Origin of the sequence: Kolteria novifilia (genome assembly GCA_007748055.1) — a bacterium.
In the GTDB taxonomy this organism is placed as follows: Bacteria; Planctomycetota; Planctomycetia; order Kolteriales; family Kolteriaceae; genus Kolteria; species Kolteria novifilia.
This window is the reverse complement of sequence record CP036279.1, coordinates 6,689,896-6,805,238: the sequence shown is the minus strand read 5'-3', so window position 1 is coordinate 6,805,238 and position 115,343 is coordinate 6,689,896. Positions and strand designations below refer to the sequence as shown.

The 115,343-nt window shown below is 63.0% G+C and carries 84 protein-coding genes, 1 tRNA gene and 1 pseudogene (2 of these 86 only partly in view); 33 read left to right on the top strand and 53 right to left on the bottom strand.

Annotated elements, in window-relative coordinates; genetic code table 11:
- Together Pan216_RS25015 and Pan216_RS25010 are read left to right on the top strand one after the other, a co-directional pair.
- Positions 1-1,051, top strand: partial view of a glycosyltransferase family 4 protein gene (locus tag Pan216_RS25015; RefSeq protein WP_145262490.1) — the 3' portion only. The gene continues 344 nt to the left of window position 1, outside the view; only the last 1,051 of its 1,395 coding nucleotides appear in the window; the start codon falls outside the window, past its left edge; its stop codon occupies positions 1,049-1,051.
- Positions 1,052-1,475: 424 nt separating this feature from the next.
- On the top strand, positions 1,476-1,661 hold the full coding sequence (locus Pan216_RS25010; protein ID WP_145262488.1) for a hypothetical protein: 186 nt from the start codon (positions 1,476-1,478) through the stop codon (positions 1,659-1,661).
- A gap of 19 nt (positions 1,662-1,680) precedes the next feature.
- Here Pan216_RS25010 and Pan216_RS25005 read toward each other — a convergent pair whose 3' ends face one another.
- Entirely contained in the window at positions 1,681-2,487 is an 807-nt protein-coding gene (locus Pan216_RS25005) for a TrmH family RNA methyltransferase (protein ID WP_145262486.1), read from the bottom strand.
- Positions 2,484-2,834, bottom strand: a complete 351-nt coding sequence (locus Pan216_RS25000; protein ID WP_145262484.1) for an antibiotic biosynthesis monooxygenase family protein — start codon at positions 2,832-2,834, stop codon at positions 2,484-2,486. The genes Pan216_RS25005 and Pan216_RS25000 overlap by 4 nt, the downstream gene beginning before the upstream one ends.
- Positions 2,835-3,046: 212 nt before the next feature.
- Between Pan216_RS25000 and Pan216_RS24995 the strand changes: the two genes are divergently transcribed.
- Positions 3,047-4,594 carry a N,N-dimethylformamidase beta subunit family domain-containing protein gene (locus Pan216_RS24995; protein WP_145262482.1) on the top strand — a complete coding sequence of 516 codons (1,548 nt, stop codon included), beginning with the start codon at positions 3,047-3,049 and terminating at the stop codon, positions 4,592-4,594.
- A gap of 443 nt (positions 4,595-5,037) precedes the next feature.
- The gene (locus tag Pan216_RS24990) at positions 5,038-5,328 is read left to right on the top strand and encodes a hypothetical protein (RefSeq protein ID WP_145262480.1); all 291 of its coding nucleotides are present in this window, start codon (positions 5,038-5,040) and stop codon (positions 5,326-5,328) included.
- A gap of 337 nt (positions 5,329-5,665) precedes the next feature.
- Here the strand turns inward: Pan216_RS24990 and Pan216_RS24985 are convergent, their stop codons facing one another.
- On the bottom strand, positions 5,666-6,385 hold the full coding sequence (locus Pan216_RS24985) for an inorganic diphosphatase (RefSeq protein WP_145262478.1): 720 nt from the start codon (positions 6,383-6,385) through the stop codon (positions 5,666-5,668).
- A 153-nt stretch (positions 6,386-6,538) separates the two neighbouring features.
- Here Pan216_RS24985 and Pan216_RS24980 point away from each other — a divergent pair, with 153 nt between their 5' ends.
- On the top strand, positions 6,539-7,723 hold the full coding sequence (locus Pan216_RS24980; protein WP_145262476.1) for a glycosyltransferase: 1,185 nt from the start codon (positions 6,539-6,541) through the stop codon (positions 7,721-7,723).
- A gap of 440 nt (positions 7,724-8,163) precedes the next feature.
- Here Pan216_RS24980 and Pan216_RS24975 read toward each other — a convergent pair whose 3' ends face one another.
- Positions 8,164-8,853 (bottom strand): HAD family acid phosphatase, encoded by a 690-nt coding sequence (locus tag Pan216_RS24975; protein ID WP_145262474.1) that lies wholly within the window; start codon positions 8,851-8,853, stop codon positions 8,164-8,166.
- 200 nt (positions 8,854-9,053) lie between these two features.
- On the opposite strand from Pan216_RS24975, the gene Pan216_RS24970 reads away from it, so the two are divergent.
- Together Pan216_RS24970 and Pan216_RS24965 are read left to right on the top strand one after the other, a co-directional pair.
- Positions 9,054-9,446: a hypothetical protein gene (locus tag Pan216_RS24970; protein ID WP_145262472.1), complete on the top strand. Its 393-nt coding sequence runs from the start codon at positions 9,054-9,056 to the stop codon at positions 9,444-9,446.
- 460 nt (positions 9,447-9,906) lie between these two features.
- A complete protein-coding gene (locus Pan216_RS24965) occupies positions 9,907-10,308 on the top strand; it encodes a hypothetical protein (RefSeq protein ID WP_145262470.1) in 402 nt (133 codons plus the stop codon).
- 91 nt (positions 10,309-10,399) lie between these two features.
- On the opposite strand, the gene Pan216_RS24960 is transcribed toward Pan216_RS24965, so the two are convergent.
- A complete protein-coding gene (locus Pan216_RS24960) occupies positions 10,400-11,338 on the bottom strand; it encodes a DUF1559 domain-containing protein (protein ID WP_145262468.1) in 939 nt (312 codons plus the stop codon).
- Positions 11,339-11,501: 163 nt separating this feature from the next.
- A complete protein-coding gene (locus Pan216_RS24955; protein ID WP_419192967.1) occupies positions 11,502-12,284 on the bottom strand; it encodes an SOS response-associated peptidase in 783 nt (260 codons plus the stop codon).
- 106 nt (positions 12,285-12,390) lie between these two features.
- Between Pan216_RS24955 and Pan216_RS24950 the strand changes: the two genes are divergently transcribed.
- A complete protein-coding gene (locus Pan216_RS24950; protein ID WP_145262466.1) occupies positions 12,391-12,828 on the top strand; it encodes a nucleoside deaminase in 438 nt (145 codons plus the stop codon).
- A 223-nt stretch (positions 12,829-13,051) separates the two neighbouring features.
- On the opposite strand, the gene Pan216_RS24945 is transcribed toward Pan216_RS24950, so the two are convergent.
- A complete protein-coding gene (locus Pan216_RS24945; protein ID WP_145262464.1) occupies positions 13,052-14,146 on the bottom strand; it encodes a reverse transcriptase domain-containing protein in 1,095 nt (364 codons plus the stop codon).
- A gap of 281 nt (positions 14,147-14,427) precedes the next feature.
- On the opposite strand from Pan216_RS24945, the gene hisC reads away from it, so the two are divergent.
- From hisC to Pan216_RS24930, 3 genes are read left to right on the top strand one after another with little or no spacing between them, the layout of a single operon-like run.
- Positions 14,428-15,462: a histidinol-phosphate transaminase gene (hisC, locus tag Pan216_RS24940; RefSeq protein ID WP_145262462.1), complete on the top strand. Its 1,035-nt coding sequence runs from the start codon at positions 14,428-14,430 to the stop codon at positions 15,460-15,462.
- A 32-nt stretch (positions 15,463-15,494) separates the two neighbouring features.
- On the top strand, positions 15,495-16,085 hold the full coding sequence (locus Pan216_RS24935; protein WP_145262460.1) for a cob(I)yrinic acid a,c-diamide adenosyltransferase: 591 nt from the start codon (positions 15,495-15,497) through the stop codon (positions 16,083-16,085).
- Positions 16,086-16,098: 13 nt separating this feature from the next.
- Complete coding sequence (locus tag Pan216_RS24930) at positions 16,099-16,833, top strand: diacylglycerol/polyprenol kinase family protein (protein ID WP_145262458.1); 735 nt, start codon at positions 16,099-16,101, stop codon at positions 16,831-16,833.
- A 115-nt stretch (positions 16,834-16,948) separates the two neighbouring features.
- Here Pan216_RS24930 and Pan216_RS24925 read toward each other — a convergent pair whose 3' ends face one another.
- The 3 genes from Pan216_RS24925 to Pan216_RS24915 all read right to left on the bottom strand — a co-directional run bounded on the left by Pan216_RS24925 (position 16,949) and on the right by Pan216_RS24915 (position 19,584).
- A complete protein-coding gene (locus tag Pan216_RS24925) occupies positions 16,949-17,737 on the bottom strand; it encodes a polyprenol monophosphomannose synthase (protein WP_419192966.1) in 789 nt (262 codons plus the stop codon).
- Positions 17,738-18,010: 273 nt separating this feature from the next.
- On the bottom strand, positions 18,011-18,811 hold the full coding sequence (locus Pan216_RS24920) for an ABC transporter permease (RefSeq protein ID WP_145262454.1): 801 nt from the start codon (positions 18,809-18,811) through the stop codon (positions 18,011-18,013).
- On the bottom strand, positions 18,808-19,584 hold the full coding sequence (locus Pan216_RS24915) for an ABC transporter ATP-binding protein (protein ID WP_145262452.1): 777 nt from the start codon (positions 19,582-19,584) through the stop codon (positions 18,808-18,810). The genes Pan216_RS24920 and Pan216_RS24915 overlap by 4 nt, the downstream gene beginning before the upstream one ends.
- A gap of 222 nt (positions 19,585-19,806) precedes the next feature.
- Here Pan216_RS24915 and Pan216_RS24910 point away from each other — a divergent pair.
- Positions 19,807-19,877 (top strand) — tRNA-Gln (locus Pan216_RS24910).
- Between the two features lie 589 nt (positions 19,878-20,466).
- Here the strand turns inward: Pan216_RS24910 and Pan216_RS28610 are convergent.
- Positions 20,467-20,631, bottom strand: a pseudogene (locus Pan216_RS28610) (IS1380 family transposase); the annotation flags it as partial.
- A gap of 129 nt (positions 20,632-20,760) precedes the next feature.
- Positions 20,761-22,560, bottom strand: coding sequence for an HDOD domain-containing protein (locus Pan216_RS24905; protein WP_419192965.1), 1,800 nt, complete (start codon positions 22,558-22,560; stop codon positions 20,761-20,763).
- A 772-nt stretch (positions 22,561-23,332) separates the two neighbouring features.
- Here Pan216_RS24905 and Pan216_RS24900 point away from each other — a divergent pair.
- From Pan216_RS24900 to Pan216_RS24885, 4 genes are all read left to right on the top strand, one after another.
- Positions 23,333-24,496, top strand: a complete 1,164-nt coding sequence (locus Pan216_RS24900; protein ID WP_419192964.1) for a response regulator — start codon at positions 23,333-23,335, stop codon at positions 24,494-24,496.
- 439 nt (positions 24,497-24,935) lie between these two features.
- On the top strand, positions 24,936-26,093 hold the full coding sequence (locus Pan216_RS24895) for a sensor histidine kinase (RefSeq protein ID WP_145262446.1): 1,158 nt from the start codon (positions 24,936-24,938) through the stop codon (positions 26,091-26,093).
- Positions 26,083-26,541, top strand: a complete 459-nt coding sequence (locus Pan216_RS24890) for a response regulator (protein ID WP_145262444.1) — start codon at positions 26,083-26,085, stop codon at positions 26,539-26,541. Before Pan216_RS24895 ends, Pan216_RS24890 begins: the two co-directional genes overlap by 11 nt.
- Before the next feature lie 13 nt (positions 26,542-26,554).
- Positions 26,555-28,852: a response regulator gene (locus Pan216_RS24885; RefSeq protein ID WP_145262442.1), complete on the top strand. Its 2,298-nt coding sequence runs from the start codon at positions 26,555-26,557 to the stop codon at positions 28,850-28,852.
- Between the two features lie 16 nt (positions 28,853-28,868).
- On the opposite strand, the gene Pan216_RS24880 is transcribed toward Pan216_RS24885, so the two are convergent.
- Positions 28,869-29,063 carry a hypothetical protein gene (locus Pan216_RS24880; protein WP_145262440.1) on the bottom strand — a complete coding sequence of 65 codons (195 nt, stop codon included), beginning with the start codon at positions 29,061-29,063 and terminating at the stop codon, positions 28,869-28,871.
- A gap of 133 nt (positions 29,064-29,196) precedes the next feature.
- Between Pan216_RS24880 and Pan216_RS24875 the strand changes: the two genes are divergently transcribed.
- From Pan216_RS24875 to Pan216_RS24840, 8 genes are all read left to right on the top strand, one after another.
- Positions 29,197-30,438 carry an ROK family protein gene (locus tag Pan216_RS24875; protein WP_145262438.1) on the top strand — a complete coding sequence of 414 codons (1,242 nt, stop codon included), beginning with the start codon at positions 29,197-29,199 and terminating at the stop codon, positions 30,436-30,438.
- 263 nt (positions 30,439-30,701) lie between these two features.
- Complete coding sequence (locus Pan216_RS24870) at positions 30,702-31,421, top strand: transaldolase family protein (RefSeq protein ID WP_419192963.1); 720 nt, start codon at positions 30,702-30,704, stop codon at positions 31,419-31,421.
- Positions 31,422-31,480: 59 nt separating this feature from the next.
- On the top strand, positions 31,481-32,524 hold the full coding sequence (locus Pan216_RS24865; protein ID WP_145262436.1) for a Gfo/Idh/MocA family protein: 1,044 nt from the start codon (positions 31,481-31,483) through the stop codon (positions 32,522-32,524).
- Between the two features lie 12 nt (positions 32,525-32,536).
- Positions 32,537-33,457 (top strand): sugar phosphate isomerase/epimerase family protein, encoded by a 921-nt coding sequence (locus Pan216_RS24860; RefSeq protein ID WP_419192962.1) that lies wholly within the window; start codon positions 32,537-32,539, stop codon positions 33,455-33,457.
- Between the two features lie 111 nt (positions 33,458-33,568).
- Complete coding sequence (locus Pan216_RS24855; protein WP_145262434.1) at positions 33,569-34,888, top strand: Gfo/Idh/MocA family protein; 1,320 nt, start codon at positions 33,569-33,571, stop codon at positions 34,886-34,888.
- 294 nt (positions 34,889-35,182) lie between these two features.
- Entirely contained in the window at positions 35,183-36,028 is an 846-nt protein-coding gene (locus tag Pan216_RS24850; protein WP_145262432.1) for a 6-phosphogluconolactonase, read from the top strand.
- Between the two features lie 204 nt (positions 36,029-36,232).
- Positions 36,233-36,943 (top strand): PIG-L deacetylase family protein, encoded by a 711-nt coding sequence (locus tag Pan216_RS24845; protein ID WP_145262430.1) that lies wholly within the window; start codon positions 36,233-36,235, stop codon positions 36,941-36,943.
- Positions 36,944-36,995: 52 nt separating this feature from the next.
- Positions 36,996-38,288: an MFS transporter gene (locus tag Pan216_RS24840; RefSeq protein WP_145262428.1), complete on the top strand. Its 1,293-nt coding sequence runs from the start codon at positions 36,996-36,998 to the stop codon at positions 38,286-38,288.
- 187 nt (positions 38,289-38,475) lie between these two features.
- On the opposite strand, the gene Pan216_RS24835 is transcribed toward Pan216_RS24840, so the two are convergent.
- The 19 genes from Pan216_RS24835 to Pan216_RS24745 all read right to left on the bottom strand — a co-directional run bounded on the left by Pan216_RS24835 (position 38,476) and on the right by Pan216_RS24745 (position 70,303).
- A complete protein-coding gene (locus Pan216_RS24835) occupies positions 38,476-39,258 on the bottom strand; it encodes a cupin domain-containing protein (RefSeq protein ID WP_419192961.1) in 783 nt (260 codons plus the stop codon).
- A gap of 254 nt (positions 39,259-39,512) precedes the next feature.
- A complete protein-coding gene (locus Pan216_RS24830; RefSeq protein WP_145262424.1) occupies positions 39,513-41,453 on the bottom strand; it encodes a heavy metal translocating P-type ATPase in 1,941 nt (646 codons plus the stop codon).
- Entirely contained in the window at positions 41,450-42,454 is a 1,005-nt protein-coding gene (hflK, locus tag Pan216_RS24825) for a protease modulator HflK (RefSeq protein WP_145262422.1), read from the bottom strand. The genes Pan216_RS24830 and hflK overlap by 4 nt, the downstream gene beginning before the upstream one ends.
- The gene (gene hflC / locus Pan216_RS24820) at positions 42,451-43,425 is read right to left on the bottom strand and encodes a protease modulator HflC (protein WP_419192960.1); all 975 of its coding nucleotides are present in this window, start codon (positions 43,423-43,425) and stop codon (positions 42,451-42,453) included. The genes hflK and hflC overlap by 4 nt, the downstream gene beginning before the upstream one ends.
- A gap of 25 nt (positions 43,426-43,450) precedes the next feature.
- Positions 43,451-45,280 (bottom strand): SPFH domain-containing protein, encoded by a 1,830-nt coding sequence (locus Pan216_RS24815; protein WP_145262419.1) that lies wholly within the window; start codon positions 45,278-45,280, stop codon positions 43,451-43,453.
- Positions 45,277-46,818 (bottom strand): permease, encoded by a 1,542-nt coding sequence (locus Pan216_RS24810; RefSeq protein ID WP_145262417.1) that lies wholly within the window; start codon positions 46,816-46,818, stop codon positions 45,277-45,279. The genes Pan216_RS24815 and Pan216_RS24810 overlap by 4 nt, the downstream gene beginning before the upstream one ends.
- Positions 46,819-46,835: 17 nt before the next feature.
- The gene (locus Pan216_RS24805) at positions 46,836-47,825 is read right to left on the bottom strand and encodes an AAA family ATPase (RefSeq protein ID WP_145262415.1); all 990 of its coding nucleotides are present in this window, start codon (positions 47,823-47,825) and stop codon (positions 46,836-46,838) included.
- Positions 47,826-47,833: 8 nt separating this feature from the next.
- Positions 47,834-50,137 carry a transglutaminase domain-containing protein gene (locus Pan216_RS24800; RefSeq protein ID WP_145262413.1) on the bottom strand — a complete coding sequence of 768 codons (2,304 nt, stop codon included), beginning with the start codon at positions 50,135-50,137 and terminating at the stop codon, positions 47,834-47,836.
- Positions 50,134-51,384, bottom strand: coding sequence for a DUF58 domain-containing protein (locus Pan216_RS24795; protein WP_145262411.1), 1,251 nt, complete (start codon positions 51,382-51,384; stop codon positions 50,134-50,136). The genes Pan216_RS24800 and Pan216_RS24795 overlap by 4 nt, the downstream gene beginning before the upstream one ends.
- A 122-nt stretch (positions 51,385-51,506) precedes the next feature.
- The gene (locus Pan216_RS24790; RefSeq protein ID WP_145262409.1) at positions 51,507-53,207 is read right to left on the bottom strand and encodes a nucleoside recognition domain-containing protein; all 1,701 of its coding nucleotides are present in this window, start codon (positions 53,205-53,207) and stop codon (positions 51,507-51,509) included.
- A gap of 95 nt (positions 53,208-53,302) precedes the next feature.
- Entirely contained in the window at positions 53,303-54,430 is a 1,128-nt protein-coding gene (locus Pan216_RS24785; RefSeq protein WP_419192959.1) for an NAD(P)/FAD-dependent oxidoreductase, read from the bottom strand.
- Positions 54,415-55,023, bottom strand: coding sequence for a hypothetical protein (locus Pan216_RS24780; RefSeq protein ID WP_145262405.1), 609 nt, complete (start codon positions 55,021-55,023; stop codon positions 54,415-54,417). The genes Pan216_RS24785 and Pan216_RS24780 overlap by 16 nt, the downstream gene beginning before the upstream one ends.
- On the bottom strand, positions 55,020-56,183 hold the full coding sequence (locus Pan216_RS24775) for a GTP-binding protein (protein WP_419192958.1): 1,164 nt from the start codon (positions 56,181-56,183) through the stop codon (positions 55,020-55,022). The genes Pan216_RS24780 and Pan216_RS24775 overlap by 4 nt, the downstream gene beginning before the upstream one ends.
- 292 nt (positions 56,184-56,475) lie before the next feature.
- Positions 56,476-57,939 (bottom strand): DUF1501 domain-containing protein, encoded by a 1,464-nt coding sequence (locus tag Pan216_RS24770; protein WP_419192957.1) that lies wholly within the window; start codon positions 57,937-57,939, stop codon positions 56,476-56,478.
- A 10-nt stretch (positions 57,940-57,949) separates the two neighbouring features.
- Complete coding sequence (locus Pan216_RS24765; RefSeq protein ID WP_419192956.1) at positions 57,950-60,586, bottom strand: DUF1553 domain-containing protein; 2,637 nt, start codon at positions 60,584-60,586, stop codon at positions 57,950-57,952.
- A 649-nt stretch (positions 60,587-61,235) separates the two neighbouring features.
- Positions 61,236-62,531: a hypothetical protein gene (locus tag Pan216_RS24760; RefSeq protein ID WP_145262399.1), complete on the bottom strand. Its 1,296-nt coding sequence runs from the start codon at positions 62,529-62,531 to the stop codon at positions 61,236-61,238.
- Positions 62,531-63,895, bottom strand: a complete 1,365-nt coding sequence (locus Pan216_RS24755) for a DUF1552 domain-containing protein (protein ID WP_419192955.1) — start codon at positions 63,893-63,895, stop codon at positions 62,531-62,533. The genes Pan216_RS24760 and Pan216_RS24755 overlap by 1 nt, the downstream gene beginning before the upstream one ends.
- Position 63,896: 1 nt before the next feature.
- On the bottom strand, positions 63,897-66,281 hold the full coding sequence (locus Pan216_RS24750) for a DUF1592 domain-containing protein (protein WP_419192954.1): 2,385 nt from the start codon (positions 66,279-66,281) through the stop codon (positions 63,897-63,899).
- 536 nt (positions 66,282-66,817) lie between these two features.
- Positions 66,818-70,303: a PVC-type heme-binding CxxCH protein gene (locus Pan216_RS24745; protein WP_145262395.1), complete on the bottom strand. Its 3,486-nt coding sequence runs from the start codon at positions 70,301-70,303 to the stop codon at positions 66,818-66,820.
- A gap of 295 nt (positions 70,304-70,598) precedes the next feature.
- Here Pan216_RS24745 and Pan216_RS24740 point away from each other — a divergent pair, with 295 nt between their 5' ends.
- Together Pan216_RS24740 and Pan216_RS24735 are read left to right on the top strand one after the other, a co-directional pair.
- A complete protein-coding gene (locus Pan216_RS24740) occupies positions 70,599-71,138 on the top strand; it encodes a sigma-70 family RNA polymerase sigma factor (RefSeq protein WP_145262393.1) in 540 nt (179 codons plus the stop codon).
- Positions 71,135-72,790, top strand: a complete 1,656-nt coding sequence (locus tag Pan216_RS24735) for a LamG-like jellyroll fold domain-containing protein (protein WP_419192953.1) — start codon at positions 71,135-71,137, stop codon at positions 72,788-72,790. Before Pan216_RS24740 ends, Pan216_RS24735 begins: the two co-directional genes overlap by 4 nt.
- A gap of 136 nt (positions 72,791-72,926) precedes the next feature.
- Here Pan216_RS24735 and Pan216_RS24730 read toward each other — a convergent pair whose 3' ends face one another.
- Together Pan216_RS24730 and Pan216_RS24725 are read right to left on the bottom strand one after the other, a co-directional pair.
- Positions 72,927-74,558, bottom strand: coding sequence for a LamG-like jellyroll fold domain-containing protein (locus Pan216_RS24730; protein ID WP_419192952.1), 1,632 nt, complete (start codon positions 74,556-74,558; stop codon positions 72,927-72,929).
- Between the two features lie 61 nt (positions 74,559-74,619).
- Positions 74,620-75,174: a sigma-70 family RNA polymerase sigma factor gene (locus tag Pan216_RS24725; RefSeq protein ID WP_419192951.1), complete on the bottom strand. Its 555-nt coding sequence runs from the start codon at positions 75,172-75,174 to the stop codon at positions 74,620-74,622.
- On the opposite strand from Pan216_RS24725, the gene Pan216_RS24720 reads away from it, so the two are divergent.
- From Pan216_RS24720 to Pan216_RS24700, 4 genes are all read left to right on the top strand, one after another.
- On the top strand, positions 75,173-76,348 hold the full coding sequence (locus Pan216_RS24720) for a DUF1559 family PulG-like putative transporter (protein WP_145262386.1): 1,176 nt from the start codon (positions 75,173-75,175) through the stop codon (positions 76,346-76,348). The two genes, Pan216_RS24725 and Pan216_RS24720, sit on opposite strands and share 2 nt — an antisense overlap.
- A gap of 222 nt (positions 76,349-76,570) precedes the next feature.
- Complete coding sequence (locus Pan216_RS24715) at positions 76,571-76,981, top strand: hypothetical protein (RefSeq protein ID WP_145262384.1); 411 nt, start codon at positions 76,571-76,573, stop codon at positions 76,979-76,981.
- 527 nt (positions 76,982-77,508) lie between these two features.
- On the top strand, positions 77,509-79,839 hold the full coding sequence (locus Pan216_RS24705; RefSeq protein WP_145262380.1) for a PSD1 and planctomycete cytochrome C domain-containing protein: 2,331 nt from the start codon (positions 77,509-77,511) through the stop codon (positions 79,837-79,839).
- A 195-nt stretch (positions 79,840-80,034) separates the two neighbouring features.
- Complete coding sequence (locus Pan216_RS24700) at positions 80,035-81,507, top strand: DUF1501 domain-containing protein (RefSeq protein ID WP_145262378.1); 1,473 nt, start codon at positions 80,035-80,037, stop codon at positions 81,505-81,507.
- A 230-nt stretch (positions 81,508-81,737) separates the two neighbouring features.
- Here the strand turns inward: Pan216_RS24700 and Pan216_RS24695 are convergent, their stop codons facing one another.
- From Pan216_RS24695 to Pan216_RS24685, 3 genes are all read right to left on the bottom strand, one after another.
- Positions 81,738-82,631, bottom strand: coding sequence for a sugar phosphate isomerase/epimerase family protein (locus Pan216_RS24695; RefSeq protein ID WP_145262376.1), 894 nt, complete (start codon positions 82,629-82,631; stop codon positions 81,738-81,740).
- Between the two features lie 61 nt (positions 82,632-82,692).
- The gene (locus Pan216_RS24690) at positions 82,693-83,715 is read right to left on the bottom strand and encodes a zinc-binding dehydrogenase (protein ID WP_145262374.1); all 1,023 of its coding nucleotides are present in this window, start codon (positions 83,713-83,715) and stop codon (positions 82,693-82,695) included.
- A 1-nt stretch (position 83,716) separates the two neighbouring features.
- Positions 83,717-84,424: an orotidine 5'-phosphate decarboxylase / HUMPS family protein gene (locus tag Pan216_RS24685; protein ID WP_145262373.1), complete on the bottom strand. Its 708-nt coding sequence runs from the start codon at positions 84,422-84,424 to the stop codon at positions 83,717-83,719.
- 204 nt (positions 84,425-84,628) lie between these two features.
- On the opposite strand from Pan216_RS24685, the gene Pan216_RS24680 reads away from it, so the two are divergent.
- On the top strand, positions 84,629-85,921 hold the full coding sequence (locus tag Pan216_RS24680) for a XylR family transcriptional regulator (protein ID WP_419192950.1): 1,293 nt from the start codon (positions 84,629-84,631) through the stop codon (positions 85,919-85,921).
- Positions 85,922-86,085: 164 nt separating this feature from the next.
- On the opposite strand, the gene Pan216_RS24675 is transcribed toward Pan216_RS24680, so the two are convergent.
- From Pan216_RS24675 to hflX, 8 genes are all read right to left on the bottom strand, one after another.
- Entirely contained in the window at positions 86,086-86,880 is a 795-nt protein-coding gene (locus tag Pan216_RS24675) for a VOC family protein (RefSeq protein ID WP_145262369.1), read from the bottom strand.
- 246 nt (positions 86,881-87,126) lie between these two features.
- Positions 87,127-87,435 (bottom strand): EF-hand domain-containing protein, encoded by a 309-nt coding sequence (locus tag Pan216_RS24670; protein WP_145262367.1) that lies wholly within the window; start codon positions 87,433-87,435, stop codon positions 87,127-87,129.
- Positions 87,436-87,741: 306 nt separating this feature from the next.
- Positions 87,742-91,665: a DJ-1/PfpI family protein gene (locus tag Pan216_RS24665; protein WP_419192949.1), complete on the bottom strand. Its 3,924-nt coding sequence runs from the start codon at positions 91,663-91,665 to the stop codon at positions 87,742-87,744.
- Between the two features lie 224 nt (positions 91,666-91,889).
- The gene (locus tag Pan216_RS24660) at positions 91,890-93,962 is read right to left on the bottom strand and encodes a protein kinase domain-containing protein (protein WP_145262363.1); all 2,073 of its coding nucleotides are present in this window, start codon (positions 93,960-93,962) and stop codon (positions 91,890-91,892) included.
- Positions 93,963-94,421: 459 nt separating this feature from the next.
- Complete coding sequence (locus Pan216_RS24655) at positions 94,422-95,006, bottom strand: RNA polymerase sigma factor (RefSeq protein WP_145262361.1); 585 nt, start codon at positions 95,004-95,006, stop codon at positions 94,422-94,424.
- Between the two features lie 91 nt (positions 95,007-95,097).
- Positions 95,098-96,870, bottom strand: a complete 1,773-nt coding sequence (locus Pan216_RS24650) for an NAD(P)/FAD-dependent oxidoreductase (RefSeq protein WP_145262359.1) — start codon at positions 96,868-96,870, stop codon at positions 95,098-95,100.
- Entirely contained in the window at positions 96,870-98,975 is a 2,106-nt protein-coding gene (locus Pan216_RS24645) for a hypothetical protein (protein ID WP_145262357.1), read from the bottom strand. The genes Pan216_RS24650 and Pan216_RS24645 overlap by 1 nt, the downstream gene beginning before the upstream one ends.
- 567 nt (positions 98,976-99,542) lie before the next feature.
- Positions 99,543-100,865, bottom strand: coding sequence for a GTPase HflX (gene hflX / locus Pan216_RS24640; RefSeq protein WP_145262355.1), 1,323 nt, complete (start codon positions 100,863-100,865; stop codon positions 99,543-99,545).
- Positions 100,866-101,541: 676 nt separating this feature from the next.
- Here hflX and Pan216_RS24635 point away from each other — a divergent pair.
- A complete protein-coding gene (locus tag Pan216_RS24635) occupies positions 101,542-102,732 on the top strand; it encodes a BON domain-containing protein (RefSeq protein ID WP_145262353.1) in 1,191 nt (396 codons plus the stop codon).
- 354 nt (positions 102,733-103,086) lie between these two features.
- On the opposite strand, the gene Pan216_RS24630 is transcribed toward Pan216_RS24635, so the two are convergent.
- A complete protein-coding gene (locus tag Pan216_RS24630) occupies positions 103,087-103,491 on the bottom strand; it encodes a hypothetical protein (RefSeq protein WP_145262351.1) in 405 nt (134 codons plus the stop codon).
- A gap of 288 nt (positions 103,492-103,779) precedes the next feature.
- Between Pan216_RS24630 and Pan216_RS24625 the strand changes: the two genes are divergently transcribed.
- Complete coding sequence (locus Pan216_RS24625) at positions 103,780-104,214, top strand: hypothetical protein (RefSeq protein ID WP_145262350.1); 435 nt, start codon at positions 103,780-103,782, stop codon at positions 104,212-104,214.
- Positions 104,215-104,441: 227 nt separating this feature from the next.
- Here the strand turns inward: Pan216_RS24625 and Pan216_RS24620 are convergent, their stop codons facing one another.
- The 7 genes from Pan216_RS24620 to Pan216_RS24590 form a co-directional block, all read right to left on the bottom strand.
- Positions 104,442-105,452, bottom strand: coding sequence for a Gfo/Idh/MocA family protein (locus Pan216_RS24620; protein WP_145262348.1), 1,011 nt, complete (start codon positions 105,450-105,452; stop codon positions 104,442-104,444).
- Between the two features lie 199 nt (positions 105,453-105,651).
- Positions 105,652-106,785 carry an aldose epimerase family protein gene (locus tag Pan216_RS24615; protein ID WP_145262346.1) on the bottom strand — a complete coding sequence of 378 codons (1,134 nt, stop codon included), beginning with the start codon at positions 106,783-106,785 and terminating at the stop codon, positions 105,652-105,654.
- Between the two features lie 206 nt (positions 106,786-106,991).
- Positions 106,992-107,978 carry an ABC transporter permease gene (locus Pan216_RS24610; protein WP_419192948.1) on the bottom strand — a complete coding sequence of 329 codons (987 nt, stop codon included), beginning with the start codon at positions 107,976-107,978 and terminating at the stop codon, positions 106,992-106,994.
- A gap of 90 nt (positions 107,979-108,068) precedes the next feature.
- On the bottom strand, positions 108,069-109,595 hold the full coding sequence (locus Pan216_RS24605) for a sugar ABC transporter ATP-binding protein (protein ID WP_145262342.1): 1,527 nt from the start codon (positions 109,593-109,595) through the stop codon (positions 108,069-108,071).
- Between the two features lie 463 nt (positions 109,596-110,058).
- A complete protein-coding gene (locus Pan216_RS24600) occupies positions 110,059-111,138 on the bottom strand; it encodes a sugar-binding protein (RefSeq protein WP_145262340.1) in 1,080 nt (359 codons plus the stop codon).
- A 224-nt stretch (positions 111,139-111,362) separates the two neighbouring features.
- The gene (locus Pan216_RS24595; RefSeq protein WP_419192947.1) at positions 111,363-112,934 is read right to left on the bottom strand and encodes a DUF1501 domain-containing protein; all 1,572 of its coding nucleotides are present in this window, start codon (positions 112,932-112,934) and stop codon (positions 111,363-111,365) included.
- A gap of 78 nt (positions 112,935-113,012) precedes the next feature.
- Positions 113,013-115,343, bottom strand: the 3' portion of a protein-coding gene (locus Pan216_RS24590) for a PSD1 and planctomycete cytochrome C domain-containing protein (RefSeq protein WP_145262338.1). It continues 213 nt past the right edge of the window; 2,331 of the gene's 2,544 nt are visible here — the last part of the coding sequence; the start codon falls outside the window, past its right edge; the stop codon is at positions 113,013-113,015.

Below are 115,343 nucleotides of genomic sequence, written 5' to 3'. Positions count from 1 at the left end.
GATGCTGCGAGGAGAGCAGGGGAATCTTCGCAAGGAGGTCGACCGGCTCGCCCACTTCCTGCAGGAAACGATCCGCCCAAGCTTGATCAATCTGAGCAACATCCTGATTGGTGGCTGCATTCCGGAGCTCAAGCGACGTCTCGGTTGTCCGGTCCTCGTGACGCTTCAAGGCGACGATCTCTTCCTTGAGGGACTTCCCGAGCCCTACTTCTCCCAGGCGCTCGAAGCGATCGCGCGGTTGGGGGATCACATTGACGGCTACATCGTCTTTAGCAACTACTATGCCGACTACATGGCGACCCTCCTGGGCGTTCCGCGCGAGCGGTTTCACATCGCCTCGATGGGGATCAACTTGATCGACTTCCATCACGAGCACCAACCCTCCGCCGACGGGGCGACGACCGAACCGCCGGCGATTGGCTACTTGGCCCGAATCTGCCCCGCCAAGGGATTTCACTTGCTCGTCGACGCGTTTCTCGAGCTTCGCAAGCGGCCGGGAATGGAGCAGCTCGTGCTGCGCGCGGCCGGTTGGCTCGGCAAGGACGACGAGAAGTTCTTCGAAGAGCAACTCGAGAAGATTCGCCGTGCCGGCGCCGAGGGGAATTTCGTGCATCACGGCAGTGTCGATCGCCAAGGGAAGGTCGAGTTTCTCAAGCGGATCGATGTCCTTTCGGTGCCAACCACCTATCGCGAGCCAAAGGGGATCTACGTCCTCGAGGCCCTTGCGAGCGGAGTTCCGGTCATCACGCCCGACCACGGCGCTTTTCCGGAGTTGCTCTCGGCCACCGGTGGCGGACGGCTCCATCGGCCCAACGACACCGAGCACCTCGCCGAGATGCTCGAGGAAATGCTCACCGACCATCCGGGCCGGGATGAGCTAGCCCGGTTGGGGAAGGAGAGTGTGCATCGGTCCTTCAGCGCGGAGATGATGGCGGCCGACACGCTGGCGATTTACGATCTTTATCTCAAGCGGCCGAGTGACCAGGAAACTCGCGAGAAGCTCGAATCCGGCGTCGCTTCCTCGGTGGTGACTGCGAACGAGGCGACGTAGGAGTCCCGCATCGTCAAGAGATCTCTTGGGGCGGTGCCCATGCTTTTATTGTGGGCATGCGGGAGTCGCCAGTGATTGGGGCAAGAGTGCCGTTCGTCGCCTGTAGCGAATACTTCAACGAATTGCTAACAGAACCTTCTCAAACCTCATCTTTAATTCGTTTGAACATCCTCCCAGTGCGAGCTATCGTTAAAACTGTGAGACGCACGGCGGCTTCGTTTTCCTTTCATTCGTACGTCCCACATGTCGGTGTTCGCGAAGCGACGTTTTGGCGACGCTTCTTGAATGACCGATCCCGCAACCATTGGCTGGGAAGGCGCCCTTTCCAGCAGCCAAGGACGACGACCCGATCGAGGTGGATGGGTCGACGTGACATCTACTCAATGTCGATGAGGAACTCTTTCTAGACCGGGGAGAGGTGGCGATGAATTGGGTCGAAGGACTCTTCGTTGCCGTGGTCGCGCTTGCCACTGGCATGACAACCCTAGTGGCCATTCAAGCGGAGCCGGCACCGGAGGTTTACACCATTCTCGCGTTTTGCGCGGTCAATGGGGTGGCGGTGTTGGCGGTGATCGGGTCGGAGTTGCGTTGGAACCGCTATCCACGCTGAGTCTCTTGCCGACTCCGTCTCACTTGGCGCGGCAGTGGTGCAGGAAGATCCCCGCGGCGATCGCGACGTTGAGCGATTCGCAGCGTTCGGCGATCGGAATCGTCACCCGGTGATCGGCCATCGCGATCCATTCCTCGCCAAGCCCCGTTCCCTCGCTTCCCAAGAGCAGCGCCATTCGCGCCGGCCGCGCGAACCGGTCCAAGGGGACTGCCTCCGGACCCACCACCGTCGCGACCAGTTCGAAGTCCCCGCGTCGCACTTCCTCCAAACCGGCTTCAACTCTCTCCATCGTCGCGACGGGCAGCTTCAGCACGGCCCCCATCGATGCACGCAGCACCCGCCGAGAAAACGGATCGGGAGCGCCCTCGCCGAGAAGGATCGCGTCGGCCCCGAGCGCGAGTGACGTCCGTATGATCGTCCCCAGGTTGACCGGATCTTGCACGCCCAAGCAGACCACGAGCGTTTGCCGACCGGGTTCCGCGACGACCGCCGACAGTGGCGGCGATGCTTGCCGGTGAGCGCACGCGAGGACGCCGCGATGAAAGCGAAATCCGACGAGGCTCTCGATGAGGTCCTTGGTCGCGACGTAGAGGATGGTCCCTGGTGGCACCATCCCCTGATAGTCGCGGGCGATTCGTTCCTCGACGAGGAGAGAGTGCGGTTCGAACGACGACGAAAGCAACTGGTCCACCAGCCGGCTCCCCTCGGCGATGAAGAGCCCTTGATCGCGAAGCCGGGCGGCTCCCTTCAGGTCGGCGAAGTGCCCGACGCGCGGATCGTCCGCCGACGCGATCGGAATCAATTGGGACGAATCTTCGTTGGTCATGGTTCGGTCGGTGCAATCGCGGACATGGATCGTTCGCTCTCAACGCGGCAGATGCGGACACGGAACGCTTCGTACCATCGTGATCGGCCTAGTTCCTGGGCGACGAGATGGTCGGCGTGTGCTTTCCAGGCCTTGATCGACGCCAGATCCTTCCAGTACGAGACGGTGATTCCCAACCGACTGGGGTCGCGAACCGATTCCACGCCGAGGTAGCCCGGTTGCTTGGCGGCCAACCCGAGCATCCGCGCTGCCATCTGTTCGTACGCGTCGCTCTCCTCACGCCGCCGGAGCGACGTGAAGATCACGGCGTAGTAGGGCGGATCGACATCTGCCGCGAACTCGAACATGCTCCTCCCGTGGGATCGTCCCCGTCGTTTGACGTCACTGACTTGTTATACGCACCTTTCCGCCGTGGAGTCTCTTGAGCACGCTTCGCGGGTCGAGGATGATAGAGCAACTAGCCGCTTCCGAATCGTGGAAGCTCCATTACAACCCGAACGAATCGTGCCGTCGAGCTGCCGAGGAGCTTGCGGCACTCCCGCCAATGGAAGGTGAAGCGATGTCCGACCAGGAGAAGGCGAAGCTCAACCGACGTGATCTGCTCAAGGGGACCGGCGCCGCGGCGCTCGCGGGAACCGCCGCCGTTCACACGGGGGAAGCTGGTCCCGCCGACAAGGACGGGAAACGTCAAGCGTCGCTCATCGAGCGAGAGAACGCCAAGGAGGGAACGCTCGACTGGCAACTGACGCGGGTGCGCGTCAATGACGGCAAGTACCGGACATCCCTGATCGAGGGCTACGCGTCGCGCCAATCGGTCGCCGCCGGCGAGACGATCACCTTCCACGTCAGCACCAAGCCCGCTCGACGCTTCCTCCTCGACCTCTACCGGCTGGGCTACTACGGCGGCAAAGGGGGAAGACAGCTCGCGACGATCGGGCCGCTCCAGGGTAAGACGCAGTCCGTCCCCGAGATCGGCGAGCGGCGGATTCGCGAATGCCGTTGGGAGCCGAGCCATCAACTCACCATTCCCAACGACTGGCCGAGCGGCGTCTATCTCGGCAAACTGACGACGGTCCCCGACTCCCCGTCCGAGCCCTATTGGCAGAGCTACGTCATCTTCGTGGTTCGGGACAACCGCCCCGCCGAGGTCGTCTTCCAAGTCAGCGACAACACCTGGCAAGCCTACAACCGTTGGCCGGCCAACGAGTCGCTCTACACCGATCCCAGAGGAGCGCATGCCCCCGGCGTCGCGGTCAGCTTCGACCGACCCTACGGCAAGTACGTGCAGATCTACGACCATCCGCTCTCGATCGGATCGGGCGAGTACCTGCTTTGGGAGTATCCGCTGAGTTACTGGCTGGAACGGCACGGCTACGACGTGACTTATGTCTCCAATGCCGACACGATCGAGGCCGCAACGATCTCTCGCGGTAAGGTCTTCCTCAGCGTCGGCCACGACGAGTACTGGGATCCGCGGCAGTTCCACGCGACCAAGGCCGCGATCAACACCGGGACGAGCGTGCTGTGGCTCTGCGGCAACTCGGTCTTCATCGACTCGCCCTTCGAAGGGTCCACGTCGGGGCGGGAGAAACGAATCATTTCGCGGCGCGGCTGTTTCGGCGAGCTTCGCGACGAGGAACTCGAAAGCTACCGACGGCTCTTCGACACCTTGGAGGGGACCGCGCCCGACGAGCGGGAGATCATGGGCGTTCGCTCGGTCGTGCCGTTCAATGGCGGCGGCGATTGGACGTGTCGTCATCCCGACCATTGGGTCTTCGAGGGGACGGGGATGAAGCGGGGCGAGTCGATCCCGGGGCTTGTCGGTTGGGAGCACCATGGCGAACCCGACCTGTCGATCCCCCATCTCGAGGTGCTCGCCGAAGGGCCGATCTGGTCGGGCGGGACGCGGGAGGGTAAGTACACCTCGGTCATCTTTCCCGGTCCGAAGGGGAACATCGTCTTCAACGCGTCGACAATCTGGTGGCCTCAGGGCCTCGCTAGCCCGCCGGGGCATATCCTTCCCTGGTCTCACTGGTCGCGGCCGCATGGACCGGACGAGCGCGTTGAGCGCATGACTCGGAACCTCCTCGCACGTGCCCTCGGTTGATCGCAACGTATCGGTCTGGCACGAGCAACTCGCCGGTCGTTCACCTCGACACGCCGTCATCTTGGGCACATCGCGCCGGGCGGCGTTCTTTGGCAAACCTTCGGGGTTTCGTGGATCGTGATGCTCGGGTCCGCTCAGTCGTAGGGGCTGGCCGACCTGCGCCCAAGTCAACGACCTTGTCCAAGACGATCGCTGCGCCGATTGTGCGTCCGACGATCGGTGAATTCCCATGGGCGAACTCGCTCGAACTTCAGTCGACCTCCCGTTTGCCGGATATGTTCCCGTTAGTCATCGGACGTGCGACGTGCCGAAGGCCGAGCTCGAGAGCGTTCGCGAGGCGTGGAGTCCTCAGCGCGAACGGCGTTGCTCGCTCGGTTCGACAGCGGACGTCCCGCAACTCTGGCTTGAGCGGCGTTGCCTGCCTGCCCCAACCGGAGCGACCGATGACCACGGTGTCCGTTCGCGAGGTTGACCAATTGTTCAAGAGGGTCTTCGCCATGCGCTGGAAGCAATATTTCTCTCTCGTCGTTGCCGGCGTTCTGCTGGCGCAGACCGGTTGCAGCTTCAACTGGTGCATCGGTCGGCGATGCTTTAGCTGCGCTCCCTGCTGTGTTCGACAAATGGCGCCGCCGGCGCAGGGTGGTGGAGGTGGCTGCTGCTGTCAGCAACCGATGGCCGCCCCGGTCTACGGTCCGGGAGCAACCGTTGCTCCTCCGGTCATGATGGGTCCGTAGTGCGCTGGTTGTTTCGGAGAATCGCGAAGTCTCGGGTGCCACTGGCTGCTCGTCAGCCAGTGCCAAGAGATGAAAGGCTCCATGAACACCGACTTCAAGCTGGGACTGTGTGCTAGTCTCCTGATGGGCAAATTCGTCGTCCACCGTTTGTGCAGCATCTTGCCGAATCAAAGGCGAGTTCAGCATGCCCACGGCGGGCGAGTTCAGCATGCCCACGGCGGGCGTGGGCATGGCACCCGACACACTGGCTGACAAGTAGCCAGTGGCACCCGACTCACTGGCTGCTAGACGGTGCACCAGTAGGTCGCTTGTGTGCTGTCGTGTCGACAGTCGGCGTTCAGGGGCAACAGGTCGCGGGAGTCTCGCTCGTGGGCTGACGACCATGGTCTCGGGCGTAGCTCACCATGGCGGTCTTCAGGATCGTCAAGGCCTTCTCCCTCGAGGCGAAGCCCTCGCAACGAGCCACGTCCTTGCCTTTGTAGTTCGTGAACCACGTCTCCAGAATCGAGGTCGCGCCCGGGAGGCGATCGTCGAGTTCGCGGAGATCGGCGATCTGGTCGTAGGGGGACCGAAGCGGGACGGCGAGGAGTTTGTCGTCCTGTTCGCCCCGATCGACGAGGCGGAGCACCCCGACGATGCGCGCCGGGACGACCGCTCCCCGAGGCAACGCCGGTCCGAGCACGACCACGTCGAGTGGATCGCCGTCCCCGCCACGATCCTCCGGCAAGAGCGTCCGGGGAATCATCCCGTAGTTGGCCGGGTACGCGAGATAAGCCACGTTCCGCGGCGCGCCGTCGAGATGGGTCCACGTCAAGGCGCCCGAATCCTTCGCGACTTCCCACTTCTGGTTGGTGCCCGCGGGGATCTCGACCACGACGTTGACGGTGCCGTCCGAATTGACACTCGGGTAGCCGTCGACGAAGTGCTTGGGGCCCGCGATCGTCTCCGCGTCGACCCGCGTGAGGCCGGGGGCGATCCTCGGGGGATCGGACGCAGGGCTCTCGCTCGCCGAGACGACCACGAACGCCACCATCACCATTGCCTGGCAACTACGCATGATTGGCTCCCATCGGGCGTGGCCCCCTTCGGGTCACGCGTTCCGTGGCCCAAGGGCGGTTGGTGGCCGTCATAGAGCGACGGGAAGCTCCTTTCCAGCAATTCGTTTCGGGAGAATCGCGGCGAAAGCTTCCGGCGACGATAAACTCCTTACATGACCATCATCTTCACTCTTTCTGCCGTCTGCGCGATCGGTTGGCTTTGGGCCCTCTCTCGCTGCATGCCTTCCTTGCAAGCTTGGAGCGAGCCGCAGGCCGAGGGCGTCGAGCCATCTCCGTGGCCGAGCGTCGCGATGATCGTTCCCGCGAGGAACGAGGAGAAGGAGCTCCCGCGTACCCTGCCGACACTCCTTCAGCAGGACTATCCCGAGCTATCGATCACCATCATCAACGACCGGTCCGAGGATCGCACCGGCGACTTGCTCGCGGAGGCCGCCGAGCGCGAGCCGCGACTTCGCATTCTCGAGGGGATCGATCGTCCTGCCGGTTGGGTGGGCAAGACCTGGGTGTTGCACCAAGGGGTCCTCGCGACGCGAAGCGAGTGGATTCTCTTCGTCGACGCCGACATTCGGCTGTCGGACGACGCGGTGCGCATCGCGGTGATGGAGGCGACGCGGCGCGAGGTCGATCTCTTCAGCATCGTCCCGAACGTCGAGTGCGAAACCTTTTGGCAGCGGACCTCGTGTCTGGCGATGGCGACGGCGTTGACGGTCGTCTTTCCCCTCGTCGAGGTCAACGATCCTCGCAAGTCGACCGCGATCGCCGCCGGTGGGTTCTTTCTCATCCGCCGGCGCGTCCACGAGGCCCTTGGGAGCGAGGAGGCGGTCAAGGGAGAGATTGGCGAGGATCTCAAGCGGGCCCAATGCCTCAAACTGGCCGGCTACCGGATGCACCTGGCCGCCAGCCGACGGATGGCCAGCACCCATTGGTATGGGACGTTGGCGGACATTTGGACGGGACTGCGCAAGAACGCCTACGCCGGGTTCGAGTTTAATCCGTGGTTTTTTCTTTCGCTCTCGGCGATCGGGCTGACCGTGGTCTGGACGCCGGTGATCGCGCTGGTTGCCGGTTTGCTCGGGATCGGGTTGGGGGCTCCCCTCGCCGCGGCGACGTTCGCTCTCGGGGCGGTTGGTTGGCTCTTTCAGGCATTGACCGCGGTGCCGATGATCGTCCATTTGGGAATTCCGTGGTGGCACGCGGCGCTGATGCCGTTCGCGTACACGCTCTACAACCTGATCGCGTTCACGAGCGCGTACGACTACCACTTCGGCGGGGGCCCTCGTTGGAAGAGCCGCTCGTTCGACCCGGCCGACTTTCGAGCCCCGAGCGGGCGCTCGTAAGAGGGATGCGAAGACCGCTCCCGCTCATCTCGACGCGGAACCGGCAACACTCGAGGCGTACTACTTCGTTGAATTGATTTCGGCTGGGGCAATGCCATCATGCGTTGTGGGTGAACAGGTTCTCGAGTCACTAGGAGACTTGACCAATGGCGTGTGATTGCTCGTGCGAGTGCTGCAAGGGTGCGTGCTGCAAGGAATCGGACAAGGGCAATTGCTGCGGCGAGTGTAAGTGCTGCAAGTAGTTGACTTGACGTGAATGAGTGGCCCGGAGACGTCAGGGTTGGAGTCTTCCGGGCCCAGCGGTCCACCGCTCGGCCACAACCCGTCTTCCCTCCGCCGCGAATCTTCATTTCCCGCTCTCACGACGAGTTCGATCGCCTTTCCTTGATCATGACCATCATGACTCGTTCTCGCCTTGGCCCGCTCAAATCAAAGGACTGCTAAGGCACGAAGTAGAAAGGATTCGGCAGCTTGAAGGTTCGCTCCGCGTAGCCGCCTTTCAAGTCGCTCTCTTGATCGCCGATGTTCAAGACTATGGTGTGTCCCTTTTCCTCGATCTGACGCCGAGCACCCGATTTGAACGGGATGACACTCGGTTGCTTGTAGTCCGCCGGCTTCATGATGAGCCGTTCGTAGCCATCGCAGCCGACCTTCGAAAGATTCCTCTCCGTCGCTTGGCGATATTGCGGGATCTCCGGTCGGCCGGTGATGAGGAAGATCGTGTAGCCGAGACTCGCGGCGGCGTCGTAGAGCCGCTTGGTGGGAAGGCTAGGGTCTTCGGCTTTCAGTTGCCAAGGCCGAAGAGATGTTTCGGGGAGGGCAAAAGTCTTCAGTCCGGCAAGAAGGACGCCGTCGATGTACTTTTCATTGCTCAGAAGTGTCTCGTCGAGATCGAAGACGACCGCGTCACCCTTCTTGGCCTTTCCTCGGGAGCGCAGATAGTCGATTCCTCGATCGACCACCTCGTTCACGGCCGCATCGTAGGGACCAGTGTGGTAGTACTCTTTCAGTGTCGCTTTGATCGCGGGGAGATTTGGCGGATCAATATCGGGGCATTGATCCGCTGCCAGAAGAATGGGTGAACTGCCAAGCAGGATGGCCCACACGAGGCGCGAGCAAGAACTCTTCATCGGATCCTCCTGTCGTCGCGAACGGAACGGTCACGCGAGGGTGCTTGGAGGAGTGTGTGGAAACGCGTTTGGGCTGGCAACGATCGAAGGATGGTTTCTTCGCATTACCGGGAGTGGTGCTAGCGGGGGGCCCGGCCGGAGGAGTAAGATGAAGTGGGGCCATTTCACTTCTTCTTACGCAACGTTCGGGGACAAGAATCATGCTCGAGCTACAACCCGCATGGGGGACGCTGGTCGATGATTTCTACTATTCCGGTTTACCGTGCGTCATGATCAAGCAGCGTCTCGGGTACTTCTGTGGCTACGTTGGCGTGCCGTCAGGTCATCCATTGGCCGGCAAGGATCCCAAGGATCCGGAGCTCGCGGCGCTCGATGTCCATGGCGGCGTCTCCTGCGCGGGGCCGGAACTGTGTGGTCACGCCGAGGACGCAGCCGACTGGTGGATCGGCTTCAACTGCTGCCACGACGGCGATCTAGTGCCATCGATGCCCTGTCAGCAGGAGCATGCGTCTTATCGCGACGAGTCGTTCGTCATCGATGAGCTACGACGCCTCGCTTCCCAACTGGCGCGGATCGGCCAGGAGCACGCTTAGCAGCCCGTTGATCTATTCGCTGCCGGCTACGAACGGCCCTCTTGGCCAACATCGCTCGTTCTCGCCTTGGCCCGCTTCCATCTACGGGCTGCCAGGCCACCACCTCGCGACCGGATGACCGTTCGTTCCAGCACGATGCGGCGGTGGACAAGCTGGGTTGGTACCCACGGCTGGTGGGTACACGGGGAGCGTCCACCTCCCGGTGCGATGACCACATGATCGCGGGACGAAATCTCCCGACCGTTTGGCGACGATCGGTCGCGTGGGGCCTCTTGCTCTTGCGGGGGCGTTCCATTTTTCGCCTGTGAAATGGTCGTGTCTCGGCTATCCTGTGAACGGGTTTCAGGTCGTGGGTCTACCGATTTGCCGTCCCGGAGAGGTTGGCGACGGCAGGTTGATGGCGAGGGACAGGTCACGATCTACCTTGCGTCGCCTCGGCGGTTGGTGGGGAGTTTGGGGAATGAGAGAAACAACGCGAAGTTTCTCGGCCGCGTTGCTTTTCCTCGCGCTGTCTGGTTGCTCCGACATCGACCCGCAACGCTACCACGCCGTTTTTCGCGTCGCGGATGAACTCGAGCACGCGACCCCCGTCAGTCTCTCGCGGCTCCGCGACACCTTCAGCGACGAATTGAGCCAACTCCAGACGGGCGAACTCTCCGAGCGCGAGCAACAGATCGTTCTGCTTTTACGGCAGGCGCGATCGCAGTGGTTCTTCGCGGACGAACTCTTTCAGGTTCACCATCGCGCGTCAAGCGAGAAGAAGCGAGCGCGGGCGCTGGTCAATGCCAGGGACTGTCTCGAGACGGGGCATCGTCTCGTCGCACGCGCGAAGCGAATGGTGTCGGCGCGCGGTTCGTTTTAGGCTCCGTCAAACGTCTATGTTCGGGTTGGCGGCTACGTAACGGGTTGTCAAGCAGCCAGTGGCATACCGAACACTCAGTTAAAGCAGTGCACTAAAAGGCGTCGACGATCTTCCCGTCGTTCCGCGAACCGAGTCGCTGGTAGGTGCTCATGTTCGCGCCACTATTGTTGCTGGAGTCGATGACGTCGGAGATGAACGTCACCGCTCCGTCCGCGAGGAGGAAGTTGGCCCCGCCGGGGTGCAGGCTCGAAGCGCCACGGGTATATCCCGCGGGGGTGTTGATCAAGCTCCAGCCCGCGCGCGTCGCCAAGAGCGTCGTTTCGCGGAAACGGATGTGGTCGGGCGGGTTGCCGCCGGAGTTGTCCCAACACTTGGTCGACGGGGAAGAGGTTCCCGCCCAGTTGGCGCCCCGCGCGGCGCTGGTGTTGTTGGTCGAGACGGCGCGTTCGCCGATCGCGATAGTCTTGCTCGTGCCGTCGGTGATGTCGGGGATCCCGATCGCGCTGTTGAAGTAGAAGATGCCGTCGACGTTGGTGCTCCAGCAACGAATGTCGAACGTGCCGCTGATGCCAAGGTAGTTGGACAGCCCGATCTGGTTGCCCCCCGTGCCGAGGATGTTTACCGGTCCGTGGGGGTTCTGACTGACCTTGCTGCCGGGCGAGTCCGAAGGACAGAGGTAGATGGGAAGCTTGGTCCGGCAAAGATCCCGTAGGGTCGGATTGCTCGAGCGGACATCCATGATGCCGTTGACGTTCAGTCGATCGTAGAGGTCCATCCGGTCGAGGTAAGGCAATAAGAACGATCCCCATGCCCAGCCGGTGTCGGTGATGAATCCCGGCGGGAACTTGCCATGAGCATCATGGTAGTTGTGCAGAGCCGCGCCCATTTGTTTCAGGTTGCTTGTACACTGCATTCTTCGGGCCGACTCGCGCGCCTGTTGCACGGCGGGAAGTAGTAAGGCCACGAGCACGCCGATGATGGCGATCACCACCAGCAACTCCACGAGGGTAAACCCACGACGATTCTTCATTCCCCATATTCCCCAGAAGATGAGATGACATGAACACCGATTCCCCATTCGGCGTCCCCCCCATTAGTCTACGCTATCGGCGAGATTCCGTCATCGACGAAAGGGGAAGGCGACGTGGGACTTCCTGGCTCCGGGGTTTCGGCAGCGAACGATTCACGGGTTGTTAGGACGACGTTTCTTCGCCCGACGGTGGTCGGAGACACCCCGGATCGTCGTTTTGGACCTTGTTGACACGCGTGCTCACCCGATCGGCTCGAAGAACCTCGGACTCGTTGGGGACGAGCAGCTTCTCGAGGAACTCTCGCTCTTCCACCTCCTCGTCGAGCCATAAATCGATCGTCTCGTCCTGTAGAATCGTTGGCATACGGTCGTGGAGATGGGCGAGCCTGGGACTGGCTTCGGTCGTGATGATGGTGCATGTCAGAAGTGGCGAGGCCGCCTCCTCCCTCTTCCACGCTTCCCAGAGGCCCGCGAAGAAGAGCACGCGGTCGTCCTCGAAGTGGATGAGGTGAGGTTGTTTCTCCTTGCCGTTGTGCCGCCATTCGTAGTAGCCATCGGCGACGACGAGACAGCGACGCCGCTTGAAGGCGGCGCGAAACGCGGGCTTGATGGCGACGGTTTCGGCGCGGGCGTTGATCATACGGGCGCCCCCCTTGGCGTCTTTGGACCAAGAGGGAACCAGTCCCCAGCGGAGAAAATCGAGCGTGCGATGCCCGTCGCGTTGGCGGACCGTCGCGACATCCTGCGTCGGCGCGATGTTGAAACGCGGCTGCAAGAGCGGATAGGGCTCCTCGATCTCAAGATTCGTCGCGAAGGCGTCGGGAGCAGTTCGAAGCGTGAAGCGACCACACATGGCGTTGGTGTCCTGATGGGGATCGAAGGGCCGAAAGGCTGTCGTCCGGCGCAGGTTCTCTCCCTTGGCCGATGGGGCACTCTCATGGTACACGACGGCACTCGGCGAGTTCACTGTCGAAGTGCTTGCGACTGTCACCGCGAACGGCGAATCTCGTACTTGCAGGAAGCGATAGGGTTTTTCACGGAGGATCGAGCGCGTGGACGAGTTCATGGCACTGGCGATCGGGGAGGCTCGAGAAGGGCTCGCCGCCGGCGGTATTCCGATCGGATCGGTCTTGGTGATCGATGGCGAGGTGGTGGGGCGAGGGCACAACCAGCGCGTTCAAAAGGGGAGTGTCGTCTTGCACGCCGAGATGGACTGCCTCGAGAACGCGGGTCGGCTCGGCGCGGCCGATTACAAGAGGTCGGTGCTCTACTCGACACTCTCGCCCTGCGACATGTGTAGCGGCGCGGTTCTTCTCTACAAGATCCCCCGCGTTGTCGTCGGGGAGAACAGTACCTTTCGGGGGCCCGAGCGGTGGCTCCGCGATCGCGGCGTTGAGGTCGATGTCATCGACAGTCCCGAGTGCGCCGATCTCATGACCGCGTTCATCCGCGATCATCCGCGGCTTTGGAATGAGGACATCGGGGAGTAGGGTCGTGAGCCTGACGCCCTGATTGGAAAGTTTGCTACATTGAATCTCGCCGCTCAGATCGTGCGGGAGATTGCCAAATTAAGGTCTCTTCCAGCGGGTAAGGGAGAGGCGGCCCTCTCCCTCCCCGTTGTCGCGATGGGGTTGCTTCCCCATATTTACCGGCATGCGGCTTTCCCGCACCGGGCGACCCCAACGACGTTGCCTCTTGCGAGGGGCGATGATCTCAGCACCGTAACGGGTAGATGTCGCTGAGGAAGATCAAGCCTCGCCGCCGGAAGTGTCGGATCGGCATGCGGCAATTGTCCCGGTCGCTCTTGCGTTTGGAACGCATGCAGCGTAGCCGCATGCGTAGCCACTGGTCCAGTTTGCGGAACTGGTTCACGCAGGTAGCTTCCTCGACGGCGAAGTAGCGAGCAACTCCCCGCACGAGGGCGTTGAGTTTCTCGACCACGGTGGCGTCGAAGTTATGGCAGCGTTTGGTCAGTATCCGGACGCGGTCTTTGAATTTCTCCACCGACTTGGCTCGCATCGTCATCGTCTGGGATTTGATGTGAAACCCCAGGAAGTCGAAGCCTTCCTGGAAGTTCGTGATCACCGTTTTCTCGGGACTGAGCGTCAGTCCGAGCCCTTGGATGATTTCCTCGACCAGTTGTCGGGCCTCTTGGACCTGGCGTTTGGACTTGCAGAGCACGACGAAGTCGTCGGCGTAGCGCACGTGGCGCAGTCCGAGTTCGTCGAGTTGCCAGTCCAGGAAGTTCAGGGCGATGTTCGCCAGTAGCGGCGAGAGCACCCCTCCCTGGGGCGTCCCCACCGTCGTGGGGTGTAAAATCCCCTCTTCCATGACGCCGGCCTTGAGCATTCGCTCGACCGTTCCCAAGATATTGCCATCGGCGACCACGTTGGCCAGGCCCTTCATGACCACCGAGTGCGGTATAGCGTCAAAGAACCCCTTGATGTCGGCGTCGAGCACAAAGCGGTGCTTTTGCCGATGGAGTTCCTTGACCCGCTTGATGGCATCATGAGCGGATCTTCCTGGCCGGAAGCCGTAAGAGTCCTCGTGAAAGAGAGCCGATCGGGATCGAACATTCTCTGCAGCACTACCACGGCCATCACGCAACTCGGCCGTTTCTGCCTGAACGCTTCGAACACTTCGCCGAGCGACATCCTTGCTGCCTCCGCGGAGAAACCTCTTGGCTTCAGCAGATATAACAGATCGACAAGACCGCGTTCGTGAACACCTTGAGAGGGCTGCCTTGTGGGGTTCGCATTTCCATCCGATCGGTACCCATGGTGCGCGAAGCGCGACCCTGGGCTTCATTAGTCAATGCCTCCGGCATAGGCCCAGCCTAGAGCGAGGCAATTGGCATGACCGACAAAGAGAAGTCCCGCAGGGTGGGTCTTGATCCACCATCTTCCCTTCTGCCCTTCTGTTTCACCTCCCGTCAGACAACAGCCTGACCGACGGCTCCATGCCTTGCCGATCCTCACCGCCACGATCGGGCTCCTCTCTGGGTGCCGCGACTTTCGTGATCGGCTGGCTATCATGGTCTGTCTGACTTTCGCCGACACGAGGAACGTGATCAGGGAGCCTCCGGGGACGTGGACTACTTTCGCGAACCGATCAAGACGATGAAGGGGTACGTCCCGGGCTTTCAGCCCCAAGGGAGCGGATGGACCAAGCTCAACACCAACGAAAACCCCTACCCTCCTTCCCCGCAGGTCCTCGAGGCCATCGAGCGAACCGCCCGCGACCGGCTGGCAATCTACCCCGACCCGGTCGCCAACGCCTTTCGCGAAGCGGCCGGCGAGCGTTTTGGCGTCCCCGCCGAGTGGGTCGTCGCCTTCAACGGATCGGACGAGGCCCTTGCCGTCCTGACACGCTGCTGTCTCGGCGAGGACGATCTCCTGGTCGTCCCCTTCCCGAGCTACACGCTCTATCACACTCTCGCGGAGATCCAGGGCTGCCGCTTCGAGGAGCGGCCCTTCACCGAGGACTGGAAACTTCCCGCGGGATTCACCACCGGGGCAAAGCTCGCTTTCGTCCCCAACCCCAACGCCCCCAGCGGCACGTGCCTGACGCCCAAGGAACTCCTCACCGTCGCCGACCAAGCCCCTTGCCCCTTCGTCGTCGACGAGGCCTATGGGGACTTCGCCGACGCGAGCTGTATCGGCAAGATCGCCGAGTGCGAACGTTTGGTCGTGACGCGCACGCTGAGCAAGTCCTACAGCCTCGCGGGCCTGCGGTTCGGCTTCGCCATCGCCCAACCCGTCGTGGCCAACACGCTGCTGAAAGTGAAGGACTCCTACAACTGCGACGCTCTTTCGATCGCCGCCGCGACCGCCGCGATCAAGGATGTCGCGTACTTCGAAACCTATCGCGACCGCGTCCTCGCCACCCGAACCCGGCTTCAGCGCGGGCTCGACGAGCTCGGCTTCTCGACCATCCCCTCGAACACCAACTTCGTCTGGGCCCAACGCGACGGCTCGGTCAAACCGATCTTCGACGCCCTGCTCGAACGCAAGATCCTCGTTCGCTACATGGCCTTCCCCGGCTATGGGGAGGGACTACGCGTCTCCGTCGGGAGGGACGATCAGATCGATCATCTTCTCGAGGAACTCCGGCGGATCGTCTAGCAACCACCGACCACCAAGCAGGGAGGACCAGCATGGTCTACCTTTCGAAGATCTACACCAAGTCGGGCGATGCCGGGACGACCGCTCTCGGGGACGGCGAACGAGTCGCCAAGGATCACCCGCGCATCGAGGCCTATGGGACGGTCGACGAACTCAACGCCATCCTCGGCTTGATCCTTTCAAGCTTCGGCGAAGTCCCCGAACGAGCCCTCCTCGAGTCGATCAGCAACGACCTCTTCGACCTCGGCGGCGATCTCTGCGTTCCCGAACGTTCCGAGGAGGAACCCGGTTCCGCCCTTCGCATCACCGAGGGCCAAGTCGCCCGGATCGAGGAAGCGATCGATCGCCTGAACAAGGATCTCCCACCGCTGAAGAGCTTCGTCCTCCCGGGCGGAACGCCGCTGGCGGCATGGTGTCACTTGGCACGCACCGTCTGCCGCCGGGCGGAACGGCGACTGGTCACGCTTGCCGGCATGGTGGCGATCAATCCCCGAACAATCATCTACCTCAATCGCCTGTCCGACCTTCTCTTCGTCCTGCCGCGTGCGATCAATCACCAGGCCAAGGGCGATGTCCTCTGGCGACCGGGCCTGACCCAGCAGAAGAACGACTCGCCCTCGTGAGGGCCGATCACCAATGCCGAGCCCGTGGAACTTTCTCTGGGACAACGTGCCACCCTGGTGGCAGTGGGCGGCGATCGGGCCACCGAGCCTCGTTTACGCGGCCGGCGTCCTCCTGCTGGCGGGCCATCTCCATCAATGGGGATGGGGAACGGCCGAGACTCGAAAACTCGTTCACGTCGGGGTCTTTCTCGCGGCCACGGTCCTTCAGACCCTCATCGGCCTGCCCGGCGTCATCGTCTTCGGCGTCGCCGCGACCGTCATCGTCGCGGGACTCGTCGCGCGAGGGAGCGAGCGGGCTTCCTACCAAGCCGTGGCTCGCGTCGATGGAGGGGAGAAGGGGAAGTTCTCCGTCTTGCTGCCCTACGTCGCCACGGTGCTGGGCGGCGTGACGACGAACTTCCTCTTCGGGCCGTTGGCCATCGTTGGCTATTTGGTGGTGGGGATGGGCGATGCGCTCGGCGAAGTGATCGGGCGACGGTTCGGTCGGAACCGCTATCGCGTCACTCTTCTCGGGGGACACACCGCGAGCCGCAGTTGGGAGGGTTCCGCCGCCGTCTTTGTTGGGTCGCTTGCCGCCCTGGTGGTCGGTGGTTTGTTGCTTGGGGCCCCGCTGTCGAGTTCGTCGATGGTCGTGGGTTTGCCACTGGTGGCTCTCGCCGCGGCCGCGGTCGAGGCTCTCTCTCCGTCAGACTGGGATAACGCGACCTTGCAGATCGCCCCGACGGCTTTCATGTCTCTGTGGTGGTAGGTCGGGACGTTGGTGGTCGGCGGGAAGCGAGTTCGCCGGCACCGCCAACAGTCCTCACTGGCTGGCAAGCAGCCAGCGGCCCCCGGTTCCGAGGAACGCACTCCGTTTAAATTGATCAGCGACGCCGGAAGGCGCGGCGGGCGGCGTGGCCGTAGAGCCGCATGAGGTGCCGGACGTAGTTGAGCTGTTCCTTCATCGTCAGCTTGCTGTCGCCGTGCAGGCGATTCGCGAACGAGATCCCTACTTCGCGGACCTGCTGACAACGACACTTGACGATCAGTTCGAGCCCGATCTTGTAGCCGATCGGACTGAGGTTCTCGGCGGACCGGAAGGTCGAACGGCGAATGGCGAAGAAGCCGGCCATCGGATCCCTCGCGTTGGTGAGCGGACGGGCCAACAGCGTGGCGGCCTTGGAGTTGAGCCAGCGAAAGAGGCCCCAACCGACATCGGTCGAACCGCCGGCGACGTAGCGGCTGCCGATCACAAAATCGACGCCCGGCCGGCACAGGGTCTCAATCAGCTCCGGAATCTTCTCGGGCGGATGCGACAGATCCGCGTCCATCACCAAGAGGACATCCGCGTCGGTCATGCGCATGCCGTGGATCACGGCGCTCGAAAGTCCCCGTTCGTTTCGCCGAATCGCCAGCCGCAGCGGGACGGTCTTGGCAAGCTCGCCGCAGACACGTTCGGTATCGTCGGGGCTATTGTCGTCGACGACGATGATCTCGCCGCGAAGATCGGAGCCGCGCAGGGCGGTGTCGATCCGTGGCACGAGAACGGGCAAGTTGGCGGCTTCGCGGTAAGTCGGGATGATCACCGCAATTGTGGGGTTCGCGAGAGACAAGTTCGCTTCCTTGTCCCGTTGAGCCGATTGAAATCCCAACTCGTCGAGATGAAGAATCATCCTGACCGCATCCCCGCTTTGGAAGAAGAAGGGCATCCCAGAGCCCAAACACCGTCGGCACCGCACGCCACCGCATGAAATCATGCCATGATGGCCGCGAACGTCGGCTCCGTAACGACGTTTGGGAAATAGAGCAATGGCGGAATAGCGTTCGTCAATCGAAAAGGCCAGGTACCCCAAGTTCCCCCGGCTTCGCCCCCTCCCCTCGAAAGGATAGGTCACAACCAGCAGCCGTGCCGGCTCCTTGCGGCGTTTGCGAGAGATACGCGAAGCCTACTCCATGCCGAGACGACTGAGGTAGCCCTTCTCCCGAACGAGCCGGAACATCCAGGCGAAGAAAGCGGCCCCGGCGGCGAGGTAGACGGCGTTGAGAGCGAACGCGATCAGCAGCAGCGACCAACTGGTCTCCCCGTTGATCAGAATTGCCCGCATTCCCTCGAACACGTACGTCGAGGGAAGCAGATAAGCGATCACCCTCAGACCCACCGGCAAGACGTCGACCGGGTAGAAGACCGCCGAGAAGGGCTGGACGAGAAAGGGAATTCCCCACACCAGGGCCTCGGCCGCCTGCCCGAAACGCAGCATCAACGCCATCGTGAACATCGCCAACGCCCACCCGAAGAGCAACAGGCTCAAGACGAAGGGAATGAGCATCGGGCCGACCGCGAGGATGTTGAAGGCGTAGCAGAACCACGCCAAGGCCGCGAGCAAGACCGCGGTGAAAAGCGACTTCATCAGCCCCAAAAGGCAGGTCCCGAGGATGTACTCCCATACGCTGATCGGCGAGAGGAAGATGTTCAGGAGGTTCTTCGACCACATCTCCTCAATGAACGCCACCGTCGTCGCCTGCTGCGAGCGATAGAGGAAGTCCCAGAAGATCAGCGACCCAATCAGAAAGAGAATCGCGTTGGAGACCGACAGCTCCCGAAGATAGAGCGTCAAGAATCCCCACACGAGCAGATCCATCACCGGCCAAAAGACGATCTCCCCCGCCCGCGTCACGCTGCGGCGGTAGAGGTACAAGTAGCGGTAGATCACGGCGCTGATCCGCAGCCAGCGATCGTAGGTGTTCATGCCTGGTCTCCGCTCGGGGAGGGTTCGGACGCGACATCGCGGATCTGCCCATCGCGGGCGACCTTGATGAAGACCTCCTCGAGGGAGGCCTGCTGAGCACGCTCGAGTAGCTCGCTCGTCGTCCCTTCCATGACGATTGTTCCCCGCGAAAGGAAGATGATGCGGTCGCACATCAGCTCGACCTCGGGCATGTTGTGCGAGGTGTAGATCATCGCGAGCCCACGCTCCCGCTGGATCTCGCGGAGCGTGCGACGAACCTTGTCGGCGATATCGGGATCTAGTCCCGAGGTCGGCTCGTCGAGAAAGAGGATCTCGGGCTCGTTGAGCAGCGACTTACAGAGGCTCAGCCTGGCTTGTTGGCCGGAGGAGAGGGAGCCGCTGACCCGATGGGCAAGCTGGCCGATCTCGAAGCGCTCGAGCAGCTCGTCGATACGACGTTCGGGACGGCGCACCGAGTACATCCGCGCGAAGACGAGGAGGTTTTCGCGAACTGTCAGGTTCGACGGCAGGGCGACGTACGCGGAGGAGAAATTGACCCTCCCGAGGAGTTTCTGCCGGGCGAACGCGACCTCCTCGCCGAAGAGTCTGGCGCTCCCTGAAGTCGGCAGCACCAGGCCCAGAAGCATGTGGATGATGGTCGTCTTTCCCGCGCCATTGGGCCCGAGAAGCCCCAGAATCTCCCCTTTTTTGACGGAAAAGGAGACATCGTCGACCGCCTGGACGTTCCCGAAGTGTTTGCAGAGCGATTCGACGGCGATCGGCGGAGAAGTCACGAAGATCCCCTTCCTTGGGAGACGACCAGCGACATGCGACGCGGAGGGATTTTAGTGAAGAGGGCCCGCGAAAGCCCTCTTTCTTCCGCCCCGCGAGGCGCAACGTTGGACGAGCCCACGGAGCCGCTTCGGTTCCTCGGGTTGCTCCGTTGCGTCCGATATGTATCCTAGAGTGATCGGGAATCCCCTTGCCCCGGCAGCGGATCCCCGTCACCACTCTCTTGGGGTATGGTGTAATGGTAGCACGACTGACTCTGAATCAGTTAGTCTAGGTTCGAGTCCTAGTACCCCAGCTTCCCTTTTCGCGACAAACCGAGCCGCAACGTGAGTTCTGAAAAGGACTTGCGACAACCCTATTCCCAGCCGTCGGTCCTATAATAGGACGCCGGTGCCGGAATAGTGACGTCTGTAGCAACGATCGGGCACCGTGTGGCAATCGCTGTCGAGAATGGCCTCGGCAGTCTCGTGGACCAAGTCTCATCGCCACACGGAGACCATTCATGGCCCATCTTGGGAACAAGAACGGCGTCTACTAGGACCGATTCTCCATTGGGGGAAGGGAATTCAAGAAGACCCTACGTACTCGTGATGAAGCGGATGCAAACGCCGCCAAAGGTGGCATCGAGCAAACGATACACCTCCTGACGATCGGAAAACTCGACGCCCCATTCGGCGTCGATCTCGGTGACTTCATCGTTAGCGGCGGAACGCGGAAGGCGCCCGATCGGAGTCCGCGACGCATTCCGTCGTTGGCCGAGGCGATCGATGAGTACCTGCCAGAAGAATGGCCTGAACATCTTCCGCTACGCCCTCGATGCCGTCACTTCCCACGTGCCAAACCAACCGCTCCCCCTTCCGATCAGCGAAGCGGGTTAACAGTTGCCCGATGCCATCCGCCGAGACGGCGCTGGTTCGCTCCGCGATCTCGTATTGGATGTTGGGCGCGGTGAACATCGGCCGCTCGCATCCCTCGACGTTGTTCTTGTCCAAGCGTTTGGCGATACGCCTCTTGCTCCACTTGATCTGCCGTCGTATCCCTGCGTTCACTCGAAAACCCTCCGTGGCTCGGTTCCAGCGAATTCTTGTTCACTCATTGGACGACGAGAATCGCCTATGGATTTCGAGTTTTTCATGCCGCCAACGAAATTTCCTCCAAAGAGTACGCTTGGTTAGGGGCTAGCGCACCAATTCCAGGTGCCGGTCGACCTTCTCGCGAATCGATTCTTCCGTGAACGGTTTCAACACGTAGTCGTTGGCGCCGACGAGTAGCGCGTTGCCGACGGTACTGCGCGTGCGGTCGCCGCTCACGACCACGATGGGGGCCTTGCACCCTTCCTGGCGAAGTTGTTCGATCAACTGAATGCCATCCTCCCCACCCAAGTGAACGTCGACGAACAGGATGTCCGCCGCGGGAGCGTGGAGCTTGGCTTCCGCGATCGTTTGACAAGCGGTGACCTTCCCGGAATAGACTTCGAGACAGCGGTCGATCACTTGGGCGATGAACTGATCGTCCTCCACGACGAGAAAATGGAGTTGACTCCCTCCGGCTGCCGGTGGCGCTTGGGGCTTGGAGATCACGTTGGCGGTGATGGAGGGGGGAGCGGCTGGGGGAGGCGGCGCAGGTGGCTCGCGTTCGGGCACCGTGAGCACGGTCTCGATTGGTTGCTCATCGCGTTGGTCGAGCATCTCCTCGGAGAGACCGGAGACGATCGAGGAGACGGGATCCGTCTTGGGGACATTGACCGAAAGGAGCTCGCTCGCCTCCTTGGCCCTTTTGATGGCCTTGTGCATCGAGGAAAGAGCCTCGGTCTTCGGATACTTGCTGAGCAGCTTCGACAAGATCGGGAATCGCTGCTGCGTATGCCCATCGGCGAGATTCGCGAGCGCCTCGCCGACGCGCATGAGATGGATGACCGTCTGGTCAACGGTCGCGGCGTGACCGACGATCCGCTCGCTATGGTGCTGGCCGATCAAGGAGACGACCGACACGGGGAAGTCCCACATCTGTAGCAGGGCGGCGGAGACGTCGGCATGGGTGACTCCGAAGGCCTCATTCTCGAGAACTTCCAGACGAAGGTGTCCCACATCGCGCACCCGCAATTGCAGGGACATGTACTTGCGACCGAAGACCTTGGCGAGGACGAGCATGCCGATGTCTTGGAGCAGCCCCACCACGTGGGCAGTGTCGGGGGAGACCCCCTCGAATGTCTCGGCGAAGACTTCGGCGGTCGAGGCGATCAGGACGCTTCGCTGGTTGTAGCGTAGTCGTTCGATCGACGGGATATGCAGGCTCATGCGCCGTTGGGCGCTCGCGATCGAGCGGGAGACGATTAGGGAGAGCGAGCGATGCACGCCGAGGTAGTTGACCGCGTCGAACAGTTTGGTGAAGGTTCGCGAGGCGCCGAACCGGGGACTATTGGCGACCTTCAAGAGATCGGCGGTGACCTTGGGATCGATGGCGATGTCTCGAATGACCTCTTCGATCGACGAAGTACCACTGTCGAGGTGATCGGCGATGCGGACGAGGACTTGGGGCATGGCGGGAATCTCCCCCGCCCGTCGAACGATGTGTCGGGCTTCCGTTTTCAGCCGAGCGCAGCGCGTGTCGCTGCGCAGCAGGCTCGACTCGATGTGGCTCGCCAGATCCTCAATGGAGGTGCTGGGATCGATCACGTGGGCGATCCCGATGTCGTTGGCGCGTTCCTGGATCTCGTTGGTGCGCGGCGCGAGCAGAATGGTCTCGGGACGAAGAAGATCCTGATAGATGCGGTCGAGAATTTCGATTCCGGTGAGAAAGCCTGGCAGTTCGTTTTCGACCACCACGCCATCGACGGAGCGACTGTTGAGGAAGGAATAGAGTGCATCGGAATGGTCGAGAACCAAACTCGGAATCGCACGCGCCTCGAGGGCGGCGCTCAGACCGGATGCCAGTTCGGGACGATTGACCAGGAGCAGCACTTTCGGATCTGTTTCCATGTCTCGGTCCTTGGCGGAAGCTCTGCCGGGCCCTGGGGCGACTCGTAGCCGGAAGCGCTCGGCAGGTTTGACGGATCTCCGCCTCGCCGTTCCCCGGCACACCGGCCGACTCGCTCGCGTGTCTCCTCCTTGATCTTGGCTGAGTTCCTCCTCTAGCTTCCGCGGGCCGGACGTTTCAATGTCTAGCGACCGGGGAGATGAGGCTCGAATCGGCCCGCGTTGCGCGATTGCTGTCCTGCTGAAATAGACGGCCATGCCAGCAACGGGAGACAACTGGTTGGCGCACCCCAGTCATTCTCTGTGAAACAATAGGTTCGCGACGGACGAAAAATGGAAAAAAACGCCCAATTTTCCCGTTGAGAACGTTGTCGGGTCGCTCGTAGCCTCCTGCTGAGTCGGGTATGAGGACAGAACGGGACATTTTAGGTGAAGGCTGAGTAGCCATTCCTGCTCATTCGCTCGCCGCCGCAAGCGTCCCTCACGACGCGTCCTTGCATCGACGAAACCACGACGTTTCGACCGATTTACCTGGGTTTGATCGCCTCGGTTTTCGTCGAAGCTCCACGTTCTCGGCGAGGTCATCTGATTTCGACAGCGAGCTGGTTTCGAAGAACCATAGCGGCTCAGTGTTTCTGTGCTAACCTTTCAGTGCTAGCGGTTCTCTTGCGGACGTAGTTCGGGGGGTAGTAACTCTTTGGGTTCATTCTCACTGTTTCCGCAGCGTCAGCCGCGGGATGTTGAATGCGAGCCACGGATGCTTGGACGGGTTGCCATGACGCATGCGTTAGTCGTCGACGACGAATCGTTCATCTGTGAACTGATCGCGCGTTGGCTTGAACGGGACGGGATCCACTGCGATGCCGCGTGCAGTGTCGAGGCCGCCCTGGAGAAGATGGCGAGCAAGCCGTACGCGTTGGTCATTTCCGATATCGGGATGCCGGGCGGATCGGGGCTCGATCTCCTGGAGGCCTCTCGAAGGCGCGGCTTCGATGGCGCCTTTCTGATAATGACGGGTGTCGAGGACAAAGAGTCGGTTCGCCGAACCTTCCGAGGAAACGGCTACGGATATATCGTCAAGCCACTCAACGAGGTGGCTCTCTTCGCCGAGGTCCACTCGGCCCTTCGGCGCTTGCGGCAAGAGCGAGAACTCAAAGCCCAGAAACGCACCTTGACCAGTCGGCTGCGCAGGCGCTCCCGCGACCTTTTGCTTCGCGAACGGGAGGTCGCCCATCGCCTCATTTGCGCCTCCACATATCGCGACAAGGAGACGGGAGCCCACATTCGTCGAATCGGGGAGTTCTCCGCGGTGATCGCCGCGGAGCTCGGTTGGAACGCGAATAACTGCGAGATTATCCGGATCGCGGCCATGATGCACGATGTCGGCAAGATCGCAATCCCCGATGGCATCTTGCTCAAGCCCGGGCCGCTCACTCCAGAAGAACGAACCACGATGGAACAGCACACGAGGTTGGGCGCCGAGTTGCTGGGCGAGTCGGACATCCCGATGGTTCAGATGGCGTGTACCATCGCACGCTGCCATCATGAACGCTGGGACGGTACCGGGTATCCTTTGGGGATGGCCGGAGATGAGATTCCCGAGTGCGCTCGCATCGTCTCCGTCGTGGACGTCTATGATGCCCTCATCCACCGGCGACCCTACAAGGAGCCCATGCCCGAGCCCACGGCCGTCGCCTACTTGGCCGAGCACGCGGGAACTCAATTCGACCCGCGCGTGGTCGACGCCTTCCAGGCAGCCCTCGACCAGATCCGCGAGATTCGTCGGGTGGTGTTCGAGGACGAGAAGGAGAATCGCGATACCCTCCGCCTCGAGTTGTTGGGGAAGGAGCAGAAGGCGGGAGACGATGGAAGCGGTGTGGTCGGGGGAGAGAGCATGCTCCAGCCACGGCATGGGAACGCCCAACCCGCTCTCCGTTGACTCGGTGGGGTTCTTCTCGGGTGTCCGAGGTTAGGGATGATGTGGCGACCCCTCAAGTCGCCGAAGGCGCTTCGCTTCGACGGATCTAGTCTTGCTCCGGGAATGCCTGACGATGGCGAGCAAGTTTTGTCGCCCGCCCGGACTCGTGGTACGCATCGGTAGGCCGAGTCGCTTCACGCACATCGGATTCCGGTGGAATCCTGCGTCTTCGGGAACGATGCCAATTCGGACCAAGCCTGACAGGACCCTTTTCCATGGCCGCCTCGCGAGCGTCTCGCTTCATTGCTCGCGAGTGTGGGTCGACATGGACTCGTAGGCGGTTGGGTTTCCCGTCGTGTTCTGGTCATCGTCGCGCCACGCATGGTTCGCCAAAATGCCCGCTCGGCCGGCCACGCTTCGTGGTCATCGATTCGCAACCTGAGGAAGGGTGAGGCTCCTCGTGTCAGTTTCAGCACTGTTCGATACAAGCCAATGGCCGCCGCGTTGGTACTGCGGCAATTGGACGAACATCCTCGGATGGACGCACATTCTCTCCGACCTGGCAATCTTCATCGCGTACGTATCCATCCCGATCGCTTTGGCCTTCTTCGTCTATCGCCGTCGGACTCTGCCCTTTCCGCGGATTTTCCTGCTGTTCGGCCTCTTCATCCTGGCGTGTGGGATGACCCACTTGATGGAGGCGATCATCTTCTGGTGGCCGATGTATCGGATGGCCGGCGCGCTGAAGCTCTTCACCGCGGTCGTGTCGATCATCACCGTGTTCGCACTCATCCCAGTGATTCCCCAAGCGATGGCGCTGCCGACGCCGGAAGAATCGGGGCGGCGGACCGCGGAACTGGAGCAATCCCGGGCGGCTCTCGCCGAGGTGGCCCGCGAACTCGAGCGATCCAACTACGAGCTCCGAGAGTTCACCCACGTCGCGTCGCACGATCTCCAGGCTCCCGTCCGGCGCATCTCAGCGTTGATTGACCTGTTAGTCGAAAGTTCTGGCGATCGGCTCAACGGGGAAGAGCGCGACTACCTCAATCGAATTCAAGGCTCGTGTGTTCGCATGCACTTGCTCGTCGACAACTTGCTCGACTTGTCCCGGGTCACCCGAAAGCGAATGACCTACGAGTCGGTCGACCTCGGTGACGCCGCGGCCAAGGCGCTCGAGGATCTTGCCGAGGACATCCGCGAGTCCTCGGCGGAGATCGTGGTCGAAGACTTGCCGGTGATTCCGGGCGATGCGACCCTCCTGCGGCGCATGATTCAAAACCTCGTCGCGAATTCGATTCGGTTCCAGGCGCCGGGGCGGACGCCACGGATCCGCATCCACGACGCGACCGACGAGCAACAAGGCTCCGCGGAGGTCGTTAAAATCTGTATTAGCGACAACGGCATCGGGTTTGACGACCGCTACGCCGACAAGCTCTTTCGGGCGTTCTATCGTCTGGACCAGGCCTCCGGGGTCGGTGGCTCGGGGATTGGGTTGGCGATTTGCAAACGCGTCGCCGAGTATCACGGTGGCACGATCACCACATCGGGCGTGGCTGGGCAGGGGGCGACCTTCGTCGTCACGCTCCGTCGAACGAGGAGAGTCGTGAGTGACCAGTAGCAGGCCCATCACCGTTCTTCTGGCGGAAGACGATCCCGATGACCAACTGATGGCGAAGAAAGCATGGGAGCAGGCTCGCATTCTCAATCCGCTCGAGATCGTCGACAACGGAGAAGAGTTGCTCGACTGTCTACGCCAGCGGGGACGCTTCGCCGACACCTCGAAGGAACGCCCCGGTCTGGTCCTTCTGGATCTGAACATGCCGCGCATGGATGGACGCGAGGCGTTGGCGGAGATCAAGTCGGACGCCTCCCTACGACGCATTCCGGTGATCATCCTTACCACTTCCAAGGCCGATGAGGACGTGTTGCAGTCCTACGACCTTGGCGTGAACTCCTACATCGCGAAGCCGGTGACATTCGACAGTCTGGTCGACGTGATCAAGGGCTTCGAGCAGTATTGGATCCATATCGTCGCTCTCCCTCCCGATTCCCAGCCGGCAGATTGATGAGGTCAACCGTATGAAGCCGACTCTTCGCGTGCTCTTGGTCGAGGATTGTGAGGATGACTACGCGATCACGCGGGCGCTTCTGTCCAAGAGTGTCTCGACCGTGTTCACCCTCGACTGGGTGCGGAACGTCGATGAGGCGCTCGAGTGGATTTGCCGGAGAGAGCACGATGTCTACCTGGTCGACTTTCAGCTTGGTCGAGACACCGGGCTCGAACTGATCGCCCAGGCTCGGGAACGCGACCAGTCGGGGCCCTTCATCCTGCTCACCGGAATGCGCGATTCGGAGCTCGATCTCAAGGCGCTCCATACAGGCGCGGCGGACTACCTGCCGAAGGACGGATTGGCGCACCGTCTGCTCGAGCGAACGATTCACTTCAGCATCGAACGCGAGGCGCTTGTCGGGAGCCTCCAATCGCGCGTGCGGCAACTGACCACGCTCTGGGAGTTGGCCGACGCCTTTGAGTACCACGGAGACAAGAATGAGGTGTGCGAGACGGTCTGCCGGGTCGTCCCACGGGCGTTTCCCGCCCGATCGCGTCCTCAGGTCAGCGTTCACGTCGGCGACAAGGTGCATGGCGAGCCCCCTTCGGGCGTCGAGGTCATGCGGAAGTCGTTCCGCGTCGAGGAAGAGAAAGAGGGCCGAGTCGTCTTGTGGTCCGAGGACCCTTCGTTTGACCGAGACGCGTTCCGCGAGGAGTACGGCGAGTTTCTCGACTTCGTCTCCCACAACCTCACGCAGACGATGAAGCGGCTCGACCTGACGAGGCAATTGCAGCTCATCGAACTCGGAGTCCGGCAGGCACGGGACAGCATCATGATCACCGATGCCCTTCTGGACGCTCCGGGGCCGAGGATCGTCTACGCGAACGCGGCGTCCCAGGAACTGACCGGCTATCGTCCTGAGGAGCTCATCGGCAACTCACCCCGGATTCTTCAGGGGCCTAAGACCGATCGGTCCCTGCTCGCCAACTTGCGGCAGACGATGGAGGAAGGTAACACCTTTCAAGGCGTGACGATCAACTATCACAAGGATGGCACGGAGTTCGTCAACGAACTACGCGTCATGCCCATCCGCGACAACGATGGCATCGTCATGAACTGGATGGCCATCCAGCGCGACGTGACGGAGGAGACCCAGCTTCGCGACATGCTCCGCGATCGGGAGGAGCAATTGAGGCAGTCCCAAAAGATGGAAGCGGTCGGCTGTCTCGCGGGAGGGATCGCCCACGACTTCAACAATCTGCTCACCGGAATCAGCGGCTTCACGCGTCTGCTGCTCAGCGGGGAATCGAACGAGGCGAAACAGCACGATCTGAACCAAGTGTTGGAACTCTCCGATCGCGCGTCGGAGCTGACGAGCCAATTGCTGGCTTTCAGCCGAAAGCAGACCATCAAGCCGAAGGTCATCAAACCCAACCACGTGCTCGAGGAGTCGACGAAACTCTTGCGACGGCTCATTCGCGAGAACGTCGAACTCCGCATGTCGCTGGGAGAGGACGTCGGCCACGTGAAGTTCGATCCCGGACAGTTTCACCAGGTCGTCGTCAATCTCGCCGTCAATGCGAGCGACGCCATGCCCGACGGCGGCATGCTCAAGATCGTGACGGAGAAGCTGGAGCAGACGATCGGCGATCCCGCAGGCTCTCGCCAGATCACGCGGCAATCGGTTCAGCTCATCGTGAGCGATACCGGGGTGGGAATGGACGAGGAGACAACCAAGCGAATCTTCGAACCGTTCTTCACGTCCAAGGAGAAGGGGCGCGGAACGGGACTCGGGCTCGCGACCGTCTACGGGATTGTGAAGCAACACGGGGCCAACATCACCGTCTCGAGTCTTCCGGGACAGGGAACGACATTCAAGGTGATCTTCCCGCGCGTCGACGAGCCGGAGACGGCGACGGAGAAAGAACCCTCGCCGGAGAAGATCTCGCTAGCCGGGACGACGATCTTGATTGTGGAGGACGAGGGGGCGGTTCGTGAGGTTGCCGAGCGAATGCTCAAGGAGTCGGGAGCGACGGTCTTGACGGCGTCAATGCCCAGCGAGGCGCTGGCGTTGTGCGTGGAGCAAGAGCCCGACCTTCTCCTGAGCGACGTGGTCCTTCCGGAGATGAGTGGGCGGCAGCTCTATTTGCGACTCCTGCAGCTCTTTCCGTCGCTTCGGGTGTTCTACATGTCGGGGTACACCGACGAGGTCTTCGGCAGCGATGGGATGGTGGACGACGACATCCCGATCATCCAAAAGCCGTTCGACGCCCAGCAATTGCGGTCGCGTATCAGTGCATTGTTGCGAAGCCCCTCGGCCGTTTGAGTAGCGGTCCCGCGGCCTATTCTCCCCGTCGGCCATGGGGACGCCACGCCTCTCGGCATCGTTCGCTGGGGACTTCTCCACTGCTCGCGATCCTCTCCTCCACGCCACGCTCCTCCTTCCCATCCACCCAACTCCGCGAGCGGGCGAGTCCGTCGATCTCGTCCTGGACGATGACCGTCATCAAATCCATCGGTTCTGTTTTCAGGAACATGTCGCGGGCGCGTCGATCCCTAGCCAGGGAAAAGTTTGATTCTTGCCAGGATTTCTCTGGATGTGTCTCCGTCCGAGTTTATTATTTCATAACGACAGTCGCGTCGAGGCACTAGGAGGAGTGGGGCGACACGATGCACCCCCGACCGCGCGAAACCAAACTGGCCGCCAAGAAGAACGGGATCCTCAACGAGGTCTTCCGCAGTGGTGGCTGCTTGCGCTTCGATCTGGCGAGACGACTCAACATCAACGCCACGATGGTCGGAAACTACGTCGACGAGCTCCTAGGAGAGGGGTTGCTTGTCGAGGGCGATCCCGCCGCGGCTCCGCGTGGACGGGCGCCGCTGCTCATCAACCCGGAGCACGGCGCGTTCCTGGGGCTCGACTTCGAAGCCCTGCGGGCCCGGGCGGTCGCGTGCGACTTCGCTGGAAATGTCATCGCCCAAGAGGAACTGGCGTTCCCCGCCGAGGTATCACGGGAGAAGGTGCTCAAGCGGATTGTCGCCTTGGCCAAGCGGTTGGTGGCGCGGATCAAGGCGCCGCTGCTCTCGGTCGGCGTCGCCGCCCCCGGCCAAGTCGACTGCGAAGCGGGCCGGGTCATTCACTACCGCTTGCTTCCCGACTTCGACCAAGTCCCGATCCGCGACCGCTTCCAGGAAGTCGTCGAGGCGCCGGTCTTTGTCGAGGATAACATTCGCGCCGTCGCGTACGGCGAGCTTCTTCGTGGCAGCGGCCGAGGGATCCGTAACTTCCTTTGTCTGGCGGTCCGCTCCGGTGTCGGACTGGGGATCGTTGTCAATGGGGAACTCTACAGTGGCGCTCACTCGATGGCGGGGGAGGTTGGCTACATGGTCTTCCCCACTCCGGAGGGTCCACGGCTCGCGACCGATCTGGTTTCCGCCACCGGTTTCGTCGACGCGACGGTCAAGGCGATGAAGTCGCGAAAGCCAACCGACATTCGCAAGCGTCTCTTGCAGGAACGTGATCGGGTCGACTTGGCGGACATCGTGGCGGCGGCGCGGGAAGGCGACGAATGGTGTCGCGAGGCCCTCGAGCGGCTCGGGACTCATTTGGGGATGCTGGCGGCGAGCCTCGCCAACCTGTTCGCTCCGGAGAAGCTGGTCCTCGCCGGCGAGGTTCCCGGTTGTTCGCCCTTGGTTCGGCAACAGATGGAGAGGACATTCCGCCAGTACACCTTGCCCACGATTCTCGCGACGGCCTACCTGGAGGACGGAACGCTCGGCGGCTACGCGGGAGCCCTCGGGGCCGCGTGGCAGGGGTTCGCCCGAACGTTTCCGGTCAGTGAAAGCATCCTGGTGAGTCGGGCCAAGGAGAAGTTCGAACGTCAACGCGGAGAGTTCGCGGCCGAAGCCTAGGCTTCGTCTCAAAAGTTGATCGTCGGCCCGAGGCACAGCGAGTTGGTGGGGGACGAGGAGGTCGAAACAGGCGAATCCGTTGGATTCGTCGATGCAGGCCGACAAAGTCCCGCGGCAACGTAGCCAGCCGAAGCCAGAGCCGACTTTTGAGACGGAGCCTAGTGCTTTGGTCCATCTGCGTTCTAGGGTGCCACTGGCTTGTCAGTCAGTGCCCATGAGATGTGGACGCCGCCAACCTTAACGTTGAAACCGAGCGCCCGAGCGTGCTCGCGTCATGCGACTTGGCTCTCGGCCACGATGGCGATCTGGAGGAGGATGACTCGATGAAGCTGTTCCTCGATAGCGCGAAAGCCGACGAGATTCGCCACGCCCTTGAGTCTTGGGATCTCGACGGTCTCACGACCAACCCCAAGCACGTCAAGGCATCGGGCAAATCGTTTCGAGCCGTGCTGGACGAGATCGCCGAGCTGTTCGCGGGAACCGACAAGCCGGTGAGCGTCGAGGTCGATCCTCATCTGCTCGACTGGAGAAAGATCGTCAGCGCCGGAGCCGATCTGAGCACGCTGTCCCCGAACTTCGTCATTAAGGTCGGGGCGAGCGAGCACGGCTTTCGGGCGATCCGCGAATTGTCGTCCCGAGGCATCCGCACCAACGCGACCTTGATCTTCACCGTGGCCCAGGCTTGGCACGCCGCCCGCGCGGGCGCGACCTTCCTCAGTCCGTTCGTGGGCTGGAAGGAACAGTACGGCGAGGCCCCCGACACGCTCATCGGCGAGGTGCGGGCGATGCTCGACACACACGACTACTCCTCGGAGATCATCGGCGCCGCGATCCGCAACCCGCGCCAAGTGGGCGATCTCGCCGTGGCGGGCGCTCACTGCGTCACGGCGGGGCTCGCGGTCTACCAGGAGAGTGTTCGAAGTCCGTTCACGGACATGGGCGAGCAGATCTTCCAAGCGGCTTGGGACGAAACGCCGGCGTAGGCCCGCCACACGGGGCGATCGTCAATGCCAAGGGATGCAGGAACTCGATTGAGGTGGTGATGTCTTCATTGAGATTCGGACTGATTGGCTTCGGCGCTTGGGGAAAGTGCCATGCGAATGCCATCGCGAAGACCGAGGGGGCGGAGCTCGTCGCGATCGCCGCTCGTTCGGAGTCGACGTGCGCCGACGCCCGAACGGCCTATCCCGAGGCGTCGGTCACCTCCAACTTCGGGGAGATCGTCGGGCGTGACGACATCGATGTCGTCGACATCGTGGTGCCGAGCTACTTACATTTCGAGATCGCCTCCGCGGTCCTTTCATCCGGCAAACACCTGCTCCTCGAAAAGCCAATGTGCCTCTCGGTGGAGCACTGCGACGAGTTGATTCGCTTGGCGAAGCAACGTGGTGTGCTTCTCGCGATCGGGCATGAACTGCGGCTTTCGTCCCTCTGGGGCCAAGTCAAAACGATGATCGACGACGGCTTTCTCGGTGACCCACGCTACGCGTTGGTCGAGCTTTCGCGCAAGCCTTATCGCGTGGGCGCCGACGGCTGGCGCTACGACATCGACCGCGTCGGCAACTGGATTCTCGAGGAACCGATCCACTTCTTCGACTTGGCACGCTGGTATCTGTCGTCGAACGGAGAGCCTCAGTCGATCTTCGCGTCGGCGAGTTCCAAGCAACCCGATCACCCCGAGCTTCAAGACAATTTCAGCGCGATCATGCAGTTCTCGGGAGGCGCCTACGCGGTGATCTCCCAGACCTTGTCGATGTTCGAGCATCATCAGACGGTGAAGGTCACGGGAACGAAGGGATCGCTGTGGGCGGGCTGGAGCGGCGCGATGGACCGAACGCGCCGGCCCGATTTCTTCCTGAGAGCGGGTTCGGGCGACGAGGTCCAGGACATCCCGATCGAGAAGATCACCGGCGAGGTTTTCGAACTCGAGGATCAGATGGAGATGCTCGTCCAGGCGGCGCGCGACGGGCGACCGCTTCAGACCACCGGTGAGGACGGAAAGTGGTCGGTGGCGATGTGTCTCGCCGCGCAGCGTTCGGTCGACAGGGGCCAGCCGGTCGCGATGAGTGACGTGCTCTCTAGTTGACAGGGGGAGATCATGCCGAACGAGTCCCGCCAATCACACCAAGCGCTCGAGACGGTCGAAGGTGAAAAGCGTCACCTCGTCCGTCGAGAGTTTCTTCATGGAGTCGCGGCGACGGCCCTCCTCGGGAGCCTTGGCGCACCGAACACGCGAGCGTCCGTGTCGGGCGAACCGGGCCGCATCAAGAAGGCGGTCAAGTACCACATGATCAAGGAGGACTTGCCGGTCCTCGACAAGTTCCGGTTGCTCGCCGATCTCGGCTTCGACGGAACGGAGATTCACGTAACGACGACGATCGACCGCGACGAGGCTCGGCGCGCGAGCGAGGTCACCGGCGTCGCGATCCACGGGTTCTTGAACAGCAGCAAGCCCGACTTGGCGTATGCCATTGAGACCGCGGCGTTCTACGGAGCCACGAGCGTCTTGGTCGTGGCCGGAAGGGTCGATCAGGAGCACCCCTACGACCGGGTCTACCGGGAACAGCAGGATCGCATTCGTGCCGCGCTGCCCCAAGCCGAGCGCGAAGGGATCAAGCTACTCGTCGAGAACGTCTGGAACAACTTCCTGCTCAGTCCGCTGGAGATGGCGCGATTCCTCGACGAGTTCGATAGCCCCTCGGTGGGTGCCTACTTCGACGTCGGCAATGTTGTCCGTTTCGGTTGGCCGGACCAGTGGATTCGCATCCTGGGTGATCGCGTCGTCAAGCTCGACATCAAGGAATACAGTCGCCGCAAACAGGTGAGCGAAGGACTGCGCAAAGGGTTCAACGTCGAGATCGGCGAGGGGGATTGCGACTGGTCGGCCGTGAGGCGTGCCCTCGTCGATATCGGGTACACCTCCGGGTGGGCGACCGCCGAGGTCCCCGGAGGAGATCGCCGCCGACTCGCCGACATCGCGGCCCGAATGGATCGGGTGCTCGGCTTGGTCAAGCGCTGAGTCCACTCCACTCGCGAGTGGACGGTGCCCTAGAGAGGCCCGAGCCGACGGAGAGGAACCCGTGGCCGACATCGTGGTGGACGAACTGGAACTGAAGAAGGAGGAGATGTCATGCCGGAGCGAAATGAGCAAGATCGTTCGCGTCATTCGCGTCGAGGCTTTGTGCGGCGCTCGGCCGCGGCCGTCGGCGCTGGACTCGCTTTGGGGTCGCAAGTCGTCCCCAATGTCCATGCCGCGGGTAGCCAGACGCTGAAGATTGGGCTCGTCGGATGCGGCGGTCGGGGGCGTGGCGCCGCGGTGCAGGCGCTGAAGGCCGATCCCCAGACGCGGTTGGTGGCGCTTGCGGACGCATTTCCCGATCAGATCGAAACGACCCACTCTCTGTTTGGCCGGATGAAGGAGATTGCTCCGCGGGCCGAGGTGCCCAAGGATCGCTGCTACACGGGGTTCGACGCTTACCAGCAATTGATCGACAGCGACGTCGACGTGGTGTTGCTCGCCGCGCCGCCCCACTTTCGTCCGAAGCACATGCAGGCATGTGTCGAGGCCGGCAAACACGTTTTCGCGGAGAAGCCCGTCGCCGTCGACGCGGCGGGGGTGAAGGGCATCCTCGAGGCTGGCAAGGTCGCCAAGGAGAAGGACCTCGTTGTCGTCTCGGGGCTCTGTTGGCGCTACGACAACCGCGCCCGCGCGGCGATCGAGAAGATCCACAATGGCGACCTCGGGCATGTGGTCGCGATCCATTCGGTTTATAACGCCAGCCCTCCGGGGAAGCCCTGGCCGATGCGGCAAGACGCGTCGTGGGGACCGATGGAGGAGCAGCTTCGCAATTGGTACTGGTTCACCTGGCTCTCCGGGGACCACATCGTCGAGCAAGCCATTCACAGTATCGACAAGGGGGCTTGGGCGATTCGCGACGAGACGCCGCTCGCCGCGGTCGGGCTCGGCGGCCTACAAGCTCGTCAGGGGGATGAACTCGGATCAATCTTCGATCATCACACCGTCGTCTACGAACACGAGAATGGGTTGAAGCACTTCCACACCTGCCGCCAGCAGATCGGTTGCACCAACGACGTGGGAACGGAGGTCGTCGGGACCAACGGCATTTGCGACATCGACCGCGGCGTGATTCGGAACCACGACGGCGAGATCGTGTGGAAGTTCAAAGGCAAGCGGAACGTCATGCACCAGCAGGAACAGGACGACCTGATCGCCGCAATCCGAGCCGGGAAGCCGATCAACAACACCGAGTACATGGCCAAGAGCACGATGCAGGCGATCCTCGGACGCATGGCCAGCTACACCGGCAAAAGGATCACGTGGGATCAAGCGATGAACTCGAAGGAGGAATACGCCCTTCCGCGTTACGACTGGAAGATCACCCCCGAAACCCGGCCGATCGCCGTTCCCGGGACGACACGCTTCGTCTAGTGCTTTGTCTGATCCACAAGTTCGGGTGGTACTGGTCGCTGGTCAGCTAGTGAGAAGTGATCGTGGGTTCACAACCCGAAGTCTAGCGATTGACGCAGCCCTAGGCTTCGTCTCAAAAGTTGATCGTCGGCCCGAGGCACAGCGAGTTGGTGGGGGACGAGGAGGTCGAAACAGGCGAATCCGTTGGATTCGTCGAGATTTCCTCGGCACGGAAATTGGTCGCGAGAACCGTTCCCAGGCGGCACTGAATAGATCAACGGTCTGCTAGCTTGAACACCGTGGGGAGTGTCCATCGTGACGCGGAAAGAGGAGATCCGAACGCTGTTCGAGATGTCCCCCGACGACATGCGACGTCGGGCGGGGGAGCGGCTCGTCGTTTGCCGCGATATCGACGCGTTGCACCGTCACTTCGCCGCATCGATCGCGACGGAGATCGAAGTCAACAACGCCCGGGGGCGCCGGACTTCCCTCATTCTGCCGGTTGGTCCCACCGGGCAGTATCCGTTGCTCGCCGAACTCATCAACGAGCGGCGCATCGGTCTCGAGCGGTGTTGGTTTTTCATGATGGACGAGCAGTGCGACGAGAACGGTATTGTGTTGCCACCCGAGCATCCGCTCAGTTTTCGTGGCGTGCTGAACGAGCTCTTCACGAGTCGCGTTCGGCCCGAGTTCGCCATTCCCCCGGAGCAACTCATCTTCCCCGACCACCGGAACGTGCACGAACTCGAGGGCCTTATCGAGTCGGTCGGCGGCGTCGATACGACCTACGGCGGCATCGGGATTCACGGCCATTTGGCCTACAACGAACCGGCGCCCGAGGTGCGCGACTCGAACCCCCGGCTGGTGGAGCTCAACGACTTCACTCGTACCATCAACGCCATCCGCTCGGAGATCGGCGGCAACCTCGAGGGGCATCCCCGCAAGGGCATCACCCTCGGCATGCGCCAACTCCTGGGTGCCGAGCGCCTCCGGCTCTATTGTCGCAACGGTATTTCGCTCGATTGGGCGAACACGGTGCTGCGGCTTGCCCTCTTTGGCGAACCCGGCGATGACTATCCCGTGACACACATTCGCGGCCATCGCGACTATGTCGTCGTAACCGACGAGGAGACCGCCCGCGTCCCGCGCTACGTCGTCTAGCAGTCCGTTGATGGAAGCGGGCCAAGGCGTGAACGGGCTTTGGTTCCATGCCCACGCTGGCGGTGGGCATGCGGGAAACGCCTGTGATTGGGCAGTCTCCCGCACGAGTGGGGAACGAGTTTCCATCAAGCGAACTGGTCCGTCAGGACACTGGGCGGCGGCGAATCATTCGATCACCTCCGAGGTGGGAGACGAAGCGAACTCATGAGGCTCGATTTCGCAAATGAACGGGTGCTCGCCATCGTTGCGCATCCCGACGACGCCGAGTTGCTCTGCGCTGGAACGCTGGCGCGGGCCAAACACGATGGCGCGGCCGTTGGCATCGGCGTGCTCTGTCGCGGCGACAAGGGTCAGCCGAACGAACCGATCGCCAACCTTGCCGATGTCCGCCGTGAGGAGATGATGTCCGCCGCGGAGATCCTCGGCGCCGAGCTGTTCACCGGAGAGTTCGGGGACAGCGAGCTGTACGATTCCCCCGCATCGCGCCGGGTCGTGGTCGACATCCTGCGGCGTTTCCGTCCGACGCTGCTCCTCGGCCACTCGCCCAGCGACTACCACACCGACCATCGCGCGACCTCCGCCCTCGTCGATGTCGCGTCGTGGATGAGCGCCTCGACCGGGTACGCGACCGAGCACGAGCCCCTCGCGGAGCCGCCGGTCCTCTGGTGGATGGACAACGTCGAGATGATTGCCTTCGAACCGCATGGCTACATCGACGTCTCGGAGGTCGTCGACGTCAAGCACCGCATGTTGGCCTGCCACGCGAGCCAACTCGCTCGCGGCGGGGACGAGAACCTATCGCCCTTGGAAGAGGTGATGGTTCGGCAGTACTCGACGCGAGGCGCCCAGGCTCGCGTGCGGGCGGCGGAGGCGTTTCGGTTCCACGCGAGCTGGAAACGGATCGGGGCCTTTTGACACGTGGCCGTCACCACGCGGGATGGTCATTCGCGACACAAAGAGAGCAACCATGAATAGCACGTCCGAAAAGACGGAACGTTGGTACCACGGCGTCACTCGCTACCAGTGGCTGGTCCTCGCCATCGCCTCGGCGGGCTGGGTCTTCGATGTCTACGAAGGTCAGGTCTTCAACATCACCCGCACCCAGATGCTCTCGGACATCCTCGGCGGCGAGGGCGGGGACGTCAAACGCTACGGAGACTTCTTCCTGGCAATCTTCCTTTTGGGAGGAACTGTCGGCGGACTGGCGGCGGGATCGCTGGCCGACCGCTTCGGACGGCGTCCGATCATGGTCGTCACCATCCTGATGTACTCGCTCTTCTCCGGTTTGACCTTCTTCGCCACCGAACTCTGGCAAGTCGCGGCCCTTCGCTTCCTCGTCGCCCTGGGGGTAGGAGGCGAATGGGCGGTCGCGGCCAGCCTAGTCGCCGAGGTCTTTCCCGTTCGGGCCCGGGCGCACGCGTCGGGCATCTTTCAAGCGTCGAGCGTGCTCGGGACCTGGTTCGCCGCGCTGGCCGGCATCGCGGTAGGAGCCCAATGGCGTTACGCCTACCTAATCGGGATCATCCCCGCCCTCCTGGTCCTCTGGATCCGCTCCAGCGTTCGCGAGCCCGAGTCCTGGCAAGCGACCAAGTCGGAAGCGGAGTCGTCGGAGGGGGGACGGCAACTTGGCAGTTTCCGGGAACTGCTGCTCACGCCCCAATGGGGGAGTCGAGCGCTGCTCGGCATGGCGCTGGCCGCCATCGGGCTGGGAACGTTCTGGTCGGTGACGGTGGCGGGACAGGACCTGGCACGCGAACTCCTACTCCGCGAGGGAACCAGCCCCGACATCGCTTCGAGGAACGCGAAGTTCGCCTTCGGCATCGTCCAGACCGCGGGAGGCGGACTGGGGCTATTGGCCTTTGGCCCTCTCTGTGCACGTTTCGGACGGCGCTTCTCGTTCGTGGCGATGCAATTGTTGGCCTTCCTCATCGTCCCGGTGACGTGCTACCTGCCCGGTTCCTTCCCGCAGCTCTTGGTGATCCTTCCCGTTTTCGGGTTTTTCACGCTCGGGATCCATTCGGGATACGCGATCTACTTCCCCGAACTCTTTCCCACCCATCTCCGCGCGACGGGGACAAGCTTCTGTTTCAACGGCGGCCGAGTTCTCGCGGTGCCCGTTCTCCTCTTCTCCGGCTGGCTGAAGTCGCAGCAGGGAGTCGACCTTCGCCTCGCCATCACGGCGCTCGGTTCGTTGTTCCTGGTCGGCGTGGTTCTGATGTTCTTTCTGCCCGAGACCAAGGGGAAAGAACTGCCCCGGTAGGGGACCTTCGCCTCGCTGGCCGTCGGGACGGGGCCGAGTAACTCTTGGGGGGGGAATCTTGTCTTGGGTGCAATGTCCACGCCAGCGTGAGCCCCAAGGGAATGCTTGCGCTTGCCGAGGGCTTTGCGGAAACAACGTCGTGTTCCGACACCTCGTCAACAGGACGAACCAACTCTTGAGAAGGGGGCTACGTCGTCAGCCGATCGACCGACCCGTCCATGAAGTCGCTGTTCTTGTCGCCGACCCAGTAGCGCTCGCCGGCGATGCACCAGATGAAGTGCAACTCTTCGTCATGGCTGAAGACCGGATGGTAGTTCAGTAGCGGGATCGTCACCGCGTCGAGTTCGTCGACGGAGTGCACGAAGGTCTTCTCCTCCTCGCTCGCGTAGACCTCCATCGCCCCACGTCCACGAGTGAAGATGTAGACCTCCTCCTGGTCCGTATGATTGTGTGGCGGCCACGAGCGCGCGTGGGGCTCGAAGATCGTGTAGCCGGCGATGAGATGATCCGCCGACTCCGTGACATCGAACATCAGGAAGACATCCTTCTTGTCGAGATGCCTGATCCGTGTCTCGTCGGCGCGGATCTTTTCCCAGGACGAATGAACGACAGGATGAGTCGTCGCCGCCGGAGCACGGCAGACCACGAGGAGGGCCTCCGCGTCGACGGGATTCCGAAAACGGTAAGCCGCTCCTCGAGGGACGTAGAGCGTGTCGTAGTGCCCCAGCGCGTAGCGATCCTCCCCCAACTCGACCTCCGGGTTCCCGTCGAGGCAGAAGAGGAGGGCTTCCTGGTCGGGATGCGCGATCGCGTCACTGGAGCCGCTTGGCGCCAAGCGATAGTGTCCGTAGGTGAGCAGGTCGAGGTTCGAGGAGGTCGGGCTCGATTTCTCCTCGTAGCGGAAAACGCTCGCGTCGCCACGGAGCAGATGGGCCTCTTGGACACTCGCGTTCGATTCGTCGCCGCTCATCACGTCTCTCCCCCTTCTCCCGCCGATTGCGCCCCGATCCCCGGATGTCACCCGTATGAGGTTGGTCTTGGATCTCATCCCCACGTCTTCGTGAAATTCGTGGGCATGCGCGGTGGCCCGCGAGTTGCCCCATCCAACGTCCACACGACGACCCGTCCAAAGCATCGCCGACCCGAGGGATGCTGATTCTGTTTTCATAAATAAGTCTGCCAGGTATGCTGACGGGAAGCAAGACGGAATCGAGAGGAGGCGTGCTACCGAAAACGGAGAAGGCGGGCACTGTTGAAGAGGACGAACGATTCGCCGACGTGATGCAGGACGGCGCCCGCGAGAGGGGTCACGATACCGGCCGAGGCGAGCAAGATCATGCCCAGCGGGACCACGATGCCGACCGCGAGGTTCTGATGGATCGCGCGTCGGGTGAGCCGGGAAAGACGGATCATCGCCGGGAGTCGCCGCAGGTCGGCCCCCATCAAGACGATGTCGGCGCTTTGCATCGCGATGTCCGAACCCATCGCCCCCATCGCGACCCCGACGTCCCCTTCGGTCAACGCTGGGGAATCGTTAACGCCGTCGCCGACAACCAAGACCGACATCGGTTCCTGGGTCGCCGCCGCGTGACGTTCGTGGCGCACTGCCTCGAGTTTCTCTTCCGGCAAGACGTCCGCGATCACCTCATCGACGCCGAGGTGCTGGCCGATGGGCTCGGCAACCCGCCGCCGATCCCCCGTCAGTAGGACGACTCGCTCGATGTCGAGTTCGCGCAGTTCCTCAATGGCGTGATGAGCGTCCTCGCGCGGACGGTCGGCGAAGAGAAGGCACCCGAGGACCTCTCGCGCATCGGTTCTTGAGTCGGCTCGCGCGACCCAAACGACCGGTCCCTCGTGCGCCGGTTCCTCGGGCATCGCGAACCCTTGCTGCGTGAGCCAATCCGCGCGGCCGAGGTAGTGGACCAACTCCCCGATCGTCGCACGGACTCCCTTTCCCGCTGTCTCGTGGATCTCGCCGAGCGGACGTTCCCGGGTCGGGTCGGAGGCATGGACCGCCGCGACGACCGCACGGCTCACCGGATGAAGCGAGCCATGGGCGCACGCGAACGCCGAGTCGTGGAGGACCGCGACGGAATGCTCCCCGCAAGGTTCCGCGCCGATCAGTTCGAGTTTGCCGTACGTGACGGTTCCCGTCTTGTCGAGGACCGCGACCTCGACATCGGCCAGCACTTCGACGAACTTGCTGTTCTTGATCAGCACGCCCAGCCGTGAGGCGACCGCCAGGCACGCGATCATCGCCGAGGGGCCCGCGAGCAGAAAGCCGACGGGGCAGGCGACGACCAGAATGGCGATCGCGCGCGACGGATCGCGGGTGAGAAAGAGGACGGCCGCCGCGATGATCAGCACCAGCGGCACGTAGTAGCCGACATAGCGCTCGATCGCCTTGGCCACGGGCGTCTTCGATTGCTCGGCCGCGGCGAGCATCTCTCGAAGTCGCCCCAGCGTCGTTCGTTCTCCCGCCTTGTCGACGCGAATACGAATCATCCCCGTCAGGTTGACGCAACCCGCGAAGACGAGACAGCCTTCCGAAGCATCGACCGGGATCGACTCGCCTGTCATCATCGACTGGTCGATCGTCGACTCGCCGAGAACGACCTCACCGTCGGCGGGCAGAACATCGCCCGGCCGAACGACGACGATGTCACCGCCCCGCAGGGAGTCGGGGTCGACCGCGACCTCGCCGTCGTCGGTCAGCAGCATCGCTCGCCGGGCCGTTAGACGCTCGAGCCCCTCGATCGCGGCTTGCGCCCCGAGGAGACTTCGTTCCTCGAGAAAGTGCCCGAGATGAACAATGACCGGAACGAGTGTCGCGGTGATGAAGTCGCCCGAGGCCATGGCGGCGAGTGCCGCGAGCGCGACGAGTTGGTTGCTCTGCGAGTTCGGGTCGGAGGTCCAGAGACCGCGGGCGCCGTCGACGATGATCGGAAGGGCGACGATCAGCGCGGCCAGTCCCATCGTCAACTCGCCGACCGAACGCTGTTCCGGCGGCCCCAACCAGATCTGCGACAAGCCGACGATTAAGAGACCGCCAGCGATCATCGCCGAGCCGAGTTGGACCGCGATTCGGCGACGTTCCGTTCCGGTCAACACGGAATCGAGACGACGTTCGAGTTGGGCACTTGCCGTCATCGCGAGGGAACTCATTGGGTGACCTCCCCGCCACGCAGGAATAAACGCGTTCCGGGAGTAACGAAGTCGAGCCGTCCGACCTGGCGACGGACGAACTCCATCGTCTCGAAGTAGAGTCGATCGCGGACGACCGTCGGCTCCTTCCGGTAGGCGGCGTGGACTTGGCGAAAGACGTCCGCCCTAGTCGTCGCGGTACCGAGCATCGACTGCTCTTGCTGCTTGGCGTCGGCGACGACGCGATTGACCTCCGCCTTGGCCTGCAACAAGGTCTTGCTCGCGAACCCCTCCGCTTCCCGCTTGGCGGTCTCCTTCTGGATCTTCGCGCTCTGGACATCGCGAAACGCGTCGACGACATGACGTGGGGGATGCATCTCGGTGAACTCGATCGTCGTCAGCCGAATCCCGATGTCGATCTGGTCGAGACGGCCTTGGGCCCGTTCCTCGACCGCCGTCGATAGACGCCGTAGCGAAGCCGCGGAATCTCGCTCGGCATCGCCGCGTTGTAAGCGAAGGGCTTCGTCGACGGGCCATTCGACCAGCGTCTCGGTCACGGAGGCGAGCACGACATCGCGGAGGACACGCTCGGGTTTCTCCACCCGAAGTCGATAGTTGATTGGGTCGGCGATGCGGTACTTGACCGCCATCTTGGTTTGAACGATGTTCCGATCGCCGGTGAGGGCGTAGCCTTCGACGAGGGGATCGATCGTTGGTCCGATCGCCGTCTCGAGCGAGTTCCAAAGGTCGGCGAGGATGAGTTCCCCTTCGCGGCGCACCGGCACGTCGATCACTTCGTCGATCGGGTAGGGCCACGCCAGCAAGAGGCCTGGCTGATTGATCTGCTCGTCGCGCGTCGCTCCCTGGAGTCGGCCGAAGCGAAGCACGAGGGCGACGCTACCGGGCGGCACGCTGGTGATTCCCGAGCAGAGAAACGACAGGACGAGGACCGCGAAGACCCAGCGCAGCGCGCGCGAGCCGGCGTCGAGGGCATCGGTCAACCGGGAGAGGCGACGCTTCACGGTTCACCCCGTCGCGAAATCGACTGCTTCTCGAGCGACGGAGTGTCGGGAGGAGCTTTCTCGGTTGGTGGGGAGAGGACGTCGAAGAACCCCTGTTCGGTCGTCATGATGATGGTCGCTTTGGCGCCGAGGGTCGCTTTGACGGCCTCCAGCGAGCGCCAATAGCGGTAGAAACTCGGATCGAGTTCCCGCACGGCGGCGTAGATCGCCGCCGCTTCGCTCTCGGCCTTGGCGCGAATCCGGCCCGCTTCCTGTCGTCCGCTCCGCAAGATCTGCTCGGCCTCGACGCGGGCGTCGTCGCGAATTCGGTTGGCTTCGGTCGTGCCCTCCTCGCGGAGGCGATCGGCCTCGGCGACCCGCTCGGCCCTCATCTGGGCAAGGACGGCCGCGACGTTCTCCTCCGGATAGGCGATCCGCTTGATGCCGACCTGGTCGACGACGATGCCGAACTTTTCCTGGGCGGGGCCGCGAACCTGTTCGAGGATCGCTTGGTCGATCGCGTCGGTCTTGATGGTGTCGGCGTCGGTGGAGACCAGCGCGGTGAGTTCATGGTTGCCGAACTCGACGTTCTTCGCGGCGGTGACCATGCCGTCGAGTTTGCTCGCCCCGGCTTGGAGGCTTCCGACCGCCTGTAGGAACCGAAGCGGTTGCTCGACGCGCCAGACAACGTAGGCGAGCACGACGACGTTCTTGCGATCCTTGGTGAAGGTGGCGGTGTAGGGCGTATTGAAGACTTGCTTGCGAAGGTCGATCGGATGGACTTGGTCGATCGGCCAGGGGAGCTTGGCGTAGGGGCCCGGCGCGAGGATCTCCCGAACGGGATTGCCGAAGCGGGTCACCACCGCGCCGGAGCCTTCGGGGATCTGGAAGTAGGCGCTGTAGCCGACGATCAGGACGACCAATCCGATCGCGATCCCCAGCCGCGCGAGGCGACTGGCTCCGCTGGGTCGGTCGGGAGTCGCGTTTGTCATGCTGCTGTCATTCATTCGCGCGCTTTCACTGGACGGGTTCCGCGATGACTTGCTCGAGCGGGAGGCTGGTCGGCTTGTTCAAGTCGAGCAACAGCGACCCTTGGCGTTGGAGCAACGTTGTTTCGATCAGAAAGAGAGGCTTGTCGGCCAAGGCCGTCTCGAGTGTGTCGAACCAGAGCCGCAGCGACAGCGCGGCGCGGTCGATGGCGAGCGCCTCGGCCAAGGCCCGCAGACGCGACGTGGCGACCAGGGCTTCGCTGACGCGGCGTTCGGACTCGATCTTGGCGATGGCGACGGCGCTGGCTCGTTCGGAACGAGCCGCTTCGACCGTTTTGCTCGCCCAACCGGAGGCCTCGGTGATGGCTCGCGTCGCTTGCAAGCGACCGCTGATGACGTCGAGGTAGTCCGGGGCCACGGTCATTGGCGGGTGGAGGTTGACGATCGCGACATCGACGATGTCGACGCCGACCGCGTTCTCCCGACAAGCCCTCGCGATGCGGCGGGCGATTCGTTTCGCGAAGGCCTTGCGGTCATCGGAGAGAACCTGGGCCAGGGTCGCCGAACGGGTCTCTTCCATCACCGCCTGCTCGGCGTAGTCCCGTAGCGCCGCGGTCGGGTCGCTGTAGGAGTAGACGAACTCGCGAAAGCGGTCGGGCTCGGCTGACACGCGGTAGTAGACCAGCGCGTTGATCGCGACGACTTCGATGCCGTCGCCAAGGACGAACGCGTCCTCACTCTTCGCGTGAGCCTTGGTCCACAAGAGTGCCCGCGTTCCGGTTTCGGGGCCCGCCTCCTCACCCGGTTCGTAGCCAATCGGCAGTGTCCGCACTTCGGTGACGTCGACGCGCAGGACCGATCCGAAGGGCCACGGCAAGACGAGGTGCATCCCCGGCCCGAGCGGTCTCGGTTCCATGCGGCCAAGCGTCAAGCGGACACCGAGTTGGTTGACCTCGACCACGACGAGCGACGTCAGCAGCCAAGTCATCAAGACGATCGCGCCCAGTAAGGGGACAAAGGCGCGCCGGACGAAGCCGACGGCCCAAGTCGATCGCAGCCCGACTCCCCAGCGACGTTCGATGGTGTCGAAGAGACTCGCGACGGGGTTGCGGGAGGCGAAGATCAACTCGCGCGTCGTCAGCGTCGTCGGCGATTGGAAGCGCTCGTCGCTGGACGGCGGAAAGGACCAGAGGCCGACCGCGCGCACGAGGAGTTCGGCCCCGGTGACGAGCACCCAGAGGATCACCCCCATCCCGACCCATTGGTCGAGTGCTGGCCACGTCTCCGAAACGAACAGCGCCAGGCACGTCAGCAGCAGGGCGACTTGACTCTCGCGAGCGGCGAGCAAGAGGGCCCGCTGTTCGGGAAGCGGCGACTCGGCCGGGTTTGCGATCAGTCGGGTCAAGCCGCGCCAGACGCAGAAGACCAATAGGCCGGCAAGCGCGATCGCGGCCGGAACGCCCGGCATCGGACGACCGCCGACCGTCAGGGCGTGGGAATAGAGCTGGAACGAGGCGAGAAAGAGAACGACCGCGACCGGCACCGCCAGAAAGACCGCGTGCATCGAGCGGGCCTCCTCGAAGGACGCCTGCGGTTCTTCCTTGTCGTCGTCGGGTGTCTCGCTGGCGAACTGCTTCTTGCGGATCGAGCAGGCATCGAGCGTCAGCCAACCGGCCGTCGCTACCAACGCGGCCTGGAGAGCCAAGGCGACCAGGCTGACCAGTTCGAGCGTGATCCCCGCACTCGCCGCGACCACCAATTCGATTGAGGCGGTCAGCGCGACGGCGACGATCACGCCGCGCGATTCGGAGGACTTGCGGGGAGTGGGCGCTGGCGATCCCTTCGTCGCGTCGGTCATGTCGCGCCCTCACGCTCGGTGTTGCCGGCGGCACGATATGCCTCGCGACATTCGCTGTAGGAGTCGGTCAGTTCGCGAATCAGCTTGTCCTTCTCGATCTTCGAGGTCGTTCCGACGGAGTCCCGCACGCGGGCGAGCATGTCGCGAAAGGCGCCGGTTCGCGTTCGGGCCTCGGCCGACACGGAGCCGCGCCGCAGGACCGCAGCGATAGGGAGCTTCCCGGCGAGGTAGTCCCAGGTCTGAAACTCTTGCCGAGCCAGCTCCGGGGTACCGACCCGGTAGGCGGAGATCGCGTTGGCCCGCACGCTGGACATCTCGTCGAAGAGCTCCTCGACGGGCGGGTAGTAGACGTAGATCAGCATCACCACCACCGCCAGCGCGCTGACGACACCGACGATCGATGGCCACGGTTGGGGAATCTGCTTGTTCCAAATCGAATCGTTGTGGGCGACTTCGGCCGCCGCGGGAGACTCCTTTAGGCGTTCGGTTCCCGTGAGGCGAAGGATCGTGCCGGTGACGAGCAGTCCCAGCAGCGTTCCCAGCGCGACGTAGACGGGAATGCTCGCCTCCTCGAGGAGTTGCCAGAGACGTTCGGGAGCGAGGAGGTGGCGGACCTGTCCATACTGGTCGAGCGCGTGGGTGTCCTGTTCGCTCCCCAGGGGGTGTTCGAAGATCGCGTCGGAGGCATAGCCCAACGCGAGGGTCGCCGCGATGACGACGAAGCCGAGCGCGATGGCGCGTCGCACGCCGTAGATCCGCGCGACCCAGTACGGCAGGATCACGTTCAGGCCGACGCCGAAGACATGGATCGCGACCGCCGCTCCGAGGGAGAACTGAATCGACGAGATCGCCCCCATCTGCACGACGCCCATCGCCGGCGAGACGTACGCGGGAAACGCGACCAACGCCATCAGGGGCGGCGCCCACGGGTCGGTGTACTTGAGGGAACTCGTCAAGGGATAGATCGGGACGAACGCGGCCGCGAGGCCCGTCACCACCATCACGAGAAGAACATCCAGCGCGGTCGGCCCCGCGCAGAGTCGTGCGCTGGCGATGAGCGAGTTGACCAGCCGCAGCGACGACGAGCGAGTCGGCTCGACGTCCTCCACCGGGGTTCTCTCTCGCGTGGACCAGCGGTTGGTGAGGCCTCCGACCGCGAGGGAGACCAGCAGCGTCACGGCGACGAGCAGCAGAAAGATCGGCGGTCGCAGGACCGTCAAGCCGTAGACGAGGGTGATCGGGTTGAGCATCGGTGCCGCCAGGGCGAAGCTGAGCAGGTTCGGCGTTCGGGCCCCGAGTCGGCGCAGCTCGCGAAGAATCGGAAGGACGCCCAGCGAACCGACGGGGATGAGCATGCCGACGAAGGAGGCCTTGACCAAGCCGCCGAAGTCGGTGCGTGCGAAGAGACGTCGCACGTAGTCGGGCTTGACCAGGTGACGCAGCAAGCCGGCGAAGACGACGCCGCAGAGCAACGTCGGCGCCGCCTCGAGGAGGACCTGAATGCCTCGGATGACCATGGTGCCAAGGAAAATACTCACGTCGTCTCACCTGTCTTTTACGCGACGGGAACGGGAACCGTCTCGAGGATCTCGGCGATGATCGCCCCGGGGTCGGAGAAGTCTCCCGACAAGCGAACGCCGAGCACGTGGGGCGCGACCTCTTGGAAGTCGTCCGGCGTCGTGAAGTCGCGACCACGCAGATGGGCCCAAGCTTGTCCCATGCGTTGCCAGATCAGGACGCCGCGAGGACTGATTGGCAGCGTCACCGCCGCGTGCCTTCGCGTGGCCCACGCGACGTCGATCAAGTAGCGCCGCACCGAGTCGGCGACGGCGACCGACTCGATGTGACGTTGCAGTACCAGGAGCTGTTCGGGCGTGATGTCCGCGGTCGCCACCTTCCGAACTTGCGTGCCCGTGCCGACGTGGGCGGCGAGCATCTCGCACTCGTTCTCGGGATCGGGGTAGCCGATGCTGAGTTTGATCGCGAAACGATCGAGCTGGGCTTCCGGAAGCGGATAAGTCCCGTGCTGCTCGATCGGGTTCTGGGTCGCGATGACGAAAAAGCCCTCCGAAAGGTGCCGGCAACAGTTGTCGACGGTGACTTGTCGCTCGGCCATCGCTTCGAAGAGGGCGCTTTGCGTCCGCGGCGTCGCCCGATTGATCTCGTCGGCCAGGAGGACGTCGGCGAAGACCGGACCGGGCAGGAATTCGAACTCGCGCGTCTTCTGGTTGAAGATGTTGAACCCGGTGATGTCTCCCGGCAGAAGGTCGGGCGTGCACTGCATCCGGGCGAACTTTCCGCCGACCGCGGCCGCGAGCGCCTTGGCGATGGTCGTCTTTCCGAGACCCGGGATGTCCTCGATCAGCAAGTGCCCGCGGGCGAGCAGGCAGGCGAGGACCAACTCGACCACCTCGCGTTTCCCACGCAGGGCGTCGTTGAGCGAGATCCGCATCCGGTCGATGGCGGCTTGATAGACGCACTCCCGCGCATCGCCGTTCGCCGCCACGAACTCGTTGCTATTGGTCAACTCCTCGGTCGCTGCCATACGACGCCTTACCTCTCCGGGACGATGGTGATGAATTCACTCAGGGCGCTTCGCAATGTCGCGAGCTTCCAGTCGCGGACGACCTGTCCGCATAGACGAAAGGAGGTCGCGTCCTCCACGCCCGCGCCGTAGGCGACGCGTTCGAAGGTCTGAAGAAATGTCGATAGCGCGTCACTCGGCTCGCTCGCCAATGCGGTCAAGGGGCCTAGCCAGCGGCTCGGGGTCTGGCCGGGAGGTCGGCGATGTCCCGCCAGCGTGGCACGTCGCTCCAGGAGCCAGAGCGTCCAAGCGACGCTGGCCCGACGCTGGCAGCGAATCCCTACCCACCAGACGCCCACCAAGCCGACATCCGCGACGCGGCGACGATAGAGCGTGACGAGTCCGACTGCCAAGAGGATGGCAGCAACGGCGGCCGCGTGGTCGATGAGGTAGCGCATGGCGCCGGCGACCACGGTCCACGCCCACTCTTCCCACGTCAGGGTCGGCGGCGTCCGAAAGTAGCCGGGAGTCGGTTCCTGGGTGATCCAATCGCCGTTGGCCAGTTGGACCTCCGTCCAGAAGTGAGCGTCCTCCGTGACGACGGGGGTGGTGCGGCCGTGGGCGTCATAGCGGGCCGGGTTGACGTAGAACCCCGACACCGCCCGCGCGGTATAGCCCAGATGGCGAAGGGCCAACGTCGCCGTGGTCGCGAAGAGGTAGTCGGGACCCTTGCGCGACTCGAACAGGAAGTAGTCAACCGGACCGTCGACGGAAGAGGGAACAATCGCGTCGCGATCGAGGCGACACCGGTCCCGGAGTCGTTCGACGACGCCGGCCACTTGTTTCGGACCCGGAGGATACTCGGCGGCCCACTGGTCGACGAGTTCGGCGGTTCGCTTCGAGAGTCCCCCGTCGGATGGATCGGCATGGGCTTGGCCCGTCGAGGTACGCAAGAGCGAGTGCGGGCTCAGCTCCTCCAGGGCCTCCCAGTCGAGGGTCGCGGCCTCGACGTGGAGGATGGTGCCGGGGGGAAGCGTCGAGGAGGCGTCCGCGAGCGAGATGATTCCGGGGTAGGCCATGCGGAAGAAATCGGCGCGATCGACCGCCCCGAGTTTGAACGAGACAACGCGGCGCGGGAAGGGCAGGCCGCGGGTTTCGAGCTTGCCGACCTTGATGCGGTAACGCTCGGTTCCCCCTTCGTATTCGCGCTCAGGTTCGGGCGACTTTAGCCATCCCGCCAGGGTCTTCTCGAGATCGACGTGCCTGGGAGCGTGCTCGGCCTCGTGCCATCGCCAGCCGTCAAACTCATCGTAGGCGACCAACGGCAAGTGCTGTGGTGACTTGCCGTCGACATAGAGCTGCGCGTCGGCGACGAGATCGCGCGGCGCGGGACGTCGTTGGGTGCGTCGGCGATGCAGGCTGAACTCGCGCCCCGCTTGGTGGTTCTTCGAGACCTTGTCGGGCTCGCGAATCCGCTCACTGGGCAGAGCGATCGCCCGCTGCATGTTCTTCGGCATCTGCGGCTCGCCGTAGAGCTCGTTGAAGACGTCGTAGAGGGAGGGTTCAGGGGAACTGAGGTGGATGTCGCTATCGCCGCCGTCCGATTGGACGTCCTCGCCCGCGACGACGTCGTCACCATCGCCGATGCCGCCGCGCGCGAACGGGTCGCGGGCCCCGGTCCCGCCGGAGGTCGGCATCAACTCGCCCAGGGCATAGGTCACCGACTCACCCGCGCCGGCGACCACTCCCAACGCGGCGAAGAGAACGAGCAAGACGATGCCGAAAGCGGGGATCGGCATGCTCGCGGTCGGTTGGTTCTCCGATTCGATGCGCAGGGCGGACTGATACTGCACCATCAGCCAGAGACTCCCGGCCACGGTGTACGCCGCGACACAGCCCAGCGTGAGCCAGGTCGTGTCGAGCGTGCAGGCGAAGAGCAAACAAAAGGCGCTCAGGGCGGCGGCGATGTTGCGATAGCGTCGCCAGCACGAGGCCGCCGCGAGTCCGAGCGTCACGTTGCGCAGTCCCGCGATCATGACGAGTTCGTAGGGAATGCCCACGTCGGCGAGCGACCGGGTGAGCCATTCAACAGGGGCCGGCGCGAGGAGCAGTCCGAGCGAGACGCCCGCCATCACGCGTGGGTAGGGGCGATCGGGCCGAGCTCGTTTCGAGAGCCATTGGAAGCTCACGAGACTGACCACCACGAACAGCGACGGAAAGAGCGTTCGGTCGACGAGCGATCCGAGCGGACCGGCGATCGCGTCCTGAATAGCCAGCGAGCCGATGCCCGCGAGAGCGATCGTCGAGTAGCCGGCGAGACGTTCGGAGTTCACGCGGGGACCTCCAGACGATGGTCCCGTCGTTCCCGATGGTCGCCAATTGTGGAGGTCGGTTGACGATCGGCGCGAAGCAGTCGCCAGTTCGCCCGGTGACTGCCAAGGACCTGATTGGCCAACGGCGCGCCGTCGATGCTGACGACATACTGAAAGGCGATGTCGATCGAGGGTTCTTGCAGAGGTGTCGCCGTCAGTTCGTCCTCCGGGGCGGTCCGATCGGGAAGCTGCGCCAGCGCGTCGAAGGCGACATGTCGGGAACCGCTGATCATCTGCGCGCCGCAGAGAATCTCCACGGCCGCCCCGCGTGCGATCGCTTGGTCGTGAATCCCCGCGACGAGTCGAATCGCCCGTTCCCAATGGTCGAGTTCGTCGGCCGTCGTTTCCAAGGAGGCGTCAAGCATCGTTCGAATCTGGGAATCGAGCACGATGCGGACAAAGGGGACCGTTGTCGATTGCAGTTCGCAGACGATCATGCGATCGTGTCGCGCGGTCTGGCCCCAGTGGACGCGGCGCAGCGAGTCGCCCATGCGGTAGGGACGGACGCCGAGCATCTCGCCGGCGGTGCCGACGCGGTCGTTGAGCAGTTCGCCGTGGGTTCGGCGTTCGCCCCAGGTTTCGGGCAAGGGGGGAGCGGGGGCGGGCTTTGGCCAGATCAAAGCGGTGCGTTCGATCGCGATCGGTCGACTGGCTCGCCACAGGCCGAAGGGAAACGCGCAGCGAAGCCGCGGGGTTTGGCGCGGGAAGAGTCCCCGACGGTGGGCTTTCATCGACCAGGTCGTGGTGATCGTTCGGCGGCCGCCAACGACGGCGATGAAGGTGTCGGCCCGCTCGGTGTCGCCGGTCTCCTCGATCGGCTTGGATTGCATGCCCCCGAGATCGACGGCGATCCAGTGAACGGGCCACGGCAGGCGGTTGGTCAACGTTAGGGTGACGACGATCGTCTGCCCCTCGGTGGCCCGGCGTCGGTCGAGCGACAGGGTGCCCCGCAAGGCGCGAGCGTTCATCCAAGGCCAAACGACCCCCAGAACCACAATCGCCACGGCGAACGTCATGATCAGGAACGCCCGACTGGAACCGTAGACTCCGCAGACTCCGGCGATGGTCGCGACGATCAGCATCGCCCCGAGCCGATTTCGCCACGGAAGATACGCGTTCCAATCCTCTCTGATCTCTCGAGTTGTCAGCCAAGCGAGAAGCTGTCGGGCGCGAGCGGTCTTGGCAGGCTTGGAGGGACTGGGGCGCACGCTGTCGTCTCGCGTTGAATGGAGCAGGTAAAACGAAGTATACTTCAGTATAACAAAGTATGCTTCTCGCTGAATTGTTTTACAACGGTTTTTCGATGTAGGGGCTTGGCCAGCGTCGCGATCTACCCCAACGCGGCGACCAACAACGCGCCTCCCCAGGCCAAGATCAGCGTGAATCCCACGGCGGCCGCGGCCTGGCGGCAAAGCAACCGGGCGCACGCGGACCAATTGGTTTCGCGAGCGATGGTCATCACCGTGACGATGCAGGGCAGGAGCGAACCTGCCAGGAAGACTCCCACCAAGGCTTGGAGCGGCGTCATCTGGTTCGTCGCCACCGAGTCGGTGAGTAGGAAGATCCCATCCTTGCGGATCGAGGCCATGATGACGGGAAGCGCGGCCTCGGCAGGCAGTCGAACGAGCGCCATCGCCGGCTCCAGCCATCGGGAGACCATTGCGAGCACACCCGAGGAGGCGAGGTAGGCGGCAGCGACACAGATCACGAAGAAGACCGGCATCGCTTGGGTCACGAATTGCCGGATCGTCGAGCGCGCTTCCCAGCCGATCGCTTGCGGTGAAGGCCAGCACAGATGCACCGACGGCCCGACGTTGATGATGGTCAAGTCGGATGGGGCGGCTCGGGGCTTCGTGAGCCACAGGTAGGTGAAGGTGCTGAACGCGAGATAGCCTAGGAAGACGAGCGCCAACCAAGGGCTCCCGGCGGCAACGAAGACCGAAAGCGATGCGGGAAGTTGGTAGGAGCACGCCGCTCCGAACGCGATGGCTTGAATCGTGGGTTGGCGCGTGCATCGGGAACATGCCCGCGTCGCGATCACCGCGGGGACGTTGCATCCGAGTCCCATCATCACGCGAACGACATCCCGTCCCGTCAGGCCGATTGGACGACAGATTGGTTCGAGGTACTGGTTGATGGCTTCGATCAACCCACTCGCCTTGTAGGCGCCCAAGATGAGCGCGTAGAGAAGAACGGTGGGGAATGCCCAGACCAACAGAAACGGGCCCATCGGCAGCAATCCAAACTCGCCCGACAGTGGTGCCTTGACGATATTCGGGACGAGCGGGCTTCCGTTGATGGAGTCGATCACGGGAGTGATCCAAGAGGAGACAGCCGGATCGAGCCAGCCCGCAATCGTGTTCGCGAGAAAGATCGTCGCGAGCGCCGGTAGCAGCAAGAGAAGAACTCCGGCGAGGAGTCGAAGCGAGGTCGCGATCGAGCCCTTGGAACGGGATGACGGGCGAGTTCTCTGAGCGAGGTCGAGTGCGAAGGGCTCTTCCAACGATTGTTTTTGGAATCGGAGTGGCTCACGAAGGGAGGCGAGCAGTTCCCGTCGTCGCTCTTGCGGAAGACGACGGGCGTCGATCGCGTGAACGGGCACGCCGATCTCCTTCTCGAGATGGTGGAGCCGCTCTCGCGCTTTCTCCTGGTTCGCGACTTGGTCAAACCAAGTGACGACGATTCCGCCCCGTTTGCCGGCGACGAGTGGCAACAGGTCGTTGAGGTCGGTGGTGAGTCGGTCCGCGGCGACGACGATCAAGACGACGGGATCGCCGACGAGTTGAGCGAGCGCCAAACGCGTCGTTTCGGTATCCGATCGGAGAAGGATGCCGGGCGTATCGAGCAGAGCCAGTTCACCGGTGGAGTACTTTTCCACCTCGACAGTGGCTCCGAGGTAGTTGCTCGCGGGTCTTTTTCCTCCGGAGAGAGAGGCGCAGAGCTGGGTCTTCCCGGCTCCCTCCTTGCCGATCACTGTCGCGGTGACGAGGGCGTCGACGCGTTTTGGAAGTGTGGTGGTGTTTGAGTCCATGGGTGGTTCGCGCATGTGAACGAAATGTCGGCCAGCCTCACGTGATCGCTGGCGCCCGAGATGAGTGACGACCGGAGTATGCGAACAGTAGCCGCTCAGCATTCGCAAGACTCGCCGCAACAACTGAAGTCGTCCAAGTACATGCCCGCCTCGCGGTAGTAGTCGATGAAGTCGCTCGTGTCGACCCCGAGGCGTTCGCCGATCGCGGCCGCGACGACGGCGAACCGCTGGCGAAACTTGTAGATGAAGCAGAACAGCAAGCCCTCATGGCGTACCTTGGGACCGACAAGGAAGAGGCCCTGTGTCTTTACTGACTCGTCTTGGGGGGTCAGCATGGGGAAGCCTTCCGGGTCATTCTCGAACAGTCCTTGAATGAGCGTTTGCCCGCCAAGGAAACCGGTGGCCAACAGCGGGGGCGACGAAACCGTGACGCGATCATCCGCGTGCGAGCGAATGACGAAGGCGTCACTCGTTCGTTCGACGGCCACGACGTGGAAATCGGGGCGTAGGACGAGTTTGTCTCGATCGAGAAGGTCGCGCAACCTGAGCGCGGAGGTAGGGACGAGCGAGCCACTCGGGTCGGGATCGTCGGAGATCCCGATGGGGTTGCGGTCGATCAAGGTGATTCGATCGGCGGTGCTCGCGAGGTGGGTTGCCGCGTCGACACCGCTCTCGAAGCCGCCGATGATGGCGAACTCGCTGCCACTCAACTCGGCCCACGACTGGACGCACGAGGTGTGGACGCAGTGCTCGGAGCCGACGAACGGACACCTGTTCGGGTACTGAAACTCGCCCGTGCCCCAGATTAGGTACTGGGCTTCGTAGTCTTCTCGGTCGGTCCTCAGCAGGAAGCGTCCGTTCTTGTCACGGGTAATGGAGTGAACGTTCGTCTTGGTTTCGGCCGGCAAATGACGATAGGTCGCAAGGGCCTCCAAGTAAGCCGCGTACTGGAGGCCGGTCGGGTTTTGTTCCCCAAGAGTGAAGGCGGGAGAAGTCGTCGGCGATACCGAGTTGAGGTCCAATAGGCCGAAGCCATTGCTGTAGAACGAGGGCGTGATGAATCGCATTTCTCGCGGCCACCGACGGAACGACTCGCCGACTCGGCCACGATCGACGATGACGAAGTTGTTAAGCCCGAGATCTTGGAGAGCGATGCCGACGCCGACACCGGCGGCACCCGCGCCGACAATCGCCACCTCGACGCACTTCATCCGCTGACGCATGTTAGGGCCTCCCATTGTTCCGGAATCGTGGTGCTCTCCTCGCCCCGGTAGCGGGACCACTTCGTGACGCATTGCGTGCGGTAGCCTTTGCCGAGGGACTCGCGAACCCACCGTTCGTAGTCGGCGATCCACGCGAAGAGCCGATGGAGCAGCCGGTGGGCTCGCTGGAGGTCGGCACTGGCCCGGGGGCTCTTGAAGCCGCGAATGTCGTCGGGCGAATGAACGCCGTCGGGCAACTCGCACGAACACGAACAGCGGACGGGAGAGTGATAGCGTCGGACGAAGAGACTCCCCTCCGTCGGCAACGCGACCACGACGCCGAATCCCCAGAGCCCGACGTCGAGATCGTCGAAACGTCCCCGATAGAAGCTGGAACCGCACTCATCGCTCGGGGGACGCTGGCGTTCCAGGCCGTAGGTCAACAAGAGATTGTCGCGGGCCGCCCGGATGTCCAGCCCCCAACACCAGAGCTGCATCTCGAAGAGTCGGACCGCTTCCTTGGAGAGTTCGGCGCCGGCGGCCGATGCCGAGAGGCCCGAGCGTCGTCGCGGCCGTCGAACAAGCCAAAGAGGCCGTTGTCCCAAGGGGCTCATGGCGCGGAGGCCTCATCCTGCTGGAGAACCCATGCGGGGAACGGGTCGTCCATGGCGCACCATTGAGTCGGGCCAATGGCGAGTTCGTCGTCGGTGAGCAGGCAATCGTCGAGCGTCGCGGTCAGTCCCGCCACGTCGAGGTCTTGGCCGATCAGCGCGATCTCCTGTCGAGGAGGAAGCTCGCCTTCGGGGGCCTCCCGCGGGTCGGGCCAGTATCCGGCCGGCTCAATCGAGCAGATGTGACCGGCCAACGAGAAGATTCCCGCCAACTCCACCCGGGTCGCCAGCCAAACGAAGCCCTTCGCACGCAGGACCGGCCGAAAGGTGTCGCCGACCAGGAGCGTCCAAAGCCGAGTCGGATGAAAGGGGCGGGCGGCGCGGTAGACAAAACTGCCGATGCCGTATTCGTCGGTCTCGCTCGACTCCTCGCCCCGTAGGGTTCGCAGCCAACCGGGGGCCTCGGCCGCTCGCTCGAAGCTGAAACGCCCCGTGTCGAGCAATTCGTCGAGGGGAACCTGGCCGCGCGAGGACCGTAAGATGATCGCCTTGCGGTTGAACTGCCGAAGCAGGGCCTCGATCGCGCCGAGTTCGTCCCCGGAGACGAGGTCGCACTTGTTGATGATCAGCGTGTCGGCGAACTCGATCTGGTCGACCACGAGCTGCGCCAAGTCGCGATCGTCCTCCTCGCCGGCCGACAGACCGAGCGAACGCAGATCGGCGACCGACTCGAGCTGTTCGAGAATCGTCGAGGCGTCGATCACGGTCGCGAGCGTGTCGAGACGGGCGATCGACGAGAGGCTCGCTCCCGATTCGTCCTCGAAAGTGAAGGTCTCCGCGACCGGCAGTGGCTCGGAGATGCCCGTCGACTCGATGAGCAGGTGGTCGAAGCGGCCCTCGCGAGCGAGCCGGCCAACTTCGAGGAGCAGGTCCTCGCGGAGTGTGCAACAGATGCAGCCGTTGGTCATCTCGACGAGTTGTTCGTCGGTTCGGCTCAGTGCGGTCTCGCCGCGAACCAGGTTGGCGTCGACGTTGATCTCGCTCATGTCATTGACGATGACGGCGACCCGTCGGCCCGCGCGATTGCCCAGGATGTGGTTCAGCACCGTGGTCTTGCCGGCGCCTAGGAACCCGGACAGGACCGTGACGGGGAGTGGTTGCATGGATGATTTTCCTCGGAGAAACATGACCCGGATTATTGGTAATACTTAGTATTACATCCGGGGAGGTGTCCAATCAACGGGAATTCCGCGATCTCTCCGAAGGCCTCGTCGCGAGCCTCGACGACCGCGAAGCTCGAACCGGGAAGGGGCACGTCAACGGCCCACGCCGCGGACAAGACCTTGCGTGGTCGAGGGCAGATTGGAGTGGTGGTCAGAGGGAGGGAGGAGGAACGGTCGTCGCTTCTCGGACGACATGCCCACGCGAACGCGGGCAGGGGATGACCAGCAAACGCTACGCGATGATCGCGTCGATTGGCTGGCCGTGGTCGATGACCAGACGTTTGCGGCCGGGGATCTCGAGCTTGCGGGAATCGAGCCCGAGTTGCTTCAGGATCGTCGCGTGGATGTCGGTGACGTAGTGCCGGTCCTCGACGGCGTGAAAGCCGATCTCGTCGGTCTTGCCGTGAACCACGCCCCCCTTGATCCCGCCTCCCGCCATCCAAACCGAGAAGCCGTAGACGTGATGATCGCGGCCATCGCTCCCCTGTGACCCGGGCGTGCGACCAAACTCGCTGGCGAAGACCACGAGCGTCTCGTCGAGCAACCCCCGCTGGGCGAGGTCCGCGAGCAACCCCGCGATCGGCCGATCGACCGCCAGGGCGTTCTTCGCGTGATTCTTCTTCAGGCCGGAATGGGCATCCCAAGCGCCCGCCCCGCCTCCGCCATGCTGGACCTGGATGAAGCGCACCCCCTGTTCGACGAACCGGCGGGCCGCGAGGAGCTTGGTCCCGAAGTCCTCACACTCCTTGCGGTCGATGCCGTAGAGCGTTTTCGTCTCCTCCGACTCCTGGGTGAAGTCGACGACGTCGGGAACGGAAGTCTGCATGCGAAACGCGAGTTCGTACGACTTGATCCGTGCGGCCATCGCGTCATCGTCGGGGTAGCGTTCGCCGCGCAGGGCGTTGAGTTTGTCGATGTAGTCCTTGCCGATCGACTGTTCTTTCCTCGAAAAGGTCCCTTGGGGACGGCTGTAGTCGAGCGGATTGTCGGGGTCGATCCGCAGCGGCACCGCGTCGTTGGCCGGTCCGAGGTAGAGCCCATCCTTCTTGTTCCAGATCGGCCGGGTGCCGACGGAGATGTACTGCGGCAGGTTGTCGTTGAGCGACCCGAGTCCATAGTGGACCCAAGCGCCGAGGGTCGGGAAGTAGCCGTCGATCCGGTTGCGTCCCTGGTGAAACTCGCGCTGCGCCGCGTGGTTGCTGTCGGTCGTCCACATCGACCGCACCACCGCCAGCTTGTCGACCTGCTTGGCGAGGTTGGGAAACCAGTCGCTGACCTCGATGCCGCTGGCGCCATGCCGGCGGAAACCGACTTGCAGCGGGAAGAGCTTGTTGCGCTGTTGGCCGTTCGCGTCCGGGACCGCCGCCCGCGCCAGGGCCAGCTTCTCGGGGTTCTGCGTCTCCGCGAACGGGGTCTCGGCGATCGTCTTGCCGCCGTACTTGGTCAGCATCGGTTTGGGGTCGAAGCTCTCCATATGGCTGACCCCACCGTTCATGAAGAGCCAGATAACGCTCTTCGCTTTCGCGGGAAAGTGTGGCTCGCCGGTCGGTGGTGACCAGTGCCCGTCACTGCCGTAGCCGTCGCGGTGCAGCATGGCACCCAGGGCCAGACTGGCGAATCCCATTCCCGCGCGGGAGAGAAACGTCCGACGAGTCGAGCCGTACGTCGCGTCGTGGTTCATCGTTCGTTCTTCCATCGTCGTGATCCTACCGAATGGTGACGAAGTCGTTGTGATTGATCAGGGCCCATACGAGGTTCGCCCGGGCCCGCTCCTCCGAGGTGTCGGGCAGCCTCCGCCAGGTGCGAAGAACCTCGCGACTGGCGGCGATCTCCCTTTCCGTCGGCTCGAAGCCGAGGATCACCACGAAGGCTTGACGAAGGAAGCCGTCCTCGTCGGTCGTCTGCTCGCTGAGTCGGGTGGCGATCTGGCCGACCGCGTCGAGGACCAACTTGCTGTTGCTCAGGGCGAGGGCTTGCTGCGGCACGATGCTCTGTTCCCGCCGATAACACTCGGCCGGTAGGGCCTCGTCGAAGGAAGTGAGAAAGAGGTTCCGCTTGTCGTCGGAGTGGAAGAAGTAGAGGCTGCGTCGCTTCGAGTTCTCCTGACTCTTGGGTGGCACCGAAGGGCCGCCCATCGTTGGGTCGAGCGTTCCCGCCAAGGCCAGGACCGAGTCGCGAATCACTTGCGACTCGAGCCGCCCAGGTGTCCGTCGCCACCAGTAGTGATTGTCGGGGTCGGCCGCGAGGTTCGACTCGGCACCCGCGAGTGAGGAACTCATCCGATAGGCCGCCGAGGTCACGATCAAGCGATGCAGATGCCGCATGCTCCACCCGTGTTCCATTAGTTCCGAGGCCAACCAGTCGAGCAGCTTCGGGTGCGTTGGTTGGGAGCCCTTGCGACCGAAGTCGAAGACATCCGCGACCAACGGCTCGCCCATGTGTCGCATCCAAAGCTGATTGGCCGCCACCCGCGCGGTCAAGGGATGGCGACGGTCCGTGATCCAGCGGGCCAGGGCCGTGCGCCGACCGGAGCTATGGGCCGGGAACGTGATTGGCGGGTCGTCCCGTCCCGTGTGCAGAAAGCGGGTCGTGGCCCACTTCGCTCCTTCCAAGGGCGTGAAGGTCTCCTCCAGCAACACCGGTTTCGACGCGGTCTCTTCGGCGTCGCGCAGAGCCTTCGTCGCGCTGGCGAGTTCCTTCTTCGCCTTGGCGTTCCTCTCATCCCCTTTCGCCTGATCGAGCGACAGTTGTTTCGCGGCGACCGCGGCCTGACGCTTCACGAGTTCGAGGGCACGCTCCCCGCGAACCGCTTCCGCCCTGGTCGCGATCATCGCCATCGCATCGACTCCCGGCCGCGCCGCCTTGCTGGCCGCGGCACGCAGGCGAACCGACGCGAGGCGCGCCTCGGCTTCCTTCACCTTCCACGTCGCCCGCTCGATCTTCGCGTCGGGTTTGTGGGAATCCTTCTTCTGTTTGTTGACCAGGTTTCGAAGGGAACGTTCGGCGGCCGCGAGGTCGCGTTCGGCGAGTGTCACATGGGCGGCAGCGGTCCACGGCCGAAGTTCCGTCTTCCAGGCTCGCGTCGGGAGGGCGACCGGTTCGATCTCCAGCTCGTCGAAGGCGAGAATGTCGGGGACGCCGGGCTCGATTGGGGTCGACGTGTCGGGGCGAGTCTCTTGACCGCGAACGAACAGATAGGTCGGCATCTCAAGCTGAGCGTCGAAGACACGGGGAACGCCGTCACGCTCGTAGTCCGCCTCGCCCGGAACCATGTCGAGCCGGACGTGGTAGGGTTCAAAGAAGGCTCGCATCCGGTAGAAGTCGGCTTGCTCAAAGGGATCGTACTTGTGGTCGTGGCACTTCACGCAGTTCATGGTGAGACCGAGGAAGCCCTTGCTGACGTGCTCGACGGTCTGCTCCAGCCAGATGTTCCGGTTGAAGATGTAGAAGTTCCGCGCGAGGAAGCCGGTCGCCCGAAGCTTGTCGGCGTCCTCGGGATAGAGTTCGTCCGCGGCGAGCATCTGTCGAATCATCTCGTCGTAGGGAAGGTCGCGATTGAGCGACTCGACGATCCAGTCGCGCCAGTGCCAAAGGTGCTTCTGGCTGTTGCGCAGAATGTCTCGATAGCCCCACCAATCGCTATAGCGCCAGACGTCCATCCAGTGCCGCGCCCACCGTTCGCCATGTCGGGGATCTTCCAGGAGTCGATCGACGAGGTGTTCGTACCACATGGCCGAGCGGTCGTTCACGACGCGCTCGATCTCCTCGGCACTGGGCGGTAGGCCGACCAAGTCGAGGTAGAGCCGCCGGACCTGGAGCAGCCGGGGGGCTTCGGGTTGGGGAACGAGTCCAAGCTCCTGGTGGCGGTGCGAGAGGAAGGCGTCGATCGGGTTTCGCCGCCAGGCCACCTCCCCGAGCGGAACGTCGGGTCGGACGACCGGCTGAAAGGACCAATGATCCTCGGGGTCGGCTTCCGGCTCTTCGCCCTCCGGCGCCGGCGCTCCGGAGTCGATCCAGGTACGAACCATCGCGAGCTGTTTGGCCGTGAAGGGCTCGCCCTCGTGCTCGGGCGGCATGCGCTCGTCGAGGTCGTTCGCGGCGAGCCGCGCGAGAAGGTAGCTCTCCCTGGCGTCGCCGGGGACGATCGTCGCGCCGGAGTCGCCGCCCTGAATCATGAGCGCCACGGTGTCGAGACGCAGGCCTCCCTCTTGCTTAAGGGCTCCGTGGCAAGAGAAGCAGCGTTCCCGCAGCAGCGGTTTCACGCCGGAGAGATAGTCGGTCGGATTGCTGGCCCCCTTGCCGATCCCTGGAAAGAATGCGCCCAACGTTAGGATGAGGAGCATCGACCATCGGCATCGTGTCGCGGGCTGGGTCATGGTGGGCCTCACGGGGTGGTTGATCGGTGCGGCGGCGTGGCGGCCGTCCGATCGTCGCTTGAGGATGGTCGTCGTTTGCCGAGGTCGTCCGAGCATGCCCACGCAGGCGTGAACATGGCAGCGTACCTGTGTTTGTCGGCAATGTCACGTGCCATCATGGATGTCGAAAAAATGGGCATTCAGGGAACGCCCGTGTCTTGGAGCTTGGTCGGGAAGGTCTCTTCTCTTACGGCAAGCTACCCAAAGTGACTGAGGCCGTCAAGGATTCCGAACGTTTCCGTTGGTTCTGGGAACTCCGTTGTGCTCCCCCTTGTCGAGCCAGGGGCAACGTCGGACACGCCGCGTCGCTAAGAGACGCGGATTGCAGCCCTGACGGGCTTGGCTTGGTAGTTGGAGTGGGCTTCTCTTCTCCCGAAGGGGAATCTCCTTCTTCTACCGGAAAGGTGTTTTGCTCTGGGCAACGCGGAATCGATTCGGCCAGGTGGCGGAGAGCCGACCCCCCCTCTTTCCCCCCTTGGACAAGGGGGGACGAAAGAGACTTTCCCTTGGACAAGGGGGGACAAAAGAGACTTTCCCTTGGACAAGGGGGGACGAAAGAGACGAGGTCATGCGAGCCCTACGACGAGGGGGGCTTCTTGGGGGAGGCGCCACGCTCCAGGAACTGGGGGCGGATGTCGAAGGGCCAAAGTCGCTCCTCGCGCGGAATGCTGACCCGTGACCAGTTGGGCGCTTTTAAGCAAATGGTTCGGCCGGGACGAACGCCTTCGAGCAATTCGGACATGTGAAGCGTCCATCGCTTGCCGCCGCTGCCGGGGGGCGGGTTGTCGACGCCGACGATCGCTTCGAGACGATATCCCTTCGCGTCGTTGCCTTGATCGTGCGACCGCAGGTTCGACTCGACGACGATAAAGCGGCCGTTGGTCTTGGCTCGAAACTCGCTGAGCATCTCCTCGTCGGGGCCGGCGTAAAGATGAGCCGTCACGGTGCCGGCTCCCTTGTCGTGATGGTCGACCTTCTCGACGAGTACCGGAACACCGTAGATCTTCAGGTGTTCCAAATAGCCGCGGCGCTGCCGCTCGGTCGCGATGGCTTGACTCTCCTTGTCGAGCCAAAGGTCGGTGATGCGGCCGGGGCCATAGATCGTCGCCCACGTCAGGTTGAAGAGGGTCTCTTGGCCGGGAGCGATGTCGTCGAGTCGGCCGATGGTAAGGCCCTTCCAAATGCGGGTGGCGGCGTTGATATCGAACGTTTGCGGCCCCTCGAGGTCAAACTCTTCCGGGAAGGGTACCTTCTCGGGCGACTTCGTCGGGCTCTTGGAGTCGACGAGTTCGGCGACGAGCTTGCCTTGCTCGCGATCGACCGAGAGGACCTTCCAACGCTTCCCCCGGCGTTGGTAGAAGGAGAAGTCGTCCTCGAGGGTCAACGCCTGGTTGAAAGGGGACTCGGGCGAGAAGGCGTTAGGTTGGTTTCTGACCTGGGCTTGGTAGTCGGTCGGTTGCAGCGCGACGTCGTACTCGCCCTTCGGCCCAAGGTGCAACGCCCCGTGCAGATGGGTGCCGAGGGGAACGTCCTTGAGCGTCGCCGGGGCGCCGTGAAAAGTGACGGTTCCGTAGGGAAGCATCGCGAAGTGATGCGGCAAGTCGAGATGGTTCTTCTTGTAGTCGTCGAGCCGATCGGGTCGCAGAATGCCCATCCGGTTGACGTGATCGACCATCGTCAACTCGCCCGCGAGGTAGTGGGACGTGTTGGGCGGCGGAAAGGCGCTCGGCCGAGCGATTGTCGGTTTCTCGTCGGCGATCGTGGCCGATGAAGTCATCATGCTCAGAAGGATCGCGGTCACCCCGACCGCTCGGCCCGTCCCATGGACACGGCCGCGCGCGGGCGACGATTTCGGGGTTGACGTGGGTGTCATCAAGACGTCACCTCGGAGAGGGTGCGGATGCTGTCGGAAAAGGAATCGGCCTCGACGCCCATCGACTGGGCGACGGTGAGCAGGAGGTTGCTGAGGCGGGCGTCACTATCGAGGGGACGCGAGCAGAGTTGGTAGTGGGCATTGGCGTCGTCGAGGGTGTAGCCGTCGAAGTGGCCGACATTGAAGTCGACGTGCTGGCCGTGCTTGAGGCCGAGCTTGGCGCCGCCGGCGAGGATGGTGGGGACGTTGGCGTTGCCGTGACTGTGGCCGTACGCCATGCCGCTGCCGTAGAGGAGGACCGTCGAGTCGAGTAGGTTGGCGTCTTCCTCCTGGATCTCTTGCAATCGCTCGAGCAGGTACGCGAACTGTTGGAAGTTGAAGGCGTCGCTTTCGGTGAGCCGCCGGAGTTGTTCGGGGTCGCCGTTGTGATGCGACAGGGAGTGTCGTGTCTGGTTGATTTGGATTTCGGGGATGGGGAGTCCCTTGCCCTCGTCGCCGCTGCTGAAGGTGATGACCCGCGTCATGTCGGTTTGAAACGCGAGGACCATCAAGTCGTACATGGTGCGGAAGTAGTTGCCGACTTGCTGCTGATCGACCGTTCTGTTGACCCGGGCCTCGTCGGTTTTGGCGATCGTCGGGCGGGGAACATCGAGCCAGGAGTTGGCGCGCTGGGTGCGAATCTCGACTTCGCGGACCGACGTCAGGTACTGATCGAGGCGGGTCCGGTCGTTGCCGCCGATCTTCTTGTTGAGGCGGCGAGCCTCTCCAAGGACCGCGTCGAGGACGCTGCCGGTCCGCTCCAGTTCGCGGCGTTCCTTCGCGACGCCACCCTCGGGGGCGACGAAGAGTCGCTTGAAGATCTCGGCCGGCTTGGTGGCGGCGGGAAGGCCGATGCCGTCGGCGTTGTAGGCGAGCGAGCGGCCGGTGTTGCTCATCTCGAGTGAGGAGAAGCGAGTGAAGGGAGCGGTCTTGGCCGCGATCAGTTGATCGACGGAGATCGAGTTGCGGGCCGTCGCTCCCGCCTGGGCGCCGGTGAGCCAGACCGCTTGGCAGTTGTGGTGATGGCCGATCGCTCGCGGGTGGTGCAGACCGCTGATCGGGGTGATAACGCCGCGGTGCTTTTCGAGCGGTTTGAGCGACTTGCTGAAGGAATAGTCCTTGCCGGTTTCGAGGATCTGGTAGTCGAGCGTGTTGACGCCATTGGGCAGGTAGATGAAGACGCTGCGTTTGGCCCGTTCCGGTTCCGGGGTCGACTCCGCCCGTGCCGGCCTCATGCAATCGAGCATCGGCAGCGCGAGGGCCGCTCCCGCGCCGCGAAGGAAGTGTCGGCGCTTGAGCTGCCATTGGCGAGTGAGGATGTTCATGTCAACGGGTCCGAAAGAGGTCTGAGGTCACCAGGTTCTCGATCACCGCTTTCAAGCGATAGTCGTCGTTCTCGCACTGGGCGGCGATCGCCCGAATCTGTTCGCGGTCGTCGACCGTCATCGCGCGACGCAGAGCATACGTCGCCAGCGTCTCGACGAAGGCCTCGCCGAAGAGGTCGAGGTCGTCGCGCAGCAGACGCTTGAATTGATCGGGACCGTCGAACGCGCGTCCGTCGGGCAGGACGCCAGTCGCGTTGACGGTCGGGTTCTTCCCTTTGCCATCGGGGACGATCTCGACGGTCCGCCAACGGCCGATCGCGTCGTAGTGGTCGAACGCGAAACCGAGCGGGTCGATCTTGCGATGACAAGCGGCGCAGCTCGCATGGATCGCGTGGGCCTCAAGCTTCATCCGCACCGACGCCTTGGGAGCGGTCACCGGGTTGGGCTCGATCGGATCGACATTCGCCGGCGGCGAGGGAGGCGTCTTCCCGAAGATTGCCTCGGAAACCAGGACGCCGCGATGGACCGGGCGATGCCGGGTCCCGTCGGAGGTCAGCGACAGGACCGACGCGTGCGTCATGATCCCGCCCCGATGATCGTCCGGCTTTAGGGTGACTCGCTGGAAGCCGGACTTCGGCAAGGAGGGCATTTCGTAGTGCCACGCCAGACGGGGATTGACGATGGTCCAGTCGGAGTCGAGGAACTCGCCGATCGACAAGTTCTTGTTGTAGACCTCGGCGAAGAAGTTCGTCGACTCGAGGATCATGCTTCGCTCGAGCCACTCGTCGTAGTCGGGAAAGAGCTTCGGGTCGGGAGGAAACATCCCGACCTTGCCGAGTTGGAGCCACTGCCGGGGGAACGATTCGCAGAAGCGAGCGACCTTCTCGTCGCTCAGCATACGGTCGAGTTGTCGCTTCAGTTCGTCCTTGTCGCCTAGTCTTTTTGAACGGGCCGCCGCCAGCAGTTCTTCGTCGGGCATCGAACTCCAGAGGAAGTAGGAGAGTCGCGAAGCGAGTTCGAAATTGTCGAGTTCGGTCCGCTTCTGGTCGGCCGATCCCTCGGTGAGGTAGAAGAAGTTCTTCGACGCCATCACGCCGAGAAGGCCGGTCTTGTACGCTTCGCGCGTGGGCTCGCCGGCGCCCAGTTCCCTCTCGACGATCGCGAGGTAGGGCGCCAATTCCTCGTCCGTGACCGGACGGCGCCAGGCCGCTTCCGCGAACCGCTGGAGGCTGGCTTTCACGTCGGCGAGGTCTTTCGGGTTCGAGGGGAAAAAGGCGGCCCGTCGGGCGAGTTCCTCGTCGGAGACGATCGGGCCTTCCCACTCGAGCCAATCGAAGATCAAGAAGGGATAGAGGGCGTTTCCCTCCTCGTCGGTCATCTTCCGCTGCCAGGGGGCTCGCGAGTTGGGATTGTTGAGCTTGGTGAAGACGTACTGGTTCGTCGGTCGTCCCGAGCGGCCCGCGTTGGAGGGACCGGGGACCGCATTCTCAACGCTGACGGTGATCTTTCCCTCGAGATAGGTCTCGAACTCAACGATGACCGGTTCGTCCTCCGGGGCCAGGATGTCCTGTTCGAATAGGGTCCGATCGAGCTGCTTGGAGTAGAGCTTCACATGCGGCGGTCGTCCGTTCTTCGGCTTGAGCCCGCTGATCTTCATGCGGCCGCGATAGATCCCAGGGGGCATCTTGTAGCTGCCGTGAGCTGGTTCGGCGTGCGGCAACTTGTGTCCAGGCCAGAGGAGGACGCGGACCTGATCGAGAATTCCCCGCTCTCGCAAAAGTTCGCGCTTCGTGCGGTTGGGCCAGTCGATGTCGAGGGCGTCCTTGCGGTACTGCTTGGACTTCGGCGGTTTCTCGGGGTAGGCGTTGTCGAGGACTTCGCGGGCGGCGCGGAGGTATTTCTCGACGTGGGAGGGCGAGAGGGTCAACTGCGAGCCGATCCGTTCAAAGCCGTGCCAAACGGGATCCTCGGTCATGTGCCCCGGCGCGGCGGCGTCGTAGTGAACGCCCAGCAAGTCGTGGATCGTGTTGGAATATTCCTCACGGCTCAAGCGGTAGTGCGCTACCGGAGCCCGCTTGGCCATCCGCGCGTGCTTGCCCTCCTTGATGCGGTCGCCGAGCCAGCCGACTACCGCGGCGATCTCTGTCTCGGTCGGTTGGACCTCGTCCTCGGGAGGCATCTCGCCGGAGTTGATCCGCTCGATCACTTCCGCCCATCTCTGGGCTCCATCTTGCTTCTGAAAGTCGCGCGAAAGCGTGTCGATCCGGAAGTCACCCTCCTGCGTCGTCTCATCGTGGCAGGCTAGGCAGTGTGTCGCCAGGAACGGCTGAATCGCCTTGTCGAAAGGCTCCGCCGCGAGGCAAAGACTGGGGAGGCACGAAGCCACAGAGAGAAGAAACCAAAGGCGGGGCATAGTGGCGAGCTCAAGTGGAGGAGAGTCCTATCCCTTATGCTTGTACCGCATCGGCGCGGACGGAGTCAAGGAGTACTCCCTGTGGGTTTGATGACCGATCGGTTTTCGGTCGCTGGTGGCGCGGTTCGACGTGGTGGGGAGACGGGTCGGAGGGAGTCTCGGCAGGCGGTTTTGAAGCGATTCTCGACCGAAGTGACGCGAATCCGCGCGCGAAACCATCCGTTCTGGACGCATTCTCGACCAAAAAGCGCCGAAATCGCGCAAAAGGGAACCGGATGGCCTTCGATCAGGCGCAGTTGCGAAATAGGGGTTGGAGCTGTGCTCTCTTAGGGAGATGGTTGTCGCGGGAGTCGTGCGATGACGCGACCCCCGCGGTGTTGATGGCGGCGCCGCACTGGCTGGCAAGCGGCCAGTGGCACCCTGAAATGTCCCAATCCTCTTTGCGTGCCCACGACGAGTGTGAGCATGCGGCATCCAAGACTTGGCACCCTGAGAACGAAGAGGGCCGCCTAGCGGTTGCGGACTTCGATGATGTACTTCATCAAGTCGTCGAACTCTTGGCGATTCTTCAGTTGCTGGGCCAGACTCTTCGGCATGAGCGAGACTTTCGACTCGACGACTTCATCGACGTCATCCATCGGGATGCTGAAGGGCTTCGGCTGAGCCAGGTTCCGCAGCACGATCTCGTCGTCGTTCTCCGAAACGCGAATGCCGGTGACCAGCGAGCCGTCCGCCTTGACCACGGTGACCTGGGCGAACTCCCTGTCGATCAACTTGGAGGGACGAAGGATCGAGTCGACCAGATCCTCGGGCTTGCGCTTGGTCTTCAGCGCCGCGAGATCGGGGCCGACGCGAGGGGTCCCGGTGGGCGGATCGTGGCAAGCGAAACAGGCCGCCGCCGACTTGTAGAAGAGGACCTTTCCCCGCGCGGAGTTGCCCTTGGAGATCGCTTCTTGAGCGAGCACCTCGGGTGACTTGGCCATGAGCGCCTTCTCGAGCTCGAGGTTGACGAAGGCCTCGGCCGTGTCATCCTTCGCGAGCAACTCCTTCTCGATCGGGTGCTCTTCTAGAAGTTCTTCCGGCTTCCAGAAGATCGAGCGGCCGGCGGTCTCCTCGCGAACCCTCGTCACGGTTTCCGGCTTGATTGGATCGGCCTTGTTGCCCCAAGTGTTGCGTACGAATGTCAACACCGCGGCGAGTTCCTCGTCCTTGAGAAGATCGCGGAACGCGGTCATCGGAGGAACGCCCCGAGCCGGATCGTAGGTCTTCCCGCGAACCTTGATCTTGCCCCACATGCCGTGCAGCGCGAGCTTGACGAGTCGATCCTCGCTGCCGGTGACCCATGGGCTGTTGACCAGCGACGGGTAGACGATACCGTTGCCCTGGCCGTTGGTCATGTGGCACGTCGAGCAGTGCGACTCGCGTTGGAAGATCTCGGCCCCCTTCATGTAGACCTTCTTGTCGGCCGGGCTGAGGTGGTTCGGCGCGCGGTACTTCACGAACTTCACTTCGGCGGGCGCGACGAAACCGCGTGCTCCCTTGATGTCGACGTTGCCCCAGAAGTGATTGACGGTGTTGGCCGCGACGCGAGCGTGGTCGACCTGGGAACGAAGGAGCTTGTCGAGCAACTGCTCGTTCTTGACGTTGTGCTGTTGATGCACCCAGAGTGCCTCGAGCAGGTGATGGGCCTCGGTCTCGTCGTTGGGATCGAAGTCCTTCATCCATTCCTGGGTCGCGGCGATGACTTCGTCGGAATCACGCTCGCTTAGTTCAACCCGCGTCCGATGGCGAACGCCGTCGACCGGATGCTTGAGGTTCTCGAGCAAGGCCTCGATCGGCTCGCCGTCGATCTTGACCGGCTTCTGGAGCGGGCGATCCTTGGCGGTGAGACGCAGGATGCGGCCGTGCTTGTGGTCGCGGTTGGGATCGCGGATGTTGTGCTGCATGTGGCCGATGATGACGTTGTGCCAGTCGGCGATGTAGAGGGCGCCATCCTCGCCGACGATGGCGTCGCTCGGTCGGAAGTTGCGATCCTCGCCGTTGACCAGATCGCGGACCGGCGTGCCCCATACTTCGCCAAGCTTGCGCTTGGAGCCGTCACCGTCACGATCGAGGTCGTACTGCCTGATGCCGAGGAAACCGATGACGTTGAGGATCAAGAAGTCCTGCTGCATGTCTTCGGGGAAATGTTGCGACGAGAGGATTTCGTTGGCCGGGACCGGACGAAACTCCTTGTCCAGAAGGAAGTGCATCTTGAAGCCTTCGCCCTCCGGACGGACTTGGTAGGAGCGGCCGCCGGTGCCGTCATTGGCGTAGAGGTAGCCCCAGTAGTCGAACGCCGTGCCGTGCGGGTTGGGGCTGTTCTCGGCGATCGGGGTGATGGCGAAGGTCCGCGGATCGAAGCGGTACATGCCCGAGGAGCCGATGTTTAGGTTCTGGCCCCACGGGGTTTCGTGGTTGTGAACCAGGAAGATACCGCTCTGCCAATAGATACCACCGTCGGGACCGTAGATCAGGTTGTTGGCGGCGTGGTGGGTGTCGGAGGTTCCCAGTCCCTGGAGGACCGGGTAGCGAATGTCGGCCTTGTCGTCGCCGTCGGTGTCCTTCAGGAACCAGAGGTCGGGACCGGAGGTGACCAGGACGCCGCCATTCCAAAACTCGAAGCCGAGCGGGTTGTGGACGTGGGCGAAGATGGTCCGCTTGTCGGCAACGCCGTCATGATCGGTGTCCTCGAAGATCATGAGGCTGTCGTTCATCTCCTTGAGCGGTTCCCACTTGGGATAGGTGTTCCAGCTCGCGGCCCAAAGACGCCCCTTGGTATCGACCTGAAGTTGCACCGGGTTGGCCAGGTCGGGGAACATCTCCTCGGAGGCGAAGACGTTCAGCTCGAAGCCCTCGGGAACCTTGATCTTCTCGAGGCTGTCTTCCGGGCTGAGGTAGTCGACGCTCCCTTCCTTCATGGCGCTGGAACTCTTGCTGCCGCCGCCGACGTTCGACTTCACCGGGACCGGTGGAGGAACGTTGCTGTCGTCGGGCTCGATCTTCTTGCCCTGGGCCACGCCCCAGATGACCTTGTCGCGATTCGCGGTCATGACGTCGAGCATCGCCAACTCGTGCTTGAGCACGTCGGCGTTGGTCTGGCCGTCGACAAAAGAGAGAGTCGAACGCCCACCCCAGACGTCGTTGCCGTCGGTGGCGTGGTAGCGGTTGTGCCAGTGCCAGTTCTTATCCTTGACCGCCGCATAAAGATCCTCAAGTGAGTCCGACGGGGGAGCGGGCTTGTCGAGGAGGGCCTCCGACATGATGCCGGCGAGCTTTTCGTAGCCCTTCGCGTTGAGGTGGATTCCGTTCATCGTCAGTTGGTCGTCGCTCTTTTCGAAGAGCTCGAGCGTCGGCGTGAAGAGATCGACGAAGGTCGCTCCGGACTTCTCGGCGGCTCGTCGCGTCGCCTCGGTGTACTCGGCGAGTTGGGCGTTGAGTTCCTTGCCGTCGGGCAGGTTGGGGTCGCCGGTGTTTTCCGCGGCGATCGGGCTGAAGAGGACGAAGCGGGCGTCGACGTCCTTCTCCTTGCGGAGCTTGCGATAGCGATCGACCAGTTTGACGAGTTCGTCCTCGTAGGCCGCGGCTTTCGCGGGGCCGCCGAACGACTCGTTGTAGCCGTAGAAGACGAAGATGGCGCTGGGGCCAACGTGTTGCAGGTACTCCTCGTCGTTGGTGAAGCCCTGGCTCCGTGGGCGTCGGTTGACGATATCGCCTGAGAAGGCCATGTTGCGGAAGCGGACGTTCTTGTCGCCGAGGTGGCTTTGCAGGACGGTCTCGACCCATGGGTCGTGCTGCATGCGGTCGGCGAGTCCGTTGCCGAAGATCGCGACGACGTCATCGTTCTTGAAGGCGAAGGGTGATGGCGATTCGGTCTTCGAATCGTCCGCACCTTGCACGGTAGCCCAAAGGCCCGCGGCAAGGGCGATGGCACCTAAACCACTCAAATAGCGCATTTTGTGAAGGTTCCCCTGTCGGAAGGTTGTTTGGCGATCGTTTTGGCCGTGTCCCGATCGCGGCGGTGGGTTCGGATAACATGGAAATGTCCGGATGGGCCGGATTGTAAACCGAACGTCGCAAAAATTTCAAAATCGCCATCATCGGGTTAACAGGACGCCGTCGCAAAACATTTCCTAAAGGGATGGACGGCAGATCCGTCGGTCGTGGCATCGTTGGAGTCGTGGGCCATGACGTCCATGGCGATGGCCACGGGACTGACCCGAAAGAGGAACAACTGGCGTTTCGCGTGCCATGAGCAAACCATCATCCGAGAACGACAAGGTGCAGGCGTATTCACGCCTCCTCGTTGCCAATCAGCGGCGAATCTACGGATTCATCCTGTCGCTGGTTCACGATCGCGCCGCCGCGGACGACATCTTGCAGGACGTCAGCTCGCTGCTCTGGGAGAAGTTCGACCGCTTCGAGCCCGGGACTGACTTCGCGGCGTGGGCGATGAGCGTCGCGCGGCTGACGATACTCAACTGGCGCCGTCGGCAGCAGAAGCTCCCGCTTCCTCTCGACGACAAGCAGTTCGCCCTCTTGGCGGATGCGGCCGTCGCGGTCAGTTGCGAGATGGAGGATCGCCGCGAGGCCCTCGGCCATTGTCTCGAGAACCTGAGCGACGAGAATCGCGGCTTGCTCGTGCAACGCTACGAGTCGAGTCAGCCGGTCGCGGCGATCGCCGAACAACTCGGCCGGAGCCGGGTTGCGATTCACAAACGACTCAATCGAATCCATCACCAGTTACTGGAATGCATCAACCGTCGCCTGGAGACGGGGGGAGCGACATGAGCGACGCGGGAAACTCTTGGCACGGCCGCTTCGACGAGCTGGTCGGCGAACTTCGCGATGGAGAGCTGACCGAGGAGCAGTCGGCCGAACTGAACGCGATGTTGGATCTGCACGCCGGGGCGCGACATCGCTTCGCCGAGCAGATGCAGTTGGCCGCTCTGCTGGAGGATGAGGTCGCGCTCGGCCAGTTGGAAGAGAGCAACAGCGGCGCGCCCGCGAATCGCTTTCTCGCCAAGCCGGGCTATTGGTCGGCGGCGGTCGGGCTAGCGTGTTCGATCGCGGCGTGTGTCGCCCTGGTTGTCTGGTTCCGTGCCCCGGGGAATCTGCCCGGCGGCGAATTGGCCCGAACTGTCCCCGAGCCGACACCGGTGTCGTTCGTTCAGGGCGATGACGAAACGATCGACGAGGGAGTCGCGGTCGTGACTCGTGCGTTCCGCGCGCAATGGGCGAACGACGATGTGCCGCTCGATGCCGGATCGACGGTGACGCCGGGTCTGTTCGAGCTCGAGTCGGGATTGGTGCAGTTGGAATTCTACTCGGGGGCGGTCGTGATCGTGGAAGGTCCGGCGAGCCTCGAGTTTGTCGACTCCGAGAAGCTGGTCTGCCACACGGGCAAACTTCGCGCTCGCGTCCCGCCGGCGGCGCATGGCTTCACCGTGCTGACTGGCCAGTTCGAGCTGGTCGATCTCGGGACCGAGTTCGGCGTCGACATCGCCGACGACGGTAGCGCCTCGGTCCACGTCTTCGATGGAAAGGTCGAGATTTACGAGCCCGGGTCGAACCGTTCGATGGCGACTCACCGAGCGCTTGACGCGACCAGTGCCGTCTCGGTGTCGGTCGATGGTACCCGGCATGACGTCCGTCCCGAGCCGGCGCGGTTCATCTCGGCGAGCGAGTTGCAGCGACTCGACAAGGAGGAGAGCAAGTCCCGGTTGGCGCAGTGGCGAGAGTACAGCGACGGCCTCAAGTCCGATCCTCGCGTCATCGTGCAGTACTCGTTCGAGCGGCACAACGACGATCCGCGGGTGCTGGTCAGTCAGAAGAGCGACGACCGCTCGCTCGACGGCGCGATCATCGGCTGTTCGTGGTCGGCGGGACGTTGGCCGGGGAAGGACTCGCTCGAGTTCAAGCGGCCCGGCGATCGCGTTCGCGTCAATATTCCGGGGTCGTTCGATTCGATGACCTGGTCGGCGTGGGTTCGCATCGACGGATTGGATCGTGCCTTCAACTCGCTGTTGCTGACCGACGGGTGGGCCTCAATGCGGCCTCACTGGCAGATTCGCAAGATGGGGGAGTTGATCCTCGGGGTTCGCAACAGCGAGGCGAAGAGTCATCGCGACTACCTCTCCGAGCCGCTCATCGACGTCTTCAGCCTGGGACGATGGACCAACCTGGTGACGGTCTACGACAACGCCAATCGCGAAGTAAGGCATTACGTCGATGGCGAACTCTCGGCGAGGGAAGCGTTGGTGCCCGAAGCGAAGGGCCCGCTTGGGATTGGGGAAGCGACAATCGGGAACTGGCTCAATCCGGTCTCGCCGACGAGCAACGTCCGCAACCTCAACGGTCGCATTGACGAGTTGGTCCTCTTTAAGACCGCCCTCACCGACGTGGAGGTTCGCGACCTCTATGAAGCCGGCAAGCCGCAGTGAGCGACGGTCGAGGTTACTCTCCGTCGGGTGCCAAGCCCACGTCTTCATCAGTTCTGGGTGCCAAGCCCACGCGTGCGTGGGCATGCGCGGAGGACGTCGACCATTCAAGTCGACTCCCAAATGACGTGTCGAGAACTTATGGTCGCGGTTCTTCCCAGACGGCGCTGTTTCCCGTCGTGAGTTGCTGCCTACGGTGCTGCCGTGCCTCGGCGATGAGTTCCTCGAGCGGACGTCCAAAGTAATTCGTTCCGCTGGCGACGCTCTCGTGATGGCGAGCGACCTCCTCGGGCGAGAGGGCGAAGTCGTAGAAGGCGAACTCGTCGATCACGCCTTGGAAGGCCTCGTTGACCCGCTTCTCGTTGTTACCGATGACGGCGTTGGCCTTGCCGCCGCTGATGATCAGCGTCCCCGGTTCGACGCGATATTCCTGCCTCACGACGCCGTCGATGTAGAGTCGCTTGACCCCCTCGCGACTGTCGTAGGTCGCGACGACGTGATGGGCGGAGCCATCCTTGAGATCGGCGAGCGTCGGTCGTCCCTCCTTGCCATCGAGGGGAATCTCGAGTTCGCTGTAGCCGTGCCCATCCAGGTGCAGACCGAAGGCGAGACTCGGCCCTTTGGCGATGGGCGGCCGGGTGGGGATCTCGTGATCGTCGTTCTGAAAGCTCAGGAGGATACGGTACTCGCCATCCTCGACGCGGAAGATCTCGTCGTAGTCGAATCTCTCGCCGGTGGTGCGTCCCGCCCCCGTCCAATCCGGGCGGATCAGGGCTTCGACGGTGATTCCGGTCGTGGTGACGAAGCCGCTGGGGGTGGTGGAGCTATTGAAGCCGTTGCCGAGGTTGACCTCGGAGGTCTTGGAGTTGTCGAAGTGGACCGCGCCGCGCCCAATCAGGCCGGGCACGCGCCGCGCGCCGGCGATGATCTTCCCACGCAGCCCGCCGAAGTGATCGACCGCCGGCCCCGAGGTATTGTCGAAGCTGAGGTAGTAGCGCGGCAGTCGGCGTCGCTCTTGCAGTTCGACCTTGCCCTCGAGCACGCGCACCTCGGTTTGGCCGGAGTCGCCGACATGGGCGGTGAAGCGAGTGCCGAGATCGATCACGCTCGCCGCTGGCGTTTCGATGCGGAAGCCGATCGCCTCGGGGGGGACGTCGGCGCTGGCCGAGCCGTGAATGAGCCGAACGCTCATCGCCGACTCGATCCGCAGGGCGGCCTCTTCCCCCAAGTCGATGATGGTGCCATTGCGAAAGCGAATCCGGGCGGTGCCGCGATGGACGCGCAACGTTCCCAGGCCGAGCTTCGCCCCGACGCGGATCGTTCCGCGGCGATCGACCCACTCGACGCTTTCGGCCTCGACGAGTTGGGCGACGGTCTCCGCCAGGAGAGGTCGACGGGACATCAGGGGCGCGTTGAGCGACCACCAGCCGACGCCGATCGCGAGGACGAGACACGCGACCACCACCTGTCCGAGCCAGGTCGACGCGGACTGACGAGAGGGTGTCGCCGTGGAGGTCGGTGGGCAAGGGGCAAGGCGCGCTTCGCCGCAAGGTTCCTCCGCCGACGGTTCGGCGAGGGAGCCTTCGAGGGCCGCGTCGGTCCAGGCTAGGTCGGCGTGGAGGAAGACGTAGTCCAAGTAGGCTTGGCGCGCGGGAGGGCTCGCGGCGACGAGTCGCTCCAGTTCTTGGAGTTCGTCGGCCCCGATGGTGCCATCACACTGGCGGCTGGCCAGATGGAGAAGGTGCTCGAACTGGCGGTAACGCGAACTCATGACTGATCCTGCTTCGACTGAGTGTTCGAGCCCGCGAGGGCGGCGGTCCATGGGGGAACGATCAACTCTCCTCCGTCGCCAAACGGCGATCGATGCACTCGTAGAGGCTGCGGCGGACGCGCTGCAGTGCCTTGTAGACGGTGTGGACCGAGCACTCGATCTCCTCGGCGATCTGTTGCGCCGACTTGCGGGCGCCGTAGAAGAGGTCGAGGATCCGGCGATCGCGATCGGGGAGCTTGCGAAGACAGACGTCGAGGGCCGCCTTGCGCTGGACGAGCACGTCCTCCCGCGCCAACTCCTCGCGTGCCAACTCGTCCATCAACTCGCCGCTGAACCAGAGCTTTTCGCGTCCACGCTTGCGGCGGTAGCGGCGGATCTGGTTGAAGCAGACCCCCTTCGCCCAGGGCAAGAACGGGGCGTCGCGGCGAAAGGTTCCGAACTCCTTCCACAGAATGAGACTTGCCTCCTGGAAGATCTCTTCCGCGTCGGTCTGTTGGTGGACGAAGACCATGATGTACGCGAAGAGTGCGCGATGCGATTTCGAGAAGTACTGGAGGAACTCTTCGTAGTCGTCCCGTTCAGCAGATACCCGTTCGTCCGATCGGGCCATCGACATGATTACGGTTCTCCACGGCGGCCGATCTCTCATCTCGCTCCGACTTGAGCTGAGCGGGCGCGGCTTGACTCGGGGCTTCGCCGCGCGGCAACTCCCATCAACTACTGGCGCCCGCGAAGCCGATTTGGTATCGCGATCCCCGAAAAGGAACTTCAATCTCTTTTTCGTACCAGAATTCGAGCCCGGGCGCCACAAGAACGTAGGGCCGTTCTCTTTCGTTGACGATCACATCTCGAGGTTGGTGCCGATGACGCTTCCCCGCAAGTCTTCCCTGCGCGCGTTTCACTCGTTCCGATTCCTCTCGCTCCGTCGCTCACGGCGACCTCGGGGATTCACCCTCGTGGAACTCCTCGTGGTCATCGCGATCATCGGGGTGCTGGTCGGGCTGCTCCTTCCCGCCGTGCAACAGGCACGCGAATCGGCGCGGCGCATGCAGTGTACGAGCAAGCTCAAGCAGTGGGCGCTGGCGATTCACAACTACGAGAACAGTCAGGGAACCTATCCGCTCGGGACCGTGCGCCTCGGCGCGGTCAAGCGGCAAACCTTTGTTCCCAGTCTTTGGGCGGAACTCGACCAGGTCGCACTCTTCGAGGGGTACAACTTCAACCGCAGCTTTTACCAAGGCGAGAATACGACCTCCGTCCGGACGCAACTGAACATCTACTTCTGCCCTTCCGACAAGCAGGGATACTGGCGCGGGGACGCGAACCTGAGAAGCCGAGGAAGCTACGTCGTCAACTTCGGCAACGGTACCTACCACCAGACGGAGTCCGACTTTTCGGGAGCTCCGTTCGGCCCGAACAAGGTCGTCCGCCCCAGCGATATCCAGGACGGGCTCTCCAAGACAATGTTCATTTCCGAGATCTTGCAGCCGAGCGACGACTCCGATTTCGACTTTCGCGGCGACTTCCTCAACGACGACGAGGCCGGCGCCCAGTTCATGACCCGGTTCACGCCAAACTCGGGCGTCGACTCGACGCGCTGCACGGACCATCCCGACGATCCGGCACCATGCGTCGCGGCGGGAGGTCGGCATCTCGTGGCTCGCAGTCGGCACGCCGGGGGAGTGAATGCCGCGTTCGGCGATGGCACCGTTCGTTTCATGTCCGACTCGATCGCCCTCCCGGTATGGCAAGCGTTGGGCTCGAGTCAGGGTGGCGAGACCGATCGCTGATGCCTTGACCCGTTTGGGTGCTGGAGCGGCACTCGCGGCGGGTTGGTCAGTGTTCCAACATGGAGTTGGTGTTTGTGCAACCCCAACCCTTTGGCGCTGGCTGACAAGCAGCCAGTGGCACCGTAAAGCCTAGGCGGGAGGGTGCTTCCTGTGCCGCGGTGCGTCGTGATCGGGCGATCGGGGTTGGGAGACAACAAGACGAGATTCGTTCGAGGAGAGAGCGTGAAGGCTGATAAGATCTTGTCCGCGATGCGGGCTCTCGGAATCTTGGTGACGCTCGTGCTGATGCCAGCCTGCCGGCAGAGCTCGGGCACCGAGATTGGAGGGAGCGTCCAGTTTCAGGGGCAGCCAATCGACGAAGGGATGATCATCTTCATCTCGCTCGACCCCGACCGGGCTCGAGCGGCGACAGTGATTCGCGATGGCCGCTACGCGCTTCCCATCAGTCCCGGCCGCAAGCGGGTCGAAATCCTCGCGACGCGAACGACGGGAACGCAGCCGGCCTACGAAGGGGATGCCGATTCGCCGCTCGTGGACGTCGTCGAGCAGTATCTACCCAAACGGTTCAATGAAGAGTCCGAGTTGACCTGCACGATCGAGCAAAGTCAGTCTGATCTCGACTTCTCGCTGTAGGGCACTGGTTCGCCTACGTTCTCGGGTAGCACTGGCTGCTTGCCAGTGCCCTGCGGTTCTCGACTTCTCCAACACGAACTTCAAGTTGCGACAGAGGACTATCCGACGGCGGAGTTTGGGTTGACGGCTCAACTCCATCTCATTGGCTGACAAGCAGCCAGTGGCACCCGAATGTCAGAACTTGACGGAGCACCAAACCCAAGAATCCATACCAATCCGCTCGGCAGCGCGCCATTACCTAGTGTCCTGATTGATTCGCTTTTTGTGTAAGTGTCTCTTGGGTGACCTGCCCACGCTTGACGTGGGCATGCGGGACACGCTTGACGTGGGCATGCGGGACACGCTTGACGTGGGCATGCGGGACACGCTTGACGTGGGCATGCGGGACACGCCTTTGCTTCGACGCGTTTCCGCACGAATGGCGGACGAGGTTTCACGCAACGAGCTTGCCAATCAGAGGACACGAACAACGACCGAACCTGGTTCATTGATCTCACGATTCCCGCCCCAGGCAATAGGCCTCACTCATGACACATGCCGCTTCGATCATCTTCCTTCTCCTCGGCGCGACGCCGTCCGAAGCCGATCGGGACCGATTCTTTGAAGAGAGGATCGCGCCCATTCTGCAGCGATCGTGTGTCTCCTGTCATAGCTCCAAGCAGATCGCGCAGGCATCCCTCGAACTCGACACGAAGAAGGGAGTGCTTGCGGGAGGGGAGAGTGGCGCCGCGGTCGTGCCGGGCGATCGCGACGAGAGCCTGCTCCTGGCGATGGTCGAAGGCCCCGACCCGTTGATGCCGCGAGATCGCCCGCCGCTGCGCCCTGACGAGGTCGACTTGCTGAAGGAGTGGATCGATCGTGGGGCACCGTGGCCGGAGGGTCTCGTTCTTCGCGACACCCATCGCAAGAGCCTCGACTGGTGGTCGCTCCAGCCTCTCGAGCGTCCGCGCCTACCGGCCCTGTCGCCGGAGGATCGAGGATGGGCGCGGACGCCGATCGATCACTTCATTCTCGCAAAGCTTCGAGAAAAGGGACTCTCGCCCTCTCCGGAAGCGGATCGGCTCACCCTCATTCGGCGACTCTCGTTCGATCTGCTCGGCCTGCCCCCAAGTCCGGAAGAAGTCGATCGGTTCCTCGGTGATCCCGACCCCGCCGCCTACGAGAAGCTCGTCGACCGGATGCTCGACTCGCCTCACTACGGCGAGCGCTGGGCGCGGCACTGGCTCGATGTCGTTCGCTATGGCGAGACGCACGGCTACGACAAGGACAAGCCTCGGCCGAACGCGTGGCCCTTCCGCGACTACGTCATCCGCTCGCTCAACGAGGACAAACCCTATGGGCGCTTCGTTCGCGAACAGCTCGCCGGCGATGTCATCGCTCCGGGCGACGCCGACGGCGTGATCGCGACCGGGTTTCTCGCGGCGGGGCCTTGGGACCACATCGCCCATGTCGAGGTCGGCGAGGGCAAGGTCGACGGCCGCATCGCGAAGCACCTCGACCGAGACGAGATGGTCTCGACCACCTTCAACGTCTTCATGAGCGCCACCGTCGGTTGTGCCCAATGCCATCACCACAAGTTCGACCCGATCCGGATGGAGGACTACTATCGGCTCCACGCGATCTTCGCGGGAATCGACCGCGCCGACCGCCCCCTCGGGCTCGCCCCCACCAACAAGGGACGGTTCCACGACATCCGGCGGCGTTTGGCGGACCTGGGCGGCAAGCGAGCCGCGAGCGCGAGAAAGAAGGCGACCGCGGAAGTCGCGAAACTCGATCGCGAGATCGCGGCCCTTCGCAAGGAGCAGTCGGCGCTCTTCTCCGGCCAGTTCGTCTACGCGGCGGCGAGCGACTTCGCGCGGCAGGGGCGCTTCGTCCCGACCCGGGGCAAGATGCGGCCGATCCACCTGCTGCACCGGGGCGATATTCGTTCCCCCGGCGAGGTGATGTCTCCGGGAATGCCGCCACTGTGGGAGGAGGCCGGCGAGGTTGAGATCGACGCTGACGCGGACGAGGGGTCACGGCGGCTGGCTTTGGCTCGTTACCTTACCGATCGCGACAATCCACTGACCTGGCGTTCGATCGTCAACCGGGTGTGGCTCTATCACCTGGGCCGCGGCATCGTCGACTCGCCGAATGACTTCGGGCGGATGGGGCTCGAGCCGACGCACCCGGCCCTGCTCGACTGGCTCGCGGTCGAGTTTCGTGACAAGGGAGAGTCACTCAAGGATCTTCATCGACTGATCGTGACGAGTTCGGTCTACCGGCAACAGTGTCGCCACGATCCTCGTGCGGAAGACATCGACAAGTCGAACACCTACTTCTGGCGGATGAATCGTCGCAAGCTCGAGGCCGAGGAGGTGCGCGACGCGGTCCTCGCGACCGCGGGCAAGCTCGACCGGACGTTGTATGGACCGAGCTTCATGGACTTCGTCGTCGAGAAGCCCCAGCACTCGCCCCACTACCAGTACCACCTTCACGATCCCGACGATCCCGCGACCCATCGTCGGTCGATCTATCGTTTCGTCGTTCGCTCGCAGACGCAGCCCTTTCTCACGACGCTCGACTGTGCCGATCCCTCGCAGAGCGTCGCCAAGCGGGACCAAACGACCACGGCGCTTCAGTCGCTGGCGCTGCTGAACAATCCGTTCATGGAGTGCATGAGCGAACATGTCGCTCGCCGGGTCGCCGCCGAGCGATCGTCCCCGCGTGGCCAAATCGAGCGAGCGTTTCGGCTGGCATTGGCCCGCGCGTCGACCGATAGCGAGGCCGACGCCCTCGTTGCCTACGCGAATGAGCACGGGTTGGCGAACGCGTGTCGCGTGATCCTCAACCTCAACGAGTTCGCCTTTATCGATTAGAACTCTTGTCGTCCTCAAGGGGCGGCTGCCACTGGCTGCTGGTCAGCCAGGGAGAAGTGAGTCTTCTCCAATCAAGCTCGCTTCAACGGATGACGAACTCCTTGCGCCGAGAAACCTCGTCAATTCGGAATGCCGAGCGCGACCGCGAGACGGACTGAAATGGAGGGAATAATGTTTCGAGAAGGATACCCGTCGATGCCAACGCCACCGACCCGACGCGACTTTCTGGTTCAGTGCGGCGGAGGAATTGGCGGAATCGCGCTCCTCGATCTGCTCGCCCGTGACGGTCTCGCCGACGGGGCGGTCCAAGAGGCGAAGGGGGCGACGGGGTTGCATCATCCTCCCCGAGCGAAGCGGGTGGTGCAGCTCTTCATGGCGGGCGCGGCGAGTCACGTCGACACCTTCGACTACAAGCCACGCTTGGAACGCGACCACGGCAAGCCATGGGATCCGGGCGAGAAGATCGAACTCTTTCAGAGTTCGCCGGGAGCGACGATGGCGCCGCCCTGGAAATTCAAGCCCTACGGGGCCTCGGGAAAGCATCTCAGCGAGGTCGTCGCTCCGTTGGGCGAGGTCGTCGACGAGATTGCCTTCGTCCACAACGTGGTCGGCAAGACCGCGGTTCACAGCCAGGGGACGCTCTTGCAGTCGACTGGGTTCGCGACGCCGGGCTTTCCGAGTGCCGGGTCGTGGGTTTGTCATGGCCTGGGGAGTCTCAACGACAACTTGCCCGCCTTCGTCGTCTTGCCGGATCATCGCGGTTTCGCGTCCAATGGGACGAAGAACTGGTCGTCGACGTTCCTTCGGGCCGAACACCAAGGGACGGTGATCAGGCCAGGCTCGGATCAACCGATCGCCGATCTTTTTCCACCCAAGAGTGATTACATCACCAAGGCCGGCGACAAGGCGGGACGGAAGCTGCTCGAACGCCTCAATCGTGAGCACCTGGAAGGTCGGGAAGGGGACTCGCGACTCGATGCGCGGATCCAGTCCTACCGGCTCGCGGCGAGCATGCAACTCCACGCGACCGAGGCGCTCGATATTGGGAGCGAACCGGAGCACATCAAGCGGATGTACGGGCTCGCTCCCGAAGGGAGTAAGGTCGACGACTCCACGATCAACGACGTCGCGGAGACGGCGTTCTTCGGCGAGCGCTGCCTGACCGCCCGAAGGCTTCTTGAGCGAGGGGTTCGCTTCGTTCAGATCTGGAGTGGCAACGACAACGGCTTCCCACGGCGCAACTGGGATTCACACGAGGACATCGGGCGCGACCATGGCCCGTTGGCGCTCGGCATGGCCCGAGGGACCGCGGCGCTGATCAAGGACTTGAAACAACGGGGGCTGCTTGAGGACACGATCATTCTCTGGACGACCGAGTTCGGTCGCATGCCCTGTTCGCAGGGAAGTAAGGGCCGCGACCACAACCCGTTCGTCTTCACCAACTGGCTTTGTGGAGGCGGCATCAAGGGAGGCGTCACCAGCGGCGAGAGCGACGAGTGGGGCTTTCGACCCGCCGATCGCGCGCACCCGACGCAGGTGTATGACATCCATGCGACCCTGCTTCATCTGCTCGGCATCGATCATCGCAGGCTGACGGTCCGGCACAACGGCATCGATCGCCGCCTGACCGATGTCCACGGCCACGTGATCCGGGAGATCGTGGCGTAGGGTGATTCCCGCCTCAGGTTGGTAGATCGATGGTATGACGTGGGAGACGATCGCTTGCCTCTGATGGTGGGGCAAGACCCACCCTGCGAAAGAGATGTGTTCTGGTAACATCGCTTGGGGTGCGATGCCCGCGCTTGCGTGGGCATGCGGGAAAGGTCACGCTTGCGTGGGCATGCGAGAAAGGTCACGCTTGCGTGGGCATGCGGGAAAGGTCACGCTTGCGTGGTGAGTCACGAAGTCGCGGGCCAGTGCTGGGCCATCTTTCCTTTGAGGAACGCGACACTTCGCTTAAGTTGCTCGAAGCCGTCGACCCCGTCCTCGATGCTGATCCAGCCGTCGAAGCCTTCGCCCGCGAGGATCGAGAAAATCTTGTCGTAGTCGTTGAGCCCTTGGCCGATCTCGCCGTGGGAGAGTCGCGCCGCATAGCCCTCGACATTCATCTCCTCACGCCGTAGATCGTCCCAGGTCCCCTCGGTGAGAAAACGGTCCGAGGCGTGCATCGTGACGACGCGACGCTTCACCCGTTCGAGTAGCTCGATCGGGTCCTCGCCGGCGAGCAGCGTGTTGGATGGATCGTAGTTGACGCCGAAATGGGGGGAGTCGAGCTTCGCGATGAGATCGCAAAAGACGTCGGCGTACTGGGCGAACTCGGGGTAGGTCCAGTAGTTGTCCTTGTAGTGGTTTTCGATGATCAGCGTGACGCCCACCGACTCGGCGTGGGGCAAACAGGCCTCGATACACTCCGCGGCGTAGCCGATCCCTTCCTCACGACCGACCTCGGGGCGACGCTGCCCGGAGAGGACCCGGCAGTAGGTCGCGCCCAATTCGGCGGCCATCGTGATCCAGTGTTTCTCTTGCTCGACTTGCTTGCGCCGGAACGCGGCGTCAGGATGAGTGAAGTCGGGCGAACAGCAGAGCATGGGGATCGCTAGCCCGTGGTCGGCGGCCATTTTCCGATAGGTCGCCCAGCGGGAGGGATCCTTCAAGTCCAAGAGCCCGCTGTAGAACTCGAGCCCGTCGATGTCGAGCTTGGCCCCCAGTTCGATCCACTCTTCCAGCCGCATCGAGCCGTCGATGCAAAGAGCGTCCATGTAGGCTTTCGGAAAGGCGGCGAGTTTCGGCATGGGATGACCTCTTGAGTCAGTGCGCGTCGGGCGAGGGACGGCGGATGTCATGAGGATGGCACTAAGGCTTGAGGACCGCCTTGACGATCTTGCCACCGTGCATGCTCTCGAAGGCGTCGTGCCACTGTTCGAGCGGCCACACACCGCCGATGATCGGTCGGACATCGAGGCTGCCGCTCGCGAGCAGGCCGATGACGCGTTCCCAAATCGACCAGTGATGACTGAAGCTCCCTTGGAGCGTGACATTCTTCTGGACGAGGGGATCGAGCGAGAACCCCAGCGGCTTGGGGCCCCAACCGACCTTGGTGATCCAGCCCTCGGGACGGACGAGGTCGAGGGCGGTCCTCAGGGCGGGGCTCGCGCCGGCCGCGTCAATGACGCCGTCGCAGCCGAGCCCGTCGCGCTGCTTTGCCCAGTCGCTGGCATCCTCGACGATGGCGGTGCAGCCATACTGTTCGGCGATCTCCAGACGCGTCTTGTCTCCCGCCAGCCCCACGACCGCGACGTCCGCACCGCACAAGCGGGCGATGGCGGCACAGAGAATGCCAATCGTTCCCGGTCCCATGACGACGATGCGATCGCCGGGTTCGATGCGGCTGTTGCCGACGGCGGCGTTGTAGGCGACGCAGCAGGGCTCGACCAAGCAGGCCTCCTCGAAGACCAACTCGTCGGGCACGCGGTGAAGCGTTCGCGACGGGACGCGGACGAACTTGGTCATCGCGCCGTCAACGCCGTAGCCGAACCCCTTGCGGCTGGGGTCGAGGTTATAGCGGCCGCGACGCGTCATCGGGTTGTTGGGGTCGATGATCGCGGCGGTTTCGCTGACGACGCGGTCGCCCTCGCTCCAGCCATCGACGCTCTTGCCGACCCGCGCGAGGACGCCGCCGAACTCGTGCCCGAGGATGACCGGATAGTTGACCGGCCACGAGTGGTGCGCGGTCCACTGGTGCAGGTCGCTGCCGCAGACCCCGACGTTGCTCACCTCGAGCAAGACGTCATCGTCCCCGATCTCGGGAAGGTCGCACTCGCGTAGCTCGACGCAGTGCTCTTGGTTGGCGTAGTTGACGACCGCGGTCATAGTCATGTCACTTGGCTCCGATGGCGACATCGCCGTAGGCGTGGACTTGTTCGCAGATCTGCGTGAGGGCGCCCTCAACGTCGCCGGCGGCCGTTTGAAAGCTGTCGGCGTCGATCGTCAGCGGGGCCCCGAGAACGACCAGCGGAGCTCCGTGCTTGGGAGTCTCGATCGCTTGCTCGATGGTCAGGCCACCGACGGCTTGGACCGGAACGGGGACGGCGGCGACGACCTCACGCAGTTGATCCATCGGGTTGGGCGCCCGCCGGCCGGAGGCGGCGATGCCATTGCGCTCGTCATAGCCGATGTGGTGGATGACGAAACCGCATCCGAGGTCCGCGAGTCGTTTGGCTCCATCGACCATGTCGGCCGAGCCGAGGTTGTCGCCCATCACGCCAAGGCCGAAGTCCTCGCCCGCCTTGACGACGCACTTGATGGTCTCGTCGTGGGCCTGCGACATGACGACGACGTGGGTGGCGCCCGCTTCGCCCATCAGCTTGGCTTCGAGCCAGCCGCCATCCATGGTCTTGAGATCGGCGACGATCGGCGTGTCGGGAAACCGTTCGCGCAGGGCGCGGACGCCGTTCATGCCCTCGGCGATGATCAGGGGGGTTCCGGCCTCCAGCCAGTCGACGCCGGCGCGCATCGCGACTTCGGCGAGTTCGATGGCTTCGGCGATGTCGGTGACATCCAGCGAGATCTGAACGATCGGTTTCATGGGCTCTTTCTTGCGTGCGTGGCCGAGGAGCGTGGTGTTGGCGGAACTGCGAGCGACCCAAACCCCGCGCGACGTGGACGGCCCTCGATGAGACTCCGCGATGACGGATGTTATCTTGCGGTGGGCGGGCGCCGAACGCCATTTGGATTTCCCCAAGGCGACTTGCGATTTTCCCCAAGTGGCGCGAGGAACTCCAGGGGAGCCGTGGACCTCGATTTCACGCGCGTCTACACTCAGAACCATGCTCCCTCGCGGGGAACCGAGTTCGCCGGAGGTCTCACTGGCGACATGCGCGGGAAGGGGAACCTACGATTTGGTGAAATGGACCCCATGGCGTCGGAATCGAACATCCTTCTATTGATCGAGACCTCGAGCGGCTTCACGCGAAGACTGATTCGTGGTGTCTCGGAGTTCTGCAACCGCCAGTCGCGCTGGAACCTTCAGTTGGATGAAGGGGGACCGGAGATGCTCGGCGAGAACTGGAACCGGCGCAAGAGTTCCTGGCGCCAGGAGAGCCGTCCCGATGGGATCATCGCCCATGTCGAGTCGCCCGCGATTTGGTCGGAGCTATGTGAAACCGGGCTACCGCTGATCAACGTCAGTGGGATCGATTGGGGAGAGTCCGTGCCGTGGGTCGACGTCAACAACCGCACCGTCTGTCGGATGGTCGTCGACGACTTCGTGGGACGGGGGTTTAAGGAACTCGCTTACTGTGGGGTCGAGTCGATCCCCTGGTCCCAGCGTCGCCATCGGTTCTTCGAGCACGAGTGCGGCAAACGCAAGGTCAACTGCCGCGCCCGTCAGTTACCCGGGTTGGCACTCGATCTCGCGGAGATGCGTCGGCTCGCCGAGTGGCTCTCGTCGCTACCGAAACCGTTCGCGGTGATGGGGTGCAACGACGCGTGCGCTCGCTGGGTGGCGACCGCGTGTTTGCACGCGAATCTTCGCGTCCCCGACGAAGCCGCGATTATCGGTGTCGACAACGACGAGCTTGTCTGCGAACTCAGCGAACCGACGCTTTCGAGCGTTATTCCCAACACGGAAAAGATCGGGCACGCGGCGGCCGTTGTCTTGGATGAAATCCTCACGCACGGCAGGCCGGTTCACCCCATTCCCAACATCGACCCGATCGGAATCGAATCGCGTCACAGCACCGACGCCGCCGCGATCGGTCAGGACCTCATCCGGCTTGCGATGCGGTTCGTCCACGGCCACGCCCACGAGGGGATCAACGTCGACGACGTCTTGCGCAGTGTGCCCATCTCCCGGACGGCGCTGGAGAACGGATTTCGCCAGATGCTCGGCCGGACACCGTTGGCGGAACTGACGCGACTGCGGATGCTCAAGGCGCGTCAACTGCTCACGAGCACGAGTCTCTCCCTGACCGAGATCGCGTCGCGCGTCGGTTACGATCGCGTCGACTACTTCAGCACCGTCTTCAAACGCGAGCACGGCGTCTCCCCAAGTTCGTTTCGAAAAGACGCGTCGAATTCTTAGAGTGGCCTTCGTCTCAGGAGTGGGGCTTGAGCCACCGTCGGGGATCTTTTCCGAGCTCCGGCTGGCAAGCAGGCCGTGGCACCCGTCGTGATCCTCTACACATGCCCCACGCAAGCGTGATCCTTGGGGCCCCCGTGTACCCCGAGCGATGGGACACTCTCCGCTCAGTCGAGGTCGGAGAGGTCATTCATGGCGATCACGCAGAAAGTGCCGCCTTGCGGATCGGAGATGACCGCCATCCGGCCGAAGGAGAGGTCGAAGGGCTCGACGCACATCTTGCCGCCGAGTTCCTTCGCTTTGCCCGCGATCGCGTCGGCGTCGGTCACGGTGAAGTAGGCGGTCCAATGGGGCGGGAAACCGTCCCATTCCTCGTTCATCTCGAGAATGCCGCCGTTCATGCGGCCCTTGTTCATGATGACGTGGTAGGGGTGGGGCGAATCGGGGCTGAGCTCGAACTCCCAGCCGAACAATTCGCTGAAGAAGGTCTTGGCCTTGTCGACGTCGCGAGTGTGAAGCTCGTTCCAGCCGAAGTAGCCGGGATCGTTGACGCGATCGGCGCCGTGGAACTTGTCTTTCTGCCAAAGACCGACGTGGGCGCCCGAGGGATCTTGGATGAAGGCTAGCGAACCGGCGTCGAGGACCTTCATCACCGGCATGGTGTTCGTCCCGCCGAGGGCGACCGCCTTTTCCGTGGTCGCGTTGATGTCGTCGACGTTGATGTAGTTGTTCCAGGTCGGGGGGATTCCCTGAGCCTTCATCTCCTCCGGCATCTGCGCGAGGCCGGCGAGCTTGTGACCTTCGAGCTCGAAGATCACGTAGGGGGGACCACCTTGCGTATCGCTGTCGACGGCCGACCAGCCGAAGAGCGACTCGTAGAAGGTGCGCGCGTCGGCGATGTCGTGGGCCGTGAGATCGACCCAGGAAAATTGGCCATGTTCGTAGCTGCTCATCGTGCCCATGGTGAAGTTCCCCGCATCAAATGGATAGTGTACAGGTGGCCACATAAGGATAGCGACTCGGGGCCGGCGGCACAACACTCTTTGACGGGAACGGGGAGATCGGAGGGAATTGGTCGCGTGTGATCACCGCGCAATAAAAAACGACGCCGAGGATGGAGCACTCGGCGTCGCATCAACAATAGTCAGCAGCAGGCGTTCGGGCGAAGCAAGGTTTGCGGGACGCCGGCTTCGCGGGGCCTGCCGCGACTAGTTGTCCTTGTTCTTCTTTTTCTTGTTCTTTTTGGCCTTCTTGGCGGGCATGAACTCATCCTTGGTGAGGTTGCCGTCGCCATCCTTGTCGCGCTTGGCGAAGGCTTTCTCGGCCTTCTCCTTCTTCTCGCCAGTTCGCTTTCCGACGAACTCGTCGAGGGAGACTTTGCCGTCGCCGTTCTTGTCCATCTTCTGGAAGCGAGCTTCAGGATCGATCTTCTTCTTTTCCTTGTCGGCCGCGATCGCGAATCCCGCGCTGGCCAGCATCATGGCCGCGGTGGTGGTCAAACAGACGAGCTTCTTCATCAGGTCTCTCCGTGGGAGAGGGGGCGGTCCCAGTCGGTGACCCAACGCGCACCAACTTCCCGGCCCCTCATAAAAGCAACGATGCGCGGCTCGACGGAATTATTCTCCAGATTTGGAAAAAGAGAGAGGGCTGTCGCGGCCGTCTCGCTCGAGGGTTCGATGGGTGGCATCCGGGGAAAAGGCGGAGGTGCTGGAAGGTCATGGGGAAGCGTTGGGGGAGGAGCGAGGCGGCCGCGACAGACGCGACGCTCGTCGCCGGTGCCGAAGAAGGGATCGACACCGACGACGAGACGTCGCTCTCTGGGGTTACGCTCCGAGGATCTGTTGAGCGACTACCTCACCGAAGTAGGAGGCGGAGTCCCAGTCCTCGGCGGTGACATACTGACCGCTGACCAGGACATCGTCGAACGAGTGACCGGGATTGCCGATCGACTGCGACTCGACCATGATCGCTCCGGTCTGCTCGACGTACCACCGGGTGAGCTGGGCCCCGTCGGTGAGCGACTCCGGGGCGTAGCCGGCGTAGCTCGAGACGGAAACGCCGTCGAGATGGTAGATTCCCATGTCGTCCTGGGTCTGGGCCAGGGCCGAGACCGCGTGGGAGATCGCCGCGACGGTCTTGCCTTGCTCGACGAAGTCGCCGATCAGCTCGTTGAAGTCGTCCTGAAGCTCGTCGGTCCCGTTGTAGTTCGGGTTGGCGAAGACCCCTTCGTAGGTGTAGTAGAACTGGGTCGTTCCCCAGCCGCCGGAGACGGCGACCGCCGAGTAGTCCGACGCGATCGCGTCGGCGATCGTGATGTCGGGCAGGACGATTCCATCGCCGGCGCCCTGACCGGAGTTGGCGTGGGGCGTGGCCGGTCCCAAAGTGGGGGCGGCGACGACGACGGTCAATCCCGCGGCTTCAAGCGACGCCCGCGTGTCGGCGTACTCCTGGTAGTAGAAGTCGACGTCGGAGATGATCAGGAGGACCGGCTGCACGCCTTCCACCTCGCCCCCTTCGCCCGGATCTTCGGGAGGAACTTCTTCCTCGCCGGGGTCACCACCCAGTCCGAGCAGTTGGTTGGCGATCACTTCGCCGAAGAGAGCGGCGGAGTCCCAGTTCTCGGCGGTGATGAACAGGTTGCTGACGATCACGTCGTCGAAGGCATGAGCCAGATCGCCGACCGACTGGCTCTCGACCATGGTCGCTCCCGACTGCTCGACATAGAACCGCGAGAGTTGGTTCCCGTCCAGCAGCGAGTTGGGGGCGGTGCCGGCGAAGCCCGCCACGGTTTGCCCCTCGAGTTGGTAGTCGCCGAGTTCGTTGGTGGTCTGGGCCAAGGCCGAGACACCATGACAGATCGCGGCGACGTATTTTCCTTGGTCGACGAAGTCGTCGACCATCGCGTTGAAGGCCTCCTTGACTTCGTCGGTTCCGTTGTAGTTCGGGTTGGCGAAGTCCCCTTCGTAGGCGTAGTAGTACTGCGTCGCTCCCCAACCGCCGACGATGGCGACCGCCGAGTAGTCGCCGGCGTTGACATCGGTGAGAGCGATGTCGGGCATGACCTCGCCGCTACCGGCGCCTTGGCCAGAGTTGAGGTGGGGCGTGGCGGTCTCGGTCGTGGCGGCGGCGACGACGACCTCGAGTCCGGCGGCCTCGAGTGACTGCCTGGTGTCAAAATACTCCTGGTAGTAGAAGTCCTGGTTGGCGATGACCAAGAGGACGGGTTGAACCGCCTCGACTTCCCCGCCGCCCTCGGCGGGCGGTTCTTCAACGGGTGGCTCTTCCTCGCCGGGATCACCCTCGAGACCGAGGAGTTGGTTGGCGATCACCTCGCCGAAGAGAGCGGCGGAGTCCCAGTTCTGGGCGGTGATGCGGTTGCCGTCGACAATCACGTCGTCGTGGGCGTGAGCCGGGTCTCCGACCGAGTTCGAGGGAACGACGATCGCGCCCTCTTGCTCGAGGTACCAGCTCGTCAGTTGGTCGCCGTAAGCCACGGTGGTCGGGGCGTTGCCCGAGTAGGTGCTGACGGTGACGCCGTCGAGGAGGCTCGTTCCCTCGGGCGTTTGGGCGTAGCCGACCGACATGACGCCGTGACAGATCGCGGCGATGTACTTGCCCTGGGCGTCAAAGTCGTTCAGCAGGTCGTTGAACGTCTCCCGCAACTGCTCGGTGCCGTTGTAGGCGGGGTTGGTGAACTCGGTGTCGAAACCGTAGGCGTACTGAGAGGAGCCCCAACCGCCGACGATGGCGACCGCCGAGTAGTCGCCGGCGTTGACATCGGTGAGAGCGATGTCGGGCATGACCTCGCCGCTACCGGCGCCTTGGCCAGAGTTGAGGTGGGGCGTGGCGGTCTCGGTCGTGGCGGCGGCGACGACGACCTCGAGTCCGGCGGCCTCGAGTGACTGCCTGGTGTCAAAATACTCCTGGTAGTAGAAGTCCTGGTTGGCGATGACCATGAGGACGGGTTGAACCGCCTCGACTTCCCCGCCGCCCTCGGCCGGCGGTTCTTCAACGGGTGGCTCTTCCTCGGGATCATCGTCGGGATACATCGCGTCGGAGAGCAATTGCTCGGCGATGTAGGTGCCGAAGTAGTAAGCCGAATCGAAGTTCTCCGCGGTGATCAGCTTGCCGTCTTGAGTGACGTCGTCGTCCGCCGTCCCCGGATCGCCGATCGACTGCGAGGCGACCATGGTCGCTCCGGTCTGTTCGACGTAGAAGCGGGAGAGTTGGTTGCCGTCGGTGGTCGAGTAGGGGGCGTTTCCGGCGTAGCCGGCGACAGTGGTGCCCTCGAAGTTGAACTCGCCGACGCCGTTCTGGGTTTGCATCAGGGCCGAGACGCCGTGACAGATGGCCGTCACGTATTTGTCCTGAGTGATGAAGTCGTTGACGAGATCGTTGAAGGTTGCTTGGAGTTCCTCGGTCCCGTTGTAGGCCGGGTTGGCGAACTCGCCCTCGTAGGCGTAGTAGAACTGCGAGGCTCCCCAACCGCCGATGACGGAGATCGCGGAGTAGTCGGCCGCGTCGGCATCGGTCAGCGCGATGTCGGGGAGGACGACGCCGTCGCCGGCGCCCTGGCCGGAGTTGGCATGGGGGGTCGCCGGACCGAGGGTCGGGGCCGCCACGACGACGGAAAGTCCTTGAGCCTCGAGGGCGGCTCGCGTGTCGTTGTACTCCTGGTAGTAGAAGTCCTGATTGGCGATGACCAAGAGGACCGGCTCGATCTGTTGGGTCTCGCCGGCGTCTTCCGCGGGGGCCTCGGGAATCGCTTCGACGGGGCCTTCCGGTTCCACGGGGGGTTGGGGAATCGCCTCGTCGGGAACGACGTTCGCGGTATCGACCGCGAAGATCTCTTGAGCGATCACCGCGCCGAAGTGGGACGCGCTGGAGGAGTTCTCGGCGGTGATGATCTTGCCGTCGATGAAGACGTCGTCGCTCGCGGTCGTCGGATCGCCGATCGAGTGCGAGTTGACCATGACGGCACCGTTGCCTTCGATGTCCGAGCGAAGCAGGCGGTAGCCGTGGGTGGGCGATGGGGGGGCGTAGCCGGCGTAGGCGCTGACGGTGCGTCCGGCGAGGAGGCTCTCGCCACCGACGTCGGTGTAAGCCAGGGTTCCGACGCCGACGCAGATCGCCGCGATGTGCTTGTCCTGGGCATGGAAGTCGTTGACCAGGTTGTTGACGGCGAGCTTGGTCGCGGCGTCGCCGTTGTAGGATTCCTGAAAATACGTCCCTTCGTAGGTGTATTGCAGGGAGGTCGCGCCCCAACCGCCCAGAAAGGCGACGGCGTCGAAGTCGGCGGCGGCCACTTCATCGATCCGAAGGTCGGGTTGAACGACGCCTCCGTCGGGACCCTGGCCGGAGTTGGCGTGCGGCACCGCGTAGTCCAACGTCGGCGCGGCGACCTGGACCTCAATCCCCGCTTCTTCGAGGGAGGCGCGGGTCGCTTCGTAGTCGTTGTACCAGAAGTGGACACTAGGAATGACGAGCAGGACTCGTTTGGTGTCCGACTGGGCCGGGTCGGCTTGTTGAGCCGCTTGCTGGGCGGCGTCGAGGTACTGGACCTCGGCGGCGGAGAAGGGCGCGGGATCCTCCAACTCCGGAAGAATCGCGACGTTGGCGACGTCGTTGGAGAGCACGACGCGGGTTTCGAGCGATTCGATACCGAAGAAACGACGTTCCGGCCGGCAGTCGGCCGAGCGGCGTTCGCTCTCGTTCATCCAGTCTTCCAACCGGTTTCTCAGTCTCATCAAGCCATTCCAGACGTGTGACATGGATGCACTCCTGCGATGTGCTGTGTGTTGGTTCACCCGAAGGAGAGATGGAGTCTGGCCGGCTGATTCTTTCAGTCGATTCGCGGAATTCAGGGATGGTGGTCGTAAGTCGTTTCAGTGAAAGGGTGTGGGGTGTTTGTGTTCGGGGCGGGTGGAAGCTGAGAACAGACGTAACGCGATGTCGAAGCAGTGGTGAGCGACTACCGGCGGGACTTGAGTTCCTGGGCCAGCCGTTGGCCGAACTGGGCGGCGACGGTGTCATCGCGTCCGGTCAGAATTTGGCCGGAGAGAACGATCGGTTCGTCCTCGACTGTGATCGCTCCGTTGAGGTTGGCGGCATAGCTGTCGAGCGCCCGCTGCGGCCACCGTCCCCAAGCGACGCGGCGGCCTTCGAGTAACCCCATGTCGGCCAGCACCGCGTTGCCCGCGCAGATCGACGCGACCGGCTGTCCCGACTGAAACATCTCGCGGACAATTCGTCGCAATCGCGGTTCCGCGGCGCCTTGGTTGACGAAGTCGCGGACGTTCCAGCCGAAGACGACGACGGCGTCGAAGTCCTTGGCGTCGACATCGCCGAACGCGAGGTCGGCTTCGATGGTCGGACCCCTTGGAGGGCCACCATTGGGAGAGTCGGCCGGCGACGACTCGTAGCCTTCGGCCGTGGCGATCTTGCAGTCGAAGCCACTCGCGTCCAGGGCGTCGCGAACCGGCTGATAGTCGGGGGGCCAGTAGCCGTTCTGGGGCAGGATGATCAGGACCTTGCCGGTGGGCGAGTGGGGAGCGGTCTCGACGGGCGATGGACTGGGATCCATTGTCGCCATGGCTTCCTCGGGCACGTTGGTCGTGATCGCTGGAGGAGGCGTCGTTCCCGCCGAGGCGAGGCCACCGCCGCCCGAGTCGGTTCCCGAAGAGCGGAGCAGGGGGCTGAGCAACCAACCCGTCCCGAGCAACCCGGCCAGTGCCGCCAAGATCAAGGGAACCGCGAGCCGGTTCTTTGGCGGCGTGGGATTGGGCGGCACGGAGAGCTGTGTCGTCGAAGGGGCTTGCGTCGGCGTCCCGCCCGAGGCGTGATCGAGCAGATCGGTGATCGAGTCGGGAGTCGCGACCGGCGCCTGGGGAATGCTGCTGGGCGTCTCTCTCGGACGGCGCTGATTGGTTCCCTTGGCCGCTTTCGCGTAGGGCGCCAGCGATTGGGCGATCTCTTCGGGCGTTTGGAAGCGATCGTCGGGTCGTTTGGCCATCATCTGTCGGAGGATGGTTTCGATTTCCGGCGGAATGTCTTCACGCAGTTCGGTGATCGAGTCGGGTTCCTCGCCGCCGTGAGCCATCAGCTTCCCGACCGTCGTTCGGCCATGAAACGGAGGGCGGCCGACGAGAAGGTAGTACAGGGTGCAGCCCAACGAGTAGATGTCGGCGCGAATGTCGGCGGTCCGCGCATCGCGAGCCTGCTCGGGAGCCATGTAGTCGGGCGTTCCCAACACGACGCCGTCGTGCGTCAGCGCGGTGACGGTGTCGGAATCGGCGTCCTCGGCGGTCGTCGCTTCCCGCGCGAACCGGGCGAGGCCGAAGTCGAGAATCTTGACTTGTCCCTTGCGAGTGAGCATCAGGTTGTGCGGCTTGATGTCGCGATGCACCATGCCGAGCTGCGCGGCGTGCGACAATCCGATCGCCGCCTGCCGGATGTAGTGACAGGCATGACCGACGGGCAGCGGGCCCTTGAGTTTCACGACTTCCGACAAGCTCTTTCCATCGACGAACTCCATCACCAGCATGTGCAGATCGCCGACCTGTTCGGCGTCGTAAGCGGTGACGATGTTGGGGTGATGGAGACGGGCGGCGGCTTTGACTTCGAGGCGGAAGCGTTCGATCGCCTTGGCGTCCTCGAGGAGTTGGGGGCTGATGATCTTGAGGGCGACTTGTCGTTCCATCAGCCGATGTTCGGCTTGGAAGACGGTGCCCATTCCGCCGGCGCCGAGCGAACGGATGATGCGGTAGCGTGGGTGGTCGCTCAGTTCCTTGACGACCATTGCATCGACCAAGCCGCGCCAATCGGGCCGGAAGGTTCCCTTCTTCCCGATCGCTTCGGTGACGGTGTCGGATCGGCGCAGTCGGTTCATGAGCGTGTCGTTGGGGAGGCTGCCGAGAAACGCGCAGCATTGATCGCAGTGCGCGATGTGCCGTTCGATCTCGGCATTCTTGGTGGCGTCGAGACGCCCCAACCCGAAGTCGGTCAGCTCATCAGGGGTCGGATGGACTCCCTGGGACTCAGTCACAGCCAATCTCCACGCTCGGGCGCAATCGCTTCGAGATACGAACAGACGCTTCGGCCGCGGGGACGACCCCGGTCCAAGATGTATCGTACGTTGTCACGGCGAGGTGAGGAAGCGACTCCGGAGGATTCGGGGGCGCGGAAGGGATGGTCGCTGCCCTCTCGGCGGCGGGGGCTAGCAGACCGTCGATCTATTCGGTGCCGTTTGCGAACGGTTCGATCGACCAATCTCCGTGTCGAAGAAATCTCGACGAATCTACCGATTCGCCTGGGTTTCTTCTTCTTGATCTTGGCCGAGATTCACCGTTCTCGACTTGGCCCCACTTGAATCAACGGACTGTTCGCGCTGAGTCAATCGCCAAACTTCGGGTTGTGAACCCACGATCACTTCTCACTGGCTGACCAGCAGCCAGTGCCACCCGAACTTTCGGATCTGACAGAGCACTAGGCTGGCGGGGAGGGCTCAGTCGAGCATTCCCGCCCCTTCGGTGCGCAGTCGACTCAGAATCCGCGACTTCGCGATGAAGACCGCGTTGACCGACAGGCCAAGCTCTTGGGCGACTCGCTCGGCGGGTTGACCTTGGAGGGCGACGCGCTCGAACGCGAGCCAGGTCGACTCCGTGAATCCGCCCTTGATGCGCTCGAGCAGGAAACGGGTAACGTGACGGTCGTGCTCGAGGTTCCACTGGCGGCTCAACTCGCTGTCGTCGTCCGCGAGTTGCTGGAGCATTTCGTCGAAGTCGCTGCTGCCCGTCGCCAACGGTTGGTAGCGTTTCGAGCGACGATAGTCGCGCAGGCAGTTGACGGTGATGTTTCGCAGCCAACGCCGAAACGCGCCGGTCCGGGGCTCCCGCTCGAATCCCCCCAGCTTGCGCACGACCACGAGCAGGACTTCCTGCGCGACGTCGTCGCAGTCGGCTTCGCGCAAGCCGTGGCGGTTGAGCCAACGTTCGATCATCGGATTGTAGATCTCGACGAGTTCCTTCCACGAGGCCGAGTCGGGCTCGTGCTTGAGTCGGTCGAGGAGGGTCTCGGAGGTATCGGTCATCGCCGGGCATTCCTCTCGCGTCCGAAGAGATCCAACGTCCCCCGTGGTTATAGGGCGACGAAGGAACAAGGTCGCGAAAGTCGACAGCCCGCTAGGAAACGCTCGTCGTCAACTCGCGCTCGGTATCCTCCCGCCCGGCTTGAGCGCCGATGTCGTCGGATTCACCCTGCCTGTAGCCGGAGTGGGGAAGCTCGCCGCTTCGGATCTGTTCGGCTTCCATCGTGGCCGATTCCGTGAGGGTCGGCGGCAGGTGGCCGCGACGCGGTCCGATGGTCGAATTCGGCTGCCGCTGCTCGTGGTACTCCCGCTCGGTATTGACCTCCCAGATGTTCCGTTTGTCGGTGCGGCCCACCACGATGTTGTCGACGGCCACCATCGCCGTGAGCATCGAATGGTCCTGGTTGTTGTAGCGATGCATCCCGTTGCGCCCGACGAGGAAGAGGTTCTCGAGGCGATCAAGATAGTCGCGGAGCTCATCGATCCGGTCGTAGGTGCCGAAGTAGGCGGGATAGGTCTTTGGCACGCGGATCACGGTGGCGTCGACGACCTCCGCGCGGTCAATGATGTCGAGGTGCGCGAGTTCCGCCTTGGCCAGCGCGATCAACTCGTCGTCGGGCAACTTCCAAAGATCGTCGGCCTCGTCGCAGAAGTACTCGAGGCCGAGCCAGACCTTCTCCGGGTCGGCGACCAAGTAGGGACTCCAGTTGTTGAAGATCTGTAGGCGTCCGACCTGGACGTCTGGTTCCTGAATGTAGATCCAATTGTCCCTGATGAGCTTCGAACCGTTGGGGCCCTCTTCGTGGATCTTCATCTTGTTGACGAGCAGCCCGACCGTGATGAAATCGCGATAGACGAGTCCCTCGCCGATCTCCTTGATCGCTTCGGGAACTTCGTCACCGAGGGCCCGCACGAGATGCTTCATCGGCATCGTCGAGAAGACGTAGTCTCCCTCGAATCGCCGCGAAGCTCCCTCGGGCTTGTCGTGGGCGATCACGGCGCGCACCCGTCCGTCGGACTCTTCCAACTCGTGGACATCGTGAAGCATGTGGATCTCGCCACCGAGGTTGATGACGCGTTGGGCGACCTCCTCCCACATCTGGCCCGGCCCCAGTTTCGGATAGAGAAAGCGTTCGATGAGGCTGGTCTCGGTCGACTTCTGACTGATCGACTGATTTCCTCGAAAGGGACGCTTCACGGCATCGAGGATCGCTTTGACGATGGAGAGTCCCTTGATCCGTTGGGCGCCCCACTCGGCGCTGATCTCGCGACAGGGCCGCCCCCAGACCTTCTCGGTGTAGGACTTGAAGAAGGTCTCGTAGAGCCGGCGCCCGAAGCGATTGATGAAGAACTCCTCGAGGTTCTTCTCGTCCCGGATCGGAAAGAGCATCGCCCGCAGGTAGCTCAACCCGATCGCGATGGTGCGGGCCGGTCCGAGTTGGCGAAGGGTGTTGACGGTCAGCGAGATGGGATAGTCGAAGAAACGCCGGAGAAAGTAGATTCGGCTGCGACGTTGGCGCAGCAGCATGACCCGGTCGACGTCGCGCGGATCGGGGCCCTGGCCGAGGGAGTCGATCTCCCGACGCTGTCGCTGGTAGCTCAGCGTCTGACGATCGGCCTCGAGTTCCTCGAGCGGCAGCATGCGAAGCCACCAGTCCATCACGCGGTCGGATTTAGAAAAGAAGCGATGGCCGCCGATATCGATGCGGTTGCCCTTGTAGTTGATCGTTCGCGCGATGCCGCCGAGGTGATCGCTCGATTCGAGGACGATCGGCTTGATCGAGGTGCGCGTCAGGAGTTCGTACGCGGCCGTTAATCCGGCCGGACCGGCTCCGATGATGATCGCGGTCTTGGGAGGATTCGACATTAGTGTCCCTCAATGAAATTCACGGCGTATTTGGTGCGTTGACTCGGTTGACCAAGAGGGGGGAAGGGGGACTCCAGCGAACGGGTCTGTGCAAGGTGTTGGTCGGGATTGCGGATCGCATGGCACTCGTAGATGTGGACGTGTCCGTTGGAAGCCGCGACTTGGTCGCCGAAGCGTTGCCTGAGGATGACGACCTCAAGCGAGGGTTCGGCGCAGAGTCGCTGGAAATCGCCGATCGTCGGCGGCGTCGTGTCGGCACCGAAGATGCGAAACGAATGCGACCAGAAGGATTCGTGGCAACAGATATCGAGCATCGAGTCGTTCTCAAATGGCCGAACCAGAACCGCCCGTCGTTGCGCCTCGGTCGCGGTGCCCCGATTGAAGATGACCCCGAAGAATTGGCGATCGCTCGCGAAGGAGACGATGGGAGTCGACGTGATGCGATAGGCGAGCACCGTCGGCCAAGTTGGCCAGTAGATCTCGGTCGCGCGCGGTGAAGGTCGCTCCCGGTTCGCGAGGTAGGCGCTCACGAAGGCGAGATCACTCGCGTCACGCTCGTACCTGACGGCGTATCCCTGGTGTTGCTGAACGAGGAAGGGCCAACAGCCGACCAGTAGTGCCAATGGGGCGAGAATGACCAGGACCCCCGAACGACGCTGGACGAGCAACCCGATCGCGATCCCGATTCCGAGGGAGACGCTCGCCACGATCAATTGTCCTTTGGTCCGTAGCGTTCCCAGGACGATCGAGACCGGGTCGTGGTTCGGCAAGTGGGCGAAGAGCTTCGATCCGACGGTCAAGACGCCGAAGGCGGAAACGACAAGACAAGCAAGTCCCAGGGCGAGGAGGAATCGGCGGTGCTGGGGCGTTCTCGTCTCTCCCTTGCCGCGATCGGAGAAGGCCAGCACGGTGCTGGTCAGCGCGAAGATGGCGACGAGTAGCACGCCTTGGCGCGGATCGACTTGCCACCAGTCGACAGCTCGTGTCGTCACGATCCCCACGGCCAGAGCGACGATCCTGTCGAGCGGGCGCTGGAACCGCCAACGTTCGACCATGGCGAGGACGCCGACCGGGATCGAAAGGTACTGTGCCAACCAAACGGCTCGAAAAGCTTGTCCCTGAAGCAGGAGGGCGTACGGAAGGTATTCGGCCACGACCGATACCGACAACCCCGCGCAAGCGACCGCGAGCACCAGGGCGACCACGCGGCGTCGCTGGTCGCGCAAATGCGTCAAGCCAAGCAGGAGCACCAGCAGGGCGGACGTCACTCGCAACCAATCGGGCCAACTCCAAAGAGTGGGAAAGCAGTTGGGACTCGTGCGAACGACGAACGCCATCCAGTCGGCGTCCATCCTTCCAAAGAGACGAAGTCCAAGCGACTGATTGGCGAGCACGTAAGCGACCACCCAGCCCGCGAGAAGCGACGAAGACAAGAGCCATCGCCACGAACAGCATGTCAGCAGCGTCGCGCCCCCAACGACTGCCAGGACACTGACGCCGATGAGGGGATGGACAGCCATTGCGGCGAGGGTGAAGCACCAGCCACGCACATAGCGTCGTTCGATCACCGCGACGACACCGAGAAGTCCGAGTGCGGCCGCCGGGATTCGGGGCGTCAAGTAGTCCTCTTGCGCATCGTGGGAGTGCCAGCCGCCGTAGGGAAGAGCGACTACCACCAGCAGGATCGCCGCCACGACCGCGAGCGACGGCGGCGACAGGATGACTCGCGTCAGCCGCATGCAAGCGAAGACGAGCAACGAGGTGCTGAGGAAGTAGACGAGCAACGAGGTGCTGAGGAAGTAGACGAGGAAGAACGCGGTCGGTACTCCCAAGGACGCGGCGATCGGCGTCACGATGGTGGAGAAGGCCGAGTAGGAGTCCTGCGATCCGAACTTGAGATAGATATCGTTGCCGTAGACCCCAGGGTGGAGGTGGTGCTGGACTTGCAGGGCGTACAACTCGGCGTCGTCACGAATGCCGACGTAAGGCGTGAAGAGACTGTGCACCAAGAGCAAGGTGAGGAAGAGAAGCCCCGGACGCTCGGCGAGCCGGCCGAGACCCTGCCGGGCGGCAAGCGAGAGTCGCGATTCGACCATGGAGTTCATGCAGGTCCGCTTGAAGCCTTGGAATGTCTCCGTCCCTATCCGGAGACTTGGGGAGCCAAAGGATGGGGGAGAGATGATGGCGTTGATACATCATGCGGACTATAGCTCGAGAGTGGGCATTGTCAAATCGGAGTTTCGTGATGGACTCATGAAGATCTAGTCGTTCTGGAGGTCGCTTTCGGCGGGCAAGATGAAAGCCGTCGGAAAGCGGTTCCCCAGTCCTTCCGCCGTAGAACAAAAAAATCAGGAGATGCTTCGAATCGGTGATCGTGGGCGCTCCGATTGGCTTGACGCCGTGGTCGTCGGAAGTGAGGGAAGAGCGCCGTGAGGAGGTGGGAAGACCTCGGTGAGTAGGCGGGGAGAGCGCCGTGAGGAAGCGAGAAGACCTCTGCGGAAGGGAGGGAAGAGTGTCGCGGAAGAGTGGCACATAGGCATGGGAAGCCCCCCCCTCTTTCCCCCCTTGTTCAAGGGGGAGTTGGTGGGGGTCTCTTCCGGTGGGGGGCTCGTCCTTCTTCGAAGTTTTCCTTCCCTCCGAGTCACGAAGGGTTGCTCGCCGCCCGTGTTCGCCTACTCGTCATCGGCCACGGGGTCCATCAAGGGGGCGCCGTCAAGCAGGGTGATCTCGAGCTCATCCGAGGAGACGCGTTCGAGCAGGTGTCGAGCGATCTTCACGGTGACGATCACCGATTCACCCTCGTAGCGCTGATCCTCGACCTCGCCATGGGCGTTCAAATACGCGAGCAAGCGGCCGTTGCCGGCGTGCGTCGTCACTTCGGCGGTGACGAAACGCTCGCTGAGCATCTTCTGGACGAGTTGCTCAAGCTTGCCGACTCCCTCGCCGGTCGCGGCACTGACGGCGACCGCGTTGGCGTACGAGGCACGCAAGCCGTGGATGATCGTCGGATCCTCGACGCAGTCGATCTGGTTGAGGACGAGGATGGTCGGCGTGCTTTCGGCCTCCAGCTCGCGCAACACCTTCTCGACCGACTTAATTTGCTCGCGCACGTAGGGGTTGCTGGCGTCGACGACGTGGAGCAGGAGGTCGGCGTGGGTCGCTTCCTCGAGGGTCGCCTTGAACGACTCGACCAAGTCGTGCGGCAGATCGCGGATGAAGCCGACGGTGTCGCTGAGCAGCACCTTGGTCCAGCCGGGGATCGCCCATTGTCGGGTCCGCGTGTCGAGTGTCGCGAAGAGTTTGTTGGCGACGAGCACATCGGCGCCGGTGAGTCGGCGCATCAGCGTACTCTTGCCGGCGTTGGTGTAGCCGACGAGCGAGACGCGCAGCTCGTTGCTGCGACGGTTGACCTCGCGTTTTTTACGCTGTTGGATCGACGAGAGTCGCTGCTTCAGGTCGCGGATCCGCTTGTCGAGAAGTCGGCGGTCGGTTTCGAGCTGCTGTTCGCCCGGTCCCCGGGTGCCGATGCCACCGCCGTGACGCTCGAGGTGGGTCCACATCCGCTTGAGTCGGGGGCGGAGGTATTCGAGCTGGGCGAGTTCGACTTGGAGCCGGGCTTGGTGCGTCTTGGCTCGGGTGGCGAAGATATCGAGGATGAGCTCGGTCCGGTCGACGACTTTGGTATGCGTGCGTCGTTCGAGGTTCCGGACTTGGCCCGGATCGAGTTCGTTGTCGAAGAGGACGACGTCGGCGTCGCGCTCCTCGACCATCTCGCCGAGTTCCTCGACCTTGCCGCTACCGAGATAGGTCGCGATGTCGGGCTTGTTGCGGCGTTGGTGCAGATCGCCGAGAATGCGAGCCCCGGCGGTTTTCGCCAGGCCACGTAACTCCGAAAGAGGATGGTCGTTGGATTCCGAAGTGTTGGGGAGTGTCACCCCGACGAGGACCGCCCCTTCCTGTCGGACGGTCAAGTCTTCACGATGTCGATCGACCAAAGTGGTCCACTCTCCTTCTCTTTGATTTTCGCGATGGGCGCGGCAGGGCACATGAGATCACGAGCCTTGCAAGAAGCGCCCGCCAGGATAGCTTGTCGTCCCTGGCTCGCCACGGTTCTTGCCCCGCGGCGGACGTATCCTTTCGACGACAAACCCGTCTCGGCGGCAATCGTCAGGACTGCCCTCAATTTTAGGTCATGGCGAAATCGAGGTCAATTCCGCCCCCCCTCCGCCGCCCCGGTGCCCGTGCACGTGGCAGACCCGCGACTTGTCTTCCCGCAAAAGGACACGGCGGGGCAGAGCGGGGTTCGGTGCAATCCGCACACGTAGGGCAGGCTGTTGCCGCCGAACTCCAGGGAGGCTCTTCCCCCCGTCCAACCCGCATCACCCGTCGAACCCTCCGGACTCGCAACCTCCCAGGCAATCGATACCGCTTCGCCGGACAGCCAGGTTTGCCCGGGAGGAGCTTCCCCTAGGTCCGCCACGCGATGTTGAATTTCCGCCTTTTTCACGGGTCCTAGAGCTCTTCCGCTGGAGTGGAGAGGGGTATAGTTGTCTCGGCTCCAAGACATCCCGAGGGCCAACGAACGTGGTCGACGCTCGCTGATCGGTCGACCCGGACCGTCCCCTCGCGGAAGCCCGACGGAGTCAGGAACGATTCGGAGGTGATCCCTTGATGACGACAATGACGGCCACCTGTCTTGCGGCGACCCTCGCGGTCAGCGCGGGTTCCGCTTGGCAGCCGGTCACCGCACCGGTCCAGCAACCGGCCGTGTCCCCTGCGTCGACCACTTGGGTCAGCACCTCCGCCCCGGTCGCGACGAGCCCTACCCTCCAGCGGTCGGTCTCGCGCAAGCAGTCGTGGCTCCCGCGGATCTTCAAGCGGGGCGAACGCCGTGGCGGCGATCAAGCCGAGCAAGCGACCGGAGCCAACGATCGGCCATCCCTCTTCGGACGACGTCAGCCCGAGCCCCCGAGCGATCACTTGCTCGTGAGCCGGTGCCGCGGGCTCTTGCGGCAGGATCGCGAGTTGGCGACCAGCTCTATCCACGTGACCAGTAACGAGGGCGTGCTCACCCTGCAAGGGCACGTCATCACCGAGACCCAGAAGAGCCGTGCCGAGCGTCTCGCGCAGAGCACGCCGGGTATTACGCGGCTCGATAGTCATCTCGTGGTACGCAGTCGCTCGACCTCCTCGGTCCCGTGGGCCCCGGCCAGGCTGTCGACGCCGACCAATTCGCCGGGCATCTATCGCTCCGCCGGAACTCTGCGTTCGACGGGGACGGTGCGGCTGTCGGCTCCGACCATCGCCTCGACCAGCGCGAATCAACCCGATTCCTCAAACGATCGCTACGAGCGGATCGGGCCGACCGAGCGGATCTCGGGAAAGGTCGGTTCGCCGATGGTCGCGACGTACCTGCTTCGTCGGATCCCGCCGGCCACCACCGAGCCGGCTCCCAAGCCCGCGGCGCAGCTTCGGCTTCCGGCGACGCTCATGGCGCAGGCCCGACCGACGAGCCCGCCGCGCTCGCCGCAATCGACGAGCGAATGGGGATGGAACGAACGCGATCCCCACGCCAATCATCGCCGGCCGGAGGTCTTGCAGTCGGGGTCTTGGGGAGGCGTGCAGCGAGCCCAGAACTGGCTCGCGCCGGCCGCCGCGGGACCGCACACCGATCCGAGGATTGACGCCTTCCTGGCCAGCGATCCGCGGGCGGGCAATATTCGCTACGAACTGGAGAAGGGAATTCTCACCCTCTCCGGATCGGTGCCGACGGCCGAGGACCTCTACGCGTTGGCGGACGACTTGCGTCGACTCCCCGGTGTGGAGATTGTCAGCTTCCAGCAACTCGCTTTCGAACGTTGATTCGTTGTACGAGGCTGACTCGCGGCGATTGGGAAGGGCCGACCGACCGCGCACTCGATTTCGGGTTGTGAAGCCACGACCACTTCTCACTGGCTGACCAGCAGTCAGAGCCACCCGAACGTTTGGAGCTGGCAAAGCACTTGGTGCTTGGGACGAAGCTCAGAAACCATCGTCCCGGCCCCTCGACCTGGGACCGGAGGCATCGTCCCGGCCCCTCGACCTGGGACCGGAGACATCGTCTCGGCCCCTCGACCTGGGACCGGAGACATCGTCTCGGCCCACGATCTTGGGGGCCGAAGGACCGAATTTGACGGAGACCTTAGTCGGGGAGGATGGGAGAGCGAGGCACCTCGATTAGTCCTTGCTCTCCTCTTCCTCTTCGTCGTCGAAGTCCTCGTCATCGTCCTCATCGTCCTCGTCCGATTCGGGGGTGAGGGTCTCGATCAGGGTCTCATTGAGCCCTTCGAGCAGTTGGGCGACATCGACCGCTTCCTGCGAATCGCTCGAGGCGGAAGGATCGATGAAGATGTAGTCGACGTTGCTCTCGTGAAGCTCGAGCATCCAGGGGAGCAGCGCGTCCGCGGGCAACTCGCCCACCGCGAACTCCTCATCCCACTCCAGCAAGTGGATGTACTCGTCCGCTTTCTCGGGCGTCGTGAACAACAGGTGCGAGCCCTTGTCGTCGTTGACCGGGATGATCGGCATCTCGTTGCTGCCGTCATTGGAGATCGGGACATAAAAAGACCGCTCGTTGCCCATCGAATAATCATCCTCAGAAAAGGAAAGTCGCCGCCGCCCGAGCCCTAACGCTCCCATGATACGGCATGACTTCCGCAAGATGGAGAAACACTCCTGATTCGCGGGCCAGCTTCCTTCGGGCCCTTCTTCTCATACGCGAAAAGTATAGAAGTAGGGGATCGGTTGACCGCAATTTCTTGGGAAGCCGTGAGGCGTCGGGGAAGGCGATCCCATGCGGCCCCCCGAGAGGAGCCGTTTCGCGAACGCGACGACGCCCTGGGAAGTCGACAGTCACGGGAGAGACAGGCGATGAACGCGCTGCGTGGGATGATGCTGGTGGTGATCTTGGGCGGGCTGGCTCCGGCCGCTTGGGCCGCGTTGCCGCCGCGAAGTCCGGAAGAGTTGCAGTCCGACGCGAACGTCGTCGTGACCGGGAAAGTGAAGGAAGTCTTTCACAAGAAGCGTTCCGAGAAGGGGTTCGTGCGGACCTATTTCGTCGCGGAGGTCGTGGTCGACGAGGTTTCCAAGGGCGAAGGCCCTTCGCCGGGACAAGTCCTCTACATGCGCTACTGGGTCTTGAAGTCGAGCCCCGAGGGATGGGTGGGTCCGAGCGGCTTGAGGGGCGCCCCGAAGCGAGGCGACACGATTCGCGCCTACCTCAAGCGTGCCGCGGACGGCGGGTTCGACGTCCTCGATCCCAATGGGGTCTCGGTCGTCAAGTCGGGCACCAAGGCCGCCAACTAGTCGACGAGCCGAGCTCGACGGTGGATTGAGTCGCATTCACCGGGCGCGAGAGGAGAGTTTCCGACCCGCTGGGCGAGCATGCGGCATCCGATCCCCCTCTTTCCCCCCTTGTCCAAGGGGGAGTTAGAGGGGGGCTCTTCCTTCTTCGGGCTCTTCCGTCCGACATCGTCCCCATAAAAAACATCATCGACCGTGACTGATCCCGCGTCACTCTCTTGTTCGAACATTCAGACCGCTTCGACTTCTTGATCGATCGGGGCCCAACTACCGGTGCGGCCACTTTCGAGAATCGCCTCGATCACCAACATGTTCGAAACCGCGTCCTCGATCGGGGTCGGGACCGGCGTGTCGTTGAGGACCGCTTGCGAGAAGAGATCTCCCTGAATCGTGTACTGATTGCACTGGTCGACCGTCAGCTCGCGAACCGCGTGTCGATCCTGATGCCAGAGGCGACAGGGGCGATCGATCGGAGCGTTGAACGGCACCTCGATCTCGACGCGGCCCTCGGTGCCGACAATGTTGACGCGCTGGTAGTCGGCCAACTGCGTCGAGCACGTGAAGGTCGACGTTCCCCGCTCGAACTCCAACACGCCTGACGTCATCCGGTCGATATGAAGCTCGGGATCGAACTCGACGGTGCCGAGCACCCGCGTCGGTTCGGCTCCGAAGAGGAACCGCGAGAGGGAGATCGGATAGCACCCGATGTCCATGAGAGCGCCGCCGCCCCAATCGGGGTTGCTGCGAATGTTCTCGGGATCGTTGTTGAAGAAGGAAAAGAAGGTCTGAATCGTCCGAAGCTCGCCGATGCTGCCGTCGGTGGCGAGCCGATGGGCGAGTCGCCACTGCGGATGGTGCCGGTACATGAAGGCTTCCATCAGCTTCAGCGTCGGATGGCGCCGGCCCGCGTCGACGAGTTCCTGCCCCTGGGCGGCACTGAGACCGATCGGCTTTTCGCAGAGGACGTGCTTGCCCGCTTCGAGGGCCTTGATCGTCCACGGGACGTGAAGGTGGTTGGGGAGCGGGTTGTAGACGATGTCGACGTCGGGATTGTCCAGCAGATCGTCGTAGGCGCCGTGGGCGTTGGGAATACCGAGCCGCTCGGCCGCTTGCTGGGCGCCGGGGAGCCGTCGGGAGGCGATCGCGACGACCTCGCAGGAGTCCGAATATTTCAGGGCGGGGATCACTTGCTCAACGGCGATCTTGGCGGTGCTGAGGATTCCCCAACGAGTCTTGGCCATGGAAGAGACTCTCTCGCGTGTTCTTCGGGTCGTGATTAGTAAATAAGGTTAACTATCGTTGGTTCGAGCGGCCCTGTCAAGGGAACGCTCGCGTGTTGTCGTCGTTCGCCACCAGGTGGAGCGATGGCTCACGATGGATCGATGGGAAAACCGACCCCTCCTCTTTCCCCCCTTGGACAAGGAGGGACGTGGGAAAAGTCTACTCGGAACCGAACCGGTAGATGCAGGTCTGGCGATAGGTCTGCCCTGGATTCAAGATCACTGATGGAAATGTGGGCTGATTCACCGAATCGGGGAAATGCTGCGTCTCTAGGCAAAGCGCGCTTCGCTTGGGATAGGCCTTTCCTCCCTTGCCCTTCTGGTCCATGAGGAAATTGCCCGTGTAGAATTGAACCCCCGGCTCGGTCGTCAGCACGCTCATCGTGCGGCCGGAGGAGGGATCGCGAAGTTTCGCGGCGAGAGCGAGTTCGTCCCCCTTCTTGTTCAAGACGTAGTTGTGGTCGTAGCCGAGCGCCGGCGTCGAGACCAACTCGTCGATGCGTTCGCTAACAACGGTTGGCTTGGTGAAGTCGAGCGGCGTCCCCGATACCGGAGCGAGCTTGCCCGTGGGGATCAAGGTCTCGTCAGTCGGCGTGTAGCGATCGGCGTTGAGCATCAATTCATGATCGAGCACCGTCGAGGAGCCCGCGCCACTCAGGTTGAAGTAGCTGTGATGAGTCAGGTTCACCGGTGTCGCTTGGTCGGTGGTCGCTTTGTAGTCGATGCGCAGGTCGTTGTTGTTGGTGAGCGTGTAGGTGACCGCCATCGCGAGGTTGCCCGGGTAGCCCTCTTCGCCGTCGGGGCTGGTGTAGGTGAACGTGACGCCTTGGCCGTTGTCGGTGCCGAAGGGCTCGGCGTTCCAGACGACCTTGTCGAGGCTACGAGGGCCACCGCCGTGCAAATGATTGGGGTCGTTGTTGGTGGCGAGGGAGTACTCCTTGCCGTTCAGGGTGAACTTGCCCTTGGCGACGCGGTTGGCGACGCGGCCGGTCGTCGTTCCGAAGTATTGGTTGCCCTCGGACTCGTAGCCGGCGACGTCGTCAAAACCGAGCACGACATCGGCGAGGTTCCCCTTGGCGTCGGGCACGTGCAGTTCGCGAAGGGTCGCGCCACGGGTGATGAGCTTCGCGACCATGCCGTTGGGATTGGTGAGCGTGTATTCACTGACCGCGACGCCGTCGGCGGTTTCGCCAAAGGGTTCGGCCTTGGGGGCCTCCGCCGCGAAGGCGATCGGCGCCGCGAGCAACAGCAGCGCGACCAGGACAGTCGATAGAAGCCAAGACTCGGTCAACATCACGGTTCTCCCAGATTCGTTGAAATCGATCGTGCCATCCCGGCGACGTCATCCCCCACAGTCCATTGAATGACTCGTTGCCGGGAACGGACGGCCCTCACGACCAACTTTGGTGACGGATAACTTCGCCGATTTGAAGGCGCCTCCCGCATGACCACGACAAGCGTGGGCATGGCACCGAAGAGTTCATTGGCAAGTCGACCAACCTACGCCTGAACGCGCATCGTTCGTCGGCGCCGGGCCGCCATTCGTTTGACGATTTCGTCGACGGCGACCCCGATCAGAAGGACCGAGCCGATGATCGCGAAGTTGAGTTGGCTCGGAATGCCGAGGATGCTGATCGAATTTCGCAGGACTTGAATGACCGCGGTCCCGATGAGGACACCGAAGATCGTTCCCTCACCACCGCGAAGGCTACAGCCTCCGAGCACCGCCGCGGCGATCGCGTAGAGTTCGTAGAACTCGCCCATGCTCGCCGGCTGCACCGAATTCAAGTCGAGCGCGAAGAGGACGCCCCCCAAACCCGCCGCCATCGAGCAGATCACGTAGGACAGGATCACCATCACGTCGGTGTTGATGCCGCTGTAGCGCGCGGCTTGCTCGTTGCGTCCGAGGGCGAGGAGATAGCGTCCGTAGATCGTCTTGTTGAGAAAGATCGCGGCGACGACTGCCAGCACGATCAGCATGATCGCGGGGATGGGGAGGTCGAACCCGTCGGTAAACGGAATTGGGATCTTGCCGTTGGCAAGCATGCGAAGTGTTTGGTGTTCGTTGCCGAAGCCCTGGGTATCGTCGCCGGACATGAAGCGAGAAATGCCGCGGTAGAGCAAGAGCCCGCAGAGGGTCACGATGAATGGCTGAAGTTTGAGCTTGGCGATGAGCAGACCATGGCAGAGTCCCAGGATGAGGGAGATGACCAGAACGATCGGGACGGCGAGAACGGCCGGGACGCCCCAATCGCTGACGAGCATCGCGAGGAGACATCCGGTCAGTCCAACGACCGAGCCGATCGAGAGATCGATGCCTCCGGTGATGATGACGAACGAGACCCCAATGCTGATGATGCCGAAGAGGCTGGTCCACTTCGTGAGGTTTTCGAGGTTGTAGGGCGAGAGGAAGCTCTTGGGGTTGCCCATCGCCGTGATCGCGACGACGACGATCAAGAGTCCCAAAATGCCGAGCGTTTTCTTCATGATGGTCGTTCGAGGTTCCTGAGTCGTTGCGTTCGTGTCTTGGTCGCGGAGTTCTTGTTGGTGGGTCGAGACCCACCCTACTGGGGACTCTTACTGGGAATACGTTAGCTCGGCGGTCGCTCCGGTGGCGAGCCGCATCACCGCCTCTTCGTTCAGTTCCTCGCGGGCGAGTTCCCCGGTGATCGCTCCCTCGTGCATCACCAGTGTCCGGTCGGACATGCTGAGAATCTCCTCCAGGTCACTGCTGACGAAGAGGATCGCAACGCCCTGTTGAGCGAGTTCCTCCATGAGCCGGTAGATCTCCTGCTTGGCCCCGACGTCGATGCCGCGGGTCGGCTCGTCGAGCAAGAGAACCTTGGGTCCCAACGCGAGCCATTTGCCCAGCACGACTTTCTGCTGATTGCCGCCGGAGAGTAACTGCACGATCTGGTGCTGGGTCGGGGTCTTGATGTTGAGCCGTTCGACCATCCGGGTCGTGTCGTCGCGTTCGCGAACTCCGTTGCGCCAGCCCCACGGCCCGCGATGCTGGAAGAGCCCCGCCAGCCCGACGTTCTCGCGGACCGACATCTCGAGGACCAAGCCTTCGAGCTTGCGATCCTCCGGCACCAGGGCGATCCCCTGCTTGATCGCGTCGAAGGGCTCCCGGAAGGTGACGGGACGACCGCTGGAGCTGATGGTGCCGCCGAGCGGTCGGGTGACGCCGAAGAGGACGCGTAGAAGTTCGGTACGGCCGGCTCCGATCAGGCCCGCCATCCCGACGATCTCGCCCGCCCGTAGCGAGAAGGAGACCGGATGCGTGGGATGTTCGGGAACGACCAGATCGCGTGCCTCGAGGACGACCGCGCCCGGTTCGTGGGGAAGATGAACGTAGAAGCCGGAGATGTCGCGTCCGACCATGAGCTTGACCATGCGGTCGTGAGCGATCTCCTCCCGCGCTAGCTCCCCGGCGTTCTCGCCGTCGCGAAGGACGACGACCCGATCGGCGATCTGGCTTACCTCGGCCAAACGGTGCGAGATGTAAACGATGCCGACGCCGCGTTGTCGCAAGTCGTGGACGACGCGGAAGAGGGCCTCGGTCTCGCTCTGCGACAGGCTCGAGGTCGGCTCGTCCATGATCAGCACGCGGGCGTTGACCGAGAGCGCCTTGGCGATCTCGACCATCTGTTGCTGGCCGATGGAAAGGGTGCCGACGATTCGCTTGGGCGAGAGGTCGAGGCCGACTTGTTTGAGGTAGTCGCTCGCCCTGCGTCGACACTCGCGGTCGTCGATCAGGCCTTGGCTCCGCGGTTCGCGTCCGAGGAAGATGTTCGAGGCGACATCGAGGTTGTCGGCGAGGTTGAGCTCCTGGTGAATCAGGGCGACTCCTTCCTCCAGGGCATCCTCGACCGAGTCGATGGTGACGGGCCGGCCGTCGACGAAGAGTTGGCCCTCGTCGGGCGTTTGGACGCCGGCGAGGATCTTCATCAGTGTACTCTTGCCGGCGCCGTTCTCGCCCATTACCGCGAGGATCTCGCCGGCGCGCAGCGACATGCCGACGTTGTGGAGGGCGAGGACGCCGGGGAATTGCTTGGTGATTCCCCGGGCTTCGAGAAGCGGTGATGATTCGATTTCGGTCATGGCGATGGCACTGCCTCGGAGCGTGCGAGACGCGATGATCTTCCGTATCGGATTTCGAAACGACTTGGTGTTCGAACGATGACCAGCGGCCAGACCCTATCGTTCCCCTCTCCCCGTGGGAGAGTGAGCCTCTTGTTCCCCTCTCCCCGTGGGAGAGTGAGCCTCTTGTTCCCCTCTCCCGGTGGGAGAGTGAGCCTCTTGTTCCCCTCTCCCCGTGGGAGAGTGACCCTCTTGTTCCCCTCTCCCCGTGGGAGAGCGAGCCTCTTGTTCCCCTCTCCCCGTGGGAGAGCGAGCCTCTTGTTCCCCTCTCCCCGTGGGAGAGGGGTTAGGGGTGAGGGGGCTGTTCGTCGTGGACGTGCGCCTGGTCGCGGAATTGTTCTTCCCCTCACCCGGCTCACGGAACTCGCCGACCTTTCCCCGAGGAGAGGTGAAGAAAGCCAGTGATTCACGGGCGGAACGGTCACTAGGATCCCTTCGACGACTCGTCCTTGGACTCGCCTTTTGTCGACTCGTCCTTGGACTCGTCGGCGGGCTTCGGGGATTCTCCGGTCAGTTCCTTGAGATTGGCCCAGAACTCGTCGACGGTGTCGGCTTTGATCTTTCGGGCGGGGATGTCGAGGAAGCCGCCCTCGGGAAGGACCGATTGATCGCCGCGCGCGAGTCCCGCGAGGACGCGGACCGACTCGTAGCCGTACTGGTAGGGGTTCTGGACGACGCTGCCGTAGAGGGAGCCATCCTTGATCCCTTGGAGGGTCTCGTCATCCTCGTCGAAGCCGACGACTTTGATCTGGCCGACCTTCTGAGCTTCCTTCACCGCTTCGAGACATTTGGGCGGGTTGTAGGCGAAGAGGCCGACCATGCAGCCGAGATCGGGATACTTGGCGATCGAATCTTCGGCGAGCGACTTGGCCTTGGCGAAGTCGAACAGGTCGGTTTGGGTTCCGAGGATGGTGTACTTGTCCCCTTTGATCTCCGAGCCGGGCTGATCGTATCGATTCGGGTCTTCGTCACGATCGAGCAACTCGTCGATGACGCCCTGGCGACGCAAGCGGGCATTGAGCTGGCCGAGGCGTCCGACAAAGAGCATGACGGTGCCTCCTTCGGGCATCGCTTCCTTGACCAACTCGCCACACATGCGGCCGGCTTTGTAGTTGTCCATCCCGATATAGCAGAGACGGTCGCTCTCGGGAGCGTCGGAGTCTTGCGTGATCAGGTTGGTTCGCTCGGAGATCTCCTTGAACAGATCCCCCTGGTTGGCGGGATCGATGGGGCTGATGGCGATGCCGTCGACGCCGGCGGTGAGGAGCTCTTGAACCATGCGCTTTTGGTCGGCGACCCCCTTGGGAGGCATCTTGACCTCGACGTTGACGTCGGAGTCCTTTGCGGCCGCTTCGGCGCCCTTTTCAGCGATGAGCCAAAAGGAGGCGATGCCGTTGGTCACGTAGGCGACGGTCGGCTTGCTGTTGCCTCCGCCGGAGTCACCACATCCCACGAGGAAGGCGCCCGCCAGGAGCAGCAGGAGGGTCGAACGAGTCTTGTTCATGTCGGTTCCATTGGATGGTTCATCGAGCTTCCCCAAGCTTTCCTTCGAGACGAAAATGGACGGAAAGCCGCTCAATGTCCCCACAAACTGAACGAAAAAGGGTGCCTTTTCAATCGTTTTGCGTCCGTTTTGGACGGAAACGGCGCGCAAAAGGACGCGAAACCAGCGCGAGGCGGCCGCGAAGGAGGCCTTGAGCGATTCGGATGATCCGTCTCACGACTCGCTCAGGAGATGAGTTCGGCGATCGGCTCGGCCCCTTCGACCCCGACGAGCTTCTGATCGAGCCCCGCGTAGAAGTACGTCAGCGCATTGGGGTCGAGGCCGAGCTGATGCAGGATCGTCGCGTGCAAGTGCTTGACGTGAAGCCGCCGTTCGACCGCCGCGCTGCCCAGTTCGTCGGTCCGGCCGACGCTTTGACCGCCTTTGATGCCCCCGCCGGCCATCCACATGGTGAAGCCGTACGCGTTGTGGTCGCGGCCGGTTCCCTTCGCGTACTCGGCCGTCGGTTGCCGACCGAACTCCCCGCCCCAGACCACCAACGTCTCTTCGAGCAGGCCCCGCCGCTTGAGGTCCTTGAGCAACCCGGCGATCGGCTTGTCGGTCTCGCCGGAGTGCAAGTTGTGATTCTTGACCAAGTCGCCGTGAGCGTCCCATGTTGAGAGAAAGTGATTGCCCCCGGAGTAGAGCTGGATGAAGCGGACTCCCCGCTCGACCAGCCGACGGGCCATCAGGCACTGGCGCCCGAAGACCTCCGAACGCTCATCGTCGAGACCGTAGAGCCTCTTGGTCTCCTCCGATTCCTGATTGAGGTCGACCGCTTCGGGAGCGGCCGATTGCATCTTGTACGCAAGCTCGTAGTTGGCGATCCGCGCCGCGAGGACCGAGTTGTCGATCCGCGGGCCTTGATGCTCGACGTTGTAGTCCCGCAGGGAGTCGAGGACGCGCCGCTGCATCGCGGGCGTCATCTCCGTCGGCGGCTTGAGGTTGAGGATCGGCGAACCCTTCGCTCGCATCACCGTCGCTTGGTACGACGCGGGCATGAAGCCGCAACTCCAGTTCTTCGCGCCGCTGATGGGGCCGCCGCGAGGATCGAGCATCACCACGAACCCCGGTAGATTTTCGTTCTCCGAGCCGAGTCCATAGTTGACCCACGAGCCGAGCGCCGGGCTGCCGCTGAGGATCCTGCCCGAGTTCATTTGCAGCATCGCCGAGCCGTGGATCGGCGAGTCGGCGGTCATCGACTTGAGAAACGCGATGTCGTCGACGCACGTTGCAAGATGTGGGAAGAGTTCGGAGACCCACTGACCCGACTCGCCGTGCCGCTTGAACTTCCAGCGAGGCTCGACGATGCGGCCTTCGTTCTTGTGCCCGCCACGACCGAACGTTCTCACCTTGACCGTCTTGTTGTCCATGCCGACCAGGTCGGGTTTGTAGTCGAAGGTGTCGATGTGGCTGGGGCCGCCGTACATGAACAGGAAGATGACCGACTTGGCCTTCCCGGGGTAGTGAGGCTCTTTCGGTGCCAGCGGGTTGACATACTTGTAGGGCGTGACGCCGTCGGCCGCGACCGCTTGCCGCGCGAGAAAGTCCTTGCCCAGCATGCCCGCCAGAGCGACCGACGTGAAGCCCGCCCCGGTTTGCCAGAAGAACTCGCGCCTCGTCCGGCCGCACTCGGGACGCCCCGCCACGAAGTGCGATGTTCCCGCGGAGTTCGAATGCTCCCCTTTGTCCAAGGTTGATTCCAATTGCTCCCCCTTGTCCAAGGGGGAGTTAGAGGGGGTCTGCTTCTTCATCATCAGGTCTCTCTCCAGCCCATTGGTCCATCGGTCCTTCCAGGCGATGTCCGGCCGACGACGCAAACGGTCTCGGATCGCTCAGTCCAGATAGAGGAACTCGTTGAGGTTCAGCGTCACCAGGCAGAAGTACGCGAGCGCCTGTTCGGGCGTCGCTCCATCATCCGCCATAAGTTCGTTGATCAGCTTGACGCCCCGGGCGATCTCGGCCTCGGTCGCGGGACGCTGCAAGGTCCGCAAGAGGGCCAACTCGACTTGGGACTTCGGGTCGTCGCCGGCCTGCTTGGTCAGGTACTCCGCGAAACGCTTCGCCCGCTCGTGGAGGAACTCGCTGTTGAGCGTCGCGAGGCACTGAGTCGGCTGCGTCGTCTCGAAGCGAACCGGGCAACTCGAATCGACATCGGCCACATCAAAACTGGCGAGGATCGGCGTGATCAGCGACCGCTTGACGTGAATGTAGACGCTGCGGCGATTCTGTTCCGCCGGCGGCGACTTGCCCCAACCCTCGCCCGGAAGCGATTGCCCCTGGAGCACCTCGTCCTGGATGAACGAATAGATGCTCGGGCCGCCCATCTTCGGGTTGAGCGATCCGATCACCGAGAGAATCGAGTCCCGCAGTTCCTCGGCCCCGAGCCGTCGCATGTTGAATCGCCAGAAGGTTTCATTGTCCGGGTCCGCCGCCAACGCTTTCGGGTTCGCTCGCGAGGACATCTGATACGTGTTCGACGTCATGATCAGCCGATGCAGCGGCTTGAGTCGCCAGCCCATCTGGACGAACTCGCTCGCCAGCCAATCGAGCAACTCGGGGTGAGTCGGCTTCAATCCGGCCATCCCGAAGTCGTTGGGAGACGCGACGATGCCTCGGCCGAAGTGGTGTTGCCAAACCCGATTGGCCATCACCCGCGCGGTCAGCGGATTCTCCTCGCTCGCAATCCAATCGGCGAGCACCGTGCGTCGGCCGGAGGTAGGGGCATCGTTCCCGGCGATCGGGATCGTCGGATCGGGCACGCCGAGAATCGAGGGGAATCCGGGAGAGACTTCCTCGGAGGGAGAGTGCGGATTGCCGCGACCAAGCACGTGCGTCGTCGCCGGCTTGGGGCCGACTTCCGTCACGCAGAGGGCCAGATGCAACGGCTGGGGGCGATGGCGTTCGAGGTGCTTGATCCGCTTGCCCAGCGCGACGTAGCGATCGAAGTTCTCTTGCGGAAGCTTCTTCGGGACACGTTTTTTCAGGATGGAGACGCGGCTCTGTTCGTGACGGAACTCCTCGTGCTCGACGGGGATGAAGTCGTCCTTAACCGAGTCCTCGATCGCTTTCATTTGAGCCTTGGCGTCGTCAATCTTGCCACGCCAGTCGGCGATCACCTTCTCGTGGGACGCCTGCTGTTCGGGCGTTGCGATCGACCGCAGCGAAGCGGCCGCGACACTCTCCGGGGAGCGAACGCCATAGTGGCGAATGCCCCGGAAGAAGGCGAGCATGCGGTAGTAGTCGGCTTGCGGCACCGGATCGAGTTTGTGGTCGTGACAGCGGGCGCAGCCGATGCGAAGCCCGAGAAAGACCTCGCCGGTCGTGCGGACATAGTCGTCGAGTTCGTCGAACTCCGCCATCAGCCGATCGGCCGGCTCGTCATCCCAGAGCCCGATCCGGAAGTAGCCGGTGGCGATCAGTTGCTCGGCGGTGCGCCCCTCGATCTCGTCGCCCGCGAGTTGTTCGCGGATGAACTGATCGTAGGGCTTGTCGTCGCCGAACGAGTTGATGACGTAGTCGCGGTAGCGCCAGACATGGGGCTTGGCACCGTCGCGTTCGAAGCTGTTGGTCTCGGCGTAGCGAACCAAGTCGAGCCAGTGCCGGCCCCAACGTTCGCCATAGTGGGGCGACTGCAACAGTCGGTCGACGAGCCGTTCGTAGGCTCCCGGCTCGGTGTCGGCGAGGAACTCGTCGATCTCCTTGGGCGTCGGCGGCAAGCCCGTCAAGTCGTAGGTCGCCCGTCGCAGGAGGGTCAGCTTCTCGGCTCGCGGATTGGGCTCGAGCCCGGCCGACTCGAGGTTCGCGAGGACGAACGCGTCGATCGGATTCTTGATCCACGCGGGGTTGCCTACTTCCGGAACGTCGGGCCGCTTGACCGGTTGGAAGGACCAGAACTTTCGGTTCTCGTCGTTGACCGCGGGGGGGCCGGCTTCCTCGTGCTCGGCGGCGATCGGTTCGTCGTTGGGCCCCCAGGGCGCCCCCCTCTTGGCCCACTTGGTCAGGACGTCGATCTTGCTCTTGGGGAGCTTGCCGGTTGGTGGCATCTCCAGGCCGTCGTAGTTGATCGCCTCGAGCAGCGGGCTCTCCTCGACGTTCTCGAGGTCGATGGCGGGACCGTAGTCGCCACCCTTGAGGAGCGACGCCCGGGAGGTGAGGTCGAGGCC

Bases quoted from the DNA above. Each gene is read 5' to 3' on its own strand.
- Pan216_RS25010 (WP_145262488.1), top strand. From the start codon at position 1,476: ATGAATTGGGTCGAAGGACTCTTCGTTGCCGTGGTCGCGCTTGCCACT.
- Pan216_RS25005 (WP_145262486.1), bottom strand. From the start codon at position 2,487: ATGACCAACGAAGATTCGTCCCAATTGATTCCGATCGCGTCGGCGGAC.
- Pan216_RS25000 (WP_145262484.1), bottom strand. From the start codon at position 2,834: ATGTTCGAGTTCGCGGCAGATGTCGATCCGCCCTACTACGCCGTGATC.
- Pan216_RS24995 (WP_145262482.1), top strand. From the start codon at position 3,047: ATGTCCGACCAGGAGAAGGCGAAGCTCAACCGACGTGATCTGCTCAAG.
- Pan216_RS24990 (WP_145262480.1), top strand. From the start codon at position 5,038: ATGACCACGGTGTCCGTTCGCGAGGTTGACCAATTGTTCAAGAGGGTC.
- Pan216_RS24985 (WP_145262478.1), bottom strand. From the start codon at position 6,385: ATGCGTAGTTGCCAGGCAATGGTGATGGTGGCGTTCGTGGTCGTCTCG.
- Pan216_RS24980 (WP_145262476.1), top strand. From the start codon at position 6,539: ATGACCATCATCTTCACTCTTTCTGCCGTCTGCGCGATCGGTTGGCTT.
- Pan216_RS24975 (WP_145262474.1), bottom strand. From the start codon at position 8,853: ATGAAGAGTTCTTGCTCGCGCCTCGTGTGGGCCATCCTGCTTGGCAGT.
- Pan216_RS24970 (WP_145262472.1), top strand. From the start codon at position 9,054: ATGCTCGAGCTACAACCCGCATGGGGGACGCTGGTCGATGATTTCTAC.
- Pan216_RS24965 (WP_145262470.1), top strand. From the start codon at position 9,907: ATGAGAGAAACAACGCGAAGTTTCTCGGCCGCGTTGCTTTTCCTCGCG.
- Pan216_RS24960 (WP_145262468.1), bottom strand. From the start codon at position 11,338: ATGAAGAATCGTCGTGGGTTTACCCTCGTGGAGTTGCTGGTGGTGATC.
- Pan216_RS24945 (WP_145262464.1), bottom strand. From the start codon at position 14,146: ATGAAGCCCAGGGTCGCGCTTCGCGCACCATGGGTACCGATCGGATGG.
- Pan216_RS24935 (WP_145262460.1), top strand. From the start codon at position 15,495: ATGGTCTACCTTTCGAAGATCTACACCAAGTCGGGCGATGCCGGGACG.
- Pan216_RS24930 (WP_145262458.1), top strand. From the start codon at position 16,099: ATGCCGAGCCCGTGGAACTTTCTCTGGGACAACGTGCCACCCTGGTGG.
- Pan216_RS24925 (WP_419192966.1), bottom strand. From the start codon at position 17,737: ATGATTCTTCATCTCGACGAGTTGGGATTTCAATCGGCTCAACGGGAC.
- Pan216_RS24920 (WP_145262454.1), bottom strand. From the start codon at position 18,811: ATGAACACCTACGATCGCTGGCTGCGGATCAGCGCCGTGATCTACCGC.
- Pan216_RS24905 (WP_419192965.1), bottom strand. From the start codon at position 22,560: ATGGAAACAGATCCGAAAGTGCTGCTCCTGGTCAATCGTCCCGAACTG.
- Pan216_RS24900 (WP_419192964.1), top strand. From the start codon at position 23,333: ATGACGCATGCGTTAGTCGTCGACGACGAATCGTTCATCTGTGAACTG.
- Pan216_RS24885 (WP_145262442.1), top strand. From the start codon at position 26,555: ATGAAGCCGACTCTTCGCGTGCTCTTGGTCGAGGATTGTGAGGATGAC.
- Pan216_RS24880 (WP_145262440.1), bottom strand. From the start codon at position 29,063: ATGTTCCTGAAAACAGAACCGATGGATTTGATGACGGTCATCGTCCAG.
- Pan216_RS24875 (WP_145262438.1), top strand. From the start codon at position 29,197: ATGCACCCCCGACCGCGCGAAACCAAACTGGCCGCCAAGAAGAACGGG.
- Pan216_RS24865 (WP_145262436.1), top strand. From the start codon at position 31,481: ATGTCTTCATTGAGATTCGGACTGATTGGCTTCGGCGCTTGGGGAAAG.
- Pan216_RS24860 (WP_419192962.1), top strand. From the start codon at position 32,537: ATGCCGAACGAGTCCCGCCAATCACACCAAGCGCTCGAGACGGTCGAA.
- Pan216_RS24855 (WP_145262434.1), top strand. From the start codon at position 33,569: ATGCCGGAGCGAAATGAGCAAGATCGTTCGCGTCATTCGCGTCGAGGC.
- Pan216_RS24845 (WP_145262430.1), top strand. From the start codon at position 36,233: ATGAGGCTCGATTTCGCAAATGAACGGGTGCTCGCCATCGTTGCGCAT.
- Pan216_RS24840 (WP_145262428.1), top strand. From the start codon at position 36,996: ATGAATAGCACGTCCGAAAAGACGGAACGTTGGTACCACGGCGTCACT.
- Pan216_RS24835 (WP_419192961.1), bottom strand. From the start codon at position 39,258: ATGAGCGGCGACGAATCGAACGCGAGTGTCCAAGAGGCCCATCTGCTC.
- Pan216_RS24830 (WP_145262424.1), bottom strand. From the start codon at position 41,453: ATGAGTTCCCTCGCGATGACGGCAAGTGCCCAACTCGAACGTCGTCTC.
- hflC (WP_419192960.1), bottom strand. From the start codon at position 43,425: ATGACAAACGCGACTCCCGACCGACCCAGCGGAGCCAGTCGCCTCGCG.
- Pan216_RS24815 (WP_145262419.1), bottom strand. From the start codon at position 45,280: ATGACCGACGCGACGAAGGGATCGCCAGCGCCCACTCCCCGCAAGTCC.
- Pan216_RS24805 (WP_145262415.1), bottom strand. From the start codon at position 47,825: ATGGCAGCGACCGAGGAGTTGACCAATAGCAACGAGTTCGTGGCGGCG.
- Pan216_RS24790 (WP_145262409.1), bottom strand. From the start codon at position 53,207: ATGGACTCAAACACCACCACACTTCCAAAACGCGTCGACGCCCTCGTC.
- Pan216_RS24785 (WP_419192959.1), bottom strand. From the start codon at position 54,430: ATGCGTCAGCGGATGAAGTGCGTCGAGGTGGCGATTGTCGGCGCGGGT.
- Pan216_RS24780 (WP_145262405.1), bottom strand. From the start codon at position 55,023: ATGAGCCCCTTGGGACAACGGCCTCTTTGGCTTGTTCGACGGCCGCGA.
- Pan216_RS24775 (WP_419192958.1), bottom strand. From the start codon at position 56,183: ATGCAACCACTCCCCGTCACGGTCCTGTCCGGGTTCCTAGGCGCCGGC.
- Pan216_RS24770 (WP_419192957.1), bottom strand. From the start codon at position 57,939: ATGGAAGAACGAACGATGAACCACGACGCGACGTACGGCTCGACTCGT.
- Pan216_RS24765 (WP_419192956.1), bottom strand. From the start codon at position 60,586: ATGCTCCTCATCCTAACGTTGGGCGCATTCTTTCCAGGGATCGGCAAG.
- Pan216_RS24760 (WP_145262399.1), bottom strand. From the start codon at position 62,531: ATGACACCCACGTCAACCCCGAAATCGTCGCCCGCGCGCGGCCGTGTC.
- Pan216_RS24755 (WP_419192955.1), bottom strand. From the start codon at position 63,895: ATGAACATCCTCACTCGCCAATGGCAGCTCAAGCGCCGACACTTCCTT.
- Pan216_RS24745 (WP_145262395.1), bottom strand. From the start codon at position 70,303: ATGCGCTATTTGAGTGGTTTAGGTGCCATCGCCCTTGCCGCGGGCCTT.
- Pan216_RS24740 (WP_145262393.1), top strand. From the start codon at position 70,599: ATGAGCAAACCATCATCCGAGAACGACAAGGTGCAGGCGTATTCACGC.
- Pan216_RS24735 (WP_419192953.1), top strand. From the start codon at position 71,135: ATGAGCGACGCGGGAAACTCTTGGCACGGCCGCTTCGACGAGCTGGTC.
- Pan216_RS24730 (WP_419192952.1), bottom strand. From the start codon at position 74,558: ATGAGTTCGCGTTACCGCCAGTTCGAGCACCTTCTCCATCTGGCCAGC.
- Pan216_RS24720 (WP_145262386.1), top strand. From the start codon at position 75,173: ATGATTACGGTTCTCCACGGCGGCCGATCTCTCATCTCGCTCCGACTT.
- Pan216_RS24725 (WP_419192951.1), bottom strand. From the start codon at position 75,174: ATGTCGATGGCCCGATCGGACGAACGGGTATCTGCTGAACGGGACGAC.
- Pan216_RS24705 (WP_145262380.1), top strand. From the start codon at position 77,509: ATGACACATGCCGCTTCGATCATCTTCCTTCTCCTCGGCGCGACGCCG.
- Pan216_RS24700 (WP_145262378.1), top strand. From the start codon at position 80,035: ATGCCAACGCCACCGACCCGACGCGACTTTCTGGTTCAGTGCGGCGGA.
- Pan216_RS24695 (WP_145262376.1), bottom strand. From the start codon at position 82,631: ATGCCGAAACTCGCCGCCTTTCCGAAAGCCTACATGGACGCTCTTTGC.
- Pan216_RS24690 (WP_145262374.1), bottom strand. From the start codon at position 83,715: ATGACTATGACCGCGGTCGTCAACTACGCCAACCAAGAGCACTGCGTC.
- Pan216_RS24685 (WP_145262373.1), bottom strand. From the start codon at position 84,424: ATGAAACCGATCGTTCAGATCTCGCTGGATGTCACCGACATCGCCGAA.
- Pan216_RS24675 (WP_145262369.1), bottom strand. From the start codon at position 86,880: ATGGGCACGATGAGCAGCTACGAACATGGCCAATTTTCCTGGGTCGAT.
- Pan216_RS24670 (WP_145262367.1), bottom strand. From the start codon at position 87,435: ATGAAGAAGCTCGTCTGTTTGACCACCACCGCGGCCATGATGCTGGCC.
- Pan216_RS24665 (WP_419192949.1), bottom strand. From the start codon at position 91,665: ATGAGACTGAGAAACCGGTTGGAAGACTGGATGAACGAGAGCGAACGC.
- Pan216_RS24655 (WP_145262361.1), bottom strand. From the start codon at position 95,006: ATGACCGATACCTCCGAGACCCTCCTCGACCGACTCAAGCACGAGCCC.
- Pan216_RS24650 (WP_145262359.1), bottom strand. From the start codon at position 96,870: ATGTCGAATCCTCCCAAGACCGCGATCATCATCGGAGCCGGTCCGGCC.
- Pan216_RS24645 (WP_145262357.1), bottom strand. From the start codon at position 98,975: ATGAACTCCATGGTCGAATCGCGACTCTCGCTTGCCGCCCGGCAGGGT.
- Pan216_RS24635 (WP_145262353.1), top strand. From the start codon at position 101,542: ATGACGACAATGACGGCCACCTGTCTTGCGGCGACCCTCGCGGTCAGC.
- Pan216_RS24630 (WP_145262351.1), bottom strand. From the start codon at position 103,491: ATGGGCAACGAGCGGTCTTTTTATGTCCCGATCTCCAATGACGGCAGC.
- Pan216_RS24625 (WP_145262350.1), top strand. From the start codon at position 103,780: ATGAACGCGCTGCGTGGGATGATGCTGGTGGTGATCTTGGGCGGGCTG.
- Pan216_RS24620 (WP_145262348.1), bottom strand. From the start codon at position 105,452: ATGGCCAAGACTCGTTGGGGAATCCTCAGCACCGCCAAGATCGCCGTT.
- Pan216_RS24615 (WP_145262346.1), bottom strand. From the start codon at position 106,785: ATGTTGACCGAGTCTTGGCTTCTATCGACTGTCCTGGTCGCGCTGCTG.
- Pan216_RS24610 (WP_419192948.1), bottom strand. From the start codon at position 107,978: ATGAAGAAAACGCTCGGCATTTTGGGACTCTTGATCGTCGTCGTCGCG.
- Pan216_RS24605 (WP_145262342.1), bottom strand. From the start codon at position 109,595: ATGACCGAAATCGAATCATCACCGCTTCTCGAAGCCCGGGGAATCACC.
- Pan216_RS24600 (WP_145262340.1), bottom strand. From the start codon at position 111,138: ATGAACAAGACTCGTTCGACCCTCCTGCTGCTCCTGGCGGGCGCCTTC.
- Pan216_RS24595 (WP_419192947.1), bottom strand. From the start codon at position 112,934: ATGATGAAGAAGCAGACCCCCTCTAACTCCCCCTTGGACAAGGGGGAG.